Source organism: Pedobacter sp. (assembly GCF_041645105.1).
Lineage (GTDB): Bacteria > Bacteroidota > Bacteroidia > Sphingobacteriales > Sphingobacteriaceae > Pedobacter.
In genome coordinates this window covers 57,672-141,911 of record NZ_JBAZQQ010000010.1, presented here as the reverse complement: position 1 = coordinate 141,911, position 84,240 = coordinate 57,672, and the positions used below count along the sequence as shown (strand labels likewise).

Sequence of the window (84,240 nt, the reverse complement as noted above, 5' to 3'; positions counted from 1 at the left end):
TCATGTACTTTGAAATCGTACTATCGTACCTCGCTACGCTTTATAAATGACATCTCTTTAATGAACTTCTCGAATCGCCTCGCGGGTCTTCTGTATATATCTTCGTTTCGCGCTCTCTGTTTCGTCCTGGTCTTAATGTTCCTGGTTTCAGTTTCGATTACTTCAACGTTTCAATCTTGTTATTCTTATTATCAAACTCCGTTTGATAAATCCGTTCTGTTTGGGATTGCAAAGGTAGAAATCTTTTTGGTAGTTGCAAAGTTTTTTAAAACTTTTTTTTCTTTTTATTTTCCGCCGGTTTTAAACGACTCAAAGAAATTACCAACCTCTACTCTCTGGCTACTCAAATCATCCTTCTCTATATCCTTTTCTCTGTTTCCCTTCCTCCGAAGCGGGATGCAAAAGTAGGAAAATAATATAAACCCACAAACATATAACTACTATTATTTGCATTTATTTCATAACTCGCTAATCCACAAGTAGAAAAATTAAACAGCCATTCAACCAGCTTTCTAAAAGGGTCGAAAACAAACCAAATAAGACAATAAGGACTACTTAATTACAGGATAACTACAGGATGATTACAGGGTTGCGCTACCCTTGAGCTACCCTTAAACTACCCTTGCACTACCGTTGAAATACCCCTAAGGTAGCCTAACCCTATCGCAAGGGTAGCTCAAGGGTAGCGCAACCTAGTTTTCAGATAGTGATCAGACTGTAATCATACCGTAATTATAAGCATAGCTGATACCACTAAAGCTGGACAAAAACTGTGAAAAAGTGGAAAAACACCCCGTGATAGATCTTAGTCAGAGAGAACTGAAAGCAAGCAAAAAAGCCCTTGCAGTATCAAACTACAAGGGCCTATCTAAAATAAAATTGAGTATTAGAGGTTAAATGCCTTTAAAAGTCAAAATAAGACTTAGCATTATTATAACAGATGTCTTGCACAATCTGTCCAATCCATGCTGTATCATTAGGCAATTCTCCTTTTTCTACATCATCTGCAAACAGATTACATAGAATACGTCTGAAATATTCATGACGAGGGTAAGAAAGGAAACTTCTTGAATCGGTAAGCATTCCTACAAAGCGACTTAAAAGCCCCATATTAGATAATGCATTGATTTGTTTAATCATCCCGTCTTTCTGATCAAGGAACCACCATCCAGATCCCCACTGCACTTTACCTGCAACAGTACCATCATTATAATTTCCAATCATGGTTGCCATCAATTCATTATCTGCCGGATTTAGATTGTACAGAATGGTTTTTGCCAGTCTATTTTGCGAATCCAGGTTATTCAAGAACTTGGAAAGTTGCTTAGCCTGACTAAAATCACCGATAGAATCAAAGCCCGTATCTGGCCCCAGTTGACTCAACAACCTATTGTTATTATTTCTTAATGCGCCAAGATGATATTGCTGTACCCAACCTTTCTCATGATCCCAAAGTGCAAACTCAAATAACAGAGCCGATTTAAACTTCAAATTTTCCTCTAAAGTTAGCACAGCATTACTTCTGATCTTTCTAAAAATTGATTTTACTTCTTCCAAAGTATAGTCTTCTGCATAAATCTGCTCTAAACCATGATCTGAAACCGAACACCCATTTGCTGCAAAATAATCATGACGGGCCTTAAGAGACGACAAATACGTGTCATAATCATTAATATCCGCCCCTGTTAATTCAGCAAGCTTATTAATATAAACATTTAAACCAGCTATATCATCAGCATTCATTGCCTTATCGGGTCTGAAAGCAGGCAACACTTTGATGTCTACCCCATCATTTTTTATTTTTTGATGAAACTCCAAACTATCTAATGGATCATCAGTAGTACATAGAGTTTCCACTTTCATTTTACGCAAGAGGTTCTGTACAGAATACTCAGGTGTTTGCAACTTAGCTGTACACTCATTATATATACGCTCTGCATTATCACCTGATAATACCTCATGTATATCAAAATAACGCTGTAACTCTAAATGCGTCCAGTGATACAATGGGTTTCTTAAAGTATATGGAACAGTTTCTGCCCATTTCTTAAACTTCTCTAAATCGCTGGCGCCACCTGTGATATAATATTCATCTACTCCATTGGCACGCATAGCACGCCATTTATAGTGATCACCATATAGCCAAACTTGTGTAATGTTCTCAAAATTAATATCGTTTGCAATTTGCTCAGGAATCAAATGGTTGTGATAATCGATCACCGGCATCTGCTTAGCGTAGTCGTGATACAACTTTTCAGCAGTTTTAGTCTCTAACAGGAAGTTCTCGTCTAAAAAATTCTTCATTTAATGCTTATTATATATAATGTATATATTTCTTAATTACTTTAAGAGGGTTTATAGTGAAACCCCTCTCTTCCATGGAATAAAGTCGTCTTGAATATGACGTACAGCACTTACTGTTGTAGTACCACTTGCCACTCCAATTACATAGTCTAAAATACGACTACCTGCTTCCTTAATGGTTTCATCTCCATCAATAATAGGTCCTGTATCCAAATCAATGATATCACTCATCTTATTAAACAACTTGGTATTGCTTGATATTTTAACAACAGGAGCAATTGGATTTCCTGTTGGGGTTCCTAATCCTGTCGTAAAAAGTACGATGTTAGCACCAGACCCTACCTCAGCAGTAGTCGACTCCACATCGTTACCAGGTGTACACAGTAAGTTTAAACCTGGTTTAGTCACCTTTTCAGGGTAGTCTAAAACTGCAACTACTGGTGAAGTACCTCCTTTTTTAGCTGCACCTGCAGATTTAATCGCGTCTGTAATCAATCCATCTTTAATATTTCCTGGCGAAGGGTTCATATCGAAACCTGAACCAGCTTCTGTAGCTCTTTTACTATAGGTTTTCATCAGATATTCAAAACGCTCAGCATCTTCTTTGTCCACACAACGATCACTTAGATTTTGTTCTACACCACATAGTTCCGGAAACTCAGCAAGAATTACTGAACCTCCAAGCGCTACCAATAAATCTGAAGCATAACCAATTGCCGGATTTGCAGATATACCAGAAAAACCATCAGATCCGCCACATTCCAACCCAATACACAATTTACTTAATGGAGCAGGCTTTCTTTCGTTTGCATTGGCCTGAATTAAACCTGCAAAAGTTTGTTTAATCGCCTGACTAAGTAATTCGGATTCCTTACCAATCGTCTGCTGATCCAGGATATAAAGAGGCTTTCCTAAATTCCGGCTTCTTTTTTCAATTTCTTCTGTAAGAATGCTTACCTGTGCATTCTGACAACCTAAGCTCAATACTGTCGCTCCAGCAACATTCGGATGAGTGATATAACCAGCCAGCAAACCGCAAAGCGTTTCTGAATCCTGACGTGTGCCGCCACAACCACCTGTATGCGTTAGAAATTTAATTCCGTCTACATTTGGGAACATACGCTTCTGCTTTGCCTCTTTTTCCGAATACGTAAGCTCAGCATTTAAAATTTCATTAACGTTTGCTCCATTTTCATAAAGACTCATTAATTGTTTGGCCTGCGACTGGTAATTTTCATTTCTTCCATATCCCAGGTTATTCATCAAAGCCTCTTGTATAACTTCAAGATTTCTGTTTTCACAGAATACCATTGGAATAACCAACCAATAATTTGCAGTCCCAACTTGTCCGTCAGCACGATGAAAACCATTAAAGGTTTTATCTTTCCATTCTGTTACATCCGGTTTTTCCCAGTCGATATGTGCTTCTGTTGTATTGAACTCAGTAGCTGCATGTTTAATATTACTGGTGGTAATGATTGAACCTACAGGAATATCTATCTGGGCTTTACCAACTAATACGCCATACATGATCAATTGATCACCAGCAGACAGGTCGGTAGTCGTAAATTTATGCTTTGCAGGTACATTATCTGTTAACAAATAAGATTGTCCTTCATAAACTACCTCTTCACCTTTCACAAGGTCCGTAAGTGCAACCAGTAAATTATCTTTAGGGTGGACCTTTAATATTCTTTGTTTCATTATTTTGATACTTGTAGTGATTGATCAATAGATGCTGCTGCACTGGCCATTCCATTTTTCAATATGTTGTTATAATTTTCATTTACCGCAGCGCTAAACCCATTCAGTGCATTAAGGTCTGTTTTCCAAAGCTGCTGATCTGATAAAATTGAATTTACATAATCTGCTTCATTATTAACGGCTTTGTCGTAGAAATAAGCTGCTTCATCATCCGTTATTACATACTCCTGACCTTCATGATTCCCAAAATATTGACTACCTTCTTTTCTTGTTGACTTCATAAACAACAGGAATGCGGCAAAACCAAAAGCAATATGAGCAGGAACTTTATTATTTAATTTATAATAGTTCAACAATACTGGTAACACACGAATTTTCATTTTCATGGTATACTGGAAAGTGATGTTGATCCACAAGTGCTCTATATTAGGATTTGCAAAACGATCAATAACGGTGTTCGCGAAAGCTACTGCCTCTTCATGATCTACAGGATAAGGTATTGCACCTACAATTTCCTGCATCATCACCTCATTTACATATTTACGGGTTACTTCATCGTTCATTGCTTTAGTTACGGTGTCAATACCGGATAGATAAGCAATTCCAGAAGTCAACGTATGAGTTCCATTCAATAAACGAACTTTAAGTTCTTTAAAAATCTCAATATCTGGTCTTACTATTACTCCAGAATCGGCTGCTTCCAGACCTAATAATTTCGAAACCTTCTCATCACCCTCTATTGCCCAAAGTCGATATGGTTCGGCCATAATAATCAATTCATCCTTATAACCAAGACTACTTTCCAATTTCGCCAATGCCACAGCATCTGGCTTGCCTGGAACAATACGATCTACCAATGAATTACAAAAGCGGATATGTTTTCCTAACCAGGCAGTAAATTCATCCTCCAATTTATTAAATACAGCAAGCTCACGTACTATGGCTTCTAATTTTTTTCCATTATCAGGAATCAATTCAGTTGCAATTACCGCAAGATCCGCCTGCTCCACACTTCCCAAAGCTTTATATCTGGCAAATAACACGGCTAACAACTTTGCTGGAAAAGACACCGGAGGTGTCTGGTCAATACTTTCATTTACTAATTGTATTCCCACTTCTGTAGTGTTTGATACAATGATGCTCAATTCAGGAGAGGCAGCAATTTCTAATATAGTCTTCCAGTCCTGATCAGCTGTTAACACCCTGCTGATAGCAGAAGAAATGATATTCTCTTCAACAGGCTTACCATTTTCAATCCCCCTTACACATATAGTATATAAACTATCCTGCTCATCAAATTCTTTTGTACCGCCTTTACTAGTAGATTTTACTACTGCTACCCTACCATTAAACAGATCATTCCTGTTTGCTTTATCTATAAAATAATCTGGCAGGCCACGTAACAGTACCCCTGTTCCAAATTGTAATACCCTTTCAGGAAGATTAAATAATTCTTCAGTAGGCAAAGTTAAACCAGAGGCTTTGATGCCAGTAAGTGTCTTTTTTGATAAGTTCATATTTTGTTTTAATATGGTCGTAAAACAAGTCTACGCAAATATTATAAGTTAAAAACGGTATTTCGAGGTAATTATTTACGCAAACGTTACCGATAACGTTTGCGTTTACACTATATTTTTTTCAGCCATGCCGGATATTTGTTGTCCAATAATTTTGCAGGCCAGGTGCCGTACCATGCATATCCAACACGCCTCTCTTTATCAATTTCAGCTATGGTCTTCTTCTTTATACCATCTCTTCCACAAAAAAAAGGTTCATTGGTATCAATATCGTAAAACCTGGCCCAAATCACAGAACCTGGTTTTGCTACAAGCACTTTATCCTTTTCCGTAGGGCTTTTAGGATCATCTACAGAGACAAGCTCATAACCTTCAATTTTTGATCGTTCAAACCAGGCCATAGCACTATTAACAGCTTGTTTAATTTCTGCAGATGGTTTTTTAATCCGCATTAGGAAATCTGTAATCCCTACAGACTCACTACCACTTAATGAGACCAACTCAAATGACCGTGCTTTTGCTGGTTTCATTGTTTTCTCATCATATTGAGCACACCAGACTGTTAACTTTCCATTTACCACAATCTGTGTTTTTAAAATACACGAAATACCTTTCTGAATTGATTGCTCCGCTTTGATTTTATAAGAACCGCTAACCTGGTCGAAATCACTTCTACCTTCTACTATGTCCTGCAAAATATTTAGCACATTGATCATTGCATTATCATTATAAGTGATCTCTCCGCGATATGAGCTATGATCTGGATAATATTGCGACCAACCTCCATTTTCATACTGGGCTTCCAGTAAATAATCAATGCCTTTTTCTACCGCTGCTAAATATCGGGGGTCTTGCTTCGCTTTATAAGCTTTAATCAAATAACGAATTTCTTTTGAAGTCGCTTTATTGTCAATCGTTGCATCACTACGTAACGAATCGGCCTTAATGGCTATCCGCTCATTTTCAGACAATACCTTGTCATAGTTTACCACCACTTTACCAACTGCCTTAGGCCAGCCCCCAACACTTCGTTGGTAGGCAAGCATGTTTTCCGCGACAGGATCTGATGAGATATTCTTTTGATTCTTATCAGATTGTGCCTCTACATTCATACTGAAACAAGCAAATCCAGTAGTTAATAAACAAAACAATTTAGTACTAGTCTTCATATTATGCTATTTAGTATTATTTCATTCGCAATACCTTTGCTGATGCGCCATACCCAAATTCCACTTTTGCTTTAGCACGCTTTACATCTGTCCCCAACAACTCAACATTGGCATTTTTGTCGCCATTAATTCTCATTAACAAATCAGCATTAGTATAACCAATATTCTTCAAACTTATAGACTTACCATTTTGAATATAGATTAATGGCATTGCATCTTTAATATCCAAATGTGCATTACTAATTTGTATATTTTTGGCCTCTTGTATATCAATTCCTTCTTTTGCTTTAATAGTTATGTTGTCCAAATAAATATCACTGATATTCATCTCAGGTAAACCTCTTACAAAAACAGCCTTTTCTGCCCCATCACAAACTACATTATTGATATAAAACTTTCTGAATACAGGTGTTTCTTCTGTAACTGGCAATAGTTCAACTTTTGGTGCTGCTCTCTTTTCGCCAGTTAGAGGTACCGGATCAATTGCTGCATAGTACATATCAAATAAGATTGCTTCACCAGCGATATCTTTCATATTGATGTTCCTTGCATATATATTTTCTACCACCCCACCGCGACCTCTGGTTGTTTTAAAGCGCAGACCTATATCTGTCCCTATGAATGTACAGTCACTTATAAATATGTTTCTTGCTCCGCCAGACATTTCGCTGCCAATTACAAAACCACCATGTGCGTGATAAACCGTACTGTTACGAATAATCACATTCTCTGTCGGCATAGCACGTGCACGTCCCGCTGCATCACGCCCGGATTTGATACAAATACCATCATCTCCAACATCAAATGTACTTCCTTCCACCAATACATTTTTACATGATTCCAGATCCAATCCGTCTCCATTTTGTGCATACCATGGATTTTTAGCATATACATTACGAATGGTAATATCTTCTGACATTAAAGGATGTAAATTCCATGCCGCAGAGTTCTGAAAAGTCACACCTTCCAGTAATATTCTTTTGCAACTATTTAATACTACCATATTTGGCCGTAAAAAATCTTTTATCTCTTCGTAAAAAGCAGCATTTTTTTCTTTTGATATAACTCCTACATCTTTAGTCTTAGAACCTTTCAAAGACTTTTCAGATGGATACCATATCTTTTTATTTTCACTCAATACACCACCAGAGGCGATTAGCTTTTTCCACTGACTTTCTGTTAACTTTTCTTTTTTAACCATCCTCCAGGCGTCACCATTACCATCAACTATACCATAACCCGTAATAGCTATATTTTGCTGACCGACAGCCCATATGGGCGATTGGTTACGCATCTGTGGTAATCCCTCCCAATTGCCCTCTACCAATGGATACTCGTTAAAATCTTTGGTAAATTGTAATAATGAGTTTTTTGCAAGGTGTAAATTCACATTGCTTTTTAACTCTATCGGGCCAGTTAACCACAATCCTTCAGGAATCAATACTACACCACCACCACGTTTGTTACAATCTGTAATAGCTTGGTTAATACTTTTAGTATTTAAAGTTAAACCATCACTTTTTGCACCATATTTTAAGATACTAATCGTATCATTTCTAAAAGATGTTTCAGCCACTACTGGTAGATTATCAAAAGAATAGGCTTTCTGTATAATTTTAGTTTGTGCAGTTGTATTAAACGACAAAAAAAATAAAGGGAGGGCTAATACAGCAGATACTGTCTTTTTCATATTTAAACGCAAAATTTATATTTGATTATTATTCAACAATAACAAGTCTACATAGTTTTACATAAGATTTAAACTAAAAGGCTGAAAATAACTGCGCAATCGTTGCCATTTTGGTTATTTTAACAACCTTGGATCCCATCCTTTGAATATTTCAACTGCTGAATAGCTTTTTGCTTCTTCATCAGTTAGCTGTTTAGCCCAGCTAACTCTTTTTGAAGATTCAGCTCCTACACCTTCATTTTTATATTCGGCATAGAATGCAGTTTTTTCGTTACTTTCTTTACCCCAATTGTGCCAACCTTCTGGCCTGATTACAGCACTCATATCGCAATTTAAAAATACGGTCTTTGCATCTGGACGCCATGGCCTACCCAGGTAAACGGTTCCCTCATCTGCAGAACCTTCAATTTTACAATTCTTAAAAACATAACCATATTTAGAAGTATCCGGTGTCGAGGCAGCAGTAATGTATCCCGCTTTCTTGCAATAGATAGTACAATCTTCGAAGATTGCTGTTGCAGAGCCGAAAATAAAATCTACCGTTCCACTGATATAGCATTTATAAAAGTACTGCCGACTACCTTTTCCATAGGTATAAAGCGTATCTTGAAAGCCCAGCATTCTGCAATTGAAAAAGCTGGCCTTATCTCCTCCAATCCAAAGTGCTACCGCCTGTCCTACTGGACCAGCTGTGTTTTCGAATGTTATATTCTCTGCGCTAAAGCTGTCACCATAAATATAAAAGCCGGAAGAGCCGGAAGTACCCATTGCTTCACCAAATCGATTTTTCTTTTGTGCATAGTCATCGTTAGAGATAATGGTTTTCTCCAAACTCTCGCCTATCATTTTCACCATTCGTTTTGAAGCAGAAAGATTTAGTTTTTCTTTATAAACACCGTTCTTTATAAAAATTATAGTCGTTGCGTTTCTAAAATCAGGCACTGCATTTATTGCTTCCTGCACAGTTTTGAAATGCCCCGTTCCATCCTTAGCGACAACAATTCTATTATTGTCTTTATTATCTATTTGTTCAGCCTTAATTGAACTATTATATATTTTATTTTGAACATCAAAGAGTCTTTCCGTTGTAACATTTTTACTAAATGCTGCAAAAGAAATAAATACCCCAATAAAAGTTGACAACAGATTCTTCATCAATAGCTTCTCGTTAATAGCTTCGGTTTAATAACAAACAAATTACATGGAATTAGGGACAAATCCTTGAAGATTGAGGGTTAAATTTGTGCAATCGTTCCCGATTAATTTAACAGCCTACCATATTATTTATATTAACCTTATATTGCATTTCATTTAATTCTATGTTCGAGCCACCAACCTTAAAAGATATAGCCAATGCCTTAGGTCTTTCAACATCTACTGTTTCCAGGGCATTACGAGATACTTATGAGATTAGTGCTAAAACTAAAAAACTGGTATTTGATTATGCTGAAAAGATTAATTATCAGCCCAACCCAAATGCCTTAAGTTTAAAAGAACGCAGGAGTAAATCTATAGGCGTTATTGTAAGCGAAGTTGCCAATCACTATTTCTCCCAAGCCATCAGTGGAATTGAATCAATCGCATACGACAGAGGTTATCATGTAATCATCACACAAACACATGAGTCTTACGAACGTGAAAAGATCAATACACAGCATTTAGCTTCCCGTTCTGTTGATGGACTATTGGTTTCACTTTCTGCTGAAACAGCAGATACTGAACATTTAAAGTACTTACATGACAGAGGTATGCCGATTGTCTTTTTTGACAGGGTTCCAAATGATATCAATACGCATAAGATTATTGCGAATAATGAAAAGGGAGCTTTTGATGCAACTGAACACCTTATTAATCTAGGTCGAAAGAAAATTGCTCATCTCACTAGCTCTGACCATTTGTCTATCAGTATTGAAAGATTACATGGTTATACAGCTGCATTAAATAAATATAATATTCCTGTTAACCCCGACTATATTAAACATTGTCCGCATGGAGGTATGTTTCCTGAAGAAACGGAGCAGGCAATTTTAGATCTGATCAATCTTAAAGATAAACCTGATGCTATATTTATAGCGGGCGACAGATTATCTATCGGTGCATTGGAAGTACTTAAAAAGTTCAACATTAGTGTTCCAGATCAAATCACAGTTGCAGGTTTTAGTAATTCTGATGTACTCAACCTTTTTGAATATCCAATTAGTTCAGTTAGGCAGCCTGCATTTGAAATGGGAAAAAAAGCGACCGAAATGTTGCTGCAGCTAATTGAAAGTAAATACCCGGTAACAGAATTTGACAACAAAGTGATCGACACAGAATTATTTGTGAGGTAAGCTTTATATCTAACCTTATTACCGGGATTTGAGTATTATTTTAAATGGATATTATTTAGAAACATCCTTTCCGTTAATTTTAACATTTTCGAGTTTTAAGTCTTTCACATAATCAATTTTCATTGGTGTTTTAACACCTCTTATATTACAATTGATTATTTGAAGGTTCTGCACAGGCGATTCTTTATATGCATTTACAAAAATGCCATAGTCTCCACCTTTTTCAACATCTACATTTTCTACCCAAATATTTCTAATTACTGGCATAAATTTACCTGGTTTTTCATAAAACATATTGCATGTAATGGCAGCATCTGCATATGCACCTACTTTAATATCTTTCATAAAAATATTCTCTATGGTTCCTCCCCTGCTAGAACTGGTTTTTAATCTTAAAATTCTATCCAGATTCGGGCTATCCATAATACAGTTTATAGCAAAAATATTCCTTGCTCCTCCCGATATTTCACTCCCTATAACTACCCCACCATGTCCATCTTTCATTTCACAGTTTTCAATAATATGATTTTCTGCAGGCCTTGCTATCCTACGTCCATCTTGATCTCTACCAGATTTGATGGCTATACAATCATCACCCGTATCAAAATAACAATTTCTGATCAAAACATTTTTACAAGACTCAGGGTTTATCCCGTCTGTATTTGAACCGTGTGCAATAATTTTCATATTTTCCAGGGTTACATTTTCACACAATACAGGGTTTACATTCCACATTGGTGAGTTGATCATTTTAACATCAGAAATCAGAATGTTATCACATTTGTAAAGCTGTATAAAGTTAGGGCGCAAAAAGCTTCCGTCCCCAAAGATTCTCTTTCTTGGATCAATCTGCTTTTCATTCATTACATGTAACAAATCTCTAGCTTTAACCTGCTTTCTTGGTTTCACGTTGTTCCAATCGTACCAATCATTATAAGTTGCATTGCCATCCAAAGTTCCTTTACCAGTAATTGCAATATTCTTTTGCCCGTAAGCATAAATTAGTGCCGAATAGTTCATCAACTCCATGCCTTCCCAACGACCAAATACAATTGGATAATTTTTTGTTTCTACACTAAAAGTGATCTTTGCACTATCTGCCAGGTGCAGATTCACATTACTTTTTAAATGAATTGCACCTGTAAAGAAATTCCCTAAAGGCACGACTACCCTGCCACCACCGCTCTTGGCACATGCTGCTATAGCTTTTTTAAAAGCTTCAGTATTCAAGGTCTTTCCGTCACCTTTTGCGCCATAATTGGTAATCATAAAATCTCTTGCTGGAAAAGCAGGTGCTTTAATCTGTTTTCGGATCAGTTCCATTTCTTTTAATGGTTCTGCTGTAGTTTTCCATACAATGCCTGTAGATTGTTGTGCAGTTACAGATAAAGCTGTACTGGTAAAAATCATTGCAATCAGACATACCCGACCTCGTTTAAATTTCGTCATTAAACTCATTATACTTCAATTGTTGAAATGGTTTATAATTTGGTTATCAGTAATAACAAAACTAAATATCAAGGTTGTTTGAGGGTTTCAAAAATTGACGGAATAGGTTCAAAAATTGACTGGAATTAGACTTTAATGGTAAATATGTGCGGATTATTTAGATAATCACGGTAAATATTCATTTCAAAGGCTTATATCCTTTACACAGGTACACTAAAAATTTCCTTTCCTGAAGACCATTGTTTTTGATTATTATCGGTTCCAGTTCTATTATTGAATTGAAATATGGTAAAACTTCAACTGGGACTGAACCTGATTTCTCTGCACTTGCAGCTCTTGGCTGTGAATCAATGAAAAGTGCATTCTTTCCTTTTAACAATTTTAAGTTTGTCCCAATAAAATCAAACTGCAAAGCATTTTCACCAATTACATTTTCTGAATAAATAAATTCCGGCAGGAAAAGATTGAGTTGCGCAGCTGTCTTATAGCTATCAGCCGAAAAAATAAAATCTACAGGATACTTCTTTTCAATTGCTGTTACTTGGTTTGAAAGCTCTTTCCAGCCAAACCAGGTATCATCGGATCTGATAGCAAAAGGATAATAAAGAACTTCAATAGCTAACAGAATATGGATTATAAATGAAAAAACGACCTGTATTCTCAACCATTTAAAATTGATATACTGACTAACCCAAATGATACCACTGATATAAGCTGGCATCATCCAGTTTAGTTTAACCCAGTAAACTAAAGAAACACTCAGGAATAATAGAAATACAGGTAAAAAGAAACTCAACAAAAACAATTGCTCCGCAGATAATTCGCTCCATTTATTTTTATACTTTTTTATCAAAATGTATAAACCATAAAATAAAAATATAAAAATAAACGGGCCAAGTATTGCCGACTGATGTCCTATTAGTCCTAATAAATTTTTGGGTTGTAATATAAATGTAGATGCAGATTGCATTCGTTCTTCACCCTGAAACCTAAAAGATGCGAAGTTATTTTCAAAATTCCATAGTAGTACAGGCGATATAGTCAATATAAAAAACAAGCAGCTAAGCCATGGCCATATAGTAAATAGTAATTTACGATGCCGGGTTGATAACAATAAAAACAGCATCAGCCCTGCTGGAAGAAATATCCCAGAATATTTACTATCAAATGCTAAGCCCATTGCAATACCTGCCCATATCCAGTAAATATTTTTATGCAGAAAAATAGCTTTATGAAGCAGGAATAAAGAAATTGTCCAAAACAACAATAGTGGTGTATCAGGGGTAGAGACTAATGACAACACTGTAACCATTAGTGTTGAGAAGAAAAGCAGAACTGACTTTAACCCCCTCTCTTTTCCATAAAAACTGTCTGACAATTTATAAAAGAAAAAGACTGTCAGCATGGTGACTATTGAATCTGCCAGCTTGATTGCGATAACATTTTTGCCGAATATACTGGTAAATAACCAAAGGATATAGGCTATCCCCGGAGGGTGATCAAAATATGATAAGGCCAGATGTTCACTATAAAAGAAGTAATAAGCGTCTTGTGGCATAGGCCCCATTAGACCTATAAACAGCCATCTGATCAGCAGAATGCCTGCTAACATATAAAAGGTGAGCGCTGTATATCTGCTTTTTATAATGCTGTTCAACATCTGTTTTAAAAAGAACAGATAAATATAATAATGGTTTTATTAGTTTACAACAACTTCAAAATCATCTGACATATCCGAATTGTAAACTCTGAAACGAATTTCCCAGGGATCTTTAATCAGTTCTCCTATATATCCCCAAAATAGCTTTTTGAATCTGTCAAAATCTATATTATCCTTACAAACGATTAAATACAAAGCATCATTTTGGGCAATTACTTCCTGAACATAAGTGGCCCAATGTTCTTTAATTTTAGAGGGTAATCTATTAAAAGCCTGCTGCTCTATCAATTTAGCTATTCCGGTTAACAAACCTTCGGGCACGTTGCTTAATGCATTAAGACTCCACAAGCCCTCCTGCTTTTGTATACGTCCGATTATTTCATCGCCATCTACAATTTGCCAGGGTTCTCCTGGATTAAATTGAATCACCTGATAAGCAGGTGTTCCATTTTGTTCTTCTAAAAAATAAACCAATTCAATCATAACCTCTCTTTTTCTACCATACAAAACTAAGCTAAATCAATTGGTAACTCCAAATAAAAAACTAAAAATATTAGTAATATTAATATGAAAATAATATTTTTGTGGTATTAAACTCAAGAAATTAACTATGTATCGTAGCATTGAAGATTTTATAAAAGACTGGGATGCAGAATCAACAGGTTCTGTTAAAGTATTTTCGGCCCTGACTGAAAACACGAAAAACGTTGTAATACACCCGGATGTACGTTCATTGGAAAGGCTCTCCTGGCACCTTATCCAAACAATTACTGAAATGGGTAATCGGGCTGGATTATTTAATGAAGATTTATTAGAACATTCTGCCATGCCTTCTTCAGTAAAAGAATTAACTGAGCTATATGAGAAATATAGTGAGGCGCTGGTTAAAGCTGTTCGTTCAAAATGGACCGATTCCTCTCTCACGGACCAGGTAGAAATGTATGGTGATTTATGGGAAAAGGGAAAAGTATTACATGTACTTATTGTCCACCAAACCCATCATCGTGGTCAAATGACAGTAATTATGCGGATGGCTGGGCTACCTGTTCCAGGCTTATATGGTCCTACAAAAGAAGAATGGGCAGAATTCGGCATGATTGCACCGGATTAATAAAATAGAGCCTGATCTTTATGATACAGGCTCTATTTATTTATCTAATCTTCCGCTCTGAAAGTATTTGAAATCAATTTTCTTGGGCGCTTACTTTTAAATGGTTTAGCATTATTTTCATTGCTTTGCCCATCTCCAGCAGGAAACCTATTTGGTTTAAATGTTCTTGGTCTTTCCTCACGATTCTCATCAGCCAGTTTAACACTGATCTTTCTACCCTTTAATACCATCCCATTAATTGCAGCAATTGCTCTGTCTGCTCCAGCCTGATCCATCATTTCCACAAACCCATAACCTTTATGTTTGTGGGTATATTTATCCATCAACAGGTGTATGCTATGTATCATTCCATGGATGCTAAAGATCTCGATCAGATCAGCTTCCTGTATATCAAGTGGGTATCCCACCACAAATAATTTTATCATGAACTTATTTAAAGCCGCGAATTTAAGGTTTTATATATTATTCCAGATATATTTTATTTCTACCATTTTAGATTAGCTAATTTTTATTGTATCCAGGGTTCTGCTCTCCAATAGTAGGATTGGTTAAAAACTCATGAGCCGGAATAGGTAAAATATACTGAGACATAGTCGAAATTGTAGGTTTCAGTGTTTTAATGGTTGCCAGTGGAAACCTCAATAAAGCCATCCATTCCTGACCATCTTCACCTACCAGATTACGACTTAACTCATAAAACACTTCCAGTTCCAATCCATCATATGAACTAATCTGATCAACATAATTACGATCTGTAACACCTGCATGTTGCATCATTTGTTTAAGAATTAGTTTTGCCTCATCCATATTACCTTTTGAACGTGTAATCGCCTCGGCTTTTAACAGATATACTTCAGATAAACGAAATGCATAAGCCGTTTCAGAAACTACAGTTGGCTTGCCATTCGCTATAATATATTTGCTAAATAAATGACCTCCGTTTGTGTTATTACCAGGAACAAGATCACCTGTGACCCAACTCTTACGAGGATCAGTAGGTCTAAATAAGTCATACAGTCTTTTGGTAGCGTGATGAGTTACGGTGATCTGAGCAGTATATTGAGAATATAAAATACTTAAATTGTAGCTATTATTCTCCTGATTAGGTTGAGGTTTTATACCTAAAATAACTTCATTACTACCTAGTCCTTTGTTTCTGAATATATCTTTAGGATCATTTTCTAAACTGTAAGGACTGTTCTGTATGATCTGATTAGCAATACTAATCACTTCATCATAATCTCCGGCTTGTGCCCTACTCATCAGCACTCTCATTTTTAATGCCATCGCCGCCCATTTTGTAGCATAATGGTTTGGCCCTTGTGAAGGTGCATTGTCAATTGCATAATCAAGATCGGCAAGTATAAAATCATAACTGTCTTTTACATTACTTCTTGCTTTTGCAATATTAGCTAAATTAGATAATTCCTCACGGATCAAAATACCATACTTACTATCATATTTAAACCATTCTCCATAATAGCTTAGAATTTTAAAATGGCTATATGCCCTTAGAAATTTGGCTTCACCCAGAATCCCTTCTTTTCTATTGTTGGCAAAAGATGCATCCGACAGTATATTTAACCGATTGATGATTCCGTTTGCGGCATTAATTGTGGCATAAGATTCATTCCATACGGAACTAATCATCGACCCTTCAGCATATCTGTTTTCTTCTTCTGGTCCATCAGAAGCCCCTGCAAGATATCCTGCATAATAAGCTGGTAGCCATTGGTGATTGTCCCAACAAGTAATATTGGTACCACGTCCAGGAATATTATATAATAAATAATATGCCCCCCGGAGTGCTACTTCAGCAGTTTTTTGATCCAGGATCGTATTTGCATCTACCTTTGCATTTTCGGGCAATGCGTTCAGTGTTTTTTTACATGCATACTGCAACAATAAAAGCATGCTGCAAAAAGTATAGGTGAGTAATTTCTTCATTTCTGATAATTTAGCATTGATTAAACTTAAAATCCAAGACGAATACCTACACTGTACTGTCTTACTGCCGGGTAGGCCCCTGCATCTGTATATCCTCCGATGATACTATATGGATCATCTGTTACTTCAGGATCTAAGCCGGGATAATTTGTAATGCTGAACAGGTTTATTCCTGATGCATAAACAGAACATTGGTTAATCTTCAGCTTATTTAATAATGATTTTGGCAATTGATAACTTAAAGTTACCGACTTAAGTTTTATATAAGAGGCATCATACACATCATCACTGGATGGTGTAGAATTAACTAATGAAACCAGATAAGCCAACTTTGGTCTGCTTGAATCAACATTATCCGGTGTCCACCTATCTAATATACGCGTACCTTTATTGGTTAGGTTAGTTACCTGCTTATTCATAGCATCACGCAGATACAGGATATCTCCTCCGTAAGAAAAAGTAAAGAGTGAACTCAGGCTAAAGTTTTTGTAAGAAACTGTATTTGTATAGCCCCCATAAAACTTAGGTTCGGCACGTCCAATAATATCTTTCTTATTAAACCCTTCAGCGTCATGTTCAAATTTAGGACTTCCAATTGTCAGATAAGGATTTGCACCCCATTGATAAAGCATATCAACAGCTTTGTATGCTTCCAATTCTTCTTTGGTACTGATTACACCCAATGAAGGGACTCCATATAATAAGCCTAATGGCTCACCTATCTTTAAGACTGCATTTCCGAAGGTATAAACCCCAGGATTAGATAGATCGGGAGAGACATTTGAAAGTTTCAGAACTTTAGACCTATTTCTGGATATATTAAGGCCACCCGACCACTGGAAATTTTTATTATTGATGAATTCCGCATTTAAATCCAATTCCAGTCCTCTATTCTGGATGTTTGCAACATTAGCAATCACTTCTCCGAAGCCTGAACTTCTGCCAACAGGTGTATTGAATAACACACCACTGGTATTTTTCTGGTAATATCCGAAAGTACCGGTCAGTTTTGATTTAAAAACAGAGAAATCTATCCCCAGGTCTTTCTGTAATGTAGATTCCCATTTTATGGTATTGTTGCCTAACTGAGTAGGAATTAAGCCATTTTCTCCCCCAATAGAAACCGGGCTATAAAGCGTATAAAAAAGATTGTTACCAATATTCTGTGTACCTGTATAACCAGCACTTGCCCTAAGTTTCAATTCATCCAACCAGGTAATGTTTTTCATAAAATCCTCCTGAGATATTCTCCAGGCGGCACCTCCAGAAGGGAAATACCCTACCCTGTTTTCTTTAGGGAACTTAGAAGAGGCGTCTGCACGGGCTGTAAATGTCAATAGGTACTTATCTTTCCAGGCATAATTTCCCCTCATGTAAAAACTAAGTAAAGCATTTTGTCCAGATGCATTAAAAGGTGGAAGCGGTATAGCCGCTGAAGATAAGCCATTCAAAAACTCATCATCAGGAAATCCTTGTCCACTTGCTGAGAATGAATTGAAACGATTTTTTTCAAAAGACGTTCCAACAAGCAGGTTTAATCTATTGTCTTCATTGAACTGTTTGTTCCATGTGAATGTGTTTTCAAAAAACACAACATTATTTTCTGTCTGTCCTTGTGTGCCAACACCTCCTGCTGAACCTCTTACCCCGGTTTGGCTACCCAAAGCCAATATACTTGGTGCATAATTCAACTGATGATAACTGCTGTGGTTAACTGACACCGTACTTTTAAACTTCAAGTCCTGCAACAACTCATAGTCGAGCGACAATGATCCTATCAATGAGGTGCTTTTACCTTGATTGATTGCAGTGAGTAGTGCAAGTGGACTTTGAATACTAGACAATCTTGAATCTGGAAGTGCGTTCCCCAATTCAGTATTAGTGATAATGTGTATACTTCCATCAGCGTTATATGGAGCAATTGTTGGCGGAGCCATTAAGGCCTGAGGATAAACGCCATTACTGATGTTATTTTTGGTAAAACCATAATCCAAATTTGTACTGATCCTGAATTTCTTACTCAACTGATTATCAAGGTTTATTTTTCCTGAAATTCTATCGAAATCAGATCCTTTTACTACTCCATTCTGGGAAGTATAAGACAAAGAGGTATAATAACTAGAGGCAACTCCACCACCTCTGACAGAAACATCTGCATTCTGGGTAATTCCATTTCTCAATACCAAACCTAACCAGTCGGTATTATTAGTTCCAAAAAAGTTCGGATCATTCAGAATGTTACTTGCAATCGCATTTGGAGCTCTGCCAATTTCAGCTCTGATGTCATTAAAGTTTTTTGCAGCCTCTTTCATGATCATGATATATTGATCTTTATTTAAAAGCTTTTCTTTTATAGGCGAAGCAAGTCCAGTATGATAATTTGCTTCCAAAACTGCTTTCTGGTTCAATTTCCCTTTTTTGGTAGTAATGATGACTACCCCATTAGCAGCTTTAGAACCGTAGATTGCTGTAGCAGAGGCATCTTTTAAAATATCAATACTCTCAATGTCATTGATATTTAATCCAGCGAGACTATTTATACCTCTGGCAAAAGAACCGGAAACACTTGTTCCTGATAAATTGGCGGCTTCATTTGCCAAGGTAGCTTCAACTGGATTTATAACTTCCGCAGCAGTATTTAAAAATCTATTTTGAATAGTAACAGGAACGCCATCAATGATGTAAAGTGGATCGTTTCCACCTAATAAAGATGCTCCGCCACGAATACGTATTTTAGCTACGCCACCAGGCGAACCATCCCCCTGCACAACCTGCACTCCAGCAGCTTTACCTGCCAATGCATTATCAAGACTTACAAAAGGTACATTTTTAACCTCCTGCATATTCACTGAAGACACAGAACCAGTAAGATCTTTACGTCTGGTACTACCATATCCAACGACCACAAGGTCGTTAAGCTTGTTCTGTTCGGCAACCATGTTTACTACCATACCTTGTTTTACAGGCAATTCCCGGGAACTATATCCTACATAAGAAAATAATAATATTGCTTTTTCATCTGGGACAGTGATCGTAAACCGACCATCTTTATCAGTAACAACAACCTTATCAGTTCCCTTTATTCTTACACTTGTACCCGGTACAGGTATTTCATTTTCATCTACCACACGTCCATTTATGACAATTGCAGCCAGAAAGCTATTCACTTTCTCTAAAAAAGAACGATCACGGGGCTTAATGATGACAGTATTACTTTCAATTGTAAAAGTTAAACGTTGCCCATCCAGACATTTCTTTAGTGTTTCTTCAAGACTTTCTTGTCTTACCTTTATGGTCACAAGATTTGTATTTTTCAAAATCTGCGCATCATAAATAAAATCAAAGCCACTTTGCTTGCCTATTTCATCAAATACGGTCTGCAAAGTTGCCTTTGTTTCATTCAGTGTAATTTTCTGGGCATATGAAGCTGCACTAACCTGGATAATCCCAGCAACTAATAAAACAACAACGAGTTTAATTCGCATAATCCATTTGCTTTTATTTGCTTCCGACAGCCTAAAACCATGTTTTATTGGCAACAGAAGTCTGGCTATATGCCCATGCCGGGCACATAAAATTTTAGTAAAAATTTTATACATTTGATATTCTGGTTATTGCGTTTTGCCTTCTTTTTTTCAGATGAGTGGCCAAACGCAGTGTTTGAAATTTGTAAATACATTTTTTAGCAATCAGACTGAAACATGGGGCGTTGGTAGCGCTCCTGTTTCATCTTAATAATACTTTCTGTATGGTTAAGGTGCTCTTTTTGAAAGTTTCATGTTGGTTTGGTTTTTGGTTTAATTAATTGATTCTTATTTTCCTTTCTTTGACTTCAAAATGTACCTGATCCGTCTGTTCAATAACTTTAAGTACCGTACCTAAATCTTTAGAACGCGACACGAAACCACCTAAGACGATGTGCTGATATTTTTTGATTCCACCTTCATAAGCTAAGTCTACATTGTACCAGCGTGAAATTTTATTCATGACACTAGTCAGCGGCTCTTCGTTAAATCTAAAGAAGCCATTTTTCCAGGCAATAACTTCTTCGATATCTGCTTGTTTAACCTGGATAACACTACCTTTTAACAAAGACTGTTCACCTGGTTTCAAGATCCTTACTGCATCTGTATCATTAGTGGGTTCTACACTTATACTACCCTCCAATAAAGTGGTCTTGATAATCAATTCCTCCGGATAACTACTGATGTTAAAATGTGTGCCAAGCACCTCTACGCGTTGACCTTTTGAAAATACCACAAACGGGTAGTTCTTATTTTTAGCAACCTCAAAATACCCCTCCCCGCTTAATTCAACAGTTCTGGTTTTAATCGTATGTTTTGATGCATTTTTATATGTTAAACTAGATGCCGCATTCAACCAAACCTTCGTGCCATCGGGAAGTATAATATGATAACTACCACCACGCGGAGTGATTACGGTAAAATCATCTTTCAGATCCACACCAGCATTTGACTGCACAGCAGTTCCATCATCATAAGTTAATCCTGCTGAATTCAGAGCTATACCAGATTTGTCAGTACTCAGCACTACAGTTTTACCATTTCCAAGTATTAACGAAGCATTATTTCCCCCCGGTTTAATTTGATATGCAGCTGCAATTTTTAACTCTGCATCTTTTAAACTGCTTTGTGAAACCTGAAACAGATACAAGCCTAATCCTGCTATAATAACAAATGCCGCAGCTACGGCTATTTTAGGCCATAGAGGGAACTTATGAGACGATTTGATCATTGCTTTCTTCGCAATGGACTCATAAATTCTAATTTCTGCCTGTCCCCTTTCCTCTCCATTATCCACTTCCAACAGATCATCAAAAGAACTATACCAGGAATTGAACTCAATCATCTCCTCTTCAGTGATTCTCGCTTCCTGCCATTTTTGTGCTAAAAGATTAATCCGTTCAGCTGAAATAGGTTCTTTCATCAGTGGTGTTTAAATAGATAGTCAAATCAAATTCAAACAACCCTACCTTTTTTATGATTTATTTATTAAAATAAAATTATCTGATCAATAACATCAATACAGGAAGTAAATTTCCGAAACGCGTCCTCAAGGTTTTAAGTGCATTGGTCATGTGTTTTTCAACAGTTTTTTCGGATATATCGAGTTCTGTAGCAATTTCTTTATTGGATAGCTCCTGCTCCCGACTCATCTTAAAAACTAACTGGCATTTGCCTGGTAAAGTACTTACTGCCTCATTAAGCTGTTGTTTTAAAAGTGCTAAATCGAACTGAACAGCTACAGGTTCTGTCGCTTCTACTCTACCAGCAGCAAATGCTTTATTTCTTATAGATTCTCTTGAACGTTTAGCCAATCTATTGATGATCTGAAATTTAACCGCAACAGCAAAGTAATTATCAAAACTGATACGGAGTTGGAAGTCTGCCCTCTTTAACCAAAGGTTTAGAAAAATATCCTGTAACACCTCTTCAGCTTCCTGCAGATCATCAAGTCGTTTCCCTGCTACAACTAATAGTTTGTCCCAATACTTTTTATAAATAGTCTTGAATGCAGCAGTATCACCGGACCGCAACAAAGCGGCAAGTTCCTGGTCTGAATACTTACTGAAATCCCTCATAATCTACTAACCCTATAAAAAAGAATATAATACGGCCAATAATAAAAAATTAAATTGAAAATACCTCAACAATAAGCATTCGTCTACACCAAAAAGCCCCATTAATTAGATCGCTAACTAAGGGGGCTTTACGAGCATAAAAGATTATTGCTTATTTACCAATACTAAATGTAGTCATAACAGGGCGATGATCTGAAGCATAACTCTCTGGTATCACATCATATTTCAACAATGTCCATTTAACATTTTTAGTAGCAATAAAATCTATTGTACGTCGCGGATTATCATGCGGTATGGTACCAGGGCAATCTTCTGTACAAGTGCGCTTAAACTGTTGATCCAATAAGTTAATCACTTCTGTTCCTGCAACACTGTTTAAGTCGCCACATAAGATTACCGGCAAAGTACTCTTTTCAAACTCTTTTAAAATGCTTTCCATCTGTACCACACGGTTGTCATGCATCTTAGTAGCATCCAAATGCGTATTGGCGAGTATAAATTTCTGTTTCCCAACCTTTATAGTTACATAACCCAAAATACGTTTCTCTGCAGTGATTTTCTGCGGAAGCGGCACCAGTTTAACATCCTGCATTTTATAGCGGCTTAATATTGCAATACCATAATCTCCACCATCATGATCTATAGCTTTAAAGAACTGATAATGTAATCCTGTTTTTTCGGCAAGCATTTTTGCTTCATCTACACGTCCACTACGGTTTACACCTGTTTCTACTTCCTGTAGTGCTACAATGTCTGCTTTAGCATCATTAATAACCCTAGCTATTGCATCTAAATCTATAAAACCTGGCTTAGATGGTGGATTAGCATGATGGATATTATAACTCATGATTCTCAAAACCTGTTCGGTTTTCTTCACATCAGGTTTGTTTTGAGCTTGTACATTCTGTAGAAAATACAGCTGCATAAAGATGGAAATGATAAATATGATCTTCTTCATAATTATTGTTTATCAAATGTGTGTTACGCTTTTATGTGGACTAATCTACAACTTTAGTTGGAACCAATCCATTAGTGGTGCCGTTTCCAACAGGGAATTCTTTTTCAAGCTCATCAAGTACTGATGTGATTTCTAAGTCTAACCTGTTCTGTGATCTTGCTGTTACCCAACGTCCCAAACGTATGTTATACACCCCACCAAGTTTATAAAAGAAACCTGCATTTGTTGGTGCCGGTCTACTTAAACAAATAGTATTTGAGCCCTGTTTGTACAAAGGCTGGGACTCTAATGTTACAGGGTTGACGATATCATACCAATCTGTATTAGCAATACGTAATCCAGCTCCTTGCGCTAAGTTATAGATGGCACCATTTGCTCCTGTGATGATCACATCTATAGGCGTTGTGTTTTTTGTAACTGTAAGTCCTTCAAATACAGCTATACCATCAGCAAAACCACTCGTTCCATTTAATAACAAATCTGCATTTATGTCACCAAGTCCATCACCTGCAGAACTTCCTGTATTTTTAGACACGATCCACTTGCCATTTGCAATACTGGTAGAACCAACCCCATTAATTAATTTGTTTGAGTTTCCTCCTACATAAAAATATTGCCCCTTTGCAACCGTTCCTGCTTTAAGATCAAATTTGTATGAACGTCTTCCACCCGCAGCCCAACCGTTAAGCGGCACACCTGTTGGTTGATAGGCCGAATTGGTATTATGGGTTACCACACAATAAGGTGTTAAAGAGAAATCAATATCTTGAGTTGCCAAAAATTGCATGTATTCACCATTTGTTGATGGTGTCCCCTCTGGCATCGCCAAAAAACCTGAAATTACAATAGCCGCTCTTGTAACAGTAGAACTTAACACGGTAATATCCTCGGGTCTACGTATACGCAAGTGAGGTACGTATTTACCATCTGTACCTTTTGTATATTCTACTACACCAAAGAAATTTGCCATCCCTGGTAAAGGCGTATTGGCAAAAGTTGCAGCGGCTTCAGTATGTAAGTTAAAATTACCAAACCCGTCATTTACCAATTTATCACCACTATATACGTCTGTTGGTGCTGGTATAGGATCAAAACCACCCTTTACAATTACTACTTCCGTACTTTCATATTTCTCAGGATTAGCCAGAATATAACTACTGGGAACCCGATTAACAGCGATAGTTTTACCAGAAGCGACCTTAGCCACAGCTGAACCATTTACACCCGTAACTTGCAACATTCCATCAACCTGCTTCATCACCCCACCAACCAGATTTATAGTTACCGAATCTCCAGGAACATAATTTGCAGCATCAGCACCAATATTAACCGCAATACCTCTAAGTTCATTTAATCTCCAATTGTTTTGTAGCATCAGCAAACCAGAAGTCATGTTTTTACCACTATGATCTGAAACAACTACGCCAGTAACACCAATTGAACCTAACATAGACTCTTTTGTCAGTGGATAATCGGCTCCTTTATAAAAGCTTCTTAAATCGTATATGGCTATATGCGGATTAACTTCTCCACCAGGAAAATTTCCGGTTTTTTCACAGCTAGCTAAAAGAAACAAAGCTGAAAACAGCAATGATATATTAAGTATTAGCTTGTTCATCGTTAAATATTTTAAATTAAATAAAATCTTATTTATTAAGGTTTTTGCCACCAAACCAAAGTGTTCATATCATCACCTCCCATATTCGCCACAGCTTTACTATAGTTAGTTGGATTGGCCGATTGTACATAAACCGGATAGTTCATTCTGGCTGGCATTTTACCGCCATTTTTTAAACCTGCCCCTTTAGGTAATATTGGATGCCCGGTACGACGATGTTCAAACCATTGCTGAAAATCGGTAAGAAAAAGGCTGTAATACTTTTGAATATGAATGCGCTCCATTTTACTGTCACCAGTACTGGCATCTAGCGGCAAACTATTGTCCCACCCAATTCCTGCATTGGTTATGTAATTTGTAAACACAGGATCCAGGATATTTGCACTAAAGTTTGGCACCCAATAATTTATCGCATTTGCAATCCCTGTATAATAGAATGTTTCCGCAGAACCCGAAATCCAACCTTTGGCTGCTGCCTCAGCCAGGATAAACTGTAATTCAGCATAAGTCATAATGATGCCTGTTAACGCACTTTTTTGCAAAGAAAATTCAGAATTACCAAAGGAGTAAAAATAGGCCTGTCTTAGTTCTTTGCTACCAGGTTCGTAACCACTATCAATACCAATAAATCCACCCGATCCAGGTGCTATACCCAACCGGTTACGCGCATTAGCACCATATACTGCACCAATATCTATTCTTGGATCTTTCCAATCATCCAACTTGAGTATAAAGAAATTACACATAGAAGGTATAGTGAAATCATTTTCACGTAAACTGATCGCATAAGGATTTGTATAAGGATCTGTAGTGGTAGTAGTTCCATTCCATTTGAGCACAGCCGATTCAGCATTTGAAGTGAATACCGGATATTTCGATGGATTAGTATCTACCATTTCCTTGATTTTGGCAATCATGGTATTTGCCACCTCCTGTTTTCCAGATAAACGTAATAACAGGCGAAGGTGCAAACTATTACAGAACTTACGCCATAACATAATGTCGCCCTTGTAAACTGGGTCACTTGCTACATCAATAGCTGTATTTACTGTCAACAGAGTATTGGCTTCTTCCAACTTGGCCAACAAAGCGGTATAAATTTCCTTCTGACTATCAAATGCTGGCTCTACCAAACCAAATTTCCCTTGATTAGCTTCCTTAAATGGCACATCGCCATAGGTATCAGTAAGTAAAGAAAAAACCCATGCTTCGCATACCAAAGAAATGCCTTTATACGAATCGTTATTGTATTCAGGCTTACTCGCTATCTCGTAGATATCCCTAAAGTTAGTAAGTTCAGGGTACCATATATTCCAGGTATAATCTGCAATGTTCGGTCTGAAATTATATCTGAATACAGTAAAATCATCTTCACTTTGCGTTACAGTTACCTGCATCAGTTCGTTATTAAAGTTACGGTTACGTGTCAGGTTTCCTGTTAAAACGTTTACCAAAGCCGGTGCCAATAACTTATCAGGTGAAGCGCTGATTATGTTTATCGGATCGGTATTTTCTCGATCAAACCCTTTATCACAAGCAAAAAAGCTTGACACAAAGCATAAAAGGGTAATGAAGTATATTGTTCTTTTCATTGCTATATTAATTAATACCAACCACTAAATTAAAACCAAAAGTGCGTGTTGAAGGGAATTGTCCAATCTCAAATCCCTGTACAATATCAGTACCGCTTAAAGTACCAAACTCCGGATCAAACATTGGCCAGTTAGACCATATTACAAGGTTACGCCCATATACTCCTATAGTTGCCCGGGATACCTTTATTGATTTTAGAAGTGACTTAGGTAGTGTATAATCTAACCTCGCTTCTCTAAATTTGATGAAATCTGTTTTATAGGTTGCTCCTTCTCCATTAATTGTTCCCATAGAAGTATTATAAAACGAGGTGATATCTGTAGCTATGGTTGTATTTGGACTGAAAGTCCCATTCCCATTATCTACCACACCTTTTCCTGTTATACCACTATAACGACCTGGCAAAGTAGCCGAAAGCTTACCAAAATCTGCCAGACGGCCATGCGTATAAGAATGAGCTACTCCTCCTTTTTGTGCATCAAACAGCACGTTCAACCTTAGCTGCTTATAGGTAAACTCAGTACCTATACTTGCCTTGTATTTAGGGATAGTATTACCCAAATAAACAGGAGTAGGTGAAAGTAGCGGAATACCCGTAGTAGCATTATAGATTACTTGACCGTCCGGAGCACGTAAAAACCCTGTCCCATACATATCGCCCAGGCTACCACCTACATTTGCAATAATTTGTGCGCCACCTACTGCACTTGAACGCAATAATACCGTAGAATCGTTATTTGCTAATGCAATGATTTTATTTTTATTCGTGGCGAAAGTCATAAAGGTTGTCCACTTAAAGCTTCTGCTTTTTACGAGTGTGCCATTAATTGCTACTTCCAGACCAGAGTTATTAATTTGTCCGGCATTAATAATTTGACGGGAATGACCAGATGAACGATCTACAATACGTTCCAGGATCTGGTTTTTAGTATTTCCGGCGTACGCGGCAATATCTATACCTAGACGGTTTTTAAATAATTTAATGTCTGTACCAATTTCGTAAGCTGTAGTTTTTAGCGGTTTTAAATCAGGATTGGGTATTGTAGTTGGATTTTGCAAGGAACCATTTGGATAAGTTCCGTTAGCTGCCAAGCCATATAAATATGCAGTACGGTAAGGAACTGTCCCCCCACTACCAACCTGCGAAATAGAAAGTCTCAATTTTGCAAAACTGACAACTTCAGGTAATTTAAAATAATCGGAAGCAATAAAACTCAGGTTTGCAGATGGATAAGAGAAACCAGTACTATTCTTCCTTATTGGATTCGCAAGTGTACTATTCCAGTCCCTACGACCGGTTAAATCTAAATATAGATAGTTTTTATAGGAAGCAGAAAATAAGCCATATATACTGTTCATCGAAAAACGTGAAGTATCCGGTACAAATACCAAAGGATTTGCTGCATTATCAAGACTATATACATTTGGTTCTATTAGTCCATCAGCACGTGTTTCATTTTTGGAATAGCGGTTTTTGAGCATACTACCGCCAACGGTTGCTGTAACATTGAAATCTTTATTCAGTTGCTTGTTATATTTCAATAAAAAATCGCCTGTATATTCTTTAGATATAATATCTTGAGTTCGATAAGAACCAGTAGCTAAACGTGCTGCCGTCCAAGGGCGTTTTTGCACTCTATCATCATCTGTGCGATCCAAAGTTGCCCTTAGTTGCAAGCTCAATTCTTTTGTAAAAGCATAGTTTAATTGTGCATTACCAGTTATACCGTTACGTTTTGAACCATTGATAAACTCATAAGAAATAGCGTATGGATTTTCTGGTGATGCGGTGAAAACATCTTTAAGCTCTCTGTATTCTTTACCGTTTACCCAATAATTACGTAACCAATTGATATCGGCATTTGGAACCCAAAACACATACCAGTACATTACAGATTGATTCCCGTATCCCATTCCGGGTAAATTATCACTTTCCCTGTTCGTGTAAGCGGCTTTTACAGACAAACTTAATTTTGAAGTAAGCTTACTGTTAGCCGAGAAGGAGACGTTAGTACGTTTAAAACCAGTATTCGGAATAATCCATTCGTTATCAGCATGTGTTGCAGAAACACGGAAAGTAGTATTCTTTTTTATGTTTCCATTCAGGCTGATAGAATTTGTAAATGTTTTTCCTGTTTCGAAAAATTCCCTGACCTGATTCTTATAAGGCACCCATGGTGTAGCTTCTGTAGCTGCGGCCTGAGTTACAGGATCATATTGAACAAATTTCTGACCGTTAAACCTTGGACCAAAAGCCAAACTACTTGCACTATTCACACCATATCCATAGGCATCGGCACCACTTTGTCCCTGTCCGTATTCATATTGTAGATCAGGCCAGCGGTTAGGACTTTCCAATGCTAAATTAGAGGTTAAGGTTATACTTACCCCTTTACTTTTTGTATTACCCGATTTGGTAGTCACAATAATGGCTCCATTTGCACCACGTTGCCCATATAAAGCAGCAGCACCTGGGCCTTTAAGGACCGTAATACTCTCAATATCTTCGGGGTTAAGATCGTTAATTCCGCTTCCAAAATCAGTTGGCTGAATTCCGTCTGATGGTCCTGCAGCAGATCCACCTGTCGCTGTTCTCTTGCCACTACCATTATTGACTATTACTCCATCTATGACAACCAAAGCTTCATTGTCTGCACCTCCTGTTAGGTTGTTCTCTCCTCGCAAGATAATCTTATTTGAACCAGCAGGGCCTCCGTTTGACCTGATCATGTTTAAACCAGCAACTTTTCCCGATAGCGCATCAAGCCAGTTTCCAGATGGCGCATTGGTAACTTGATCACCGTCTAATTTTGTAATTGCATAACCTAATGCCCTTTCTTCTCTTTTGATACCCAATGCAGTAACGACCACTTCATTTAACTTACTATCTGCTATTTCTAACCTAACTGTGACCTCTCGTGTATCTTTGGTAACTTTCACTTCTTTGACCTGGTATCCGAGATAAGAAATCTCCAGTATAGTATTTTCACTTACTCCTTTTAGTGTAAACCTACCTTCTCCGTCTGTTGTGGCTACCTTGCTTGTACCTTTAACCCTTATTGTAGCCCCGTACATAGGTTCCCCATTTTCATCTAATACCCGACCCCGCACATCAGTTGTCTGAAACTGACCGACGATTTCATCTAGTAGATTTTTCTCCTTTGGTTTGATAATAACAGTTTTACTATCAATTGAAAAACTTAAGGGTTGGTTTTTGAAAACCTGTCTCAATACATCATCAAAATTGCCCCCTTTAACATTAATGGTTACAGGTAAAGATGCTTTAAAAACACTTTCTGTGTAAATGAACTCATAGCCACTTTGGGCCCTGATTTCTTTGATGACCGCTTTTAAGGAGGCATTTGTTTTAGACAGACTGATCTTTTGAGCTAGTGTTGAAGCACTAACCTGCATAAGCGACGCTATTAATATAACCGTGGTTAATCGCATAATCAGCAAAAATTTACGGACATACCATTGTGGTATATCCCGTTTCTTCGTAGAAATTATATACATTAGTAATAGTTTGGTTGTGCAGCATACCTGTGTCCTCGAAAACTTAGGGTATCTGCGGTTAACGGTTAATTCTTATTGACATAGACCAAACATAAACCAGGGGTGCTAGTAACACTTCTGGTTTTTTTATGGTTAAAAGTCTTGGTTATACTTTCGTATTATTTCTCCATCTTTAAATTTTAGGTTTAACATTTTGTCCATTATATATTTGTGTGTTCATGCTATTAGAGTGATCATTATTTTGAAACAAAAATCTTTCTCCCTTCGACTTTAAAACGTACTCCTCCTGTAGATTCTAGAATATTAAGTACCTGTGTAACATTATCAAAGCGAGATACACCACCACCAAATTTCTCTGTAGGCATTTCCCCAGTATAAACTACATCTACATCGTACCAACGTTCAATCATACGCATGATGTAACGGATATCGTCATTTTCAAAAAGAAACTTGTTGTTTTTCCAGGCAATCGCTCTTTCAGTATCAACTTTGGTAATAGAAATTGAGCCTTCAGTTACAGAAGATTGCTCACCCGGCTTTAGTACCTCTGTTCCCGACTTACCCGACACCTTCACACTTCCCTTTAAAAGTGTAGTGGTTACTTTTTCTTCATCTGAATAGGCATTCACATTAAAATGAGTACCTAATACCTGAACCTTTTGTTCTCTTGTTTCAACAATGAATGGACGCGACTTATCTTCGGCTATCTGGAAATAAGCTTCCCCCTGTAGCTTTACCTGTCTGATTCCTTTATTTAAATTAGTGTTATATGTTAAACTAGAAGCCGCATTCATCCACACTTTAGATTTATCGGGCAGAATTAAAATATATGTTTCACCTTTAGCAGTTGTCAATGTATTTTCTTTATTCAAATCACCAGCCTTATCCAGTATTTCGTAAATTAACTCCCCTTCAGCTGTTTTGATTACACTTATCCCTTCTTCTTTAGCAATTTCTCCATCGCCAGCTTCAGACAAATTGATCTTTCTTCCATTTGCCAATGTTAAAGTCGCTCCAATTTTTCCAGGAGTTACACTTTGCACTAAATCAAATTTATCATTTGGCTCTGCATTATTATGATTGAAGAAATAAACACCCAGTATCATTAATGCTACCACAGCAGCAATACCCGCAGCAATACCTGACCACAACCTAATTGAGCTTTTCTTCGGTTTAGTATCAATACTATCTGTAATCTTTGTAAAAGACTGATTCAACAAGGTCAAAAGCTCAGGTTTATCTAGCAAATTCTGCGTTTGTGGTCCGTCCATAAACTCTTGAATTAACAACAACATGGCTTCCTGATCAGAACCAGATTGGACGTATTCCAAAAACGCCCTTGCCTGTTCCTCATCCAGCTCATTGTTTATATACTTATTAAGAGTTGCTTTTATTTCTTTTATATTCTCCAAGGCTAATCTATTTACTGCTATTACACCTGGAAAACAAAAAGCATCTGCTCTAAAAAAAATATTATGTAAAATATTTTTTAATCAAACAATTAACAGGAAAAGAGATAAATGATTGAATCGAAAATTTTATAGATCTTTCAAAATACTTGAAACTATTGATAGCGTAAGTGCGGTACCAAACGAAGATTGACGTTCTCTTAGGAATTTTGTAGCCTTAACAATATGGTCGTTAATAGTGGATGAAGAAATACCAAGTTGCATTGCAACCTCAGCATAACTCCTACCTTCAATTTTACATAGTTTATAAATCTGCTTCCGCTGTGGAGGCAGTTCTTCAATTGCATTCATTATAAGCTGACTATTCTCACGCTGAACAATGTTCTCTTCAATATGTGTATACAGCTCCGTATTTTCAAAGCTGAGATATGCCTTTAGCTTTTTATCCAGATTGGCTTTTCTAAAGAAATTATATACAGTGTACCTTGAGATCTGAAACAAGTAAGATTTAAAAGGCTGTTCGGGATCTATTAGGTCACGTTTTTCCCAAACCTTAATAAACACATCTTGTAAAATTTCCTGAGAATCATCTATTGATTTGATCATTTTAAGAATATTCAGAAAGATCCGTGGACTATAATTCTGGTAAATTTCTTCAAAGGCCTGGCGATCTCCTGATTTTAGTGCAATCAGCAGCTGAACCTCATTTAAGTTATTTACTCTTTCCTGATGCATAATGAATCCCCGTACTTTCTGCAAAAAAAACACATTCAATATTAACTAAATTTTCCCAAATTATTAACAAACATAATCAGTCATTTAATTGATAATTCAAAAGTTGTATTCTTCTTCCGGCTTTCATTGTTAAGGTAGCTGGGAACTGATGATGGGGCTTAAATAGCATAAGGTCGCCTCCAAGAGGCGACTTTATATTACAACAACTCTTTTCTCAATTCTGCTGCTGATTTCGGAGATAAGTATCCTAATGGAATATCAAATACAGTTTTAGCACCTGTTTGACCTTCTTTTGCCATTTTACCAATTGCCCGTGTATAAGCTACCAATACACTAGCTGTAAACTCCGGATTACTTTCCAGTTCTAAACTAAACTCAATTCTTTGTTTAGAACCGTTTCCTGTAGTGCCAGATCTGAACACTATCCCACCATGAGGCATAGTTGAGTGATTTTTCAATAACTCTTCCTCCGCAATGAAATTAACAGTAGTATCATACTGATCAAAATAATGAGGCATATTGGCTATCGTATTTTCAATTTCAGCTAAATCAGCACCTTCATTTGCTACAATATAACATACCCTTTCATGTTTTTCTGCCGTTGAAAGTTCCGGATTTTCTCCAGATCTTACTTTTTCTATTGCACTTTCTATTGGGATGGTATATTGAACTCCATTTTTAACACCAGACACACGCCTTACTGCATCAGAATGTCCTTGGCTCAACCCCTTTCCCCAGAAAGTATAGTCTTCACCTTCAGGCAAAATACTTTGTCCTAATAATCTTGCCATTGAAAATAATCCAGGGTCCCAACCTGTGGAGATTAAACTTAATTTACCATTAGCTTTAGAAGCCTGGTCAACCTGCTCAAAATATTCTGGAATTTTAGCATGTGTATCAAAGCTGTCCACTGTATTAAACAATTTTGAAACCATGATCACTTGTTCAGGCAAATCTTTTGCAGATCCTCCACAAAGAATCATTACATCAATTTTGTCTTTATAATCTTCTATTTTTGAAATAGAAACTACTTTAGAATCAGTACTCAGTTCCGTAGTTTCTCTCCTAGTAAAAATAGCAACCAGTTCCATATCTGGATTTTGCTGGATGGCCAACTCAGCACCTCTTCCTAAATTACCATAGCCAACAATACCAATTCTTAAAATATTACTTACAGTGTTTGTCATCATCTCAATTATACCCGTTTTTGTCAATTTATATTTATGCTCATATTATACTCATGAAATCATATGGGAGTTGTGTACCGAATATTGGTGATAATCTTTAGATAAGATCTTATTCATTCGGTTTCGCTAAGTTAAAGATTATTGATAAGATAAAATAACACTGCAAAAAAGGAGGGATGAAAAACCCCTCCTTTTACTATTTCTGTCTGGAAAATTTAATTTCCATAGTCTTCATCTCCTTGCCATCCGTTGTGCAATACATTTCCATAGTTTGATTATTATCGTCGACCAGTTTAAATACCTCTCTGATATCTATATCTTTTCCCGTAGTAGGATCAACACTTTTCCCTTTAAAATTAATCGAATTAGTCGCTTCATCCCATGTTCCTTCCATCTGCATAATACCCGTTCCCATATTGTCTATCCAGGTTGATAAGAATATTTTTTTGGCATTGTCGTATCCCAGTAGACTTATCCCTTCAAAGGGCATCCCCATCATTGTACCCTTGTGAATAGACTGCTGATACCTGCCACCCAAAACCATAGTATTTTCGCATACAGATTTACTTTTTGTTGGCGGAGCACCTGGCACCATCCACATGCTGACTTCCGAATTCCATTTCCCATCACTTTTAGCGATCATTTTGTGGATGTCTCCTGGCGTCATGTAACTTTGCCAGGCTTTCATCATGGCGTCGTCCTGAGCACTAACGCGTACTGTAACGGCAAAGAATAGCAAAGCCATTACAGATAATGTTAACTTTTTCATGTTTTTAGAATTAGTTTTCCCTATTCTAAATTTACAAAAAATTAGAACCATTAATGGCGTTTATTTTATAAGGTTAAATAATCATCAATGATATGACGGTATGAATTCGAAAGTGATAAAATTGTAGAAGAAATGTTCCATCTGGGATGGGATCCAACAGATCGCTACAACTTATTCAATGAACTTAAATACGCAAAAGAGCAACAACACTCATTGTTTCTCCGCTTCTATTTTTTTAAGGTATTCACTTGGCATCACTCCATAATATTGTTTAAATGCAGTTGAAAAATAAGAAGGAGTATTAAACCCACATGTATAAGCTATTTGAGCTAGTGTATGTCTTTTAGATAGCATTAGCTCAACAGCTTTCTTAAACCTTATTCTTTTCACAAAATCTTTAACAGATTCACCTGTAATTGCTCTCAATTTTAAATAAAGATTAGATCTGCTCATTCCAATCTCTTTACTAAATTTCTCAACTGAGAACTCTGAATCAGAAAGATGTAATTCTATAATGGAAATCGCTTGTTTCAAAAACTCTTCATCAACTGCATTGAATGCAATATTTTCAGGCACAATCTCCTTATTCGCAGAGTAATATTCCTTTAAACGTTTACGAGAGCGCAGCAAATTAGTTATTTTGGCAGCTAATAAATTGGTCGAAAAAGGTTTGGTCACATAGTCATCAGCTCCCATTTCCAGCCCCTTTATCTGTTGGCTAGTTTCAGTCTTGGCAGTTAAAAGGATTAATGGGATATGTGATGTATAAATATTCTGTTTAACCCGCTTACAGAAATGTAAACCATCCAACTCCGGCATCATCACATCACTGATGATCATATCGAATTGTTGATCTTCCAACATTCCCAATGCCATTTTACCATCGAATGCAACTGACACCTGATAAGTCTGGCTAAAAAAGTCCTGTAAATAGTCTACAATCTCTTTATTGTCATCAACAATCAGCAATTTGATTTCCTCTTTACCATTTTCAGTTAAGTCATCTTCTAAAAGCTCATTTTTGTCAAACATAGCTCCTTCCTCAGTTGTTCCATTGTCCTCTCCTGTAATAGAAAGTTCATAAATAGGATTCCCTGCATGAAAATCACTTTCATAATATTCATCAGACATTGGAATCGAGACCGTAAAAGTAGTGCCCTTACCCAGCTCATCACTGCATTGGCAGCGAAAACGTAAGTTAGTGGAACATTCGTTGTCGCATTTCTAGTTGCTATGATTCTATATTCAAAGTTTGCATAAACCAATTGTATTCTTGGTGTCCCACCCAATGCAGTGATACTGCTCACTAAAAAATCTATATATGATTTTTGATGACTTCTCATAGCTGTAATTGCCGGAATTGCAGCGACAGGAATTAGCGTGGTAGTTTGTGTTAATGCGTAGTTATAAAATTCATATTGCAGGTACTCAATACCTAATAATAAGTTTAGAGAATCTACTTCTATCGTATTAGTTGTTTGCGCATTAGCTTTTTGAAAAGCAGTTCCCAAAGTAAATGGTAACACAGCTAATGAAACCTTTTTCCCAAACTTGAAAAGATCTTTAACCACCTCCCTTCTGGGGCTCAGCTTTTTATCGTTTTCACCATCAGGCCTTTCAATTGCTTCGAGTAATTTTAATATATCCATTATCGTAAATTCTAAAGATTAATTACATTCAACTTTGTGATGATATATTTAGATGCAGCACTTAATACTTCAGCCGGACTTAAAAGGGCATCGCGTCCTTCGATAGCTACAGCACCAATTGCATTCATTTCTGTTAAATCTGCAAAACTGTTTGGAGTAATTTGATTCCTAATCCAGGCAGCGTGACGAGCTTCAACAGAAGCAACCTGACTGGCGATAACAACTGTATGAAGTTGTTTACTTCTGGCAATAACCCCGTTGTAAGCCGCCACTCCTAAATCTTCAAATATTTTCGCTGCAGCCAAAACGGATTGAACATCAGTAAAATCTATAGTTGAAAAATCAAACGTTAAAGTCCCTAATGCACTACTACCTAAAAAGTTCTTGTAAAATTCACGATGAGCAACTTCATGTGAGGCAATATCGATAAAATACAATCGCTGAAGATTTGTTAACGCAGCGGGAAAACTTTCTTTTAATTTTAAATAAAAAGCAGCTTCAAGTTGTTCAAATGCATATATATAATTTAATAATCCAGTATCGTTTAGGTCGGCAAAATCAATGGTATTGTCAACATTTACGAAAGGATTACCTGTCCCCGGAGCATCTGATTTTTTACATCCTGCAACCCCTGCTATCAATACAGAAGCGCTAGCAAACTGAAAAAAATGTCGTCGCTGTATTTTTTTTCCGAAAAAAGATACGCTTTCAGTCTCCATTTCAGAATTCCCTTTTGTCATAAGATTTAGTTTTAATATTTGGTTAGTTATTTGGTATTATAAGATAATCACAACGCATGATGCGTTTAGGAAGTTTAGATTTGATTGAAATCCCTCCATATAGATACAAGTCTATTCATGTTCATTAGATTAAGTAATATCTGGTTGTATTTGATACAAACGAATTTATAAACCAAGCAGTTAGCAAAGTTTTAAATTCGTCCATATTACTATCGAATTTGATGAAGTGCCTTTTTTTCGATTAAACCGACTTCCATAATCTTCAATGCATTAACAAAGTCAGACCGTTTAACATCAGATAGTTCCAATCCTCATTTAAAAGATAGCCTCATCCCTTTTTTATAGGGAATATTATATTGAGGCATTATTAAAGTCTGGTTTCACCTTTATCAAACCCTCATTCAATAATGTTTCCCAGAAAAATAAAGGGATCTCTTTAGCCACCATTTGTAAATTTGGCTTTACTTTATAGGACTTACTTGTGCTTAAAGCAATACTAGTAACTCCAGGTATATTTAGTCCGAAGTTCACACATGCTTCAGCGGGTGTGACATCAAATTCCTTACAGATTTTGTGGAATTTATCACGCCATTCATATTTTCTTTTACCCTCTAATGAGGTTTTATCCACTGGCTGATAATTATAATAATCACTACCAATTAAAAAACCACCATTAAAAACTGCTGAATTGATAACTGTTATATTTTTTTTATGAAGTCCTTCTATGAATTCAAGGAGTTCTTTTGGATGATCATGCAGTGTAAGACTGTTTGCGATCATTACCCAATCTAAATCAACATCTTTAGCTATACGCTCTACTACACGCCATTGTTTTGAACCTACGCCTACACCTAAAACTTTACCCGATATCTTTAATTCAATCAATGCTTTATAGGCATCTAAAATGTCCTGATAAAGCAGCTCTTCTTCCTGCTTATTTTTAGCTTTGGCCAAATATTCATCCGGGTCATGAACAGAAACCATTTGAGAGGAATATCCATTTAACAATTCATTGCCTTGCTCAAAACATTCCAATATTCCTGCATAACTTATTTTTTGGATGGCATCATTTTTTAAGTCTTTCCAAATGCCTTTTTCAAAAGTAGGTTCTGGAGTAGTAAGTGCCGTTTGATACCAACCCAACTTATTGCTGATCAGTACGGATTCAGGATCTACTTTTAAATCCCTCAAACTTTTACCTAATGATTCCAGGGCCAATCCTGCACCGTATTTACCTGCAGTATCAAACATCGCTATCCCATTGGCATTTTCTATACAGGCTGCTACAATTGATTTTTTAGTTGTGTAGTCGGTTGCTTCATAAATATTCCCCAAACAACTTGTTCCGAAAATTACAGGAGGAAAAATGCTCCCTGCCTGTGACAAATCACTCTCTATGTTCATATGATTAATAGGTTAAAAATTTGGTTTAGCTCAAAAGAACTTATATCAAAGGTACAAATGCAAGGTTTTCAATAACCATTACTTATCGACAATAAATTGCACTTTATCGACATTTAGCTTTACATTTATTGCTTATTAACTTGTTTATGAGCATAGATAGTCAGACACTAAATTTCATTTTACTGAATATAGGTCATGCAGTACATCAGGCAGACTGGAACTGGAAAAATATCTCCAGTCCTTTTGCCCGAATACATTTTGTGGAAGAAGGCACTGCTAAAATTATCCATGGTGATAAGGTCTATAACTTAAAAAAGAATCATTTATACCTTACCCCTTCTTATACCAAACACCGTTATGAATGCGATACTTATTTGTCCTTGTATTACATTCATATATATGAAGATTTGGGTAAACAACTTAGTATTTTCGACAGAATAGATTTCCCTGTGGAAATTGAAGTTGACAGTTTAACCATTCAACTGATCAAGCGTCTGGTTGTTATTAACCCACAAAGGGAGCTGCAATATTACAATCCTACATTGTATGACAATTCCTCCAATCTTGTGAAAAATATTGCCTTGCAGAAAACAATTCCTTTAGCTTATGAGATGGAAACTGAAGGGATATTAAAACAAATTATAGCACATTTCCTGATGCAGTCTTCGAGTAAAAACCCAGATATTGATAAACGAATCCTTAATTCACTCCAGCACATTAACCACAACATCAACAAACCTGTAAATATTGAGGATCTGGCAAAACTATGCTTCCTGACAAAAGATCATTTCATTCGGCTTTTTAAGAAAAGTATGAACTGTACCCCTGGAAAATATATCAATCAAAAGAAAATAGAAAAAGCACAGTTAATGATAATCGTTAACGACACTTCAGTTAAAGACGTTGCTTATAGCTTAGGCTTTGACAATATTTCTTACTTTAATCGGCTCTTCAAAAAGATAACCGGAGAAACCCCAGGTAAACACAAAGCAGATAGATCCCTGAGTCCATCTGCTTAAAAAACTTATTATGATGCAGGCTGTATATGTGTAGCAACACACATTCTATTCCAGCCATTAATGGTAATAATAGCCACCATGATTTGTGCCAACAAGTTGTCATCAAAAAAGGATTTTGCGTTTCGATAGGTTTCTTCAGAAACACCACCATTGGCAATTAAAGTCATTTCCTCTGTTAAAGCCAAAACAGCTCTTTCTTCATCTGTATAGAGCCCATCAACTTCTCTCCAAGCATTTAATAAATAAATTCGCTGCTCAGTTTCACCTTGTTTTCGCGCATCTATAGTATGCATATTGATACAAAATGCACAACCATTAACCTGAGAGGCTCTGATCTTGATCAATTCTTTCAATGTTTTGTTAATGGCAGTGGTAGCCAGGTAGCTTTCCAAACCAGCTAAAGCTTTATAAGCAGCTGGTTCAAGTTCTGCAATGTTTATTCTTTTTCCCATTTCTTTGGTATATTTTAAATGATAAATCAAAGATAAGTTTAAGTCTATTTTAAAAACTTAAACTGGTTTAAGAAATCAAATCATGTTTGTTTTTTCCTCAATTCACTTACATACTCTGGGGTAAGTCCCAAATAAGAAGCTAACATATATTGGGGAATACGTTGAACGAAATCAGGAAACAGACTCACAAACTGACGATAGTTTTCTTCCTTAGAATAGACATGGAAATACTTAACCCGCATCTGTGCCGCGGCATAAGCACGTTGCATCATTAACATAAAATAGCGTTCAAGTTGTGGTAATTGTTTTAGTAACTGTTCTTGTTTATGATGTTCAACAGCAATTATTGTCGAAGCTTCTACAGCCTGGATATAAAAGTGGGAATTACTCTGGTTTGTTAAGCTCATGTAATCAGCTATCCACCAGTTTTCCAAAGCAAATTGTGTAGTCTGTTCAATTCCTTTATTGTTGATGAAAAACATTCTGAGTAAACCTTGTTCGACAAAGTAGTTAGCTTTACAAACCTGACCTTCTTTGATTAGGTAATCTTTCTTATTAAAGACTAATGGCTTTACACTGGACAAAAGTAATTCTACTTCATTATTGTCCAATGAAATGTATTTTCTAAGGTGGTTTATAAAATTTTGATACATAGGATTAAATCCAAATATATACATAATAGTTTTTCGGTCACAAGCCAAGTTCAACCCATATGTTATTTCTTATAGTTATAATTAGCAAAACGTATAAAATTTGTCCAATCATAGACATTCAGATCATGTGCACCTTCCCGGAAATGATAACCTATCGTCGACTCCACAATCGGACTGCCTACAGCAGGCATCTCTTTTGGAAGCACGACCTTTTGGCGATAAAGTTCGTAGACAGGCTTTGCATTTACATTCGATAAAAAAGATCCATACGGATCCGCCCAGCGGTCCTGGGTTGCATTGGTAGTATATACCGGTCTGGGTGCGATCAGGCCAATCAGCATGTGCTGATCCACCGGCAGGCTATCTACCTTGTTACTATATTTTTTGTAGTTATTGTTGAACCAATGTCCAAACTGCTTATTGATCAGACTGATTGTCTCCCCATACTTCCGTCGAGCCAGTGCCGCACCGGAGTTCCCTGAACAGCTATTGAACACCATCGCATAACGCCTGTCCTGTGCACCTGCCCATAAGGCAGTCTTACCACCACGTGAGTGTCCAACAATTGCAACCTTTTTGGAATCGATGTCCTTATCTGTCTGTAGGTAGTCCATGACACGACTTGCTGCCCATGCCCAGGCACCAATTGCCTTCATCCCATTATCTTTTTCCAGTTCCTCTGGAAAAAGCTGCTCCAAAAGCCCCTGCTGATACCTATCTTTCCGATCGGGAGCTACATCGCCATTATGGAACGCAGCGATTGCATAGCCACTGTCAATCACCATCTCGGCAGGCCAAAACGTACTTTTTTCCAATCTGCCAGGATCAGTATTCCTTCTGCTACGGTTATTGATCAACAAAAATGCAGGTACCGGCCCCTTGCGCTTATTGGGAATAAATAGTACCATCGGAAAGCTGATCGACCTTCCCTTGTTCCACGCGGTGATCAACACCTCTTTCAGGTGCGCCCTGCCCTCCATTGCAGATGCTTTCTCGTTAGTCAGCTTGAAGCTGACACTATCAAAACCTACGGGCGTCCTTCCATATATATGCTCCTCGAACAGCTCTAATATTTCGGGCCTGCGTTTGTATTCCCATTCGGCAATGGTCTTCACCCTCTTGCCCTTGCCGGTGATCAACAGCGGAGGCAGTGTATACTTGGGTACGGTCGTTTCGTCGTAATTGACAATCTCGCCCATAAACTTATCGGTCTTCTGTGCGTGGACACTACCGCTCAGCAAGAGTGCAGTCACAAGCATTTGACCCTGTTGGCCAAAGATCCGGACCAATAGGGATTTCAGGCTAGCATAAAAAGCTATACAATTCATCTCGTTTGTATTTTTATATATTTATGGCCTGCACCAAAAGCTGCAGGCCTTGATGTTTAAATATCTATATGGTGGTGGACTTGTCCAACACAGCTAGTAGCCTGGGTTTTGAATTAACTTGCTGGCTTTATTGATTTCGCTCTGCTGGAAGGGATACCAATAATTCTTGCTTGTAAAAATCCTATTCTCGATCACAAATGGAGCATAACTGAGCACAGCGCCTACCTTGGTAATTTTCATGCCCCTCACCGGACCGTTGAAATAAGTCTCTCCCTCTTTCCAGCGCCTCACGTCAAAGAAACGCTGTTCCTCAAAGCAAAGCTCCACACGACGTTCATTCTTGATCCGCTCGCGTAGCTGCATCTGTGTTAATCCTGAGAGCGAAGGCATTCCAGAACGGTTACGCACAGCATTAATTGCCGTATAGGCCTCATTGGTTGGTCCTCCGAACTCATTCAGCGCCTCGGCATAGTTCAATAATACCTCAGCATACCTGAACAATACCCATGGCCTGCGCACGCTGGTAGTCCCGGTAATGTTATAGGTCGCATTTCCGCTTAAGAACTTACGCAGGTAATAACCGGATTTGGTGCTGTTCACATTTGAAGGCACATTGTCTCGTCCCCCTTCATAGGTCTCTACCGCACGCGAAAGACTACCTGTTTTAAATGTTGCCCCATTATATACAATAAACTGGTTCAGCCGCGGATCTCTTCCTACATAGGGATTTTGGGGATTGTATCCCGAAGTTGGATCACTGATCATTTTTCCATTGATCATTTCAAAGGCATCTACCAAATCCTCAGTAGGATTGGTTCTCCCCAGTCCCCCCGTAAAGCTGATCGGGGCATTGTTCGCCTCGATGGTATTGGTATTACTCGCAGGCGTGGCAAAGATCACCTCATTGTTATAGGAAGTGGCAGCAGTCGTATAATCCCATAGCGACGGGAAAAGTGCCGTGCTCAACAAACTATGCTTGTTGAGATCGATCAGCGCTTTGGCTGCCTTGGCAGCAGCATCCCATCTGGAAAGTTCGTTGTTCGGGTTATAAAGTGGACTTGCATAAACCAATAGTGTCTTTGCCTTCAAAGCCATCCCAGCAGCCTTGGTCGCCCGGCCATAGTTGGCAGCATCCCAATCCCTCGTAGAAGCTGCTGCAATCTGATTGATCGCAGAATCACAGTCCATCACGATCTGCCTTACGACTTCATCCACCGAATTCCTAGGAATGTTCAAGTCTTCGGCCGGCGAGAAAGGTCTGGTAGCCAATACCACTCCACCATATCGCTTGAACAGTTCATAATGGAACAGCCCTCTCAAAAAGAAAGCCTCGCCTCTCAATCCACGCAAGTCGCTGGCCGGAAAGATCACAGCGGTCGGCGAACGCTGCAAAAATGTGTTTACAACCCACAATCCGTTGTAAAGATTTGTGTACTGTTCATCAAAGGTTCTAAGGGTTCCCCAATTGCCATTATTAAAAATATTTACATTGCTATTGAGGTTCGAATTTACCGCTTCATCGCTACCGCTGGCCATCATTGCGCCCGATCCGTCCACATTGTACCTGGCCAGCATATAGTTGTAGCCATTGTTCAGAAACTCGCGTACCCGCCTATCCGTATTCCAGATGGCCTCTTCGATCACAGGGCCTTCACTATAGGAAGGCACAAAAAAATCATCCTTGCAAGCACCCAAACTTAGTAGCAGAAGTGCCAAAAGGATCTTAATTCCATTAAATTTCTTTTTCATCTTCATCTTTGTTAAAATTTGAGATTGATACCTATTGCATAAGTTTTTACATATGGATATGAGGAGAAACGTCCCGCATTGGGTGTCTCAGGATCAATCCCCAACTTGTTCAGTTTGGAGATCGTGAACAGGTTGTTCCCGCTCATAAAGATCCTTGCTCCCTTGAAACGTAAACGCTTGTTAAAAGCCTCGGGAGTTGAATAACCGAACTCCGCAGCTCTTAGCTTAAGGAAGTCCCCGGAGTACAACCAAAAAGTTGAGTTTGCCGTATTATTACCATTATCGGAAATTCCTACCCGCGGAAGGGTAGCCGTGGTTGCCGAAGCCGGTGTCCAACTATCCAAAAGCAATTGATTAAGGCCATTTGGCCCTGCATGGAAATGAGTAACCAGGTTGACCGTACGACCTTCTACTCCCTGAAACTGCATGCCCAGGTCAAACTGTCCATAACGGATATTCAACCCAAAGCCATAGTACATCTTAGGGATATCCGTATAGTCTGCGGCAGCCGCGTCATTAGCGTCGATCAACCCGTCGTTGTTGACATCCCTATATTTCAAGTCACCAGGTACCACCAGGCTCGCCAGGGTCTGCCTCGGACTGGCATTTATCTCGGCCTGGTTCTGGAAGATCCCCTCGGCGATATAATAGTTTCCTCCGCCGATATAATGTCCTATGGTTGATTGTGTAGGCAAACTGTTCTCAATACGCTTTACGATTATATTTTTGGCATAGGTCAGGTTCGCGTTGGTGCTGAAGGACAGTTTACCAAACTGCTTGCTAAAGGTTCCGCTAAAGTCAAAGCCCTTGCTGTCTACCCTTCCCGAGTTGACCTGGGCAACGGCAATTCCGACGATACCCGGAAGATTAGCAGGTCCAAGAATGTCCGTTCTTTTCTCGTTGAAGTAATCCAGAGAGAAGGACAGTGCTCCCTTGAGGAAATTGATATCGGTTCCCAGGTTCAGTCGGTCTATCTTTTCCCAGGTTGTCAAAGGATTACCTGCAGGGCTTACCAGACGGGCCGTGGTCGAGGTAGAGAATGTTGTACCCAAGAAAGGACCGGCATCTCTTGTGAACAAGGTACGGTATGGAAGTCTGACCACATTTCCATTGGCATCGTAAGTCGGGCCAATATTTCCTGAACGGCCGTAAGATGCTCTGAGCTTAAGGTAATCGATTACCCTAGAGTCCTTCAGGAAATCTTCATTCGACATTAGCCAGCCCGCTGCCACAGCAGGGAAGAAGCCGTAACGACTGCCTGGCGCATAATTCTCAGAACCCGAATAGCTACCGGTAAATCCCAACATGTAACTGGATCTGAAACTATAGTCCATACGTCCTACCAGCATACGCGTACGATAGTCGATCCGATCCACCGCCGCACTGACATACTGCTGCCCTCTTACACTAGCATTGAACTTGTGCTCTCCAAATGAACGCTTATAATCCAACCCCAGCCAAAATTCATTATTCTTGGTATTAGTCTGGAATGCAGCAGTCCTGTAGGCCATCACCAAAGGAGTCCGATAGGTCTGCACCGGTGTCACTGTTTGATTGAATACTGCATAGTTCTCGGTAAGTCCGTCTCCATAGTTACCATAACCATCATAGGAAAAAAACAGGTTCGCTGACAATCCCCTGGTGATGAAATCCAACTTTTGGTCGGCCATAATACTGGCTAACAAAACATTGGTCGTGGTCCTGGTAAAACCCGTTCCCTGCAATTGTCCCAGAGGATTGTTTTGATAGACAGAAGTTCCCCCATAGGAACCATCCGCATTCAATATCGGAAAAGCATTTGGCGGAAGGTTGTACAGGTTATTGAACACTGTACTGGCGCTCTCGCCCACATCGTTCCTTACCTCGCTCCTTACCCCGGCCAATAGCGAGAGTGTCAGCGTCTTGGTCACATCATAGTCAAGGTTTATCCTGAAATTATAACGTCTATAGCCATAATTCGAATTATAGTTCGGGGTCTTTGTTTCCCGGAACAAGCCCTGCTGGTCCAAATAACTGACCGAGCTGAAATACCGCACTCTATTGCTTCCCCCACTGAATGTAAGGCCATAACGCTGTGTAGGCGCGTGTTTCTTTACAAAACGGTCCAGATAATTATTGTCCGGATACAGATATGGATCACTCTGGTTTTGGTAACCAGCAAGCGTTGCCTCATCAAAGGCGGGTGCCTGTCCCACATTGGCCAGTCCTTGATTATACATCGTCGCAAAATCAAATGAGTTCAGCGGTCTGATCATATTGCTGGCAGACTGGAAACCACCCTGTGCATCAACTGTAATCAGGTTAGTACCGATCTTGCCCCTCTTAGTCGTTACCATGATCGCCCCGTTTCCACCGTTCAGTCCGTACCAGTTCAGAGCAGGTGCATCCTTTAAGACAGTAACACTTTCAATCTCTGTAATATCCATATCTTCGAAATCACGTTCGATACCGTCCACCAAAAAGATCGGCGAAGCGCCCTGCGCATAGGAAGATTTTCCTCTGATCTGGTAGGAAACATTTCCTCCTCCAGGTTGGTTACCCGTCCAGCTGAACAAAAAACCGCTCAACCTTCCAGCAAGCAGACCTGACAGGTTACTAATGGGCACTTTGGTTAACTGCTCATAGCGCAAAGAGCTTACCGCATAGTTCAGTTCTTCTTTGCTACGGGTACCAAATGGAATTTCTATCAGTTGATCTGTATGTGTTGAGGTTTCGTCAGTCTTCGACAGCACCTTGGCCTTCGCTCCCCCTTTTTCTCCCTGATCGATCTCCTTACTCTTATAAACCTGTCTGGCCACCTGCGCCGTGGCTCCAAGGCTGATCAAGTTGCAGAACATTACCAGCACCAGGCCTGAATATTTGATATATCTTGTCATTTTAATTTCTTTTAATTTTTTCAACATGCTTGCTACCACCCCGGATTTTGTTTCAGTGCGCCAGTAGTCTTGTTCATTTCAGCCCTTGGGATCGGATACAGGTACATATGGTTATTGAATACCTTCTGGAATGCCGGCAACTCTACTACCGTATAGGTGAATGTTCCATTTGCATTTTTGATCACTTTCATTCCCTTCATCGGCTGGGCAACAATTTCGGTTCCCTTTTTCCATCTCAAGATATCCCACCATCGCATGTCCTCGAAGGCAAATTCAACCGCCCTTTCATTTTTGATCCTTTCACGCATCTCTGCCTGTGTCAAACCCGTCGGCAGATCGGGCATACCGGCCCTTTTCCTGATGGCGTTCACCGCATTGTAGACTTCTGTGGTTGCTCCAAGCTCCTCATTCAGAGCCTCAGCATAATTCATCAGTACCTCCGCATAACGATAGAACACATAATTCAGCATGGCAGAGGCTGTTGAACCGGATCTTGAAGCTTCGGGCCAGAGGCGTTTCAGGTAATAGCTGGTCTTGGTAATAGATGCTGCCGTACTGATATCCTGTCCGTATGTTATCACTCCCTGAGCATTGGGTTCTGTCTGCCAGGTTTGTACCGCACGCCCCTGCCAGGTCACCCCATTATAAAGGATATTGACATAGAAACGTGGATCGCGATTAATGTAGGGACTCTGCGGGTTATAGCCAGAGGTAGGATCAGTGATCACCTTTCCATTGGACATTTCGTAAAGGTCTACATGATTCTGTAGCGGAGAGAGGTTGGATTGAGCCCCACCATAACTAGTCGGTATCAGGAAATCGCTAAGATAGGTACCGATAAAGCCCCTTCCGCCACGGGGCCATATTCTAATATACTCATTGGAATTTGGCAGCGTCAATACATTGGCATAAGTTGGCTCTAATGAAAACTTGTTCAGGTCCATAATCGCCTTCGATGCTGCCGCCGCTTTTTGCCATTTGGACAGGTCATTTGCTGAATTATTCAAGGGGCTAGCATCAAACATTAAAACCCTCGCCTTCAGTGCCATTGCAGCAGCTCCAGTGGCACGATTGGCCTGTGCGGCTGGATTTGGCCAATCCGAATTGGTCAGTGGCAGGAGCAATATCGCCTGTTCCAGATCGGTCATCACCCTGTTCAGGGTTTCGGCATAGGAGTTTCTGGAAAGGTCGGTTGAGGCCTCGGTAAAATCTTGGGGCTCTGTCAAAATCACCACTCCTCCAAAGCGTCTAAGTAACTCAAAATAGAAATAGGCTCGAAGATAAAGCTGTTCACCTTTGATATAACTGGGATTGTACAAGTTTGTCCAAGGCGTCTTGTCCATATTAGCCATCATCAAGTTGGCATTGCGGATACCACGGTACATCTGGCTATAAATACCAGTCACATCGGAAGCTCCAGGATCCAAAAACTGACCAGTGTTCATTGCCGCAACCTCAATCTGCCCATTATTAGCGATCGATTCATCAGTAAACTGCGAGGTCATCCCCTTATAGCCGCTCAACCTACCGTAATCATTGATTGAAAAGGTATAAGTAAAGTCACCAAACCGTGAGGCTGTTAGCGGATCCTCGAACACCTGTTCCAGATCGCTCTGGATCCCTACATCCCGCTGCAGGAAATCTTTTTTGCAAGAATAGCTGGTTAGGGCAATAACCGAAACCAATAGATATATGATTTTTTTCATGACTGAGGTCGTAAGTTAAAGTGAAAGATTGAGCCCAAAGTTGACAATCTTGGTGGTAGGAATAGTTGAAATAGACGATGCATAGGCATTTCCTGAAAGACTATTCTCCGGATCGATACCATAGAAGTTTGTCCATGTCTTCAGGTTCTGGCCACTAACAAAAACCGTCAAAGTATTCAGCCGCACCATTGACAACCATTTTTTTGGCAGCGTATAACTCAGCTGGACGTTGCGCAACTTGATATAGGAAGCATCCTGTAATGTAAAATCGTTAAGGCTTTCGTTAGGGTTGGCGTTTAACCCTGGACGCATCACAGGCCAGCTCGCATTGGTGTTTGTCGGTGTCCATCTGTCCAACATGGGTGTATAATATTGGTTCATACCTCCGCTTTGGAAAACCACGTTGGAGCTCACATTAGTCACTCCATTAAACAAAACCGACAATTGAAAACCTTTATAACCGAACTGCATATTCAGGCTGGCATTGTACTCGGGGATGTTTGGATGTCCAATGGCCATAACATCCTGGTTATTGATAATGCCGTCCCCATTGGTGTCCTGGTACTTGAAATCGCCCGGAATCGAAGGGAAAGCTGTAATCTTGTTCATCGGGCTATTGTCGATATCATTCTGGTCCGAGTAGAAGCCCAGCACATGGTAGCCGAAATATGTTCCGATCGGTGTACCAGACACCCGAAGATTCTGTGCCAAGCCAGAAGCTTCATCCAGCACCCTGCGCATGTTACGAGCATAACTCAGATTTCCTGTCAAAGCATAGGTAAAATCTTTGACCTTGTTCCTGTAGGTCACTGAGAGTTCGTAGCCATGATTATAGTTGACCCCATAATTGGTGCTTGGTACAGTCGCTCCATAGGTAGCAAAACTGGTCGCCGATCTGGTGGTCAGGATATCCGATCGTTCATCATCAAAAAGATCAGCCGTAATGTTTAGCTTATCACCAAAAAGCGACAGGTCAAGTCCGATGTTTCTTTTGAGCGACACTTCAAAAGTAATATAAGGATTACCGTATTGTAATTGGGTGTAAGTCGGAGCACTGAAATTACTGTTTGGATTTCCGAATACCACGTTAGAGCCAGCCCCAAATCTATTCTGGTAATAGAACCGGCTTGTACCGGGACTGGGAATACCTACCCTTCCAATGGATCCACGCAACTTCAGCATACTGATCCACTTGATGCTTTTCATCCATTCCTCATTGGCCATATTGTAACCTAAAGTTGCTGCTGGGAAGAAACCATAACGATATCCATCGGCATAATTTTCAGAACCGTTGTAGGCAGCACTCCCGGTCACAAAGTATTTATTACCATAGTTATAAGTAACCTCCGAAATTAAACCCTGGTTAGCGTATGGTGCCGCAGCACCTGTTGACCCTCGTAGCTCGCGCTGTCCGATTAGGTTGGCATTCACATTATGTTTTCCGAATGTCCTCCCATAGGTTAGGAACAACTGGAGATTGGTCTTGGTATAACCATCTCTCGAATAGGCTGGTGCCCCGAAAAAGTCATTGTAGGTACCGCCAACAGGAGTCAGTGCCAAAGTCGTACGGTTCAGTTCCAGATAACCGGTACTTCCCCTTTGCAACTTCCCGGAAAGCTGAGTTGCATCATAACCAAATTGCGCCTTGAAACTGAGTCCTTTTGTCAGGAAATCTAGCTTCTGGCGAAGAGTAAATATCGATTCGGCAACATTATTGTCGGTAAAGGCATATCCTCCATAAGTCAGCAATGCATAAGGATTAAAGGAATTTACCCCACTCAAACCATAGTTAACGATATGGTTATAACCTCCGTCCATCGCAATGACCTTAGGATCATCTGAATTGGTATATTCCTTAAAAAAAGGTGCTGCCCAGGAAGGCATTTTCAGCGCCCTGCCGACAAGCCCCTCGATCCCATTGCTCACTACGCCCGCCGGATCGTTATGTTCGCTCATTCCCGCCGGACTATATCGGTGTTCGTTCCTTCCGGCCAGGTTCACTTCAAAATTGGTGGTCTTGGTCAGGTCTATGCCGACTCTCGCCCTAAAATTGTAGCGGCTATAACTTGGAGAGGTAGAATAATCCAAGGGTGTCTTGAACTCTTTGAAATTACCCTCTTCGTTCATATAACTAAAAGAAGTGAAATACTTTACCTTCTCACTGCCACCGGATACTGTAAGGTTCTGCTGGTTCTGCATCCAATGATCCTTTACCAGTTCATTATACCACATCACATCCGGATACAGCAGTGGATTGCCATTCCCCGCTTTGAAAGCCTCAAGGTCTTCATCAGTGAAGGTACGAGCATCGCCCACATTTAGCTGACCTTCGGTCAGTAGCATAGCACTTTCATAGGCAGCCAATATATCGGGACGCGCCGTCGGGCTGATCATTCCAAAATTGGACGAGAAAGTTACCTTAGCGGGTCCCTCGATCCCTTTTTTTGTCGTCACTACAAATACGCCGTTGGCCCCCTTCAGTCCGTACAGCGCCGTTGAAGAGGCATCCTTGAGCACATTGATGCTCTCGATCTCGTTGGGATCAATATCACCGAACGAAGTGCGTTCTACCCCATCAACAATGATCAAGGCCGTTGCTGTCGGGGAAACCTGCCCGCGGATATAGAGTGCGGCAGAATTGATACCCGGACGTCCTGAAGTCTGTTGAACTACTAATCCAGGCACACGTCCGGCTAGCGAATTATTAACATTGGTCACTGGAGACTTTAAAAGTTCCTGTCCAGATATAGTGCTAATTGCAGCAGTAACCGCCGATCTCCTTTGTGTGGTATAACCGTTGACCACCACCTCACTTAGCGAACTACTGGTTGAATTCAATATGATATTTGCGACTTTGGCACTACCCACTGTCCATTCCTTGCTCTCAGATCCAATAGAGGAGAATACCAACACTTGCCCTGGCTGGGCATTAATTGTGAATTTCCCGTCCACATCGGTCTGGACACCCGTCTTGGTGCCCTTGATTATGACGCTTGTACCTGGTATCGGTTGGTTTTTTTCATCTTTTACCGTTCCGGTAATCTCCTGGAAAAAGATTTCCTTGGTGTGTCCGTGGGAACTGGAGCTTAATTTTCCTGGTTCGGCATACAGCTGCTGAGCATGGCTCCAAAGCAGCAGAATGACCAACAACCAGCCCTTGAGCTTGATGTGTAATAATTTGATCATCTGGTTTAATTTAGGTTTGTTGTATAGTTGTTAAGTTTAGTAGGAGGTAAGACGTAGCGCGTAATTTAGTTCTGAGTAGCTTAGCTTTCTAACGCTGATCATAAGATACTTTCGGGGAGTCATGGGAAGGTTCACAGCCGAGCTGTTTGAGATGTTCATACATTCATATTCGCTTAAGTTTATCGATTTGGTTAACACAAAGCTATATCTAGCTAATGATAACTCGGGTTCGTTTTTGTACGGAAATGGTTAATTTTTGTACAAACCTTTGCCAATTGTATTGTTTCAAAAAAATGTCGGGTGGATTCAGGATCAATCTCCAATGTTGTGGGCTAAGATTTTTTTTAATGAATTGCATATAGGAAATTAAACTTTTTCCATAATGAAGTTTTTTAGGTGCAATAATTAACCATGTTGGACATTAAAATTGCAACAGATATCGCACAAAAAACGCCTTAACACTGGTTTGTTACTGCAAAAGCAGTAGCAAACCAGTGTTAAGGCATACACCAAACCAGCATTATACTCTGCAATAATTGAGTAACAAAAAACACAAATCGCGATAAAAAATGGGTGTAATTACATGAAAATTTCAAGATCAACTTAATAAAACTATTCCGGATGGAAAACCAAAAATCCCTCTCTACTTTCGTAAAGAGGGATCTGTACCCAGCGCCGGAGTCGAACCGGCACGGTTTCCCACAGGTGTTTGAGACCAGCGCGTCTACCAATTCCGCCAGCTGGGCATTTGCTTATTCAGCGGGTTGCAAATGTATAAATTGATATTATAAATACCAACTTTTATTTTAATTTTCTTCTTTTAATTTTTTATCAACCCAAAAAGGGGCAAAAGGAAGCAATGAAGCCACACCAAACATCGCTGTCTTCTTAAAACTCCATTTATATTCTACAAAAGCCATAACCAAAAATGCTATATAAAGCACAAATAGCAAGCCATGTGCCCATCCTGTATACTTAACTGCCAATGGCATGTCAGCCAAATACTTTAAAGGCATAGCGATAAATAACAGCAGTACATAAGAAATTCCTTCAGCAACGGCTATTTTTCTAAAAATTGATAATGTATTCATACAATTGAGTTTGAGGCCGAAAATACCTCAAATAAACAGTGTAAAAAAGTCCAGAAATGCTTTTTTACACTGTTTCAACAACCACTAGAGTGATGGAGTTGATTTATTTATACTTTCTCTAATGCGCAAAAGGTATTTATTGCGATAATATAAGTCCTTAATAGCAGTAAGAGCTTGCTGCTGTGTAGATATATCCTGTGTATCAAAAGAACCAGTTATTCCTGAAATTTCATCAGTAATTCCTTTTTCAATGGTAGCAATCTCATCCTTTAACGATGCTAAGCGAACAGGATCAGGATCAAATTGCAAATCCATTAAGGACTCATTCACATCCATCATTTCCATTAAAAAGCTTTGAGGAAGCACATAATTCTCTCCTTCTACAAGCTGTCCTTTTAATTCTAAGATATATTGTAACCGTTTATGAGGGTCACTAAGTACCTGATAAGCCTTATTATTCAAAGTACTTAATTCCAAAACCTCAGCTTGCTTCTCCTCGCTTTCATTGATATAAAAGTCTGGATGAAACTGCTTGCTAAATTTATAAAATTGTTGTTTTACGACTGCCTGGTCAGGATTAAAGCTAACTGGCAATTCATAAAATTTAAAATAATCTGTCATCTACTTTAATGCCTGAAAATAGCCTTAAAAATATCGTTCCCCAGCACAAAGACCATCAACGAGATTAACATAACGAATCCTACAATCTGCGCTCGTTCCATAAACTTTTCTCCCAATGGTTTTCCTTTGATCATCTCAACAAGTAAGAACACCACATGTCCACCATCCAATGCCGGAATAGGTAACAAGTTCATAAATGCCAGTGCAATTGAAATAAAGCCAGTAGAAGCCCAGAACTTAGCCCAGATCCACTCACCGCCATAAACTTTACGTGCAATCTCTACAGGACCTGAAAACGCTTTGTTTGCTTGTATTTTACCTGTTAAAACTTTCCAGATACCTTTAGCATTATCGCTAAAAGTTTTCCATGCCTGATTTGCACCAATTGGCAATGCAGCCATCAAACTATACTTAAGCGTTTCCTCTTTAATTTCATCAAAATTAAAAGCTATGCCAATAGTACCTGCAGTATCAATCGGTACATTAAAAAACAGATGCTCAGCGCCTCTGTTTACTTCTATAGGTATAGTCTTACCCTTAAAGTTAGGCACTAATGACCTCACATCAGCATCATACTTAACTGGCACTCCGTTTACAGCAACAATTCTATCTCCTTTTTCAAGGCCTGCTTTTGCAGCCGATTTACCAGGAATAATACTATCTACAGTTGAAGTTAAAAGCGGCATCCTGCTGATGAATGCTTCAATTCCTAAATCAGAAACTTTATTAAGAATATCCTCAGGCACCTTAATATCCATTGTTTGATCACCACGAACAAGCGTTAAATTGGTATTACCAAGCAATACTTTCGAACTGATTAGCTCATCAAAACGAATTACCTTATTACCGTTAATGGCAATAATCTTATCGCCCTTTTGCAAACCTATTTCTTTACCAATGCTACCAGGATTAATTCCGTTCTGCACAGAGCTGTTAGCGATATATGTTTCTCCATACTTGAAGGTAAGCATCCAGAAAATAAAAATACCTACAACGATATTTACAAAGACCCCCCCTAGCATAACAATTAAGCGCTGCCATGCTGGTTTAGACCTGAATTCCCAAGGTTGAGCCGGCTGTGCCATTTGTTCAGTATCCATAGATTCATCTATCATACCGGCAATTTTCACATAGCCACCTAGCGGTAGCCATCCTATTCCGTATTCACAATCACCTTTTTTGAAGCTAAACAATTTAAAACCCCATGCATCAAAAAACAAATAGAACTTCTCTACTTTAATTCCAAAAGCACGCGCCGCCAGGAAATGTCCCAACTCATGTAAAATTACTAATATCGATAATCCCAAAATTAACTGGGACGCCATAATCAATCCACTCATATTTTTATTTTAATATTCTATTTTGATTTAAAATGTTCTAATTTGTTACCAGTTGACCGGCAAATATACGTGTATACCGGTCTGTTTCTAAATAATTATTCAGGCTTGGTTTTTCAACGAATGCAATTTCTTCCATACAAGCGGCGATAACGTCACTCATCTGTAAAAATCCAATCCTTTCTTGTAAAAATGCTTCTACAACAACCTCGTTTGCAGCATTAATGATACAAGGCATATTCCCACCCCTACGTAACGCCGTGTATGCAAGTTCCAGGTTTCTAAAGGTTTCCTGATCTGCCTTATAGAAATTCAATTCAGGATAATCCATAAAATTGAAACGTTTAAAATCGGTATGAATTCTATCGGGATATGCCAATGCGTAATGGATTGGCAAATTCATATCTGGCAATCCCATTTGTGCTTTCATTGATCCATCGTTAAATTGCACCAAAGAATGCACAATAGACTGAGGATGAACAATAACATCAATCTGATCAACCTCCAGATCAAAAAGCCATTTGGCTTCTATTACCTCTAATCCCTTATTCATCAGAGAAGCTGAATCAATAGTAATTTTCGCCCCCATTACCCAATTCGGATGCTTAAGAGCCTGTGCTTTTGTAACACTTCTTAAAAACTCAGCATCTTTTCCTCGAAAAGGCCCTCCTGAAGCAGTAAGGTAAATCTTTTCAATAGATGAATTAGATTCGCCAACCAAACATTGGAAGATTGCAGAATGCTCTGAGTCAACAGGAATAATTTTAACATTATGAGCTTTTGCAAGCGCAGTAATCAGATCACCTGCTACAACAAGTGTTTCTTTATTTGCTAAAGCGATGTCTTTTCCTGCTTTAATAGCAGCTACCGTAGGACTTAACCCGACTGAACCCACAATTGCTGTTAGTACTAAATCTACACCTTCTAAAGCGGCGGCTTCACATAAAGCTGCTTCGCCTGCTAAAACTTTGGTATTTGTTCCAGATAAGGCTGTCTTTACCAGTTGATATTTACTGTCATCTGTAACAACTACCAATAGTGGCTTAAACTTAAGTGCCTGCTCAATTAATAAATTGGAATTAGAATGTGCTGTAAGCGCTAAAATCTTGTATAAATCAGGATTCGCTTCAATAACGTTTAATGCCTGGGTACCTACAGAACCTGTGGACCCTAAAATGGATATATTTTTCAATTAAGCTCTCCCCTGTTCTTCGTCATCATGACGAGTTATAAAACCAAGTAAATCATCCGCTATCTTTCTGTCGTTCGACAAGCGCGGCACTTTATTTTGTCCACCAAGCTTACCTTGTGTCCTCATATAGTTCACAAATGCATCTTTTTGTAAAGACCGAATGATTAAGGGTTGTAATATTTTACCTTCAATTAGGTCAAAATAGTAAATATTCTTCTTTTGTAAAGCATCATCAACTTTTTTACTGAAGGATACCATGTCTGATGGTGGAACTGAAAACTCAATAAACCACTCATGATAAGGTAACTCGCCCGCAGGTGTACTGACCTGGGGTGCTACAGTAAATTCGGTAATTCCTACTCCCTCCTCATTAGCAACAGAAAGCAATGCATGCTCTACTTCTTCACCAATCACATGCTCTCCAAATGCAGAGATAAAATGTTTGATTCTACCGGTTACCATAATTTTATATGGATTTTTAGAAACGAACTTAACAGTATCTCCAATTACATAACCCCAAAGGCCTGCATTGGTATTTAAAATCAAAGCGTAATTGGTAACTAACTCTACTTCACCTAAACTCAAACGGGTAGGGTTATCATTATAAAATTCATCTGCTGGAACAAATTCATAGAACATTCCTGCATTTGCCAAAAGTAATAATCCTTTATCATCCTGAGTATCCTGATAAGCAATGAATCCTTCTGATGCAGGATATGTTTCAATAGAATCTATTTTTTTACCGATGCTGGCTTCAATTTTAGCTCTGTAGGGTTCATAATTTACACCACCATACACAAACAGTTCAAAATTTGGGAAAACATCCTTAATTCTCTTTCCTCCAGATCTTTCAGAAAGTCTGTCGAAATACATTTGTACCCATGGCGGTATTCCTGAAATAAGGGTCATATCCTGATCTATTGTTTCATCAACAATAGCATCAATTTTTTCTTCCCAGTCTTCTATACAATTGGTAAGGTAAGAAGGTAAACGGTTTTTTTGTAAATATGCAGGCACCAGATTCGCTACAATTCCAGATAAACGTCCTACGTTAATACCGTTCTTCTTGCTCATGATGGGACTACCCTGCAAAAAGATCATTTTGCCATCAATAAACTTCACTTTACCTGTTTCATGAACATAGGTAAGCAAAGCATTACGTGCTGCTTTAATGTGTTCTGGCATTGATTCTGCCGAAATGGGAATATATTTAACACCAGAAGTAGTACCAGATGTTTTAGCAAAATATTGCGGTTTTCCTTTCCACATTACATCCTTTTCTCCCGCAACCACACGATCAATATAAGGCCTTAATTCCTCATAATCCTTAATCGGAACAAGTTTCTTAAAGTCTTCGTAAGTCTTGATTGATGCAAATTTATGATCTTTACCAAAAGAGGTATGCTTTGCAGACTTAACCAACTTTTTAAGGATATCATGTTGAGCTTTTACTGCATTTCCTTTCCACTTATTTATGCCCTTTACCACAAGGGCAGCAAATGGCTTGCTTAATGCCGCTTTTAATCCCATAAAAAATATTAAACTATATTATGAATAATGTCTGGGTCACCCTCTCCCTTATATTCACTTATCATTTTCCTGTAGGCAATTGTTAAAGCTACGCTTGATAATGGAACAATAATGAAAGAACTGAGCACATTAATAAAGAAAGCCACTACAGGCCATTGTAAATAACTAACAAATAAATATAATACATGAAAACCGCCTAATACCAATAATAGCAACAGGATTTTGGTAAAGTTTCCTTTAGTAGTAGCCAGACTAAATTTAATGGATAAAAAAGGTGGAAGGTTTTTGTCGATAATAAAGAAAGGGAAGAATGAAATTCTTATCCAGGTAATAAATATGGCTATAATACCTACAGAAATTGCAATATTAGTAATGATATCCAGCCTAATACCGGTATAAATAAATGGGAAAGCAATCAATATTACAATCGAATAAACCCCGATAATGCATAACATAAAGTAAAGCATAGCTACAAGAAACCGTATAATCTGCTTCCTTGTAGGGATTGTATCTACGATACTTACGTTCAATTCATCATCCAACAGATGAAAAATATATTTGAACAAAGATAGATTGATCGTAAAGTAAAACATGACAAAAAAGAAAGCCATGAGTATACTAAGCCCCATATTTACGTCTTTAAGAAAAAACGCCATTAAACCAGATGCATTGGAAGTAATGAACATTAAAAAGCAAAGTGTAGCGATCGAAAAATAGTTTCGACGTGTTACCGTCCAGGCTTTCCCTATCACCTCATTTACAGTAAATGTACTTTCCTTTAAAAACTCTATCATTGTTGTTTTAATACTATTCTTTTAAAAAAATCCTGCATAAAACCTAAGCCATAAGCTGTTAGTTGAATAAACGCAGCAATAATACTCAAAAATGCAACCTTTAACGATTTATTGACCTGCCATGAATGAAAAAATATCAACATCAGGTATAATAAAAGGATAAAGTTACATAAATACGCTAAAGGCCAATAAAATATATTCATTAGCACTGTAAATATAAATCCACAGGTAAAAATAGCCGGAAAAAAGTGTACCAGTTTAAGCTCAGAAGGGAAATGTTTATAAATATTTATCCGTGCCCTCCCAAAAAAATGCAATTGTTTATAAAACTGAGCAAAGCTGGTACGTCTCTTATGGTAAACTTTAGCTCCAGGAATCAATCCAATCTTAAATCCACTCTCATGAATCCTTATACTATACTCAATATCTTCACCTAAACGTGTCAATATAAAGCCACCAACCTTTTCCCACACCTCACGCGATACACCCATATTAAAACTTCGTGGATGAAATTGCCCAATGTGCTTCTTATTCCCCCTTATTCCTCCTGTAGTAAACGGTGAAGTCATAGCATAGCTGATCGCCTTTTGCACTGGAGTAAAGCTCTTATGCGCTGCATCTGGCCCACCATAAGCATCTAACTTATGTTCAAAAAGATAATTCTTTACGGTTTCCAAATAATCTTCAGGAATCAGACAATCTGAATCGAATATCACAAAGAAATCTCCTTTAGCACGTTCAAAGCCGTAATTACGAGCAAAACCCTGCCCCTCATTAGGTTTAAAAAAATACTTTATATCCAGCTTGTTACTGTATTGCTCAACTATATCTTTTGCATCATTTATGGAACCGTCTTCAATTACCAATACCTCAAACTGCGGATAAGTTTGTTTAGATAGCGTACTGAGCAGTTCATTTATTTCCTGAGGACGATTATAAAGTGGGATGATTATTGAAAAAAACATTGCCTAAATGATTTCCTTTTCAATCAGATAATGATTACGCTCCGTTGCATTCCTGGTGACCAATTCGGCCACAAAACCTGTTAAAAACAATTGTGAACCTACTATTATTGCAACCAATGCAATGTAAAACAAAGGCTGATCGGTAACATCTCTTTTATAAGGAATACTCATTGCAATATGATAAAGCTTTTCACCTATCAACCATATTGCCATAAATGTGCCAATCAAAAAGCTTAAAACACCTAAGGAACCAAAGAAGTGCATTGGTCTTTTTCCAAACTTCCCAACAAAGAAAATCGATAACAAATCCAGAAAACCATTAATAAAGCGACTCAGTCCAAATTTAGTTACTCCATATTTCCGTGCTCTATGCTCTACAACCTGCTCTCCTATCTTTTTGAAACCAGCCCATTTTGCAATTACAGGAATATAGCGATGCATTTCACCGTAAACTTCAATGGTTTTAACCACATCTTTACGATAAGCTTTTAAACCACAATTGAAATCATTTAGCTTTATACCCGACATACGTCTCGTAGCTGCATTAAACAATTTAGTGGGTATTGTTTTGCTGATTGGGTCGTAACGTTTCTTTTTCCAACCAGAAATAATATCAAGTTTTTCTTCTTTTAACCTACGGAACAGTTCAGGTATTTCATCTGGACTATCCTGCAAATCAGCGTCCATCGTAATGATCACATCTCCTTCAGCTGCAGCAAAAGCTACATTTAATGCTGCAGATTTACCATAATTTCTTCTGAACTTTATGGCTTTAACAGCATCATACTCCTTTTTCAACCCTTCAATCACCTCCCATGAGGAGTCTGTACTTCCATCATCTACAAAAAGAATTTCATATGAAAAGTTATGCTCCCGCATTACCTTGGCTATCCAGGCAGTTAATTCGGGAAGCGACTCGTCTTCATTAAATAATGGGATGACAATAGAAATATCCATGTGTGTTTATAAACGCTAAAAAATCTTTGCAAACTTAGAGAAATAAAATGTCCTTCTATTAAATCAGGAGAAAATTTTATCTGATATAAAAATGCCGACCTCCAATTGAAAGCCGGCATCTGTATTAACCTTTAAAAATAAAATGCTTATTCCTACTTTAACAGTGTATCAAACTGTTTCCTTAGTTGAGGATCAGAAGGTCGTTTTGCATCACCAGATACAATTTTCCCTGCTGGATCAATCAAAAGAAATCTCGGAATTGAATTGATGTTATACTTCTTTACAAAATCAGAATTAAAATCCTTATCTGCCATGATCTGGATGCCTCCAAGCTTATTGTCTTTTACATATTTAACCCATTTCGCTTTATCTTTAATCTGATCAACAGACAGACTTACAAAATGAATATTCTTATCCTTATAATCGTATTCAACTTTGGCAAGGAAAGGAATTTCAGCTTTACAAGGTCCACACCAAGTTGCCCATACGTCAATATAAACATATTTACCACGGAGTGACTTCAAGGAAACCGATTTGCCATCTACATCAGTATAATTAAAATCTGGCGACATAGCATTTTCAGCCATATTTTTATAGTTGGTATAAACCTCTTCTATACCTTTCTTATAGACAGGATTGCTTACAATTGCCATAAAATCATTGTATGCATTTTCTTTAGCTTCAGGACTTTTTACCGATTTAATCACTGTTTCCGTTCCTGTATAAAGCAGGTATTGCTTGATATATGGATCACTAATTTCGGAGGCTACAGTCTTAAGCATTGCAACTTTGTCGGCACCATAACCAAGCTTCATATCAGCAGGGTATTTTTTTCGCTGCGTAATGGCAAGTTGATTCTGTAACCAGACCCTATATGCTCTTGAAGTTTTAAACAATGCGGCATCGTTCATGTTATTACTTTCGCCGGTTATAGCTTCAATACGTGCCCTTTCTTCCGTGCTAAGTCTTTTCGGGAAAGCAAGTAATCGTGCAGAATCGATGAGCTTATAGAAATTCGGAGCAGATCTTTTTTCTTCCATCATGCGATACATATTCTCCATAGCAACAGAGTCAGATCCATAATAAATCTGGTATTTGTACAACAAAGCATGACTATAAAACAAAGCGTCCTTTTTCTTAAGCTCCCTTAGTTCAGCATTTTTTTCTGTGCTGATTTGACTATTGTAATCTGCGTTAAAAGCGTTCACTCTAACGAGCAATGAATCAAGCGGAAAATGAAATGCTTTATTCGCATAATCACCATTGGCCATAGGTATATACTTTGCCAGAACTTTTTGCTTATCCTTTAATAAGTTGTCTGTTAAATCCTTATTATCCTGTGCAAAACTAAAAATAGATGCAGTGGTTAGGACAGTTGTTAGAATAATTGATTTCATATATATGTTTAATTACAAAATATTTTAATTGATTTCCATATCAGGATTAAAGGTTCTTACTCTTACCGGGATCTGGAAGGTGTATTGTTTACTATGGGGCTTTAAAGTTGCCAATACAGCCCCTGTTTTTTTATCGATACGGATCACCTCAGTCATACGACCATCTTTATCCAGTCTCTTCATATCCATCCACCTTTGTCCGCTATAAGCCAATTCACGTCTCCGTTCGGCAAGTACAATTACCAAAGCCGTTTCTGGATCACTGGCAGTCAAATCTTGATAGTCAGCAGTTTTAATCCTTTTCTTTCTAAGATCATTGATAATTCCCATTGCTTTCGGAACATTTCTATCACGTGCCGCAGCCTCAGCAGCATTTAGGTACAGTTCCTGAAATGTAATTCCGAAATTGGCTCTTCCTGGAGGAGTTGCTCGGTTTAATCCTTTCGCATTTGTAAACGTAAGCAGAGAGCGAAGATCACTAGAATTGAAATAAGTTTTCAAATCGTCTGAGTATAGTAATTGACCAGGGACAGCATAATTACTGCTGGCTCTTTGCCATAAAATCTCCGGATTTAAATCTGTAACCGGAAACGCTCTTATTGTAGTATAGCTATTGTAATTTAACAACTCGTGGCTCATCTTAAGACCAAGCTCGGCATATTTCGCCGCGTTTGGATAGTCGGCCATATAAAGGTAAACCCTTGATAGCAACCCATACGCTGCTGCCTGTGTACCGCGGTAGCGATTAATATTATTTACTGGTAAATGTTGTGCAGCTTGTATAGTGTTGTTAATAATGGTATCCAAGGTTACCTGAAGTCTGGAACGTTGCGGCGCCGTTCCGGTTACATCGCTGGAAGTAACCAATGGTAATCCGGGATCTTTAGCTGCTGTTGCAGGATCATAAGCTTTAGCAAAAGCAGTTAATAAATTAAAGTAAGCATCAGAACGAACCAATAAGGCTTCAGCCAATACTTGTTTTCTTTGCTGATCTGTTGCCTCTGTCGCTTTCATAGCATTGTTAATGATCACATTTGCATCATAGATTACTCTATATAACTGGCCCCATATTATTGGGCTCACCTGATCATTTATATCAATTGTCTCACGCCATAAAAACATATTGGCTTGCATACTCGGATCTATTGGCGAATACTCTCCATAAAAATCATCTGTGCAAAACAACAATGCATCTGGAAAAGTTTGTGTCATTGTTAACGAGTTTAATATATTTCCATAGTCAGAAAGCTTTTCTGGAAGTATCACGCCCTTTGGCTTTACTTCTAAAAAGTCTTTACAAGAAACTATGCTCATTAATAACAATGCACTAAATATGTAGGATAATGTCTTTTTCATATCAATTGGTTTTATTAGAAATTAGTAGACAGTGTTAAACTATAAAAAGCCTGTTGTGGCAACGATCTAACACCAGATCTTTTATCAATAGACTCTGCATCTATGCTATTTCCACTAAATGTATATTTGAAAGGATTTTGGGCCTGAAAACGAATTTGAGAATTATTCAGACCAACCTTTTTAAGTGTTTCACTCTTCAGGTTGTAGGTTAAAATAATATCTCTTAATCTAATATAATCTGCTTTTCTAACAAAACGATCACCGTAAGTAAAGCCATTTCTAGCTGCAAAAGTATAATATCCAGGGGTACCATATTTAGCAAGCCCAGGAACGTCAGTAAGCAACTCATCTCCTTTTTGTTTCCAATAATTAGACGCTCCTTTTAATGGAGAGATAAAACGAGATTCATCCGGTTCAGCTTGCTGTACACGCATCACATGGCCGCCGTAATACATAAAAAGGAAAGAGAAGTCGAAAGCACCAACAGAAAATTGATTATTTAAACCAATTGCATACTTTGGCGTAGTGGTACCACTAAACTTTAAATCTTCAAAATCAACATCTACTATTGCATCACCGTAGGTATTTAATACTTTGATATTTCCATTTCTGTCATAAACTCCGGGCTGACCTTTGTCGTTCAATCCTGCATATCTATAACTAAATAAGGCATTCATCGGATAGCCTTTCTGCAGGTCGGTCCCATCGACTATATCATAGGATGAAGTTTTATCCTTCGTTTGAACAGCAAGTACTTTATTCTGATTAAAGGAAGCCGTTAAACCTGTACGCCACTTAAAATCTGCTAAACTAAAATTCTGACTATTGATCATCAGTTCAAGTCCTTTATTCTCTATCGATGCTGTATTTGCATCGTACTGGTTAAAGCCTAATGTAGGATCTGAGGCCATGGAACCAAAAACATCCTTTGATTTCTTATAGTAATAGTCGACCGTACCAGAAATCCTTCCATCCAGTACCCCGTAATCCAAGCCAAGGTTATAAGTACTGGTTGTTTCCCAACGGATCGACTGATTTTCTGGCGATAGCACATCATAAGAGACCTGCGATGTATTAAACATGGTATTTAGTCCCGAATTAAGCACTAAAAAAGGTCCGTTGAAACTTCCGGGAACATTTCCATTAAAACCAGTGGAACCTCTAAGTTGTAAGGTACTGATCCAGGTAAGCGGTTTTAGAAACTCTTCTTCATTCAAAATCCAGCTTAGACCAGCAGACCACAGTGGTGTATTTTTATATTTAGGATCTACCCCAAATAAATTTGACTGATCTATGCGCAAACTTCCTGTAGCCACATAACGGCGATCATATACATAAGTACCCTGACCGTAATATGAGCGGAACCTCCTGTCTTTTGATGTTTCTGCAAAATAGTCTGTGCTTTTAAATCTTGTTCCATCATAATTTCCCAATTCAGAGAATGCTGGTGGAGTAGTTGTATTCAACAATCCCAGATTTACAGGTTTACTGATCAGTGATTGTCCGTCATAGCCAAAGTAAGTGGTTTTAAAGGACTCAGCTAATGTTCTACGTTGTTCAACACCAATAACTCCTGAGAAGTTATGCTTTCTATCTTTTGAGTAATAATTTGCATTTAACTGACCACGTAAAGTATAAGCCGCATTGCTCAATGTCTGCTTACTTAAAACATCTCCTTGAGGCATATCAGTAAACATAGGTGCTCCTGATGAGCTTTTCTTTGCCTTAATATTCGCAAGATACCTGACTTTATAGGTCTTATCGGTACGTAAAAAATCGTTTATTCCCTGCTCATTCTCGTAAGCACCACCTAAATCTAAATTAAGCCAGCTAGTTATTTTAGTATTTAAACGACCTTGGGCACGAAATGAATTGAGTGTCGTTTTATTTGAATTGGCATTCAACTCCTCATATGGATAGTACAACATATCATAAAGTCCCAAAGCTTTAACCTTATCACTAGACTCCTTATTAAGGGCATAAAAATCATCCCGTCCCTCTCCAAAAGTTGAAGGCAAAGCATTGCCGTAATCATCAACCAATCTTTCGTAGGGTAAAAGATCTCCATAAGGAGCGATTTTACCATTTTTACGTTTATTATTGGTATACGTTGCTTTAAAATCTAAAGAGAATAAATTACTCAACTGGTAAGTATTAGCAGCATTTAAAATAACCCTATCATTTTGAGAAGCTCTTTCCTGTGGACGCTCTGTCATATAATTCAATCCCAGCAGATAAGTACTTTTATCCGTTCCACCACTTACATCCAAATTCACTTGTTTAGTTTGTCTGGTTTGATAAAACAGATTGCTATAATCTTTAAGGTTGTTATATGATCCGATTGCAGCAAGTTTTGCATCTGCTTCTTCCTGTGTGATGAGATCATCTTCGAGATCAAACAAAATCAATTTTACCGGATCAATAGGGCCCAGTTCCTGATAGAAATAGCGGGCATCATTACCTGAGTTAATCAGATCTTTACGCAACTGAATAAGCTCCTGAGAACCAATATAATTCAGTTTCCCGAAATCTGGTTTAGCCTGATAGCCCAACGTGCTCCGGAAAGTAAAAACAGGTTTTCCAGATTTTCCACGGCGAGTTTCTACCACAATTACTCCATTAGATGCCTGAACCCCATAAATTGAAGTGGCTGCAGCATCTCTAAGTACCGATACTGAAACTACATCATTAGGGTTAATTGTACTCAAATCTATTTCTGTAGGAAATCCATCTACAACAATCAATGGCCTTTTAACTGCATCAAAAGTGCTTACCCCACGAATGGAGATTTCTCCAGAGATACTATTGTAAATAAGTCCGGGAACCTTTCCCTCCAGATTTTCTAAAAAATTACCAGTCACAGCTGTACGCTGGTTATAATCTTTTTCACCAATGTTGCTGGCTGCACCAGTTAACTGATCTTTTTTGATCTTCTGATATCCTGTACTAATTACCCCAACTTCTTCCAGGTTTGCATTGGCAATTTCTATGCTGATGTTCATCACTGGCTTTACAGTAACTTCTTTAGTTTTATAACCCAAATAAGAAATAATCAATACCGCATTATCATCAATTCCTGATAAGGTAAAGCCTCCATTTGCATCAGTAATAACTAATCTATCCTTGCTTTTAACCTTTACGGTAGCTCCAGGCAATGCATTTCCTTGTTGATCAGTAACCTTTCCTCTAACATCAATTTTAGCAAGGAAGCTAGTCACCTTCTCTATCAACGTAGTTTTTTTAATAGCAACAATGACTGCCTTATTTTTTAAGGTATATACCAATTGTTGGTTATTAAACATTTGTTGCAAAACTACATCCAATGGCTGTTGCTTTACTTGTATGGTAACAGGTATTGCCATTTTTAGCATTTCATCAGAATAAAGAAAGTCATATCCGGTTTGTACCCGGAGTTCATTAAATAGCTGCACTAAGGACGCATTTTTTGCAGACAGGCTAACTTTTTGTGCAACACTTTTAGCACTTACCTGCATAAATAAGGCAGTTATTATGATGATGGTTAATCTCATAACACGTATTATTTGACCCGTGGCATAGGTTTTCAACCTATAACGGGTTAGATCATAAAAATTCATAAATTTGTTTAGTTTGGGTTATGTTGATATATATTGTTTCCGCAATTCATTAGCTTTCCTGAACGCTAAGCCAGGGGCCTCTCACCGCCTCTGGTTTTTGTTCTTTTTTAGTAAATCTCTATCTCACTATAATCTTCCTCCCTTCAACTTTAAATTGTACTAGTTTTGTTGATTCTAACATTTCAAGTACATCCGCAATATTTTTATATCTACTTATGGTCCCTCCAAAGCGATCTTTACTTATTTCACCTTCATATACGATATCTACATCATACCAACGCGACAGTTTGATCATAATCTCAGATAGGGTTTCGCTTTTGAACTTAAAATATCCATTCTTCCAGGCAACCGCCTCCTCAGTATCAACTTTCGTTACTTCAATAGCCCCCCCGGCTAAAATAGCCTGCTGACCAGGATTTAAAACAACAAATTCATTAGATTTAAAGCTGACCTTATCATAAGCCTGTTGAGCAACCCTTACTTTTCCTTCAAGCAAAGTCGTTTTAGTCTTTAAATCATCATCATAGTCACTGATATTAAAATGAGTACCCAACACTTTAACATTCTGTCGATCGGTTTGTACTATAAAAGGATGCGACTTATCCTTTGCAACCTCAAAATATGCTTCTCCTTTTAATTGAACTTTCCGCTGGTTCAGATTTTCAAACACTGTTGGAAAACTGATGCTTGAAGCTGCGTTTAACCAAACCTTAGTACCATCAGTCAATACAACTTGGTACTGTCCAGCTTTTGGGGTACTTATTGTATTTAAATGACTATCACCACCTGAAGTCCCTGTTTTTCCTATAACTTGATAAACCAATTGGCCGTCTGACGTTTTACTAATACTGATGCCTGCTTCCTCTGCCAACTTTCCGTCCAAAGCAAGCGATAAGTCTATCTGTTTACCATTAGCCATTGTTAAAACAGCAGAATTTTTACCGACAGCTATATTTTTAGCATCGGCATGATGATTTTTAAAAAGAGGAATTGTTCCTGTAGTATAAAAAAATATCGAAAGACCAGAAACAAGAAGTATAGCTGCCGCTGCAGAAAGACGATACCATAATCTGGCCATTCTGTTTTTACGGACAATTTTATGATTTACATCAATCTTAGTCTTTATACTGTTAAACAATCTATTTTTAACAGTATCAGCATCCTCTTGCTTTGCGGTATAAACCACCTCTGCAGCATCATCAATTACAAATCCATTCCAGTTATGAAGATTTTCTCTTTCTTCAACAGTTGCAGTTCCGTCTAAAAACTTTTTTGCTAAGCCTTTTGCTTCCTCTTTATTCATTATCTAAAAAATGGACGTTTGATTATATAGAGTGTAGGCGAAGCTATTTACCCTTAGTGTAAAATGAAACTATTTTAAAATAGTTTAAAAAAGCAGGTGCATGGAATTACCGATATTCCCCCTTATTGTTTTTAATGCCTTTGTTAAGTGAGCCTCAGCCGTTTTTTGCGAAATATTTAATTCATCTGCAACATCCGACAAGGAACGATCTTGCAATTTCACGTATTGAAATACCAGGCGGCATTTCTCGGGAAGTTGATTGGACAGGGTTTCTACAATCTCCAGTAGTAGCTTATTTTCCAGATCTGCTTCAATTGAGGTGTAATCAATAAGTGTTGTCTGATAAGCCATTTCATTCACCTTATTCTTCTTATCCCTTGCTAAATAGCGATAAACCTCATACCTCACCATTGCGGCCAGATACACAGGCAAAGACCGGATATCTAATGTATTTCTTTTTTTCCACAGCAATACGAAAACATCCTGCACGACCTCCTCAGTGGCCTCCTGTGACTTTAAAATCCTATGTGCTATATAATACAGTTTATCCCAATACCTGTCATAAATTTCTTCATACACCCCATCAACCCCACTTTTAAACATGGCAATAAGCTCACTATCATTCCGTTCAGTAAATAGCCCCATATGAATCCCGCGATAAAATTAGTCATTCAGTTAATAATCCTAAAGTTTATTTTTATCCTTATTTTTGCACCCAAATGAAAGTAAACTATACAAGAACGCTCGCAAGGAAAATTCTCCTAACATTTATTCTATTTGTTATTCTTCTTGCTGTTGCTGCTCTTTTTGTACGTAGTTCTATTACGAATAAGTTAGATCGCATCTCTAAATTAGCCAATAATGTAGAGCATAATCTTAAACCGGAACAGGCCCTTTTATTATTACATCAGGCTGAAGATGACTTTCAGGAATCGTTGTTAGACATCAATGGACCTAAAATTAATGAGTATAAAATAAAACTATCGCTGGCCTTTACAGAGATAGATACTTTATTAAAAACACAGACCGATGTTACAGAATTAACAGCTTCACAAGGTGACCAGGTAAAAATCTGGTATACAAAGAAACTTGAATTATCGAATAGACTGTTCGAGTTAAAACATAATTTCGACTCTCTCCTTACAGTATACGCCCAATTTAATTCAGCAACTCAAAACAATCCAGTTGAAGTTGTTACTAAAACCAGATCAAGTAAAAAGAAAGTCAACAGTGTAGCAGATACCATAAGAAAAGATATATCTGCAGAAAAGAAGGGGCTTTTTGGAAGATTAAAAGATGCAATATCCAATAAACCTGGAGCGAGTGGTAGAATCGTTGAAATACACAAAAACAATAATGTTAACAATACAGATCTGACTACCCAAAGAATTGTAGCTCTTAATAGAGAAGACAATGCCAAGAGGCTAAGAGAATTGCAGCAGCACAACGTCCAAATGCTGAATATGCAAAGAGAACTCATATCCTTGAATAGTCACATCAGCAATGAATTACAACGTATCTTAAATGATCTTAAAGAATTAAATTATAGAATGGCCGATGAGTTGAAGGAAATGGCCTTTAAAAATTATCAGGAAACTACATCCCTACTGAATAAATTTTATCTGGCGGCCTTATTCCTTGTTGTTTTGTTTGCTGCGCTTCTGATTATGTTTATTATTCAACTCAATAAATCTGAGCTTCAGTTGTTAAAAGAAAACGAAAGATCAGTAAATATAGCGCAGCAAAAAATGGAATTGCTTACGCACATGACTCACGAAATCAGAAATCCTTTAACGGCCATTAAAGGATTTCTATATATTTTCGGAAAAACTGAGTTAACGCAACGTCAGTCTGACATGTTAGCATCCATCAAAGGATCATCAGATATGTTACTACGTACTTTAAACGATACTCTTGATGCCGCAAAAATGGAAACTAGTGAACTAAAAATAGAAAGTGACCCTTTTAAACCATACTCAACTATTGAACAGGTAATTGAGAGTATGAGCTATAGCGCCACTAAAAAGAAACTTGAAATTCATTATAACTTTAAAGGTATTAAAGAAGCCACCGTACTGGGTGATGGCTTCCGACTAAAACAGGTAATGGTTAACTTGTTAAGTAATGCAATAAAATATACCAATGAAGGACAGATTACAATCAATGCTGAATTACATAATGATGCCCGTTTACAGGTTGATGTAGTAGATACAGGTATGGGTATCAGTCCCGATCAACAGGCAAACCTTTTCTCTCAATATTACCAAACCAGTTCTTCAAAAGGTCAGGTAGGCACTGGACTGGGACTGTACATTTGTAAACAGCTGGTCGAAATGCAAAAAGGGAAAATCAGTGTTAAAAGTGAATTGGGCACCGGTACAACTTTCAGCTTCTATATTCCTTACCAGCCAGCTTAAAAATTAGCTTCTAGTTATCTTCAAAACTTAGATCAATCATAACGGGAAAATGATCTGAAGGATATCTGCCATTAAAAGAATCCGCTCGTATAGCCCAACTATTTACTTTCAATGTTAATCCACCTTTTAAAAAGATCTGATCAATCCTTCTATCTCCAGTCGCATTGACATCATATCCATTAAAAGTACTTCTGGTCGTATTAGTACGATCAGCTGCCAATTCATAACTGTCAATTAATATTTTTCCAGCTCTGATTTGCGAATAGAAGATATCGTGCTGACTAAAATTAAAATCACCCGTAAGCACTGCCGGATAGCCTTTAGATATTTTAGGAATAGTATCTAATAAGAGCTTTACACTTTTTTCGCGCGCTTCTGTTCCCGTAAAGTCAAGGTGAGCATTAAAAAAATAGAACTGTTTATTGGTTGATTTATCTTTAACAAGTGCCCATGTACAAATTCTCAATTGCCCTGCTCCCCAATCTTTCCCAACAACTGTAGGTGTGCTACTAAGCCAAAAACTATCCCAGTTAAGAATTTCTATCTTGTCTTTTTTATATACAATATCGACGGTCAACTGTCTATCAGCAGTCACACTCCCATTCACACTTTTACCTACATAAGCATAATCAGGCATCAAGCTCATCATATCACTCAGTTGACTAAAATAAGCCTCCTGTACTCCTACTATATCAGGGCTATACTTATCAAATACATTGGCTACCAGTGTTTTTCTATTTACCCAAGTATCTGCGGGATTAGCTGGGTTTGAATTGTTATACTCAATATTATAAGTAGCTATTTTTATTGGGCTTAGCCACTTCGTTTCTTTAGGTGGGTCTATTGACGGTTTTACTTCTGGTTCAGTTGTTGATTTCTTGCTACAAGAGCTCAATGCGAAAGCAACTAAAATAATCAATAAGTATTTTTTCATCTTTGAGATATAAGAGGGTATAAATTTTTGATTATAAAGAGGCTGTTCAATTATTTTGGACAGCCTCTTTATAACTTTACTTCTGTTCTAAGATTACTTTGAGAATATTAATCCTGTTACCTCTAAACAACTGGGTAGCTATTCCAGGTGGCTGTGGAGACCGATTAATAATTTGTACCAGAACCTTTTTATCCGTTGGAATATTTGGAGAAAAATCTGCAGTGACAATTACACTCTTACCAGCATCTTTTGTTCCAAGGCTTGTCCAGCTAGTACCATTATCTGTCGAGATCTTAACTTCTACCCTGAATACAGGACCAATATCTGCTGGATCATTATGAGAAACAAACTCAACCTTAATGCGTTTCAAACCATTAATATCAAACTTATTCTGAATAAATCCAGGCCCAGGAATTGCAGCATCACGGTTGTTAACACCAACTAATCGTGGAGACATCGGTCTCCAATCCTTAGGCTCAAGGCCATACAATAATGCACCATCAAATGCCCAAACACCACTAGGCGATGTAACATTTCCTAAAGGATACAATCCTTTTACAGAAGCTGTTTCAAAAGTTTCCAAAATATAATCCGGATCCTTTGCAGGTGCAGTACCTCCATAAACAACATCAGATTGTTTACGTATTTTAAACACAGCTTCTCCGTTTAACATTGCAAAATACCCTGTAACAGAAGCAGTTCCATCAGTAATATTTATACCACTGGCATTAGCTATTTTTAAGTTTATTCTACCAGAATTATCTCTTATGCGATATACTTTTTCAGTTGTAAATGCATCATACAAGAAAACCTGTAAGTTATTCAATTGCACCAGAGTCTCACTTACATTATCTGTAATCATATTGGCAACTGTTACAATTTTCTCTGGATACTGATACGAACCTGCATTTTGAACATCTGCACTAGTTACACCTGTAATGGCTAAACGACCATTAACCGTAGCTACAGTTTTACCAGCCACATTAATAATCAAAGCAGCACCTAATGGATAGCTTTGAGTATTTAGTCCTGCTATAAAAATACCACTGCTGGCATCTTGAACTGTAATACCCGCTGTTTCACTTACTCCAGATGAAATATTCACCACCTTTAAAACAGTTCCTGGGGCTATTATATTCCCTTCATTTAAAGCTCTTATACCAGCAATAACTCTGGTCAAACTTATATCGCCAGAACCTGCACAACGGATACCAGTTAAGCCCTCACCGTCATTTTCATGAAGTAAGCGTAATTCTTTCCTACCATTATTAACCGTTAATAAACCAGTTATATTTCCACGACCATCTTTAATTTCTTGAGCTGCAACAGCAGATTTCTTATCAGTAATTACATAGACTTCATTACCACCACAATCCTGTAAAACAACCTGCTTGCTATCCTGACTATCAGAAGGTCCAAAATTACCATCGATATCTTCATTGATCACCTCTACATCTTTTAAAGCGATCAATCTCTGGTTATGATTGTTCGTTATTTCTGCAATACCTATTGCATCAACAGGTATACTTTGATCTTTAGCTCCAAGTCCTATCCTCTCTTTTAAGTTTTGTCCGCTTAACGCTTTTAAAACTCCAGCCTCCAAAGCTCCCATGACTAAAAAAGAACCTTCTCTTTTAATCGTTAAGCCTTTGGCTTTAACAAAAATTAAAGTTCCCTCTTCATATTTGCTCAATTCCTCTTCAGCAACCTTAATGGCCAATCCGGATTGATCATCTTGTATCCAAACCATTGAATTTGCATTTTGTCCGGCACCAGAGCCAACAACAAAACCCCAAATTACAGCTTCGCTTTCAATGGTCTTTCCACTTTCTGCATTCTCTACGAGCTTAGAGATCGTCGTATTCACAGGAAATCCCGGAATTTCCTTTATTTCCTCAGCAGGTACATCCTTCTTACAAGAAAGCAAGACTCCTGATGTGATAAATATCCCCAATACAATTGAGCAGATATTTTTAATAAATGTCTTATTCGAATTCATAAAATTCTATCAATTAAATTATTAATCGTTTTAATTATGGCACTCCATTTCAATGAGTGTGATATTAATTCTGTTAAACCTATTCAGTTTTGGTGCAGATGCATTCACAACCTTTACTTTCAAAACCTCATCTTTTTTTGTATTTACTTTAAATACCCCAAAGGTTTCTTTTCCTTTATCATATCTGCCCCTGCTCGTACCAACAGATTCCCAGCTTTCGCCTTTATTTCTTGAAACAAATACCTCAACCTGAAAATATCCTGGATCTGGCTTATGTCCAATGAAGCCTACTTTAATACTTTTAAGTCCTTTTAATTCAAAAGATGTAGTAATACTTCCCGGCTCATCATCTATAGAAAATGCGGCCAATAGTCTTGGTGACATTGGGCGGTAATCATTTGGTTCTTTATCCCAGACCAATGCATCTTTAAAAATCCATACCCCATTCGAAGTCGTAACTTCACCTTCAGGATAGCGTCCCTTCTTACTCGCCTGTTCAAAATTTTCTGATAAGTTTTTTTCAGTCTTTACCTGAGCATGTACTTTTTGTACAACCAACAACATTAATAGCGCAAAAGCCATTTTTATATTTAGTAATTTCATCATCTGATTGTTATTCTGAATATTCAAATTTTACTTCTGTAATGTTAACCCTGTTTAAGCGATTAGACTTTGGAGCGGATGCATTCACGATCTTTACACGATAAGCGTCATTGCCTTTATTGTTAATCTTAAACTCAGTTAGTGTCTCCTCTTCTTTTGTCGGATCACCTCTTCTAACTCCTAGTGATACCCAATTCTTTCCCTGATCTTTTGAAACAAAAACCTCTACAGCAAAATAGCCTTCATCAGCTTTAAAGCCTATAAATCCTACCTTCACCAAGGTTAATCCTTTTAAATCGAAGTTTGTACTGATATAACCATTCTCAGAATTTGCTGACCGTGGACCTAATACCCTTGGCGACTTAGGACGTATATCCATTTTCTCATTTGGCGTTAACAAAGCCCCATCAAAAGTCCATTCTCCGTATGGACTATAAACTTCTGCTATTGGATATTGTGGCTTATTCTGCGCATCCAGAAAGGTTTCTAAAAGCACCTTTTTACCAGGCTTTGTACTTTGTGCAAATGCTTCACTAACTGTCGAAAACACGACACTTAGCATAACAGCACATATTAATTTTATACTCATTTCTATGTTCTATTTTAAATGAATCATTTTTACTTTGACAATGTTAACAGCACAGGATAATGATCAGATACAAAATGGGTAAATGGATTATAAATGATCTCACTATTCTTGATCTTCTCTTTTAATACTCCATTAACCCATATGTAATCTATCCTGATCGGGTTGTTTGTCCCAGATGTAGCATAATACTTTGTTGGACAAGAAAGGCTAAACTTCTTGTTTACCTGCCAGAAGGTATCAATAAAACCTGCTTGCTGAATTGCGCCAGTAACACTGTAATCAAAATTGCCATTATTGATGTTTTTGCTTTTTCCTTTGATGGCTTTTTCCAACCTTTCAGCACTATAAACCTGACTATCAACTGCCGACAGCGAATTAAAGTCGCCCATCATGATTACCTTTTCCTGAGCCATCAATGGCTTTGCAATTTCTAAGATACTTTGGATTTCAACAGCACGCTTTTCCCAATCAAAAGGGTTTAGATGCAATACCATCACATTATAATCCAAAATTTTAGCCATTAACAAGCCATGGTGTAATTGTTCTTTAACCTTTTTAACATCAGTAATTGGATATTTCGAAGAAAGAGCGATCGGACAACAGCCTCCTGTTTCCATAAATACAGTATATTCATGCCCGTAGCTTTTAGCAAAAGCCTTAAAACTCTCGGCAGTAAACTTACTCATCTCCTGAAAACCGATAACGTCTGGCAATTCCTTTTCTATCCAGCTTTTAAATTTTTGTTTGTAATGATCATTGTTATTAAAACCGGTAAGTACATTGTAAGACATAATCTTTAGCTCTTTCTCATTCGCAAAAGCAATGTTGTGAAAACTACTTAAACACAAAATCAGGACAAACAAGGACCTACATAATTGTTTCATATCTAAATATTTAATAGCCATTATTTTGTTCTAATGCCGGATTCTTAACCTTTTCTAATGCTGGAATAGGATAATATAGATTGTATGGTTTTACATTCGCTGCCGCAGCAGGGTAATCTACAGATACAGACTTTATACTTTCATAAAAAATACCCCATCTTACAATATCCCATTTACGAACATATTCTCCCGTTAGTTCTCTTCCTCTTTCCTTTCTCAACTCTTCACGCATGGTCCGCTGGTCTGTTAGAGAAACACCATTCGTATTTGCTCTAAGCCTAACCAAATCCATATAATACTTGGCATCATCCAATTCGTCCAACTCGATCAAAGCCTCAGACATCATAAGCAATACATCTGCATAGCGCATAAAAATGATATTTCTACCGCTTGCAATATTTATAGAATTCACATCCCAGAATTTTGGTCCTAACCATGGTAATGATCTGTTTTTAGATCGATTGAACTCCTTACCATTAAATGAGTAAGCCAATACATTGGCTTTACGTGTATCTGTTGTGGTATAATACGAAATAAGTCTGCGGGTAGGAAGTACGGCACCATATGTAGTTGAAGAACTACTGCCCAGATCAACCCCGTCATAAACACTTGTGCTTCCAGATTTTGGAGCAGGCATACACCAGTTATAAATCTGATGAGACCTCATAATTCCTGTTGGAGAATAAGAATACTGAATTTCAAAAATAGACTCTTTGTTATTCTCTACTTTATAAATATCTGCATAGTCAGTATTCAAACTATAAACTTTATCGTTGATCACTTGCTCCGATGCCCACTTTGCTTTCTCCCAATTCTTATTAAATAAAGCCAATTTGGCTATGAGGGTGTATGCAAAACCTTGTGTGACGCGTCCAAGATCATTACCTACTGCAGTTTTTCTTAAAAAAGGAGCATAATGTTCTAAGTCCTCAATTAGTACATTGCGAATAGAATCAGCGCTGCTGCGCGGCTGAACAATTACTTTATTCACATCATCTTCATTCTCTAAACCTTTATCCCAATAAGGAACATCACTAAATGTGCTGGTTAAAAAGTAATAATATAAACTTCTTAAAGCAAGAGCTTCTCCTACCAGTTTATTCTTATCATCTTCAGATATCGGCGATTTTTTAATTGCAGTAATGGTATTGTTTGCATACATAATTCCTTTGTAAGCATGTCTCCATACCTCCTGTCCAACTCCCGGTGCCGAAGGAGTATAACCAAAATTACCATTCAGGTTTCTTTCGGTGATCATAACCACCAGGTCTGTACTTCCCTCTGCTGCAATAAAGAAATCTATATTGGAAAAAAGGTCGTACAACACTGGATAAACTCCATTTACAGCAGCCTGGCATTCGGCTACACTCTTGTAAAAATTAGATGGAGCAGCATTATTTTTAATATCCTCTTCCAGAAATTTAGAACAACCTGTGGTGACTAAAATCGCTGAAAACAGAATAGCAATTTTTAAAAAATATCGTTTCATATTCAAATCGTTTATTCAAAAACTAATTATATCAGTTAAAATTTAGTAGATAAACTAAATGCAATGGTTCTGTTCTTTGGATAAGCACCATCATCCTTTCTCCTTACCGTTGAAGAAGAGTTACTGCTCACATCCGGATCATATCCATTGTACTTAGTCCACAGATAAAGGTTGGTTCCTGTTACATAAAGACTAAGATTTTTCAATGCTTTTATCGGCATATTATTCTTATTAAATGTGTAACCAAAACGTGCAGATGCTAATCGGATATAAGAAGCGTCATGTAAAAACCTATCCGTTGCTACAAAATCCTGCGAACCAACTCTTGGAATATCAGAATATGGATTATTAACAGGATGCCATCTGTTTACCATGTATTGAAATTGATTTGGTCCTACATAACCTGTTCCTTGCTTAAATTCAATAGGATTATACATTTTTGCACCCCATGAATACTGCATAAACACATCCAGCTCAAAACCTTTAAAAGTAAAGTTATTGCCTAAACCTCCATGTATTTTAGGCTCAGATTGTCCCAGATAAACCTCATCAGCCTCACTTAAAACACCGTCTTTATTTTCATCAATATAACGTTGTCTACCCGGCTGATAAAAAGTAGGAATAGAAACAAATTCAGTACGTAAATTATCAATATCCTCCTGCGATTTCCAGGTTCCTGCATATTTCACTCCATACAATCCTGAAACAGGTTTTCCTACTTCATAACCATACATGTAATATTGGGGCGCAGCATAATTGGTTTCTGTGGTAACACGAACAAGTGGCCCTAAGTCAAGCACCTCATTTTTATTGGTCGAGAATGTAAAAGTACTTCCCCACTTAAATCCAGATAGCGCTTGTACGTTAACCGTGTTTACTAAGAACTCCAATCCGCGGTTACGAGTCTTTCCTAAGTTGACCAATCTACTTGGGTAACCCACTTGCTGAGCTAACTGAACGGTCAATAATAAATCCCGTGTTATTGTATTATAAGCATCTAAAGTAAAAGTTACTCTTTCATTGGCCATCTTTATATCTAAACCTGCATTCCATTGCGATGAAGTTTCCCAGCTTAGGTTATCGTTAGGAATATTTGTTGAATAATAGTTTACAGGAATAATCCCATTAAAAATGTAGCCATTATTATTAGCAGTTAATTTTGCTAAAGAACCATAAGATGGAATAGCCTGGTTTCCAGAAGTACCATAACTTATACGAAGAGAGGCATCACCTAGTGCATTTCTAAATGGTTTCATCCATGATTCCTGCAACAGCGCCCATTTGAACGCACCAGAAGGGAAAAATGCCCATTTATGATTAGCTGAAAAGTTAGAGGAACCATCGACTCTACCTGTAAAAGTAAGGTAGTATTTTCTCTTATAATCGTAATTCAACCTGGCTAGAGCCGAAACCATTGCTGTTTCATCGAAATTCGAAGTAACTGTAGTTCCTGCAATTTCTGCAGCCTGCATATTGTTGTCTTCAACAGCATCTACCAAATACCCCTGGCCTCTTTGCCATTGATTAACGGCTTTTGTTTTTTGCATGGTCCAGCCACCCAGTACGCTTAGTTTGTGTTGATCTGCCCAGCTTTTAGCATAAGAGATCGTAGTTTCACTTAAAAGCTTTTCATAAGTATAGGCTTGTTTAACTGCATAACCACCTTGTTCTAAAAACTTTCTTCTTGGTAACTCTCCCGGATCATAACGACTTACATTCAGGAAATAATTGGTATTGCTGAAAGCAGATTTAATTTTCAGGTTTTTAACAGGTTCGTATTCTAAAAAGAAGTTTGTCCATAAGTTTTTACGATATGAAGTATTCTTCATCATATTAACCATAGCAACCGGACTGTTGATTACCCCGCCTGAATACCATCCTGGATTCCAATCTTCATAATCACCAGCACCATCCTCACCACCATCATATACATTCATTACCGGCGGAATAGCCAGGGTAGAATTCCACCAGCCCTCGTTCGAACCGATATCAACTTTGTTGTTCTCTGTAACTGTCGATGAATAATTAAGCCTTACTCCACCTCTTAGCTTTTGAGAAAAAGTCTTATCGAGATTTAACCTGCCCTGATATCTTTCAAATCCAGAAGCTTTAATTACTCCCTTTTGATTGGCATAGTTTCCTGAAACATAATAACGCAGACTAGGTACACCACCAGAAACAGATATCGTATGATTGTTATATGGCGCAACCCGGGTAACCTCTTTTGTCCAGTTTGTCCCCTCACCAAGTGATGCAGCATCAGGATAAGGCAAATTCACTGCGTTAGGATTAGACAATAAGGTATTTTCATTGACCATTTCTGCATATTCACGGGCGTTCATCATATCCAGATACCTTGGTAATTGAGCAAATCCAGCTTCTGTATTGTAGGTAAACACATCCTTGCCAGGCATACCTTTTTTTGTAGTGATGATGATCACACCATTTGCTCCCCTGGAGCCATAAATGGCAGTAGATGAAGCATCCTTTAATACCTGTATCGATTCAATATCGGCTGGATTAATATCACTCAAACTTCCAGCATCGATAATACCATCTACCACGTACAAAGGTTCATTATCAGCATTGATCGACCTTGTTCCACGAATACGAACAGATGTACCTCCACCAGGTTCACCACCTGCAGAAATCAGATCAACACCTGCAATTCTTCCCTGCAACATCTGATCTACCCTTACCACAGGCATCTTTTCAAGGTCTTTCATATTAACACTTGCTACCGCACCGGTAAGGTCGCGTCTGGTTACCTCACCATAACCAACAACAACTACCTCGTCCAGGCCACGTTGTTCTTCTGTTAATACGATTTCTTTATAAGCAGCAGAGCCTACCCTTACTTCGACAGTTTTAAAACCGAGCATTGAAAACATCAGAATATCATTCTTTACAGCTTTCAGAGTAAAACTACCCTCCTTGTCAGACACTGTGCCAGTAGTTTTTCCTTTCAGCTTTATGCTGACCCCTGGTAATACCTTTGGTGGGCTCTGTCCGTCCACAACTCTACCTTTTACCGTTAAGATCGTGTCTTGTAAAGCCGCTGGCACTACTCGCTTCCTTGTAATGATAACAGTTTTATTACTTATCGAATAAATAAACGGCTGCCCATTTAGACTTTTGGTTAAGGCCTGCTCTATTGTAGAATTTTTAATGTGAATGTTTATTGGCCTGGCTTGTTTCAAGTCATTATACTTGTAAAAGAAGAAGTATCCACTTTGTTTTTCTATTGCCGAAAACACATCTTCGAGCGGTATATTCTTTCCAGAAAGATTAATATTCTGAGAAAAACTTTTGGCACCGACATGCAGGCAAATAGTTAATAATATTAGCGTAAGTTTCATGATTAGAAACATTTTTTGCGGTAAAACCCATTGAATAAAGGCTTTACCACATAAGTTAAATTTCATACTTTTGTAGGATTGGATTAAATAATAAAATGATCTGTCAAATGATTTTTTGTAGCTTGATCCTATACGGAAGGTGCTGGAACACCTTCCGTTCTTTTTGATCTGCCATTTCTTTTCTAAGTCTGTTTCTTGGTCATATTGCTGGTTTTGGTTTTATTTGGTTAAAATTTTATAGTGATTTTTTTGCCCTTAATTTCATATCTAATCTGATTCAGCTCTAATACCTTTAGCATCTCAGAAATATTTTCAGATCGTCTGATCTTACCTATATACAAGTCTTCAGATACATCCCCTTCATAGACCACTTCTATATCATACCATCTTGCCAATTGTCGCATGATGTAACGTATGTCTTGTTTGTTGAATTTAAAATACCCGTCTTTCCAGGCTGTAGCCTCTTCTATATCAGCCTGGCTCACCTCTATCTTATTAGGCTGATTAACAATTGCCTGTTCTCCCGGCAGTAAAACATCTTGTGTATTTCCTGTAGCTACCTTTACAGAACCTTCCAATAAAGTAGTTTTAATCTGCTTTTCATCAGGATAAGAGCTTACATTGAAATGCGTACCCAACACTTCTATATTAACATCTTTAATTTTTACAATAAATGGCTTGGTTTTATTTTTAGCAATTTCAAAATAGCCTTCTCCAATCAGCTCTACCCGACGTTCACTCCCCTTAAACATTGTAGGAAAATGCAATGATGATTCTGCATTAAGCCAAACTTTACTACCATCAGGTAATACCAACTGGTATTGTTGTCCACGTTTAGTAGTTAGCACATTTCTGGGTTCAGTATTATTCCTGGCAACCATATCCTTACCCGTAAAAGAAGGGGACGATTGCATATCATATATAATCTGACCTGCAGCATTTTTACGGATTACTACACCTGTCTGCGTGGCCAGATCTCCATTGACAGCATCAGATAATATAATCTTCTCTCCATTATCAAGTGTTAATGTTGCAGCGTTCTTATCATCTATTACTGGTTTTGTAATCTTTACCTGTTGTACAACTGGATTCGATTTATCCAGATATAAAAATAAGCTGGTACCAAAAGCGACAAGAATAACTGCCGCAGCTGCGGCATAAGAATACCAACGACGAGATATCCCTTTACGAGGAATATCGGTATTGGTACGTTTTTCCAAGATTGCCCACATTTCAGCCTTAACACTTTCATCATCTACCTCTAGCTGATCCTTTTCTCTTTTATCAATTTCATTTAAATACCAGGCTTCAACAATTGCCCGTTCTTCGGGTGTACAGTTACCTGCAAGGTATTTTTTGTATAATGTTTCCGCTTGTTGGTTCTTCATATCTGGCGACAGCATAAAAATAGCTGTTTAAGTATAAGAAAGCTGAACGAACGTTTTGTATAAGATAAAAATGAAATATTTTTATTTAGAAGATAGAAAACAGAAAATTGATTCTGGAACGCAGAATTTTAAGCGCATTACTCATCTGCTTTTTAACCGTATGATCAGTAATACTTAACTCATCAGCGATCTCTTTGTAGGAATAATCATGCTTCCTGCTCAATTCAAATACTACCCTCATTTTTTCAGGTAAATTTGCCAACTCAGCCTCTATTCTTTTTGTAAGCTCCTTTTCATTCACAAGGTTATCAGTACTGCATTCTCCTTCTTCAATTGCCTGTTGTAAAGAATCCATGTATTTTGTCCTCACCTTACTGTGATCTATCTGATTTAAAGTCCTATTTCTAACAGAGGCATACAAAAAAGCAGATAAGGAAACCTGAAATTCAAATTCCGCTCTTTTTACCCATAGCATAGTAAATACATCCTGAATAACATCTTTTGTCTGCTCAGCATCCTGCAACATTCTTAACGAATGTCGGTATAGGATGCCCCAATACCGGTTATAAATTTCTTTATAAGCCATGTGATCTCCATTTTTCAATAAATGAAGCAAATCAGCGTCCTTATGATCACTATATTCTGACATGATAAAAAAAATCCCTGGCTCGTGGTTTGGTATAATGGATGCCAATATTATAGATTAATTTCCAAATGATAGCAAAGTATAGTGTTATTATATTGTTAAACTATATTTTTAAGCAATTTTAACACATAACAAAACAGGTCGCTCATGATTTATGATGCGACCTGTTCATTTTATAGAATAGTCTTCCGATTAATCAAATGTAGGTTGCAAAGGCTTTTCCTTTTTAAATACCGCTCCAAAAAGTAAAGCAACAACAAATACGATAATTACTCCAATAACATGTCCTTGTATGGTTTGCATGATAGTACCTTTATTTTTTTGATCGAATTGATTGTTCATTTCTTCAATTTTCTTATCAATAGTATCTTCATCTATCCCCTGGCTTTTCATCATTGATGATGTCGTATTTACGACAGTTGTCTGAATTCTTGTAGTCATATCCTTTTCAATAAATTTATTAAAAATCACACTTCCCACAGTAGATAAAGCATAAGCCGTAATAAACATGATAAAAATACCAGATGTAGCCTGTCTCAATGTCCAGAATCCACCGATCTTTTTTCTAAGATCAAAGCAGAAAAATACTGCAACAATCAAGGGGATGACTAAACTAAATATCATAGGAACAACAAAAACCGTCATCATTGATTCAGCCCCTACTAGCAAATAAGAAGTAATAATACCTAATACCAGGGAAATTAACCCTATACCTACCCCATTTTTTAAAGCCTCAGGCTTTAAACGCTCTATAGTTGATGTATTTGTAGTCATAATTTGATTATAATTAAGCTTCGTTGAATGCTGAAATCAGTGCATATACAGCTATATCGAATTCCTTATTAGCACTATAGCTATTCAGATCAGCAATCACCTCAGCATTAGCTTTTGGTTGATGGAAGAAAACCATAAATGGCACAAATAACTCTTCCATTTCTTCTGCTACTTCAATCATTCCCGCGTGACTACAAATGTCTTCCACACTACTATCTACCAATTGTTGGTTGCTGATCAGGTCTTCATAAATATGAAATTCATCCTGGAACTCGTCTTCTTCAACTAGCAAAAACTCTTTTAAGAAATCATCCAGCTCAGGTTTAATCTTTTCATCGTGACACTCGTTAATGTATAACAACAAGTTCAATAATTCTGTTCCTCTATCAATCGTTTCCTCCTCAATATCAGCCCATTCTTCAGAATCCAGATAATCCTCTTCCAATTTCTTCACGTCATTAGCAAAGAAATTAATCATCAGTAGATCGAAGAAAACCTCTCTTAACTCCTCAAATGCAGGATATTCATCAAAAGCAGCATCAAACTCTTCTACTTTTTCTAAAAAACCTAAATCTTTACTAAATACTTCAATTAAATTGTCTTTTAGTTTTACTGAATCATTTCCCGATGCTGTTGAAAACTTATCCAGTGATGCAACCAGCGCAGCTTTTACATAATTATCCATATGATTGTGATTGTTTGTTATTGTATACCAGCTTTACTTTACCGGTTAATTTCTGATTTAATAAAGGTGAATTTGCAGATTTAGATAAATTATTAGCTGCATTAAATATCCACTCTTCTGTTGGGTGATATACTGTAAAGTTCGCCTCTGCTCCTTTTTCTATTACCGGGGCAGTCATCCCTAAAATGGTACGTGGATTTATAGCCAGTTTCTCAGCAATCTGTGAAGCATCTAAGCAGGCCTTAAGCAATAAAGGCAATACGGTTTGTAAAGCGATAATACCATAAGCAGCTATTTCAAACTCCACATTCTTAAATTCTATTTCATGCGGACGATGTTGCGAGCTGATCGCATCAATAACACCATCCTTTAATCCAGCTAGCAAAGCCTTTACATCAGCTTTTCCACGCAAAGGAGGTTTCACTTTATAATTGCTATCAAAATCTGATAAAAGTTCTTCTGTAAACACCAGATTATGTGCTGCTACATCTGCAGTAATTTTAAGCCCGTCTTTTTTGGCTTTTTTCAGCAAGGCAACAGAGCCGGCTGTAGAGATATTACTGATATGAAGTCGCGCATCATGATAAGTTGCCAGGAATATATCTCTGCTGATCTGCATTTCCTCTGCTAATGCAGGAACACCTTTCATCCCTAACAGCACACTATTTTTACTTTCGTTAATCTGCGATTTGCCTGCTATTGATTTATTCTCCGGATAAACCATCAATAAACATCCAACACCTTTAGCATATTGCAGGGCACGGCTCATAAAACCATCATCAGCAATAGGCTTATTACCTTCAGAAAATGCAATAGCTCCAGCCTCCTGCATGTCATATAGTTCAGCAAGTTCCTTTCCTTCCAAATGCTGACTAATAGCGCCTAGAGGCAATACATCAACTAAATTTCCCTTTGCTTTATTAATGATATATGCTACTTCACCTTTGGAATGTACAACAGGTTTTGTATCAGGCAGAACTGCAAGTCCAGTAAATCCTCCAGCCGCAGCAGTTGCAGTAGCAGTATCAATATCTTCCCTGGTCTCAAAACCAGGATCTCCTACAGAACAGTTCAAGTCAAAAAAACCTGGAGATAGAATCATTCCTGCACCATCAAATACAGTCTCACCTTTTCCCGGACTTAATTTACTGTCTATAGCTATTAGCTTACCTTGTTCTACCCGTACATCACATTTCTGCTTGTTAAACTTACTATTGGGATCGGCAATGGTTACGCCTGTGATGAGAAGATTCATGTTGTCTATATATTTTTTGAAAGTTTAAAAAATCTGATCAGTCCTATTT

The 84,240-nt window shown here is 37.9% G+C and carries 63 protein-coding genes and 1 tRNA gene (1 of these 64 cut by a window edge); 4 read left to right on the top strand and 60 right to left on the bottom strand.

What is annotated here, in order from left to right; all coding sequences use genetic code 11:
* Window positions 1-903 precede the first annotated feature (903 nt).
* The 6 genes from uxaC to WC623_RS23210 all read right to left on the bottom strand — a co-directional run bounded on the left by uxaC (window position 904) and on the right by WC623_RS23210 (window position 9,539).
* A complete protein-coding gene (gene uxaC, locus WC623_RS23235; RefSeq protein ID WP_372855676.1) occupies window positions 904-2,304 on the bottom strand; it encodes a glucuronate isomerase in 1,401 nt (466 codons plus the stop codon).
* Between the two features lie 51 nt (window positions 2,305-2,355).
* Complete coding sequence (locus WC623_RS23230) at window positions 2,356-4,008, bottom strand: UxaA family hydrolase (RefSeq protein WP_372855674.1); 1,653 nt, start codon at window positions 4,006-4,008, stop codon at window positions 2,356-2,358.
* Entirely contained in the window at window positions 4,008-5,525 is a 1,518-nt protein-coding gene (locus WC623_RS23225) for a tagaturonate reductase (protein ID WP_372855672.1), read from the bottom strand. Before WC623_RS23225 ends, WC623_RS23230 begins: the two co-directional genes overlap by 1 nt.
* 110 nt (window positions 5,526-5,635) lie before the next feature.
* Entirely contained in the window at window positions 5,636-6,694 is a 1,059-nt protein-coding gene (gene pelA, locus WC623_RS23220) for a pectate lyase (protein WP_372855670.1), read from the bottom strand.
* Window positions 6,695-6,710: 16 nt separating this feature from the next.
* Window positions 6,711-8,384 carry a glycoside hydrolase family 28 protein gene (locus WC623_RS23215; RefSeq protein ID WP_372855668.1) on the bottom strand — a complete coding sequence of 558 codons (1,674 nt, stop codon included), beginning with the start codon at window positions 8,382-8,384 and terminating at the stop codon, window positions 6,711-6,713.
* 114 nt (window positions 8,385-8,498) lie between these two features.
* On the bottom strand, window positions 8,499-9,539 hold the full coding sequence (locus WC623_RS23210) for a pectinesterase family protein (protein WP_372855666.1): 1,041 nt from the start codon (window positions 9,537-9,539) through the stop codon (window positions 8,499-8,501).
* Between the two features lie 164 nt (window positions 9,540-9,703).
* Here WC623_RS23210 and WC623_RS23205 point away from each other — a divergent pair, with 164 nt between their 5' ends.
* Window positions 9,704-10,714 (top strand): LacI family DNA-binding transcriptional regulator, encoded by a 1,011-nt coding sequence (locus WC623_RS23205; RefSeq protein WP_372855664.1) that lies wholly within the window; start codon window positions 9,704-9,706, stop codon window positions 10,712-10,714.
* A 51-nt stretch (window positions 10,715-10,765) separates the two neighbouring features.
* Here WC623_RS23205 and WC623_RS23200 read toward each other — a convergent pair whose 3' ends face one another.
* The 3 genes from WC623_RS23200 to WC623_RS23190 form a co-directional block, all read right to left on the bottom strand.
* Window positions 10,766-12,163: a glycoside hydrolase family 28 protein gene (locus WC623_RS23200; protein ID WP_372855662.1), complete on the bottom strand. Its 1,398-nt coding sequence runs from the start codon at window positions 12,161-12,163 to the stop codon at window positions 10,766-10,768.
* 178 nt (window positions 12,164-12,341) lie between these two features.
* Window positions 12,342-13,823 (bottom strand): glycosyltransferase family 39 protein, encoded by a 1,482-nt coding sequence (locus WC623_RS23195; RefSeq protein WP_372855660.1) that lies wholly within the window; start codon window positions 13,821-13,823, stop codon window positions 12,342-12,344.
* Window positions 13,824-13,862: 39 nt separating this feature from the next.
* Window positions 13,863-14,306: a hypothetical protein gene (locus tag WC623_RS23190; protein WP_372855658.1), complete on the bottom strand. Its 444-nt coding sequence runs from the start codon at window positions 14,304-14,306 to the stop codon at window positions 13,863-13,865.
* Between the two features lie 127 nt (window positions 14,307-14,433).
* Between WC623_RS23190 and WC623_RS23185 the strand changes: the two genes are divergently transcribed.
* Entirely contained in the window at window positions 14,434-14,934 is a 501-nt protein-coding gene (locus WC623_RS23185; protein ID WP_372855656.1) for a DinB family protein, read from the top strand.
* A gap of 44 nt (window positions 14,935-14,978) precedes the next feature.
* Here WC623_RS23185 and WC623_RS23180 read toward each other — a convergent pair whose 3' ends face one another.
* The 17 genes from WC623_RS23180 to WC623_RS23100 all read right to left on the bottom strand — a co-directional run bounded on the left by WC623_RS23180 (window position 14,979) and on the right by WC623_RS23100 (window position 38,061).
* Window positions 14,979-15,359: an RNA recognition motif domain-containing protein gene (locus WC623_RS23180; RefSeq protein WP_372855654.1), complete on the bottom strand. Its 381-nt coding sequence runs from the start codon at window positions 15,357-15,359 to the stop codon at window positions 14,979-14,981.
* Window positions 15,360-15,435: 76 nt separating this feature from the next.
* Window positions 15,436-16,881 (bottom strand): RagB/SusD family nutrient uptake outer membrane protein, encoded by a 1,446-nt coding sequence (locus WC623_RS23175; RefSeq protein ID WP_372855652.1) that lies wholly within the window; start codon window positions 16,879-16,881, stop codon window positions 15,436-15,438.
* 26 nt (window positions 16,882-16,907) lie between these two features.
* Window positions 16,908-20,366, bottom strand: a complete 3,459-nt coding sequence (locus tag WC623_RS23170; protein ID WP_372855650.1) for a TonB-dependent receptor — start codon at window positions 20,364-20,366, stop codon at window positions 16,908-16,910.
* A gap of 316 nt (window positions 20,367-20,682) precedes the next feature.
* Window positions 20,683-21,828 (bottom strand): FecR family protein, encoded by a 1,146-nt coding sequence (locus tag WC623_RS23165; RefSeq protein ID WP_372855648.1) that lies wholly within the window; start codon window positions 21,826-21,828, stop codon window positions 20,683-20,685.
* Window positions 21,829-21,904: 76 nt separating this feature from the next.
* Window positions 21,905-22,483 (bottom strand): RNA polymerase sigma-70 factor, encoded by a 579-nt coding sequence (locus WC623_RS23160; RefSeq protein WP_372855646.1) that lies wholly within the window; start codon window positions 22,481-22,483, stop codon window positions 21,905-21,907.
* Between the two features lie 151 nt (window positions 22,484-22,634).
* Window positions 22,635-23,441 carry an endonuclease/exonuclease/phosphatase family protein gene (locus WC623_RS23155; RefSeq protein WP_372855644.1) on the bottom strand — a complete coding sequence of 269 codons (807 nt, stop codon included), beginning with the start codon at window positions 23,439-23,441 and terminating at the stop codon, window positions 22,635-22,637.
* Window positions 23,442-23,481: 40 nt separating this feature from the next.
* The gene (locus tag WC623_RS23150; RefSeq protein ID WP_372855642.1) at window positions 23,482-25,059 is read right to left on the bottom strand and encodes a DUF5689 domain-containing protein; all 1,578 of its coding nucleotides are present in this window, start codon (window positions 25,057-25,059) and stop codon (window positions 23,482-23,484) included.
* Between the two features lie 35 nt (window positions 25,060-25,094).
* Window positions 25,095-26,651, bottom strand: a complete 1,557-nt coding sequence (locus WC623_RS23145; protein ID WP_372855640.1) for a SusD/RagB family nutrient-binding outer membrane lipoprotein — start codon at window positions 26,649-26,651, stop codon at window positions 25,095-25,097.
* A gap of 7 nt (window positions 26,652-26,658) precedes the next feature.
* Window positions 26,659-30,168 (bottom strand): SusC/RagA family TonB-linked outer membrane protein, encoded by a 3,510-nt coding sequence (locus WC623_RS23140; RefSeq protein ID WP_372855638.1) that lies wholly within the window; start codon window positions 30,166-30,168, stop codon window positions 26,659-26,661.
* A 236-nt stretch (window positions 30,169-30,404) separates the two neighbouring features.
* Complete coding sequence (locus WC623_RS23135) at window positions 30,405-31,580, bottom strand: FecR family protein (RefSeq protein WP_372855636.1); 1,176 nt, start codon at window positions 31,578-31,580, stop codon at window positions 30,405-30,407.
* Between the two features lie 126 nt (window positions 31,581-31,706).
* Entirely contained in the window at window positions 31,707-32,336 is a 630-nt protein-coding gene (locus WC623_RS23130; RefSeq protein WP_372855634.1) for an RNA polymerase sigma factor, read from the bottom strand.
* A gap of 173 nt (window positions 32,337-32,509) precedes the next feature.
* The gene (locus WC623_RS23125; RefSeq protein WP_372855632.1) at window positions 32,510-33,502 is read right to left on the bottom strand and encodes a diaminopimelate dehydrogenase; all 993 of its coding nucleotides are present in this window, start codon (window positions 33,500-33,502) and stop codon (window positions 32,510-32,512) included.
* A gap of 193 nt (window positions 33,503-33,695) precedes the next feature.
* Window positions 33,696-34,268, bottom strand: a complete 573-nt coding sequence (locus WC623_RS23120) for a DUF1579 domain-containing protein (RefSeq protein ID WP_372855630.1) — start codon at window positions 34,266-34,268, stop codon at window positions 33,696-33,698.
* Window positions 34,269-34,478: 210 nt separating this feature from the next.
* A complete protein-coding gene (locus tag WC623_RS23115) occupies window positions 34,479-35,300 on the bottom strand; it encodes a response regulator (RefSeq protein WP_372855682.1) in 822 nt (273 codons plus the stop codon).
* On the bottom strand, window positions 35,276-35,917 hold the full coding sequence (locus WC623_RS23110) for a ferritin-like domain-containing protein (RefSeq protein ID WP_372855628.1): 642 nt from the start codon (window positions 35,915-35,917) through the stop codon (window positions 35,276-35,278). Before WC623_RS23110 ends, WC623_RS23115 begins: the two co-directional genes overlap by 25 nt.
* Before the next feature lie 11 nt (window positions 35,918-35,928).
* Entirely contained in the window at window positions 35,929-36,657 is a 729-nt protein-coding gene (locus WC623_RS23105; protein WP_372855626.1) for a ferritin-like domain-containing protein, read from the bottom strand.
* A 351-nt stretch (window positions 36,658-37,008) separates the two neighbouring features.
* On the bottom strand, window positions 37,009-38,061 hold the full coding sequence (locus tag WC623_RS23100) for an aldo/keto reductase (protein WP_372855624.1): 1,053 nt from the start codon (window positions 38,059-38,061) through the stop codon (window positions 37,009-37,011).
* A gap of 146 nt (window positions 38,062-38,207) precedes the next feature.
* Between WC623_RS23100 and WC623_RS23095 the strand changes: the two genes are divergently transcribed.
* Window positions 38,208-39,080: a helix-turn-helix domain-containing protein gene (locus WC623_RS23095; protein WP_372855622.1), complete on the top strand. Its 873-nt coding sequence runs from the start codon at window positions 38,208-38,210 to the stop codon at window positions 39,078-39,080.
* Window positions 39,081-39,088: 8 nt separating this feature from the next.
* Here the strand turns inward: WC623_RS23095 and WC623_RS23090 are convergent, their stop codons facing one another.
* From WC623_RS23090 to WC623_RS22990, 21 genes are all read right to left on the bottom strand, one after another.
* Window positions 39,089-39,532 carry a carboxymuconolactone decarboxylase family protein gene (locus WC623_RS23090; RefSeq protein ID WP_372855620.1) on the bottom strand — a complete coding sequence of 148 codons (444 nt, stop codon included), beginning with the start codon at window positions 39,530-39,532 and terminating at the stop codon, window positions 39,089-39,091.
* Window positions 39,533-39,612: 80 nt separating this feature from the next.
* The gene (locus WC623_RS23085) at window positions 39,613-40,209 is read right to left on the bottom strand and encodes a Crp/Fnr family transcriptional regulator (protein ID WP_372855618.1); all 597 of its coding nucleotides are present in this window, start codon (window positions 40,207-40,209) and stop codon (window positions 39,613-39,615) included.
* Between the two features lie 38 nt (window positions 40,210-40,247).
* Entirely contained in the window at window positions 40,248-41,300 is a 1,053-nt protein-coding gene (locus WC623_RS23080; protein WP_372855616.1) for an alpha/beta hydrolase-fold protein, read from the bottom strand.
* A gap of 306 nt (window positions 41,301-41,606) precedes the next feature.
* On the bottom strand, window positions 41,607-43,262 hold the full coding sequence (locus WC623_RS23075) for a RagB/SusD family nutrient uptake outer membrane protein (RefSeq protein WP_372855614.1): 1,656 nt from the start codon (window positions 43,260-43,262) through the stop codon (window positions 41,607-41,609).
* A gap of 11 nt (window positions 43,263-43,273) precedes the next feature.
* Complete coding sequence (locus tag WC623_RS23070; protein WP_372855680.1) at window positions 43,274-46,099, bottom strand: SusC/RagA family TonB-linked outer membrane protein; 2,826 nt, start codon at window positions 46,097-46,099, stop codon at window positions 43,274-43,276.
* A 71-nt stretch (window positions 46,100-46,170) separates the two neighbouring features.
* Complete coding sequence (locus WC623_RS23065; RefSeq protein ID WP_372855612.1) at window positions 46,171-47,844, bottom strand: RagB/SusD family nutrient uptake outer membrane protein; 1,674 nt, start codon at window positions 47,842-47,844, stop codon at window positions 46,171-46,173.
* A gap of 15 nt (window positions 47,845-47,859) precedes the next feature.
* On the bottom strand, window positions 47,860-50,991 hold the full coding sequence (locus tag WC623_RS23060) for a SusC/RagA family TonB-linked outer membrane protein (protein ID WP_372855610.1): 3,132 nt from the start codon (window positions 50,989-50,991) through the stop codon (window positions 47,860-47,862).
* 705 nt (window positions 50,992-51,696) lie between these two features.
* Window positions 51,697-51,776, bottom strand: a tRNA-Leu gene (locus tag WC623_RS23055).
* A 60-nt stretch (window positions 51,777-51,836) separates the two neighbouring features.
* A complete protein-coding gene (locus tag WC623_RS23050; protein WP_372855608.1) occupies window positions 51,837-52,121 on the bottom strand; it encodes a DUF3817 domain-containing protein in 285 nt (94 codons plus the stop codon).
* 84 nt (window positions 52,122-52,205) lie between these two features.
* Complete coding sequence (hscB, locus tag WC623_RS23045) at window positions 52,206-52,742, bottom strand: Fe-S protein assembly co-chaperone HscB (RefSeq protein ID WP_372855606.1); 537 nt, start codon at window positions 52,740-52,742, stop codon at window positions 52,206-52,208.
* Window positions 52,743-52,747: 5 nt separating this feature from the next.
* Window positions 52,748-54,082 (bottom strand): RIP metalloprotease RseP, encoded by a 1,335-nt coding sequence (gene rseP, locus WC623_RS23040; RefSeq protein ID WP_372855604.1) that lies wholly within the window; start codon window positions 54,080-54,082, stop codon window positions 52,748-52,750.
* Between the two features lie 37 nt (window positions 54,083-54,119).
* Window positions 54,120-55,271: a 1-deoxy-D-xylulose-5-phosphate reductoisomerase gene (locus WC623_RS23035; protein WP_372855602.1), complete on the bottom strand. Its 1,152-nt coding sequence runs from the start codon at window positions 55,269-55,271 to the stop codon at window positions 54,120-54,122.
* Window positions 55,272-56,801 carry a GH3 auxin-responsive promoter family protein gene (locus tag WC623_RS23030; protein WP_372855600.1) on the bottom strand — a complete coding sequence of 510 codons (1,530 nt, stop codon included), beginning with the start codon at window positions 56,799-56,801 and terminating at the stop codon, window positions 55,272-55,274.
* A gap of 8 nt (window positions 56,802-56,809) precedes the next feature.
* Entirely contained in the window at window positions 56,810-57,595 is a 786-nt protein-coding gene (locus tag WC623_RS23025) for a hypothetical protein (protein ID WP_372855598.1), read from the bottom strand.
* Complete coding sequence (locus WC623_RS23020; protein ID WP_372855596.1) at window positions 57,592-58,560, bottom strand: glycosyltransferase family 2 protein; 969 nt, start codon at window positions 58,558-58,560, stop codon at window positions 57,592-57,594. The genes WC623_RS23025 and WC623_RS23020 overlap by 4 nt, the downstream gene beginning before the upstream one ends.
* Window positions 58,561-58,563: 3 nt before the next feature.
* Entirely contained in the window at window positions 58,564-59,517 is a 954-nt protein-coding gene (locus tag WC623_RS23015; protein WP_372855594.1) for a glycosyltransferase family 2 protein, read from the bottom strand.
* A 152-nt stretch (window positions 59,518-59,669) separates the two neighbouring features.
* Window positions 59,670-60,914: a TlpA family protein disulfide reductase gene (locus WC623_RS23010; RefSeq protein WP_372855592.1), complete on the bottom strand. Its 1,245-nt coding sequence runs from the start codon at window positions 60,912-60,914 to the stop codon at window positions 59,670-59,672.
* Window positions 60,915-60,938: 24 nt separating this feature from the next.
* On the bottom strand, window positions 60,939-62,270 hold the full coding sequence (locus WC623_RS23005; RefSeq protein WP_372855590.1) for a RagB/SusD family nutrient uptake outer membrane protein: 1,332 nt from the start codon (window positions 62,268-62,270) through the stop codon (window positions 60,939-60,941).
* 14 nt (window positions 62,271-62,284) lie between these two features.
* Window positions 62,285-65,800 carry a SusC/RagA family TonB-linked outer membrane protein gene (locus tag WC623_RS23000; protein WP_372855588.1) on the bottom strand — a complete coding sequence of 1,172 codons (3,516 nt, stop codon included), beginning with the start codon at window positions 65,798-65,800 and terminating at the stop codon, window positions 62,285-62,287.
* A gap of 184 nt (window positions 65,801-65,984) precedes the next feature.
* Window positions 65,985-67,169 (bottom strand): FecR family protein, encoded by a 1,185-nt coding sequence (locus WC623_RS22995; protein WP_372855586.1) that lies wholly within the window; start codon window positions 67,167-67,169, stop codon window positions 65,985-65,987.
* A gap of 84 nt (window positions 67,170-67,253) precedes the next feature.
* The gene (locus WC623_RS22990) at window positions 67,254-67,814 is read right to left on the bottom strand and encodes a sigma-70 family RNA polymerase sigma factor (protein ID WP_372855584.1); all 561 of its coding nucleotides are present in this window, start codon (window positions 67,812-67,814) and stop codon (window positions 67,254-67,256) included.
* Window positions 67,815-67,888: 74 nt separating this feature from the next.
* Between WC623_RS22990 and WC623_RS22985 the strand changes: the two genes are divergently transcribed.
* Complete coding sequence (locus tag WC623_RS22985) at window positions 67,889-69,586, top strand: sensor histidine kinase (protein WP_372855582.1); 1,698 nt, start codon at window positions 67,889-67,891, stop codon at window positions 69,584-69,586.
* Window positions 69,587-69,596: 10 nt separating this feature from the next.
* Here the strand turns inward: WC623_RS22985 and WC623_RS22980 are convergent, their stop codons facing one another.
* The 13 genes from WC623_RS22980 to WC623_RS22920 all read right to left on the bottom strand — a co-directional run.
* Window positions 69,597-70,520 carry an endonuclease/exonuclease/phosphatase family protein gene (locus WC623_RS22980; RefSeq protein WP_372855580.1) on the bottom strand — a complete coding sequence of 308 codons (924 nt, stop codon included), beginning with the start codon at window positions 70,518-70,520 and terminating at the stop codon, window positions 69,597-69,599.
* A gap of 76 nt (window positions 70,521-70,596) precedes the next feature.
* On the bottom strand, window positions 70,597-72,519 hold the full coding sequence (locus tag WC623_RS22975) for a DUF5689 domain-containing protein (RefSeq protein WP_372855578.1): 1,923 nt from the start codon (window positions 72,517-72,519) through the stop codon (window positions 70,597-70,599).
* Between the two features lie 30 nt (window positions 72,520-72,549).
* Window positions 72,550-73,125 (bottom strand): hypothetical protein, encoded by a 576-nt coding sequence (locus WC623_RS22970; protein ID WP_372855576.1) that lies wholly within the window; start codon window positions 73,123-73,125, stop codon window positions 72,550-72,552.
* Window positions 73,126-73,132: 7 nt separating this feature from the next.
* On the bottom strand, window positions 73,133-73,711 hold the full coding sequence (locus WC623_RS22965; RefSeq protein WP_372855574.1) for a hypothetical protein: 579 nt from the start codon (window positions 73,709-73,711) through the stop codon (window positions 73,133-73,135).
* A gap of 29 nt (window positions 73,712-73,740) precedes the next feature.
* On the bottom strand, window positions 73,741-74,595 hold the full coding sequence (locus WC623_RS22960; protein WP_372855572.1) for an endonuclease/exonuclease/phosphatase family protein: 855 nt from the start codon (window positions 74,593-74,595) through the stop codon (window positions 73,741-73,743).
* Window positions 74,596-74,605: 10 nt separating this feature from the next.
* Window positions 74,606-76,084 (bottom strand): RagB/SusD family nutrient uptake outer membrane protein, encoded by a 1,479-nt coding sequence (locus tag WC623_RS22955; RefSeq protein ID WP_372855570.1) that lies wholly within the window; start codon window positions 76,082-76,084, stop codon window positions 74,606-74,608.
* Between the two features lie 35 nt (window positions 76,085-76,119).
* Complete coding sequence (locus tag WC623_RS22950) at window positions 76,120-79,443, bottom strand: TonB-dependent receptor (protein ID WP_372855568.1); 3,324 nt, start codon at window positions 79,441-79,443, stop codon at window positions 76,120-76,122.
* 227 nt (window positions 79,444-79,670) lie between these two features.
* Entirely contained in the window at window positions 79,671-80,831 is a 1,161-nt protein-coding gene (locus WC623_RS22945) for a FecR family protein (protein ID WP_372855566.1), read from the bottom strand.
* A gap of 85 nt (window positions 80,832-80,916) precedes the next feature.
* A complete protein-coding gene (locus WC623_RS22940) occupies window positions 80,917-81,480 on the bottom strand; it encodes an RNA polymerase sigma factor (protein ID WP_372855564.1) in 564 nt (187 codons plus the stop codon).
* 189 nt (window positions 81,481-81,669) lie between these two features.
* The gene (locus WC623_RS22935; protein ID WP_372855562.1) at window positions 81,670-82,251 is read right to left on the bottom strand and encodes a DUF4199 domain-containing protein; all 582 of its coding nucleotides are present in this window, start codon (window positions 82,249-82,251) and stop codon (window positions 81,670-81,672) included.
* A gap of 13 nt (window positions 82,252-82,264) precedes the next feature.
* Window positions 82,265-82,936, bottom strand: coding sequence for a hypothetical protein (locus tag WC623_RS22930; RefSeq protein ID WP_372855560.1), 672 nt, complete (start codon window positions 82,934-82,936; stop codon window positions 82,265-82,267).
* Complete coding sequence (locus WC623_RS22925) at window positions 82,929-84,191, bottom strand: dihydroorotase family protein (RefSeq protein ID WP_372855558.1); 1,263 nt, start codon at window positions 84,189-84,191, stop codon at window positions 82,929-82,931. The genes WC623_RS22930 and WC623_RS22925 overlap by 8 nt, the downstream gene beginning before the upstream one ends.
* A gap of 5 nt (window positions 84,192-84,196) precedes the next feature.
* Window positions 84,197-84,240 carry the end of a BatA domain-containing protein gene (locus WC623_RS22920; protein WP_372855556.1) on the bottom strand. It continues 1,996 nt past the right edge of the window, so only the last 44 of its 2,040 coding nucleotides appear in the window; the start codon falls outside the window, past its right edge; its stop codon occupies window positions 84,197-84,199.

What these genes read in the sequence shown, in the direction of transcription:
- WC623_RS23015 (WP_372855594.1), bottom strand. Translation starts at nt 59,517, where the DNA reads ATGGATATTTCTATTGTCATCCCATTATTTAATGAAGACGAGTCGCTT.
- WC623_RS23205 (WP_372855664.1), top strand. Translation starts at nt 9,704, where the DNA reads ATGTTCGAGCCACCAACCTTAAAAGATATAGCCAATGCCTTAGGTCTT.
- WC623_RS22940 (WP_372855564.1), bottom strand. Translation starts at nt 81,480, where the DNA reads ATGTCAGAATATAGTGATCATAAGGACGCTGATTTGCTTCATTTATTG.
- WC623_RS23070 (WP_372855680.1), bottom strand. Translation starts at nt 46,099, where the DNA reads ATGTTCTGCAACTTGATCAGCCTTGGAGCCACGGCGCAGGTGGCCAGA.
- WC623_RS22930 (WP_372855560.1), bottom strand. Translation starts at nt 82,936, where the DNA reads ATGGATAATTATGTAAAAGCTGCGCTGGTTGCATCACTGGATAAGTTT.
- WC623_RS23095 (WP_372855622.1), top strand. Translation starts at nt 38,208, where the DNA reads ATGAGCATAGATAGTCAGACACTAAATTTCATTTTACTGAATATAGGT.
- WC623_RS23020 (WP_372855596.1), bottom strand. Translation starts at nt 58,560, where the DNA reads ATGTTTTTTTCAATAATCATCCCACTTTATAATCGTCCTCAGGAAATA.
- WC623_RS22980 (WP_372855580.1), bottom strand. Translation starts at nt 70,520, where the DNA reads ATGAAAAAATACTTATTGATTATTTTAGTTGCTTTCGCATTGAGCTCT.
- WC623_RS23190 (WP_372855658.1), bottom strand. Translation starts at nt 14,306, where the DNA reads ATGATTGAATTGGTTTATTTTTTAGAAGAACAAAATGGAACACCTGCT.
- WC623_RS23110 (WP_372855628.1), bottom strand. Translation starts at nt 35,917, where the DNA reads ATGGATATATTAAAATTACTCGAAGCAATTGAAAGGCCTGATGGTGAA.
- WC623_RS22975 (WP_372855578.1), bottom strand. Translation starts at nt 72,519, where the DNA reads ATGAATTCGAATAAGACATTTATTAAAAATATCTGCTCAATTGTATTG.
- WC623_RS22990 (WP_372855584.1), bottom strand. Translation starts at nt 67,814, where the DNA reads ATGGGGCTATTTACTGAACGGAATGATAGTGAGCTTATTGCCATGTTT.
- WC623_RS23165 (WP_372855648.1), bottom strand. Translation starts at nt 21,828, where the DNA reads ATGAAAGAACCTATTTCAGCTGAACGGATTAATCTTTTAGCACAAAAA.
- WC623_RS23195 (WP_372855660.1), bottom strand. Translation starts at nt 13,823, where the DNA reads ATGTTGAACAGCATTATAAAAAGCAGATATACAGCGCTCACCTTTTAT.
- WC623_RS23085 (WP_372855618.1), bottom strand. Translation starts at nt 40,209, where the DNA reads ATGTATATATTTGGATTTAATCCTATGTATCAAAATTTTATAAACCAC.
- WC623_RS23065 (WP_372855612.1), bottom strand. Translation starts at nt 47,844, where the DNA reads ATGAAAAAAATCATATATCTATTGGTTTCGGTTATTGCCCTAACCAGC.
- WC623_RS22935 (WP_372855562.1), bottom strand. Translation starts at nt 82,251, where the DNA reads ATGACTACAAATACATCAACTATAGAGCGTTTAAAGCCTGAGGCTTTA.
- uxaC (WP_372855676.1), bottom strand. Translation starts at nt 2,304, where the DNA reads ATGAAGAATTTTTTAGACGAGAACTTCCTGTTAGAGACTAAAACTGCT.
- rseP (WP_372855604.1), bottom strand. Translation starts at nt 54,082, where the DNA reads ATGAGTGGATTGATTATGGCGTCCCAGTTAATTTTGGGATTATCGATA.
- WC623_RS23215 (WP_372855668.1), bottom strand. Translation starts at nt 8,384, where the DNA reads ATGAAAAAGACAGTATCTGCTGTATTAGCCCTCCCTTTATTTTTTTTG.
- WC623_RS22945 (WP_372855566.1), bottom strand. Translation starts at nt 80,831, where the DNA reads ATGAAGAACCAACAAGCGGAAACATTATACAAAAAATACCTTGCAGGT.
- pelA (WP_372855670.1), bottom strand. Translation starts at nt 6,694, where the DNA reads ATGAAGACTAGTACTAAATTGTTTTGTTTATTAACTACTGGATTTGCT.
- WC623_RS23230 (WP_372855674.1), bottom strand. Translation starts at nt 4,008, where the DNA reads ATGAAACAAAGAATATTAAAGGTCCACCCTAAAGATAATTTACTGGTT.
- WC623_RS23005 (WP_372855590.1), bottom strand. Translation starts at nt 62,270, where the DNA reads ATGAAAAAGACATTATCCTACATATTTAGTGCATTGTTATTAATGAGC.
- WC623_RS23050 (WP_372855608.1), bottom strand. Translation starts at nt 52,121, where the DNA reads ATGAATACATTATCAATTTTTAGAAAAATAGCCGTTGCTGAAGGAATT.
- WC623_RS23150 (WP_372855642.1), bottom strand. Translation starts at nt 25,059, where the DNA reads ATGAACAAGCTAATACTTAATATATCATTGCTGTTTTCAGCTTTGTTT.
- WC623_RS23120 (WP_372855630.1), bottom strand. Translation starts at nt 34,268, where the DNA reads ATGAAAAAGTTAACATTATCTGTAATGGCTTTGCTATTCTTTGCCGTT.
- WC623_RS22970 (WP_372855576.1), bottom strand. Translation starts at nt 73,125, where the DNA reads ATGATGAAATTACTAAATATAAAAATGGCTTTTGCGCTATTAATGTTG.
- WC623_RS22950 (WP_372855568.1), bottom strand. Translation starts at nt 79,443, where the DNA reads ATGAAACTTACGCTAATATTATTAACTATTTGCCTGCATGTCGGTGCC.
- WC623_RS23000 (WP_372855588.1), bottom strand. Translation starts at nt 65,800, where the DNA reads ATGAGATTAACCATCATCATAATAACTGCCTTATTTATGCAGGTAAGT.
- WC623_RS22960 (WP_372855572.1), bottom strand. Translation starts at nt 74,595, where the DNA reads ATGAAACAATTATGTAGGTCCTTGTTTGTCCTGATTTTGTGTTTAAGT.
- hscB (WP_372855606.1), bottom strand. Translation starts at nt 52,742, where the DNA reads ATGACAGATTATTTTAAATTTTATGAATTGCCAGTTAGCTTTAATCCT.
- WC623_RS23185 (WP_372855656.1), top strand. Translation starts at nt 14,434, where the DNA reads ATGTATCGTAGCATTGAAGATTTTATAAAAGACTGGGATGCAGAATCA.
- WC623_RS22995 (WP_372855586.1), bottom strand. Translation starts at nt 67,169, where the DNA reads ATGAATAAAGAGGAAGCAAAAGGCTTAGCAAAAAAGTTTTTAGACGGA.
- WC623_RS22965 (WP_372855574.1), bottom strand. Translation starts at nt 73,711, where the DNA reads ATGAGTATAAAATTAATATGTGCTGTTATGCTAAGTGTCGTGTTTTCG.
- WC623_RS23155 (WP_372855644.1), bottom strand. Translation starts at nt 23,441, where the DNA reads ATGAAGAAGATCATATTTATCATTTCCATCTTTATGCAGCTGTATTTT.
- WC623_RS23180 (WP_372855654.1), bottom strand. Translation starts at nt 15,359, where the DNA reads ATGATAAAATTATTTGTGGTGGGATACCCACTTGATATACAGGAAGCT.
- WC623_RS22925 (WP_372855558.1), bottom strand. Translation starts at nt 84,191, where the DNA reads ATGAATCTTCTCATCACAGGCGTAACCATTGCCGATCCCAATAGTAAG.
- WC623_RS23105 (WP_372855626.1), bottom strand. Translation starts at nt 36,657, where the DNA reads ATGACAAAAGGGAATTCTGAAATGGAGACTGAAAGCGTATCTTTTTTC.
- WC623_RS23010 (WP_372855592.1), bottom strand. Translation starts at nt 60,914, where the DNA reads ATGAAATCAATTATTCTAACAACTGTCCTAACCACTGCATCTATTTTT.
- WC623_RS23210 (WP_372855666.1), bottom strand. Translation starts at nt 9,539, where the DNA reads ATGAAGAATCTGTTGTCAACTTTTATTGGGGTATTTATTTCTTTTGCA.
- WC623_RS23115 (WP_372855682.1), bottom strand. Translation starts at nt 35,300, where the DNA reads ATGTTTGACAAAAATGAGCTTTTAGAAGATGACTTAACTGAAAATGGT.
- WC623_RS23160 (WP_372855646.1), bottom strand. Translation starts at nt 22,483, where the DNA reads ATGAGGGATTTCAGTAAGTATTCAGACCAGGAACTTGCCGCTTTGTTG.
- WC623_RS23075 (WP_372855614.1), bottom strand. Translation starts at nt 43,262, where the DNA reads ATGAAAAAGAAATTTAATGGAATTAAGATCCTTTTGGCACTTCTGCTA.
- WC623_RS23175 (WP_372855652.1), bottom strand. Translation starts at nt 16,881, where the DNA reads ATGAAGAAATTACTCACCTATACTTTTTGCAGCATGCTTTTATTGTTG.
- WC623_RS23090 (WP_372855620.1), bottom strand. Translation starts at nt 39,532, where the DNA reads ATGGGAAAAAGAATAAACATTGCAGAACTTGAACCAGCTGCTTATAAA.
- WC623_RS23225 (WP_372855672.1), bottom strand. Translation starts at nt 5,525, where the DNA reads ATGAACTTATCAAAAAAGACACTTACTGGCATCAAAGCCTCTGGTTTA.
- WC623_RS23030 (WP_372855600.1), bottom strand. Translation starts at nt 56,801, where the DNA reads ATGGGATTAAAAGCGGCATTAAGCAAGCCATTTGCTGCCCTTGTGGTA.
- WC623_RS23140 (WP_372855638.1), bottom strand. Translation starts at nt 30,168, where the DNA reads ATGTATATAATTTCTACGAAGAAACGGGATATACCACAATGGTATGTC.
- WC623_RS23100 (WP_372855624.1), bottom strand. Translation starts at nt 38,061, where the DNA reads ATGAACATAGAGAGTGATTTGTCACAGGCAGGGAGCATTTTTCCTCCT.
- WC623_RS23025 (WP_372855598.1), bottom strand. Translation starts at nt 57,595, where the DNA reads ATGATAGAGTTTTTAAAGGAAAGTACATTTACTGTAAATGAGGTGATA.
- WC623_RS22985 (WP_372855582.1), top strand. Translation starts at nt 67,889, where the DNA reads ATGAAAGTAAACTATACAAGAACGCTCGCAAGGAAAATTCTCCTAACA.
- WC623_RS23170 (WP_372855650.1), bottom strand. Translation starts at nt 20,366, where the DNA reads ATGCGAATTAAACTCGTTGTTGTTTTATTAGTTGCTGGGATTATCCAG.
- WC623_RS23145 (WP_372855640.1), bottom strand. Translation starts at nt 26,651, where the DNA reads ATGAAAAGAACAATATACTTCATTACCCTTTTATGCTTTGTGTCAAGC.
- WC623_RS22955 (WP_372855570.1), bottom strand. Translation starts at nt 76,084, where the DNA reads ATGAAACGATATTTTTTAAAAATTGCTATTCTGTTTTCAGCGATTTTA.
- WC623_RS23200 (WP_372855662.1), bottom strand. Translation starts at nt 12,163, where the DNA reads ATGACGAAATTTAAACGAGGTCGGGTATGTCTGATTGCAATGATTTTT.
- WC623_RS23125 (WP_372855632.1), bottom strand. Translation starts at nt 33,502, where the DNA reads ATGATGACAAACACTGTAAGTAATATTTTAAGAATTGGTATTGTTGGC.